Source organism: Nonomuraea sp. NPDC048892 (assembly GCF_040649735.1).
Classification (GTDB): domain Bacteria; phylum Actinomycetota; class Actinomycetes; order Streptosporangiales; family Streptosporangiaceae; genus Nonomuraea; species Nonomuraea maheshkhaliensis.
On the sequence record NZ_JBEZFZ010000025.1, the window covers coordinates 1 to 111,795 of the forward strand.

A 111,795-nucleotide genomic window follows, 5' to 3' on the forward strand; every position below is an offset into this window, starting at 1 on the left:
GCCCCCCGCCGGCGGGGCGGCGGCGGGCCCGTCGCGGGCCCACCCCCCCGCCGGCACCCGGGCGGGGGCGGGGCGGCCGGTGACGACGGCGTCACGGCCGCGGCGCCGCGAACAGACGGCGTCATGGCCGCGGCGCCGCGAACAGGGAGCCGGGCCCGCCCCCGGCTCGGCGTCTCGCAAGCTCAGGGTGAGGCATTGAGCTCGGAGCCGGCCGACCGCCAGTTGTGCGGGGCCTGTTTGAGCGTGTACGCCGCCTCCGGCAGATCGTCTCGGACACGGATCATCCACAGGGCCAGCTCGGTGGTGAGGGTGGCACGCGTGTCCGCGAGCGCGGGATCGTCGTACCGGTCGTCCAGCTCGGCGGGGTCGGCGTCCAGGTCGTAGAGCTCGCCGCCGCCGCGTTCGTTCAGCAGCAGCTTCCACCGCCCCCGCCGGAGCATCACCGTCGTCCCCGACTGGGTGACGGTGTTGAGCTCGTCGAAGGTGCGGCCCTCGTACGGGAAGTGCAGCGGCGGTCGCTCGCCGGGGTGGTAGGACAGCCCGCCGAAGCCGAGCTCGGCGTACGCACTGGCGAACTCGCCGGCCGGATACGGTTTCCCGGTGAGCAACGGCCACAGGCTGCGCCCCTGGACGCCGGCCGGGATGCCGGCGCCGAGGGCATCGCAGATCGTCGGAAGCAGGTCGGCGAGCGAGACGAAGGCCTCCGCGTCGACCGCCGCCCGCACGCCCGGCCCGGTGGCCGCGAACGGGATGCGCGTCAGGCACTCGGCCATGCCCGCGCCCTTGCGCTGGAGCCCGTAGTCGCCGGTGTAGTCGCCGTGGTCGGCGACGAAGAACACCAGCGTGTCCGCGTCCCGCCCGGTGGCACGCAGGTGCGCGAAGAACCGGCGGAGCTGGTCGTCGATGAGTCTGAGCATGCCGCAGTAGTTGGCGCGGTAGCGCCGCCACTCGGCGTCGTAGCCGGGCCGCTTCTCCTCCGTCAGCTCGCGCAGCCAGGTGTACATGCCGCCTTTGCGTGCGGCGCCTTCGGGTCCTGCCAGCCGCTCGGGCATCTCCTCCGGGTCGAACATGCTGAAGTACGGCTCCGGCACCTGGTACGGATTGTGCGGCTCAGGAAAGGACAGCCAGGTGAAGAACGGCCGGTCGGCGGGCGTGCGGTCGATGGCGCCGATCGCTCCGTCGACGATCCGGTACGGAAACTGGCACTCCACCGGGAACGGCGTCGGCTCGTGCGCGACCGAGTGGTCGAGCTTCGTGAGCCACCGCTCGAAGCGTTCCTGATCGCGTGTGGCCGCGCCGTCCGGGCCGCGGTCGTGCCAGTACGGGGCGGCGAACGTGTCGAAGTCGGCGGCCTCGCGGTGGAAGTGCGTCTTGCCCGCCAGATGCAGCGCGTACCCGGCGTCGCGAAGCACGTCCACCAGGTCGGGCCCGCGCAGCACGTGCCGGGCGGCGCTGTTCTGCCGGACCCGGTGCGCGGACGGGTAACGTCCGGTGAGCAGGCTGATCCGGGCGGGCACGCACAGCGGAGACGTGGTGTAGGCCCGCCGGAATCGCACGCCGGTCTCCATCAGCCCGTCGAGGAAGGGCATGGTGTCCAGCGGGAAGCCGCTCGCGGCCGTCCAGTCGGCACGCTGCTGGTCGGTCATGATGAGCACGATGTTCGGTCGGTTCACGGGTCGGGGCCTCCGCTAGCGTTCCGCGTACATCGGTTCGGTGTAGTCCGAGCGCGGCTTCCAGTTGGGGAAGGCGAAGTCGTCCAGGCTGACCTGCGCGCCCTTGGCCTTGGCCGCGGCGATCGCCGTGTCCCGCTGCGCCGCGCTGTCGCTGGACAGCTTGGTCAGCGCCGCGCGGACGTCCGTGACGTCGCCGGTGAGCGCGCCCTGGACGATGTCTCCGAGGCTGGGGGTGACCGGCTTCGAAGCGATCTGCACCTGCTGGATGTCCGGGTTGCCGGCGATCGGCTCAGGGGCGAGGAAGACGCTCTCCTTGAACCAGGCGATCAGCTTCTTGTACGCGGGGTGCGCCTCTGACCGGTCGACGACGGAGATGTCTCGCGGCGGTTGTGACATGGTCCCGGCGACCCGGAGGGAGTATTCCTCGGTGGTGAAGTGGTCGCTCAGCAGCTTGCTCGCCACAGCGGCGTTCTTGCTGGTCGCCGACAACCAGTAGTCTCCCGCCTGCGGTGCGTGGTAGGTGGCCACGCCGCCGCCCGGCTCGGGGGTCAGGATGGGCCCCACGCCGAGCTTCTCGGCGAAGTCGGGCGCCGCCTTCAGCGCCACGCCGGGGCACCACGGGCCGTCGAAGTAGTAGGCGGCGATCCCGGCGGTCCACCGGGCCCGCGCCACGTCGTCCAGCCAGGAGTTCGCGCCCGGCACGAGCACCTTGTCCTGGCGCAGCGAGACCAGGAACTCGATCACGTTGACGTACTCGTCGGCATGGAAGGCGTACTCGCCGTCGCCGTACCTGACCCCGCCGGCGCCGGCGAATCCGGCCGCCTGCGCCAGGTCGTTGACCTGCTCGCCCAGCCGGTTCGGCATGCCGATGTTCCACACCCAGCCGTACGATCGGCCGCCGCCCGCGCTCTGCGCCTTTCTGGCCGCGGCTCGGAAGGCGTCGTACGTCCGCGGCGGCGCCTCCGGGTCCAGCCCGGCCCGTGTGACCAGCTCCTTGTTGAACCACGTCACCGCGGAGTAGGTCTGGTGGCTGAAGATGGGGAAGGCGTAGATCTTGCCGTCGAACGTGTGCAGGCCTTCGATGAGCGAGTCTTTGACCCTGGCCTCGGCCTCCGCGGTGAGCTCCAGCGGCCGCGACCACCCGGCGGCGACGAGCGCCGCGGCGGGCAGGGTGAGGCCGGCGTTGGTGCGCAGGTCCGGAAGCTGACCGCTCTGCTTGGCCAGTTGCAGCGCCTGGCCCATCTTCGCGGGGTTGTAGTACGTGTACTGCACGGGAACGCCGCCGGAGCCCTTGGCGAACTCGGCGAAGATCTCCTTCTTCGCCGTCTGGAGCTGGTTCTGGTGATCCCACCAGGTCAGCCCCTTGCCGGCGGCGCCACTGCCGCCGCCACCGCCGCATGCGCTGGTCGCGGCCGCGGCCGTCAAAGCACCCGCCGCGGCGAGGAACCCTCGCCGAGTCATCGCGGTCATCGGTCCTGCCTTCCACCACACGGCCCGCAGAAGGGTGTTGTGAAGAATGTTGCCGCGTGGCAAATTCATTCTTGCCACGCGGCATGCCACGCGGCAAGACTGTTCTTCAACAGAAATGTGTGCCGGGAGGGCGAGCGAGTGTGGTGACCCAACGAGACGTGGCACGGCTGGCGGGAGTGTCCGTACGCACCGTGTCCAACGTCGTCAACAATTTCGCGTACGTGTCCGAGGAGACCCGCGCCCAGGTGCAGCGGGCCCTGGACGAGCTGGACTACCGGCCCAACGTCGCGGCGCGCAGCCTCAACCGCGGGCGGTCCAGCCTGCTGGCCCTCGTGCTGCCGCTGGACGTGCCGTACTTCACCGAACTGGCCGCCCACGTGGTGGACCGGGCGGAGGAACGCGGATACACGGTGCTGATCGACCGCACGGAGGGGGTGGCGGAACGCGAGCGGCAGATCGTCATGCGACGCGACCGCTCGGCCCTCTTCGACGGGTTCATCTTCAGCCCGCTCGGCCTGAGCGCGGACGAGCTGCGCGACTGGGCGGGCGAATGCCCCGCGGTGACGCTGGGCGAGGTTCGGGTGGACGGCGTGGACCACGTCGCGATCGACGACACCGACGCCGCCAGGAGCGCGACCGCGCACCTGGCCGCGCTGGGCCGGACCAGGATCGCCGCCATCGGGCTGGTGGACCGGCCGACGGGCAACACCGCGGCGCACCGGTCGGCCGGCTACCGCCAGGCGCTGGAGGAGGCGGGGCTGCCGGTGCTGCCCGAGCTCACCGTGCCGGTGCTGCGCTACCAGCGCCAGGACGGCCGGCAGGCCATGGAGCGGCTGCTCGACCTGGCGCAACCGCCGGACGCGGTGTTCTGCTACAACGACCTGCTCGCGCTCGGCGCGATGCGGGCGGTGCTGGCCAGGGGGCTGCGCGTCCCGGAGGACGTGGCCGTCGTCGGGTTCGACGGCATCGAGGAGGGCCGGTTCGCCACCCCGCCGCTGACCACCATCGTGCCCGACAAGGAGAAGATCGCCGAGCTGGCCGTGAGCCGTCTGCTGGAGCGCGTCGAAGGCGACCAGAGCCCGCCCGTCCAGCTGGAGGCGCCCTGGCGGCTGATGGTGGACGAGAGCACTGCAGGCATGAACGGATGACGGCCGCGATCCCCGCCGCGGCCCGTCCCCGCCGCGACCGCACCACCCTGTACATCTGGGTCTTCCTGACCCCGACCGTGCTGCTGTACGGCGCGTTCACGATCTACCCGATCGTGGGCAGCTACGTCTACTCGCTCACCGACTGGAACGGGTTCGACGCCAGCGCGTCGTTCATCGGCCTGGCCAACTACCGCGAAGTCCTGGCCGACCCGATGTTCTGGAGCTCGTTCCGGCTGACGCTGGCGTTCATGCTGTTCGCGGTGCCGGTCCAGGTGCTGGCCACCCTGCTGATCGCGATCGTGCTCAACTCACCGCACATGCCGCTGCGCAAGCTGTTCAGGACCGCCCTGTTCCTGCCGGTGGTCACCACGACGGCGATCGTCGGCGTGGTCATGCAGTTCGTGTTCGACCCGGCCAGCGGCCCGGTGAACCTCGCGCTGCGCGGGGCCGGCCTGGCGCCGGACGGGATCGACTTCCTCGGGCAGTCCACGACGGCCCTGGGCACGACGATCGGCGTGTACGTCTGGAAGTGGTTCGGCATCACGCTGGTCTACTGGCTGGCCGCGCTGCAGACCGTTCCCGGCGAGGTGTACGAGGCGGCCCGCCTCGACGGCGCCGGCCCGCTGGGCACGCTCAGGTACATCACGATGCCCCTGCTCAAGCCCTTCCTGGTCATCATCACCCTGCTCTCGATCGAGGCGTCGCTGCAGGTCTTCGACCTCGTCCTGACCATGACCAACGGCGGCCCGTTCTACTCGACCGAGGTGATCGAGGTGTACATCTACCGGTGGGCCTTCGCCGCGACGGTCCCCCGGCTCGGCTACGCGTCCGCGGCGGCCGTGCTGTTCGGCCTGTTCGTCTGCCTCGTCGGGATGCTGCAGCTGCTCGCGATGCGCGCCACCCGCCGGACCAGGGGGATGGCGTGAGCCGCCGGCGCCGGGCGCTGCGCCGGCTGCCCTGGTGGATCGCCGCCGCCGTGCTCGCCATCGGCTGCCTGATCTGGATCTACCCCTTCCTGTGGATGGTCTCCGCGTCGCTGAAGACGTCGGCCGAGGTGTTCACGAAGGGGCTCGATCTGCTGCCCGGTGACCCCGCGTGGAGCAACTACGAGCGCGCCTGGGTCGAGGCGGAGTTCGGGAAGTACCTGCTCAACACCGTGATCGTCACGGTGTGCACGGTCGTCGTCGTGGTGGTGCGGTGTGCCATGACCGGCTATGTCCTGGCCCGCCACGACTTCCGCGGGCGCCGGATCATCATGGGCGTCCTGGTGGCCACGCTGTTCGTCCCCGCCGGTTACACCATCATCCCGCTGGTCGACCTGTCCCAGAAGCTCGGCCTGCTCAACTCGCTGACCGGCATGATCGTGGCGATGTCGGGCGCGGCGAACGTGGCGGCGATCCTGCTCTACTTCGGCTACTTCCGCGGCATCCCCAAGGAGCTGACCGAGGCGGCGCTCATCGACGGCGCCGGGTTCGCCACCGTCTTCTTCCGCGTCATGCTGCCCCTGGCCAAGCCGGTGACGGCGACGGTCACCGTGCTGACCTTCCTGTCCACCTGGAACGCGTTCTTCCTGCCGCTGGTCTTCACGTTCTCGCGGCCCGACCTGCGCACCGTCAGCGTCGGCATGCTCGCGTTCATCGGCGAGAACGCCACCGACTGGTCGGGCATGGCCGCGGCGGCGACGATCTCGCTGCTGCCCGTCGTCGCCTTGTTCATCGTGCTGCAGCGGTACTTCATCGAAGGCATCGCCGGCGCCGTCAAGTCCTGATCCGCCCCGTCTCCATCCCCGTCTCCATCCAGAAAGTGAGCACCATGTCCGCACGCCCCGCCGTCCCCCGCCCCGAGTACCCGCGCCCCCAGTTCGTCCGCGCCGAATGGCAGTGCCTCAACGGGACCTGGCAGTTCGAGCGGGACCCCGGTGACTCAGGGCTCGAACGCGGGCTGATCGACCGGGACCTGACCGGCGAGATCGTCGTGCCGTTCTGCCCCGAGTCCGAGCTGTCCGGTGTCGGCGACCCGGACTTCCACGCCGCCGTGTGGTACCGCCGCACCGTCCGGGTGCCTGAGGGCTGGGCGGGGCAGCGGGTGCTGCTGCACTTCCAGGCGGTGGACCACGACGCCACCGTGTGGGTGGACGGCGTCGAGGCCGGCCGGCACCGGGGCGGGTTCACCCCGTTCTCGTGCGATCTGGCCGCGGCGGCCGACCCGGCGCACACGTACACCGTGGTCGTACGCGCCCGCGACCCCCGCGGCGGCCCCCAGGCGCGAGGCAAGCAGGCCACCAGCTACGAGGGCCGCGGCGCCCACTACGGCCGCACCACCGGCATCTGGCAGACCGTGTGGTGCGAGCCGGTGCCCGCCGTGCGCCTCGGCCGGCCGCGGATCACGCCCAGCGTCGCGGCGTCCGCGTTCCGGATCACCGTGCCGGTGACGGCCGGCGCCGCTGCCGGCCGGGTCGGCTACCAGGTGCGGGTGACGGTGTCGGACGAGAACGGCGAGGTCGCTCAGGCGGGGGCGCGCGCCGACGTCGACCTCGCCCCCGAGCTGTGGCTGCCGCTGCCGGCCGGCCGGGTCCGCCTGTGGTCCCCCGAGGACCCGCACCTGTACGACCTGCGCGTCGACCTGCTCGACGGCGACGGCGCCGTGGCCGACACCGCAGAAAGCTACGCGGGCCTCCGCTCGGTCAGCATCGACGGGCAGGCGGTCCTGCTCAACGGCGAGGCCCGCTTCCAGCGGCTCGTGCTCGACCAGGGCTTCTACCCCGACGGCCTGATGACCGCGCCCACGGACGAGGCCCTGCGCCACGACATCGACCTCGCCGTGGCCGCCGGGTTCAACGGCGCCAGGCTGCACCAGAAGGTGTTCGAGGAGCGGTACCTGTACCACGCCGACCGGGCGGGCTTCCTGGTCTGGGGCGAGTTCGGGGACTGGGGCGCCAACATGGAGGGGCCCGCCGGCGACAACCAGCAGCCGACCGCGTCGTTCGTCACCCAGTGGGTGGAGGCGGTCGAGCGCGACTACTCCCACCCGTCCATCGTCGGCTGGTGCCCGCTCAACGAGACCTGGCAGCGGCTGCACGACCGGATCACCGTGCTCGACGACGTCACCTGGGGCATGTACCTGGCCACGAAGGCGGCCGACCAGACCCGGCCCGTGGTCGACGCCTCCGGCTACGCGCACCGGGTGCCCGGCGCCGACGTCTACGACTCCCACTGCTACGAGCAGGATCCCGAGCTGTTCGGCAAGCTGATGAACGGCCTGGCGGACGGGACCCCGTACGTCAACGCCGACCCCGACGGGACCGCCTGGTCGGTGCCGTACGCGGGGCAGCCGTACTTCTGCAGCGAGTTCGGCGGCATCTGGTGGAACCCGGACGTGCGCTCCGACGAGAGCTCCTGGGGGTACGGCGAACGCCCCACGAGCGAGGAGGAGCTCCAGGAGCGCTTCGCCGGGCTGGTCGCCGTCTTGCTCGACGATCCGAGGATGTTCGGCTACTGCTACACGCAGCTGACCGACGTCTTCCAGGAGCAGAACGGCATCTACCGCTTCGACCGCACGAGCAAGCTGGACGTCTCCCGCATCCGCGCGGCCCAGCTGCGCCCGGCCGCGATCGAGCAGGACGAGCGGTGATCGGTGCGCCCTTACGGCGGCGCCTGGCGCTCGCCGTCGCGTTGATCGGTGCCGGGGCGCTGCTGGCGGCGACCGCGCCCGCCGTCGCCGCCGCTCCGCGATCGGCGAGTGCCGTCTCAGCACCGGCGAACGCCGCTCCGCGATGGGCGACCGCCGTCTCAGAACCGGCGAACGCCGCTCCCCAGGCGGCGACCGCCGTCCAGGAGGCGACGACCGAGATCAGCGGCCGGGTGGTGGACGCCCGCAGTGGCGCGCCGGTCGAAGGGGCGAGCGTGCACGCCTCGCGGACCACCGGCTTCGCCACGACCGGCCGGGACGGTGCCTTCGTCCTGACCGGTGTGCCCGAGAGCGCCGCCCTGGTGATCGCCGCCAAGGAGGGATACGCTTTCGCGTCCGCTCCCGTCGGCCGTACGGTCACACTCGAGCTGGCCCGTGACACCGATCCGGCTCGCTCGGAGTACCCGCGCCCCGACGCCGACCGGCGGCCGTTCACCGGCGGCGACTGGCTGTCGCTGAACGGCACCTGGTCGTTCGACTTCGATCCCGGCGACGTGGGGGAGCGGGAGCGGTGGTTCGACCCCAGCCACGCGTTCGGGAAGGCCGTCCGGGTGCCGTTCGGCTACCAGTCGCTCGCCGCGTGGGGCGAGGAGGAGCTGGCGACCAAGGAGATTTTCCGCAGCGCCTTCTCCCGCTATCGCGGCACGGTCTGGTACCGGCGCTCCTTCACCGTCCCGAAGAATTTCTCCGGCTCGGAGGTGCGGCTGCGCATCGGTGCGGCGGACTGGGGTGCGGCGGTCTGGCTGGACGGCGAGCCCGTGCTGCCGTACTCCGGCGACGGCTACACCGAGATCAGCGCCGGGCTGGGCTCTCTCGCGCCGGGCTCGCCGCATACGGTGACGATCCGGGTGGTGGCGCCGCTGACGACGGCGGACTCCCCGTACCCGATGGGCAAGCAGACGGGTGAGCCCAACGGGGCGGACACCGGCTGGTTCAGCGACGTCGGCGGCATCTGGCAGTCGGTGTGGATCGAGCCCTACGCCGGCGCGCGGCTCACGCGGACACGGGTGACACCCGAGCTGACGTTCGAAGGGGACGCGCGCACCCCGTCCACGGCGAGCGCGAGGATCGACGTCGCCGGCGTCGGGGCGGGCACCGCCGGCGTCACGGTGAAGGACCCGCGAGGCAAGGTCGTCGGCACCGCCGAGGTGTCGCTCAGCGACGGCGAGGGCAGCGACGGCGAGGGCACGGCCACGATCCCGATCGAGCGCCCGCGACTGTGGGAGCCGGACGATCCGGCCCTCTACACCGCCGACATCCGGCTGGGCGACGGTGACGGTGTCCGCACCACGTTCGGGCTGCGCGAGATCGAACGCGCGTGGGCGCCCGGACACACCGGCGAATATCAGTACGTCCACCTCAACAACCGGCCGATCTACCTGCGAGGCGTCCTCGACCAGGGCTACAACCCCTGGGGCCTCTACACCTACACCGGAGTCACCGCCGGCCCCGACCTGCGTACCGGGACCGAGGCCGACCCGGGCCGCGGCTCCATCTTGCTCGACCTGAAGAACGCCAAGAGGCTCGGCTTCAACGTGATCAGGAACCACCTCAAGGTCAACGAGCCCGCCTACTACCACTGGGCGGACAGGCTCGGGCTGATGATCTGGTACGACCTGCCCAACGCGGGCTGGCACTCCCTGGGCCCGGAGGCGGAGCGGCTGTTCGAGGGGCTGCTGCGCAACACGTTCGCGCGTGACCACAACCACCCGTCGATCGTGATCTGGACGATGTTCAACGAGTCGTGGGGCATCAACGAGGAGCCGTGGCAGCAGCCGATCCCGCCGCGGGCGTTCCCGTACGTGCGCAGGATGGTCCAGCTCGCGCGCGACCTCGACCCGTCGCGGCTGATCGTCGACAACTCCGCCTGCTGCCAGAACGGCCACCTCGACACCGACCTGAACGACTTCCACTACTACCTGTCCACCTACGACGAGTGGAAGAAGCTGCTCGACGGGTTCGACGCCCAGGTCCGGCCCGGCTCCACCTGGAACTTCGACGACGGCGCTCAGAGCGGGCAGCCGTGGCTCAAGTCCGAGTTCGCCGTCAAGTCCGGTCAGTTCCCGCACACGGCGAGCCTCTTCCGCGCCTATCCGAAGCTCAACGGCTACGTCGGCGTCCAACTGGCCGAGACCGAGCAGGAAGTGCAGAGCCCGGTCACCTTCGACCGGCAACCGAACGAGCCGGAGTTCATGGACCATCGCGGCCGGCGCCGGGGCATCGAGATGTTCCAGGGCGACGACGCGATCTCCCTGATGGGCAGGTCGGCACGGACCGTCGACCGCGGCGGTGTGATCGAGGTCCCGGTCAAGATGAGCCACTTCAGCGACACCGACCTGTCCCGGGCCACGCTCCGGTGGAAGATCGGCGGATACGACGCTCAGGGCCGCTGGATCGCCGCCGCCGGCGGCGGTTCCCGGCCGGTCGCCCCCGCCCGCTACACCGTCACCGACGCCGGTACCGTGGCGGTCACCGTGCCCGGCGAACTGCTGACGGGGTACGTGTGGATCTGGCTCGACGCCGGTGGGCGAACGGTCGCCGAGAACACCCTCACCTTCGACACCCCGGCCCCCGGCGGCGGCTTCTCTCCCGGCGCCGTGAGCGCCCAGAAGTGGACCGGCGGGGCAGAGGCCCAGACCACCGGCGGCGCGGACCAGGTCACCGGCCACGGCCGCGGTTACTTCGAGTACGAGGTCGAGGTGCCCCAGGCCGCCGCCCGATCGGGGGCGACCCTGATCGCGGAGGTCGCCTCCGCCCAGTCCCGCGGCTGGTACGACCCCAACAACGTGACCACCGCCCGCCGCAACCCCACCCGCCTCACCGTGTCCGTCGACGGCAGCCCGCTGCCGGCGATCGAGCTGCCCGACGACCCCCACGGCCCGACGGCGCTGGCCGGTCGATCACGCGGTTCGCTCACGGGCGACTTCGGCAACCGCTACGGGTACCGCGTGGCCATCCCGATCCCGGCGCGGCGGCTCGGCGACGCCGGTACCGTCACCTTGCGTTTCACCTCCGACGGGGGCGGGCTGTCGATTTTCGGCGTCCGCTCGGGCCGGCACGGCACACCGCCCACGCTGGCCGGCGGGCGGATCACCGTGCCCGACGAGCGGCCACGGTTCCGCGCCGTCGACTCCCGGCTGTCGGTGTACCAGGCGCCGGCCGCGATCTCTCCTGATACCGGCACCGGCACGGTGATCGTCTCGGTCGTCAACGACACCGCCGGAACGGCGGGAAAGGTCAAGGTGGGACTGGCGGCGCCCGCGGGCTGGACCGCGACCGCTGCCGAGCCGGACGTGATCGGGTCGCTGAAGCCCGGACAGGCCCGGCACGTCGCGTTCGCCGTACGGGCCGGGTCGGGCGTGCGCACCGGCCAGAGCGCGGACTTCACCGCCACCGCGAGCTGGAGTGGCCACGCCATCCAGGCGATCAGCACGTCCACGGTGACCTTCGCCCCCGACGCCTACGCCGAGGCCGGTGTGGACGACACCTTCGACACCGACTCCAGCGCCGCTTACCAGGTGTTCCAGCCGTCGGCGGCCGAGGCACTGCCTCGTCTCACCTTCGGCGGCGGGAGCCTGCGGGCGGAGGGGGCGGGCGCCTACTACGGCATCGTCGCCCATGAGTCCGGGCCGTCGAGCCCCCGCGCGGCGGTGATCGTCGATCACGGCCAGTGGGCCGGCACGGGGAAGGGGCAGGACGCCCTGTTCAACGGGCTGATCAAGGATGAGCGCAACTACGTCCTGGCCTGGACCGGGATCAAGGGCCAGCACGGCATCGACATCAGGATCGACGGCAGGCTCACCAACGCCTGCTGCTCCTCCGCGCCACTCGAACCCGGTGATCGGTGGGCTTTCGTCCTGGACGGCAACGCGATCGGCATCTGGGTCGATCGCGGACTGGGCTGGGCCCGGATCATGTCGAGCACGACCCAGAGCCGGATCGACTTCACCGAGCCGGGCGCGCTGGACGGCTGGCACTACGCCGTCGGTCTGCGCGGCAACGCCGGAACCCAGGCGATCACCCGATTGGAGGGCCGCCACGACCCCGGCTGATAATGGCGGGTGCCCTTCACCTTGAGCCATGTCGTCGCGATCCTGCCGGTACGGCGCTGGTTACCGCCGTCGGCGCTGGCCGTCGGGGCCATGGTGCCCGACGCGCCGTACTACCTGCCGCTGCCGTTCTCCTCGGCGAGCACGCACGCCTGGTGGGGAGCGCTGCTGCTGGGCCTGCCCGCGGGCGTGCTGCTGCTGGTGCTGTTCCACCAGGTGCTGCGGGCCCCGCTGGCCGAGCTGGCTCCGGCCGGGCTGCGGGCCCGCCTGCCGGACGTCGCCCGCCCGGCGCCCGTGGCGGTGGTGGCCGGACTGGTCGCGGGGATGGCCACGCACCTGCTCTGGGACGCCTTCACCCAGGTCGGCGGCCCGGCGGTGATGCACTGGGAGCTGCTGCGGCAGCCGGTGGTCGGCGCGCACCGGGTGTTCAACGTGCTGATGTACGTCAGCTCCGCGGGCGGCCTGCTGATCCTGGCCGGCTGGCTCGCGCACTGGTACCGGCAGACGCCGGTCCGCCCAGCAGCGCCGCCGCGCGTGGCGACGCGGGTGCGTGGTGTGGTGCTGGCGGCGGCAGGCCTGGCCACGGCCGCCGGTGCCGTCATGGGGCTGACCTCCGACCGGGCAGCGGTGAGCGACTACGATCTCGTCCGCAGCACGATCCTGGGCGGCGCCGACGGCGCTGCGGTGGCCCTGGGCGTCTACGTGCTCGCCTGGCACGCCTGGACGGTGTTCAACCACCGGCGCTCGCCGCGGTGGCGCGGCGAGCCGGCAGGACGTCGGCGAACGGGCTGAGCCGCCCCCATCCGGCCAGCTCCCTGACCAGCCACGGCGGCGCGACCACCGTCATGCCCCCGGCCCGCTGCGCCGCCGCCAGGCTGACGGTCCCCGAGTACCAGCGCACCAGCCAGCCGGTGTCCACGGTGACGATGCCGTCGTCGTCGAACCCGGGAGGCTGGGCGCACACCTCGTTCCCGCTCCTGGCCAGCAGCAGCCAGTAACGATCGGGCCGGGACCCGTCGGTGAGGTCGAACCTGACCACGATCCGCCGCCGCGGCAGCGTCGCCGGATCGATCAGCCGCGACAACATCCACAAGGCGAGGTACGGGTCGAGATACTCCGGCGGAACCTCCCGCCACCGGGCGCCCCACACCCCGAGCGCCATGCAGACCTCGATCAGCTCCATCCCGCAGTCGGTCAGGTGATACTCCACCGCCCGGCCCCGCCGCTCGCGCTCGACCACGCCGTCGCGCTCCAGCCGCCGCAGCCGCTGCACCAGCACGCTGCGCGACAGCCCCGGCGCCCCTTCCAGGATCTCGCCGAACCGGTGACATCCGACGAACACGTTCCGCAAGATGATCGGCGTCCACCGCTCGGCGAACACCTCGGCGCCCAGCGCGATGGGGCAGTACTGGCCGTATCCCCGCATGCGGCCACCATGGCCGCGCCGGGCCGCGAGGGGAAGTGCGAATTCCGTACCTGCCAGAGGTTCGGATTCCGGTCGTCGCGGGTCCTGACCTCGGCCTGTCCGCCCACCCGGCCCCGTACCAGGCTGAACGGCGACCACGGAAGAAGGGGATAAATCATGAAATCCGTTCTCGCGCCGGCCCGGTCCGCCTGGCTGGTCGTGCTGCTCACGCTGGCTGCGGCGATGCTCCTGCCCGCGTCCCCGGCCTCAGCCGCGATCCCGGGACTGCAGCGCCTCGTTACCACCAGTCCGTCCAACTCCACCGGCAATCCGAAGGCCGCGTCCGCCACCTGCCCGGCCGGCAAGAACGTGATCGGCCTGGGCGGGTACGTCACCGGCGGCAACGGCCAGGTCGTGCTCACCGAACTCCTCCCCGACGCGATGTCGGCCAAGGTCAGGGCCGTCGCCTACGAGGACGCCTCGGGCTACGACGGCGACTGGTCCGTCACGGCCGTCGCGGTGTGCGCGGACCCGCCGCCCGGCCTGCAGCGGGTCTCGACACAGAGCCCCGGGGACTCGGACGCCAAGGAATGGACCGTGACCTGCCCGAATGGTAAGAAGATCCTCGGCCTCGGCGGCCGGCTCAACGGCTTCGAAGGCCGGATCCTCCTGGACGCGCTGCAGCCGTTCGGCGGCGTCAGCGGCCAGCTGCACGCGTCCGAGGACGCGGCCGGCCTGGGCGGGAACTGGTCCGTCACGGCCGTCGCGATGTGCGCCGACCCCCTTCCCGGCCTCGTCACGCCCGCGAACTGGAGTGCCGGCGATTCGTCCGCGCCCAAGTCCGTGGACGCCGTCTGCCCCACCGGCGCGGTGGCGATCAGCGCGGGCGGGCTGATCGCCTCCGGCGTCGGCGAGTACGGCCGGAACAAGGTCATGATCGACCGCCTCGACGTGCCCGCCGCCCTCGACCGCGGCACGGCCGGCGCGACGGAGGCCGAGGCCGGCGCGCCGTTCTCCTGGCACGTGGTAGCGGTCCCGCAATGCGCGAAATCCTGAGCCGGGTACTGGAGATAGCTTCATCAAGAGCTCCATACGCTGGATGAACATCCATAGTCAGGCGAGGACGGGGATGGTTCTCTGGGGTCATGAGATCCATGACCACCGAAGGACGCACGGTCGTACCCGCCTGTGAAGGCCGCGCCGTGCGGGTCGCGGCCGGGCAGCGCGTCAGCGTCGTCGATCTGGAGGGCGGCCAGGTCGGCGACGTCTTCGCCTTCGTCCCCGCACCAGAGGGGGCCGGAGCAGCGCCCGAGCACCTGAGCGCCGCGCACACCCGCGGCGCCACGAACCGGCTCTTTCCCGAGGTGGGGCAGCAGTTCGTCACCGACCGCCGCCGCCCCGTCCTCACCCTGGTCGCCGACACGTCTCCCGGCTGGCACGACATGCTGATCCCGGCCTGCGACCCGGCCCGCTACGCCGCTCTGGGAGCGGGCGCGCACGCCTCGTGCGCGGACAACCTGAAGCGGGCCCTGGCCGAAACGGGGCTGTCCGTTCCGTTCACGCCGCAGCCCGTGAACGTGTTCATGCGCATCCCCGTGCAGGACGACGGGCGGTTGCGCTGGCTGCCGTCGGCCAGCCGCCCGGGAGACGCGATCACCTTCCAGGCGGTCACGGACTGCGTGGTCGTGGTGTCCGCCTGCCCGCAGGACCTCGTGGAGATCAACGGCGGCGCGCCGACGTCGCTGGCCATCGACCTGCGGTCCTGACGCCCAGCATCTCTGAGAGGAAGCGAACTTTCATGAACGACATCGTCACCGGCCATCCGGCCCTGCGCCCCGAGCGGATCGGCGGGCTCACGCTGGCCAACCGCCTCGCCGTCTCGCCCATGACCAGGGTCTCGGCGGCGCCCGACGGCACGCCGACGCCCGAGATGGCCGACTACTACGCCGCGTACGCCGAGGGCGGTTTCGGCCTGCTGATCAGCGAGGGCACCTACACCGACACCGTCCACAGCCAGGGCTACCTCAACCAGCCCGGCATCGTCTCCGGCGAGCACGCCGAAGCCTGGCGCGAGATCACCGAGCGGGTGCACGCCGCCGGGTCGCGGTTCGTCATGCAGCTCATGCACGCCGGCGCCCTGTCCCAGGGCAACCGCTACCGCGACGACACGGCGGGCCCGTCGGCCGTGCTCCCGCGCGGCGAGAAGATGCCCGAGTACGGTGGCAGCGGAAAGTGGCCGGCGCCCAAGGCGATGACCCCGGCCGACATCGAGACGGCGGTGGACGGCTTCGTGCGGTCGGCGGTGCGCGCCCGGCAGGCGGGGTTCGACGGTGTCGAGGTGCACGGCGCCAACGGCTACCTGGTGGACCAGTTCCTCACCGACTACACCAACCTGCGCGACGACTCCTACGGCGGCCCGGTGTCCGGCCGGGTCCGTCTCGCCGCCGAAGTGGTGGCCGCGATCCGGGCCGAGGTGGGTGCGGATTTCTGCGTCGGCATCCGGCTCTCGCAGACCAAGGTGAACGACTTCACGTACCGCTGGCCGGGCGGCAGCCACGACGCGAAGGTCATCTTCGCGGCGCTGGCCGAGGCGGGCGCGAGTTACCTGCACGTCGCCAGCGAGGGACGCGACTGGATCGAGACCGCCCGCCTGGACGGCGGCGCCACCATCACCGGCCTGGCCCGCCAGGTGACCGGCCTGCCCGTCATCGCGAACGGCGGCATGCACGACCTCGCCAGGGCGGCCCAGGTGCTCTCCGACGGCCACGCCGACCTGCTGTCCGTGGGACGGGGCGCGCTGGCCAACCCCGACCTGCCGCGCCGCCTGCACCAGGGACGGCCACTGGCGGAGTTCGACCATATGATGCTGCAGCCCATGGCCACCCTGGGCAACGCCGCCCTGTGGCGGCAGGCGGCCAGGATCTGAGCGGCCAGGATCTGAGTGGAAAGGCAGGCGGTCGGTGTGACCACCAACTGGCATCGGGACGCCGCGGCGGTCGCGACGCTCACGTTCGACGTGGACGCCGAGACGCCGGTCCTGGCCCAGGGGCGCCACTACGCCGGGCACGCGAGCACGATGTCGCACCAGGCGTACGGACCCGACGTGGGCCTGCCCCGCATCCTGGGCATCCTGGACGATCTAGGCGTCCCCGCCACGTTCTTCGTGCCCGGCTGGGTGGCAGAGCACCGGCCGGGACTGGCCGCGTCCATCGCCGAACGCGGGCACGAGGTGGCGCACCACTCCTACAGCCACCGGCCGGCCACCTCGATGACCCCGGCCGAGGAACGCGCCGACTTCGAGCGCGGGCTGGCGGTCTTCGTCGCCCAGGGCATCGAGATCGCCGGGCACCGGGCGGCCGGGTGGGAGGCGTCGTGGCAGACCGCGGACCTCGTCGCCGAGCACGGCCTGCGCTACGACTCCTCGCTGATGGGCGACGACCGTCCCTACCGGATCGCGGCGGGTCCCGGTGACATCGTCGAGTTGCCCGTGCACTGGTCGCTCGACGACTGGGAGCAGTACGCCTTCCTGCCGGCGCCGCACGTCGGCTCGGTCATCGAGTCGCCGGCGAAGGTGCTGGAGCTGTGGCGGGCCGAGCTGGACGGGATGCGGCGCTACCGGTGCCTGTTCAACCTGTGCGTGCACCCCTTCCTGTCGGGGCGGCCCGGCCGGGCCGAGGCGCTGCGCCGGTTCATCGAGTACGCGCTCGAATGCGGGGACGTGCGCTTCGCCCGCTGCCGGGAGGTGGCCGAGGCGGCGGCGGTGGACCCGGAGCTGCCCACCCGCCGGCCCCGCCCGCCGCAGGCCGACCCGGACGTCTACCCCGCCTGACCGCCGCCTGAGCGGTTCCCGGCCGGCGGCCGGATGGCCCGGCGGCCGCCGCTTGTGAGGTCTCGTGGCCGGCCGCCGCTCACGCCATGGCGTCGATGGCGAGCGCCAGGAACAGGTCCACCCGATCCTCGGTGCGGTTGACATCCCTGCCGGTCAGCTCGGCCGCCTTGGCCAGCCGGTTGCGCAGTGTGTTGACGTGGATGTGCAGGGCGGCCGCGGTCGTCGCCCACTGCCCGTCGTGGTCGAGGAAGGCGCGTACCGTCCGTTCGAGCTCGCTGCCGCGCCGCGCGTCGTGCCTGCGCAGGGACGCCAGCAGGTCGTGGGAGAACGCCCGTAGCGTGTCCTGGTCGACCAGCCCGAGCAGCAGCCGGTGCGTGCCGAGCTCGGCGAACCCGCGCACGGCCGGCCCGCCGGGGCTGCGCCGCAGCACCCGGCACGCCTCCCTCGACCGCATCAGAGGCCGGCGCAGCTCGGCCGAGTGCGGCGCCAGGCCGCCCAGCCCGGCGACCGCCCGCCGTCCGGGAAACCGCTTGTCCACGGCCTTGACCAGCCGCCCGGCCAGCAGCGACAGCTCGGGCTCCGGCCGGTTCCAGGCCAGCACCGTGACGACGTCCTGAGTGCCGCCCGCCACGACCGCCGGCACCCCCTCGGAGGCGAGGAAGTCGCCGATGACCTGCGCGAGCCCGTGCGGCGTGCTCGTCTCGTCCCCGGCGAGTGCGACGGCGCAGACCGTCAGCGGCCCCGCCGGGTTCACCCCGAACGCCCGCAGCCGCTCGGCCACCTCCGTCGCGCGCCCGCCGGACAGCACCATCTCCAGCAGCTCGCCGGCGAAGCGCATCTCGATGGCCTGGACCGCCTGCTGCTTGGCCACCTCCAGGCTGAGGAACCTGGCGGCCTGCTCCAGCGCCTCGTGCTCGGCGGGGGCCAGGCCGAACAGCGGGCGCAGGCAGACGAGCGCCGCGTCGATGTCGCCCACCGCGCCCACGGGATACAGGGCCGCCAGGCCCGTGCCCAGATCGAGCTCCAGCGCCGGGGGGCGCCGCGACAGCCCCGCGGCCACGGTGCGCAACTGCTCCTCGTCGAGCTGCGCGCCGGTCGTCGCGAGCAGCCGGCCCATCCGGTCGACCACCGCCAAGGGCAGGTCGTGGTCCTTCGTCAGCACGCGCAGCACGCCGGACGCGCCCGCTCCGCGCGAGATCGCCGTGGCCAGCGCGTCGCCGCGGCGCACCATGCCGATGAGGCCGCGCTGGCGCTGGTCGGTGTAGATCGCGGAGGCCGCGTGCGAGATCGCGGTGAACGGCACTGCCGGGGAGATCTCCAGCAGCGGCAGCCCCGCCTCCGCGCACGCAGCGACGAGCTCCTGCGGGGTGCGCGGCATCTCGGCCCGCAGGCCGAACACGATCCCGGCCGCCCTGGCGCGCCGCACGTTCGCCACGAACTCGGCCGCCGTCACCTGACCGAGCCACAGCCCGTTGGTCAGCACGAGCTCGTTCTCCTGGACGTACGCCGAGGGGTCGGGCAGCTCGGTGTTGTGCACCCAGGCCACCGGCGCCTCCAGCGCGCCCGCCGGTCCCGGAACGAGCACGGTGAGGTCGAGCGCCGCGTCGCTCACCAGTGCGTTGAGCGTGAACATGCTGTGAATCTAGACACCTTCTGGCCCGATCGCTAGAGGTTTCTCCACTCTCTACCCCGGCCAGGCGAATGTTTACGTGGTGCCTATCACACGACGAGGAGGCACCCATGTCATCCAGCCCCACCCCTGTCACCGCGGGCCCAGGCGGCATAGAGCCGGAGCCGGAGGCCGTGCCGTTCGACGACCACGGCATCGAGCCGATCCCGGCGGCGGCCCGCGACTCCACCCCCTGGCAGCAGTTCTGGATCTGGACGGGCGCCAACATCGCGCCGATCAACTGGGTGCTCGGCGCACTCGGCATCACCCTGGGCCTCAGCCTGGTGGAGACCATCGTCGTGGTGGCCGCCGGCAACCTCGTCGGGTGCGCGGTGTTCGGCCTGTTCAACCTGATGGGGCACCGTACCGGCGTCAATCAGATGGTGCTCGGGCGCGGCGCCTTCGGCCGCAGGGGCGCGATCGTCCCGGGCGTCGTGCAGGGGCTGCTGACGATGGGCTGGGTCGGGGTCAACACCTGGGTCGTGCTGGACCTGGTGCTCGCGATCCTCGCGCAGCTGGGCGTGCACGGCGGCCTCGGGCTGAAGTATCTGGTGGCCGGGGTCATCATGGCCGTGCAGCTGTTCCTGGCGCTCTACGGCTTCTACGCCATCCGTACGTTCGAAAAGTACACCGTGCCGGCGACCGTGGTACTCATGGCGGTCATGACCGTGCTCGCGGTGGCGCAGACCGACCCCGACTGGACGGCCGCCACCGCGGTGACCTCCGCCGACAAGGTCACCGCCGTCACCCAGCTGCTCACCGCGATCGGCATCGGCTGGGGGATCAGCTGGCTGCCGTACTCCGCCGACTACAGCCGCTTCGTCCGCCCCGGCACGCCCGGCAGGCGGGTGTTCTGGGCCACCGCGCTCGGCATGTACGTGCCCACCGTGTGGCTGGCCGCGCTCGGCGCCTACCTCGCCGGCGGAGGCGGCACCGCCGATCCGTCGAGCCTGGTGACCGGCCTGTTCGGTGTCATGGCGGTGCCCGTCCTGCTGCTGATCATGCACGGGCCGGTCGCCACGAACATCCTCAACCTCTACTCCTGCTCGCTGGCCGCCCTGTCCGTCGGCATCAAGGTCGCCCGGTGGAAGCTCACTCTGGGCGCCGGGCTGGTGGCCTCGGGGGTGCTGGCGGTGTTCCTGCGGGCCGACGACTTCGCCCAGGCGTTCGACCACTGGATGGTGTCCATCCTCGTGTGGATCGCCCCGTGGGCGAGCATCGTCCTGGTCGACTTCTTCGTGCTCCGCAAGGGCCGGATCGACCTGCCGTCCCTGTACCGTGACGACGCCTCGCCGTACGGGCCGGTGAACCGCAGCGCGATGATCAGCCTCGGCGTCGGTCTGGTGGCGGCGTGGAGCTGGCAGTTCGGCATGGTGCCCGCGACGCGCGGGCCCATCGCGCGGCTGCTGAACGACACCGACTTCTCCTGGCTCTCGGGCGGCCTGGTGGCCGGCGGGCTCTACTACCTGCTCGTCCGGCGCGCGGCCCGCCGCCTCGCGGCCCGCGCTCCCGAGGAGGCGCCGGCCATATGAGCACGTCACGACCCCGCACCAAGGCGGGCGGCCCGCGCGTGCGCGTCATCACCACCGGCGGCACCATCGCCTCCCGGCCCGACCCGCACGGAACGGTCAGCGTCGCCGTCCCCGGCAGCACTCTCGTTGACCCGACAAATCCGGATATGACGGTCGAGGTGGAGGAGGCGATGCTGGTCCACAGCTTCAACCTCACCCTCGGCCAGATGGTACGCATCGCCGCCCGCGTCCGCGCCGCGGCCCGCGACCCCGAGGTGGACGGGATCGTCGTCACCCACGGCACCGACACCATGGAGGAGACCGCGTACCTGACGGACCTGGTGCTGGGGGCCGGCCCGACGGTGGTGTTCACCGGAGCGCAGCGGCACGCCGGCGAACCCGACGGCGACGGCCCCAGGAACCTCGCCGACGCCCTGGGCGTGGCCGCCTGCGCCGGTCCGGGTCTCGGAGCCGTCGTCGTCATGGCCGGGCAGGTGCACGCGGCCCGGCACGCCACCAAGGTCCACACCCGGTCGCCGGAGGCGTTCGGCAGCCCAGGTCACGGCCCGATCGGCCACGTGCACGGCTCGCACGTGCACGTGGCCGCCCGGCCCGTCCGCCCCGCCGGGTTCGACCTGGACGAACTCGGCACCCTCGACGCCCGGGTGGACATCGTGCCCGCGTACGCCGGAGCGGACGGCGTGCACGTCGCCGCGTCGCGCGCGGCCGGCGCCCGCGGCCTGGTGCTGGAGGCCCTGGGCGCGGGCAACCCGACGCCCGGGCTGCTGCGCGAGCTGCGCGTCTGTCTCGCGGCGGGCGTTCCCGTCCTCGTCACCTCGCGCTGCCGCCAGGGACCGGCCGTGCCCGTCTACGGCTCCGGCGGGGGAGCGACCCTCGCCGAGGCGGGCGCCGTGTTCGCCGGCTCGCTCACCGCACCCAAGGCCCGCCTCCTGCTCGCCGCCGCCCTCACCGCCTGCCCCGATCCGGCCGAGGCCCTGAACCGCATCCGCCCGCACCTCACCTGGTGAACCCGTTTCAACCGGCCTCGACCTCGATGTGATAGCGGCCCTCGCCGTCGCGGTGCGCGCCGTGAATGTCGGTGGCGAGGTCGGGGAAGCAGCGGTCGAACTCCTCCAACGCCCGCAGGTACGTGATCAGCGGCCCGTCGGCGGGCCCGGCCGCCTCGCCGGGCATCAGCATGGGGATGCCCGGCGGTGTGACGACGACGATGGCGGCGCACACGCTGCCGGCCAGGCGGTCGAGCGGCACGCGCTCCGTACGCGAGCGGATCAGCGCCTGATAGCTCTCGGCCGGGGTGCGCACCGGCTCCGGCAGGTCGGTGAAGATCGCGTTGACCAGCTCGCCGAGCCCGAGCGCGCGCAGCCGCTCGTGCACGTCGGTGCAGAAGCGGCGCAGCGTGGTCGCCGGCGGGCCGAAGCCCGGCAGCACCTCGGCCAGCGGCAGGTCGTCGTCGTAGGCGCGCTTGAAGTCGGTGAGCGCATCGATCAGCGTGCCCCACTTGCCCTTCGTGATGCCCATGGAGAAGAGCACCAGCAGCGTGTGGTCGCCGGTCTTCTCCACCACGATGCCGCGCCGCCGCAGGTAGGCGGCGACGATCCGGGCGGGGATGCCCCAGCCGAGCGTGCCCGCCACCGCGTCGGCCCCCGGGCAGACGATGGTCACCTTCACGGGGTCGAGCAGGCAGTAGCCGTCGCTCAGCCCTTCGAAGCCGTGCCAGGCGGCGCCGGGCTCCAGCACCCAGCAGGCCGGATCCGTGGCCAGCCGGACCGGGTCGGCCTCGGCGAACGGCACCGCCCGGCCGGTGACGGGGTCGGTGACGTGCGAGGGCTGCCAGACGCCGAAGTACCAGTCGGGCCGCCGCCCGTCCTCCCTGATGCGCCCGGCCAGCCGCACCATGGCCTGGCGGAAGCGCACCGCCTCCGTGACGGCCTCGCCCACCAGGTACGGCCCCGACGGCCCGTCCATCATGCCCGCCGCCACGTCCAGGGAGGCGATCATCGGGTAGAGCGGCGAGGTGGAGCAGTGCATCAGGTACGTAGCGTTGAGCCGCTCGTAGTCCACCGGTGCCCGCTCGGCCGGCCTGACGTGCAGCATCGCCGACTGCGACAGCGCCGCCAGCAGCTTGTGCGTGGACTGGGTGGCGAACACCGTGGGACGGCCCGGCCCCGGCAGCGTCTCCTCGTCCACGGCCATGCCGTAGCGGCGGGCGTACAGCGGGTGGAACCGGGCGTAGGCGAACCACGCCTCGTCGAAGTGCACCCGGGGAACGCTCTCGCCGAGCAGCTCCGCGACCCGTACGGCGTCGTAGCAGAGCCCGTCGTAGGTGGAGTTGGTGATCACGGCGTAGACCGGGTCGGTCCCGGAGAGGGGATGGCGGGCCAGCCGGGCACGCAGCGTGGCCGGATCGAGCGCCGCAGGTTGGATGGGACCGGCCAGGCCCAGGCCGTTGCGCTCGGGCACCAGGTAGAGCGGGCGGGCGCCGCTGATCGTCATCGCGTGCTGGAGCGACTTGTGGCAGTTGCGGTCGACCAGGGCGGTCTCGTCGCGGGCGACCGCGTGATGGCCGACGACGCGGTTGGCGGTGGCGTTGCCGTTCATCACGAAGAAGGTGCGGTCGGCGCCGAACACGCGGGCGGCGTTGCGTTCGGCCTCCCCGACCGGGCCGGTGTGCTCCAGCGGCGAGCCGAGCTCGGGGACGGAGATGGACAGATCGGTACGTAGCAGGCGCTCGCCGTAGAAGTCGAAGAACGCCCGCCCGACGGGGGACTTCAGGAACGCGACCCCGCCCGCGTGCGCAGGGGTGTGCCAGGAGTACTGGTGGTGGTCCTGGAGGTCGCGCAGCGCGCGGAAGAACGGCGGCAGGATGCGGTCGGCGTACTCCTCGGTGGCGTGCACGATGCGCCCGGCGATGAAGTCGGGCGTGTCCTCCAGCGGGAAGACGAAGCCCTGGATGACCTCGTACACCCACAGGGGGAGCTCCTGCTCGGCGGTCATGAGGAAGACCGGCAGGCCGCGGAAGCGCCGCAGGACCGCCTCCAGGCTCCGCTCGGCGCCCGGCGCGTCCCAGTCGGCCAGCATCCCGGCGAGCGAGGCGTCCGAGCCGATCACCGCCAGCGCGTCCTGGACCCGGTAGGTCCAGCGCAGCTGCACGCCGAGCCGGCCCATCGCCGCGCCGACGCGGCGGACCTGCTCGGCGAGCGCCGTGTCGGCGTCGGGACGCTCCGCGATCGCGGCGAGAACCGTTCGTTCCATGCGAGCTCCATGGCCGGGGGGACGATGAGATTTGAGGCGGGGGACCGCGACGGTTTCAGGACGGAGGGCCCGCGCCTCGGTCGGCGACCCGGCCTTGCGCAGGATCGGTGGTCCGGGCGGCCAGGCGGCCGGTCAGGCGGTCGGCGCGGGGCCAGCGCACGTCGTGGGCCCAGCCCGCCCGCTCGAACCAGCGGATCAGCCGCGCGCTCGGGTCGAGCTGGCCCTTGAGCACGCCGTGGCGGGCGCACGCGGGCTCCACGTGGTGCCAGTTGTGCCAGCCCTCGCCGAGCGTCAGCATCGCCACCCACCGCACGTTGGACGAGCGGTCCCTGGTACGGAACGGGCGCTCGCCGAAGGTGTGGGCGATCGAGTTCACCGACCAGGTGACGTGGTGCACCACGGCGTACCGCACCAGACCGCCCCACACGAACGCTCTCCACGCGCCCGCCCACGACATCGACCACAGCCCGCCCGCGGCGGCGGGCAGCGCGAACGACAGCAGCACGACCAGCGGATAGGCGGCGTCGAAGCGCCGCACGTCGGGGTCGGCCAGCAGGTCGGGCACCCAGTGCGCGCGGCTGGAGCGGCGGCGGGCCGTGTAGAACCAGCCGATGTGCGCGTGCAGCATGCCGCGCAGCAGCGCCAGGCCGCTGTCGCCGTAACGCCACGGCGAGTGCGGGTCGCCCTCGCGGTCGGCGTACTTGTGGTGGCGGCGGTGCTCGGCGGCCCACAGCGTCACCGAGCCCTCCACGGCCATCCCGCCGGCCAGCATGAGCGCCAGCCGCAGCGGCCGGTTCGCCTTGAACGCGCGGTGGGTGAACAGCCGGTGGTAGCCGATGGCGATCCCGAAGATGCTCACCAGGTACATCACGACCGCGATGACCAGGTCACGCGGGCCCACGCCCCAGCCCCAGGCGGCCGGGATCGCGAGCACCGGCAGCAGCACGGGCAGCACGATCAGGACGACCAGGTAGGCCGCGCGGCGGCCGGTGGTGACCGGCACCGTCTCCGCCCCGCCCGCCTCCGCCCGGCCCGGCATGGGTGACGTCACGTTCCCCCCACGGGTGCGACAAGAGATGAGGCCCCTATTGAAGGGGCAGCCCCCCGGAGCACGGCAATGTCCCGGCAGTGACGGATCGGTTACTCTCGGGAGGCAAAAGAATGCGCGCCGTAGCCATGAAGGAAAGCCGGGCGCCCTCCTTAGATTGTGAATGCACAGTGTGATCATGTCTGTTCGTTCCGGTATCGGTGGAGGTCTGCGCAATGGGTGCTGTCGAACAGACGACCACGGGCGGCTACCTGGAGGCGTACGAGCAGGCTCTGGCCCATGACCCGATGGCGGCGTTCGGGCTGGTCAGGGAGTGGATGCGGACCGACTGGCGCAACCTGTTCGCCGAGCTGCGCGAAAGGCGGCCCGTCTTCGTCACCCCCGCCTTCACGGTCGTGACCCGCTTCGCCGACGTCACCGAGGTGCTCGGCCACGAGGAGGTCTTCTCGGTGCGCGCGTTCGGCCCACGCCTCGACGCCGCCCTCGGCGCGCCGTTCATGCTGGGCCGGGACGCCACGCCGATGAACTGGCGGGAGAAGGGCCTGATGCAGGCCATCCTCGACCCGGGCGACGCGGCCCGCGTACGCGAGCTGACCGGCCACCTCGCCGACGACCTCCTCGACGCGGCCCTCTCAGGCGGGGATCCGGATGGGGGCGTGGAGGCGGTCGGCGCGTTGTTCCGTCCCGTCGCCCTCGGCGTGTGCGCACGCTACTTCGGCGTCCCCGGCCCGGACACGGCCACCCTGTCACGATGGACGCGCGCCATCGTCGCCGACGGCTTCGCCAACTTCCTCGGCGACCCGGCGATGCGGGCCGCGTCCGAGCAGGCGGGCGCCGAACTGATCGCCTACCTGCGCGACCGCCTCGCCCGGCACCGGGCCGACCTGGAGGCCGGACGCGACCTGGCCGACGACGTCTTCACCCGCCTGGTCCGCTCGTCCCTGCCCGCCGGCGCCGGCCTGACCGACGAACGCGTCGTGACCAACATGGCGGGCATGCCGCTGGGCTTCGTGGAGAGCGCGCCGGGGGCCATGGTGGAAGCGGTCGAACAGCTCCTGCTGCGCCCCGACGTGCTCGCGCGGGCCGTGGCCGCCGCCCCCGACCCCGAACGGTTCGACCCGTACGTGTGGGAGGCGCTGCGGTTCAGCCCGTTCTTCAAGCTGATTCCCCGGATCTGCGAGCGCGATCACGTCCTGGCCGCCGGCACCCCGCGCAGCACGATGATCCCCGCGGGCACGTTCGTGCTCGCGGCGCCGGCCTCGGCGATGTTCGACGCGGACGTGGTGCCGCGGCCCGAGGAGTTCCGCCTCGGCCGTCCCCGCCACCACCGGCTGTTCTTCGGCTCGGGCCACCACGCGTGCCTCGGCGTGCACGTGGCCGGCCCCGTGATCGCCGAGACCGTACGCCGCCTGCTGCTGCGCCCCGGCGTACGCCTGCTGCCGCCACCGCGAGGCCGGGTCGAGCGTTCCCTGGGCATCTTCCCCGACTCGTTCGTCCTCGGAACCGGCGTCGAAACGGGGGAGGACCGATGACGCTGGAAGATCCGGCAAGCGCGCGCGGCATCTCCACGGACGGCCTGGCGAACCGGCTCAGATTCCTCGCCCTGACCAACGGCCGGCCGTTCTGGGACCTGGTGCAGAAGTGCCCGCCGGTACGCCGCCGGCTCAACGCCACGCTGATCGACCACGCGGTCCGCGAGATGCCGCCGCGACCGGAGCCGCTGAGCACGATGGCCGACTACACCTCATGGGCCTCGCTCACCGACCGCACCTACAGCGGCAGACACCTGCCGCCGGTAAACGCCGACGAGGATCGCCTGCCCGCCCCCGAGGTCGCGGCCGGCCTGTTCGCCCGCGGCGAGTCCATGATCCCGTGCCGGCGCTCCACGGTGCTGTTCGCGTACTTCGCCCAATGGTTCACCGACGGGTTCCTGCGCAGCGACGCCAACGTGCCGCGCGACCCGCGCAAGAACAGCTCCAACCACCACATCGACCTGAACCAGGTGTACGGACTCAACGCGGCGGCCACCACCGCGCTGCGCACGCTGGAAGGCGGGCTGCTCAAGAGCCAGCTCATCGACGGCGGCGAGTTCCCGCCCTACCTGTGCGAACACGGCAAGATCAAACCGGAGTTCGCCCCGCTGAGCGTCATCCAGTTCGACGAACTCACCGACGCCCAACGCGACACCCTGTTCGCCACCGGCAGCGACCGGGGCAACATCCAGATCGGCTTCACCATGCTCACGGTGCTGTTCCTGCGCGAGCACAACCGGGTCGCCCGGCTGCTGGCCCGGCGCCATCCGCGCTGGGACGACGAACGGCTTTTCCAGACGGCCCGCAACGTCCTCATCGTGCTGCTGATCAAACTGGTCGTCGAGGAGTACATCAACCACATCACCCCCTACCACTTCCGCTTCACCCTGGACCCCCGGCTGTCGGCGGCGCTGGCCCGCGCGCCGTGGCACCGCGAGAACTGGGCGTCGGTGGAGTTCAACCTCGTCTACCGCTGGCACAGCCTGATCCCGTCGCGGCTGTCGGTGGGCGGGCGCGAGCTGCCGATGGCCGAGACCCTGCTGGCCGGGCCGCTGATCCCGCCGGCCGGCCTGGCCCGCCTCTTCGAGGACGCCTCCGCCCAGCGGGCCGGCCGCATCGGCCTGTTCAACACCGACCCCGTCCTGCACCCGATCGAGACGGCCAGCATCGCCGAGTCCAGGGCGCTCGGGCTGGCCCCGTACAACAGCTACCGCCGGCACTGCCGCTTCCCGGCGGTGCGCCGCTTCGAGCACATCACCGGTGATCGGCGGGTCAGTGGTGCGTTGCGGGAGCTTTATCGCGACGTGGACGACATCGACCTGTACGTCGGCCTCTTCGCCGAGGAACCCGGGTCACCCGACGCCATCCTGCCCCCGCTCCTCACCAAGATCATTGCCATCGACGCCTTCTCCCAGGCCCTCACCAACCCGCTCCTGGCCCCGCGCGTCTTCAACGCCGCCACCTTCTCCCCGTACGGCATCCGCGTCATCGCCGCCACCCGCAGCCTCGCCGACGTGGTCCGCCGCAACACCCCGGAGGACCCGGCCCCACGCTTCGTCAGCATGTCCCAGCAGCCACGCCCATGAACAGCGGCGACGAAGCACCGTGTTCCGCCACGAATGACGGCGGTGACCCGGCGGGGTCGTTGCGCGCCGCCTCGCGCGAGCTCGTGGACATCGGGATCGCCATCCAGGACGCGGCGGCGCACACCACCGCCGCCCTCACCGACGTCGCGCTGATCCGCGCCCTGCCGCACGTCCCCACTGCGGGCCGCTCCGCCTACCGGGCGCTGCTGCGGGCTGCCACGCACAGGCAGGGCCTCGGATACGCCCTCACCGGCACCCGCACCACCACGCCGCCTACCGGAGCCGCGCCGGTCACCGCCCCGACCGGCGGCACCATGCTCATCACTTTGGTCGCCAAGGTCGGGGGGATGTTAGGGGCCGAGAGCCTGGCCGTTCGGGTGCTGGCCACCTCGCTGCGGCTGCGGGTGGCCGCCGTGGCCGTCGATCACCCAGAACTGGCCGAGGACCCCTTGGCGGCCCGGCTCATCGAGGCCGCCGCATCGGATCGGGACCTGGAGGCCGTACGTGCGCTGCGTGCCCTGCTCAAAGACCGCGGTGCGGTGCGGGCGCTCAGCCTCCTGGCCCCCGTCTTCGGCGAGGTGCTCGCGCTGCGGGCGTTGCTGGACGAGAACCCGCTCAACGACGCCACCGCCTGGCTGATCGCCACCGGGAGAGGCTTCGCCACCGCCGACCCCGTCATGGGCCTGAGCAACAGGGCCGTCGCCCTCCTCGACCTCGGCGAAGGAGCCGCCCGCCGGACCGAGCTGACCCCGGACGAGTCGGCCCGGCTGAGCACGCGGGGGTCGCTGCTGGGCGTTCTGGGCAACATCGCCACGATCGGCACCACCGGGCGGGCCCTCATCCAGAGCGTCGAAGGCCCTGACGGAGTGATCCGCCACCTCCTCCAGGCGCCCGGCATGCGGGTGGGACGCCCCGACGGGCGTTCGCCCCAGGACCTGCTCGGCGCGTTCAGCAGCGCCGTCCTGGACAGCAGCCCCTACAGCCGCGCCCTGGCCGAAGCGGTCGCCGACTACGGGCTGCCCCCGGACGCCGAGCTCGCGCTCGTCGGGCACAGCGCGGGCGGGGCGGCGATCATGAACCTTGCACAGGACCCCGGCTTCTGCGCCCGCCACCGCGTCACCCACGCCATCGCCGTCGGCTCGCCGGTCGACTTCAAACGGCCCGCAGACCCGGGGACCTGGGTGGCCAGCGTCACCAACCAGCACGACCTCATCCCCACCCTCGACGGCCAGGGCGCCGGCACCTGCTTCGACCTGCACCCCGGCTGGTACGTCGTCGACTACACCGACTCCACCCACCTGTTCCCGCTCTGCCACGGCATCGAGCACTACCTGGCCAACCTCGCCGACGACCTGCCCGAGGAACGCGAGCACATCGACGAACGGCTGAAGCCCTTCCACGGGCCGGTCGTGCGCTCCCAGGCGTACCTGCTGTTCGACCGGCCACCGGACCCAGGGGAGTTCCCCTTCCTGACCGTGCCCACGCACCCGGTCGAGATCTCGGGCACCCCCGCTGACCTGCCGATCCGGTGCCGGGACGGCTCCGCCCTCACCGCGTACTTCGCCGCCCGCCCGGCGGTGGCGGTGCGGCTGCTGGAGGGCACCGGTCTCGTTCCCGTGCTGGTGGCGGGACGGGCTCTGGCCGGCGTGCACGCCGCCTGGAACCGGCACAGCAGCGTGGGCGGCCACCGCGAGGTGCAGATCGGCATCGCGGTCCACGGCCCAGGCCACCGCCACCCCCTGCGCCGGCCCGTCTGGCCGGGCTGGGGAGGCTTGCTCCGTAGGGCGGAGCTGCGCCGGTCCGGCGATTTCCTGCTCGGCACGGCGGTCGACACTCCGATGGTGCGTGAGCTCGGTCCCCGGCTGTGGGGCGGTGAGACGTACCTGACGACCCTGGACGTGCGGCGCGGTGGCGGGCCAAGTGTTCGGTCGGTGCTGGTCGTCGCCGACGGGATCCTCACGCTGGAGGGGAGGCTGGGCGCCGGACTGCCCTTGTCCGATCCCGGCCTGGTGGGTTACGCGGGAGAAGCCGGTGCTCTGCTGCGTTCGTCCGTACGGGCGTGGGGGCTCGCCCGGCTGCACCCCGCGCCATCGTTGCGGCTGACCGTCGAACCCTGCTCTGCCCATCCGCTGGCCCGGCGGCTGCGCGAGCTGGGGGTCGACGGCGCCCGCCCGCTGCTGTGCCTGTCGGCCGCCACTCGCCAGACGATCCGGGATGCCGCTGTTCCCGTGCCGACCGCCTGAGAGGACGCCATGACCGCCGGACAGAGTGCGATCGCCGCCCACGCCGAGGTTCTGCGCGCGGACGCGCAGATCCTCACCGCCTGCGCCGAGCGTCTGCGCGCGATCGAGGCGGCCTTGGAGGCGGCCGGCGCGGCGCCGCCTTGGCTGCGCGCGGCGGTGCGCACTCACCACGCCGCTTGCGTGACCGCCGCCGCCGACCTGCGTACGGCCGTCCGCCACCTGAGCGCCTACGCCGAGCGAACGAACCTCTGAGCCGAGCAGGCGAGCCACCATAGACGCGCCGTGGGGCCACCGGAGAACCGTTGAAGACCAGGGCGGCGATATCCGATTGCTTGGCCGGTGCCCGATGTGTCAGCGTCGCTGGACATGATGTCAGGGCAGGTGATGGGGGTGCGGTACGCCGGGCTGGCGCTCGCGCTCGGGTCCTCATGGTGCTTCGCTTTCTCCGGGCCGATGGCCAAATACCTCGACGCCGCCGGACTGGCGCCGATGGAGGCGGTGTGGGCGCGGATGGCGGGCGCGGGGCTGCTGCTCGTGGCGGTGCTGGCCGTGGTCAGGCCGCGGGCGCTGCGGATCCCGCGCTCCAGGGTGGCGTTCGTCGGTCTGTACGCGGTCATGGCGGTGGCCGGCGTGCAGTCCCTGTACTTCGCCGCGATCACGCGCCTGCCGGTGGGGATCGCGCTGCTCCTGGTCTACCTGGCGCCGGTGATGGTGGTGGCCTGGGTGCGGCTGGTACGCAGGGCCCGGCCGGCGCCCGCCGCGTACGCCGGGGCGGTCGTCGCGATCGTGGGCCTCGGGATCGTCGCCGAGGTGTGGCAGGAGGTGCGGCTCGACGCGCTCGGTCTGGTGCTGGGGCTGCTGGCGGCGGCGTGCTCCGCCGGATATTTCCTGATGAACGATGGCTTCGGGGCGGAGATGGATCCGCTCGGCCTCGTCGCCTGGGGGATGACGGGGGCGGCCGTGGTGCTGATCCCGTTCGCGCGGCCCTGGGCGATGCCGTGGGAGGCGTTCACGGTGTCCGTCACGCCCGCCGCCGGGGGCCAGCGGCTGCCCGTGCTGCTGGCGTACCTGTGGATGGTGCTGGTCGCGACCGTGATCGCGTACATCATGGGCGTCAACGCCGTGCGGCGGCTGTCGGCCGCCGTGGCCGTCACCGTGGCATCGCTGGAGGTCGTCGGCGGGGCGGTGGTGGCCTGGGCGCTGGTGGGGGAGAGGCTGGGCGGGTTCCAGATCGTGGGCGGGCTGATCCTGCTGTCGGGCGCGTTGCTGGCCCAGACCGCCACCGGCCTGGGCGCCCCCCGGCGGCCGGCCGCGGCTCGCCGCTAGCCCCGGCCCTCTTCAAGAACGGAGCCCGCCCCCAGCCCTTCTCCAGTCCTTCTCCAGGTCGAAGGTCAGTCCTTGTCCTCCGGGACGGGCGCCTGTCCCGAGCTCTCCTTCTCCATGACGGTCAGGTCGCGTTCGGCGTAGAGCCGGTGCTCCCACTCCTCGTTGAGGATGATGCGCAGGCAGTTCTTGAACGGGAAGCTCTCGGCCTGCGGTCAGCCCGGCTCGGTGCGCGAGACCTCGGAGGCGAGCTGCTCGTCGGTGAGTGACTCCATGACGCCCCGGACCATGGCCTGGCGTTCGCCGCGGATCGCGAGCACCTCGTCGAGCGAGGGCCGGGCCGCGCGGTCCCACGGAAAGCCGCCCCACTGCGGCGCCTCGTCCCACGGCAGGTCCAGTGGGTGCCACGGCGAGAGGTCGCCGAGGATCATCCGTCCCGCCCAGGCGCCGGTGGCGAAGTTGAGGTGGCGCAGGGTCTGGATGAAGGACCACTCGTCGTCGACCTCGCGGTGCAGCGAATCCTCCGGGAACGTCCTGGCCCGGGCCACGGTCTCCGACCACAGCCGTTCCAGGATCGCCCAGGCCTCGCGGAAGCCGTCGGCGTCGGCGGGCCGCATCTTCGCCCGGTCCGGCATGCGGCGGTTCAGCTCGGCGTCGACCAGCGGCGCGATGTCCACGCCGTTCACGACGACGCGGCCCAGCTCGCCGCTGATCTCGACGTCGACCAACTCGACGCCGCGCAGCCGGGTGTCCTTGAACAGGGCGCCGCGGATCCGCGCGCCGGAGAAGTCGACCGACCGCATGCTCGCGCCGTCCAGCGACACCTTGCGGAAGGTGGCGCCTGACAGGGTCACGCCCTCGAAGCATGCCCCTGCCAGGTCCTGCTCGTGGAAATCGGAGGTCATGGCCGTCACGTTAGGACAGGTTCAGGACGATCCGCTTCCGGATCCGCCAGCGTTCAGGTAGGGCGCGTTGAGGTAGGGCGCGTTCAGGCCAGGCGGGCCACCCCTTCCAGGAGCCGGTCGACGTCGGAGCGGGCGTTGTAGTGGGCCAGGCCCGCGCGCACCGCCCCGCCCGTGTCGCGGATGCCCAGCACGCCGGTCAGCTCCCAGGCGTAGTTGTGCCCGTTCCACACGTTGACGCCCCGCTTGGCCAGGTGCTCGGCCACCTGGCGCGGGGTGTGCCCGGCCACGTTGAAGTACACGGTGGCGGTGCGCCTGGCCGGTTTGCCGTACAAGGTGACGTGCGACATCGTCTCCAGCTCCCCGAGGAGCACGGAGAACAGCGCAGTCTCGTACTCCTCGGCGGCGCTCATCGAGGCCAGCAGGCGTTCGCGGCGGCTGCCCGTGCCCGGCACCATCGCGGCCAGGTGGTCCACGGCGGCGGTCACCCCGTCGAGGTCGGCGAAGGCCGCAGTCCCCGTCTCGAACCGCTCCGGCACCGTGTCGGGCGAGGAGGCCAGCTTGTCCGGCCTGATCGTCTCCAGCAGCGCCGGGTCGGCGATCACCGCGCCGATGTGCGGTCCCGACCACTTGTACGCGCTCGTGGCGTAGAAGTCCGCGCCCAGCGCCCGCATGTCCACCGGGCCGTGCGGAGTGGCGTGCACGCCGTCCACGTACATCAGCGCGCCGGCCCGGTGCGCCAGCTCGGCGATGGCGGGCACGTCGGGGCGGGTGCCGAGGATGTTGCTGGCCGCGGTGACCGCGACCACCCGGGTGCGCTCGTTGATCAGATCGGCGTACTGCTCGACCGGCAGCTCGCCGGTGACCGGGTCCACCTCGGCCCAGCGTACGGTGGCGCCGATCTGCGTCCATGGCCGCACGTTGGCGTCGTGGTCGAGCCGGGAGAGCACCACCTCGTCCCCGGGACCGGCGATGGCCCCGGCCAGGCGGTAGGTGAGCGTGGTCATGTTGGGGCCGAGGATGACGCCGCCGGGATCGCCGCCGACCAGGTCGGCCACGGCGGCGCGGCAGGCGGCCACGATGGCGTCGGAGCGGTGGCTGGCCGGGAAGGCGCCGCCCACGTTGCCGATCCCCGTCCGGTAGGCGGTGGCGATGGCGTCGATCACGGGCCGGGGGGTCTGCGTGCCGGCCGCGCCGTCGAGATAGGCGTAACCGTCGGACAGCGCGGGGTACGTGGCGCGTACCTCTTTAATGGGGAAGGGCATGATATGTAGATGCTCAGCCTCCGCGACCTCAACCGTGCCACGCTGGCCCGTCAGCATCTTCTCTCCCGTCACCAGGGGGACGCGACCGACGTCGTGCACCGGCTGGCCGGGCTGCAGGCCCAGGAGCCGCGCCCGCCCTACCTGGGGGTGTGGACCCGGCTGGAGGGGTTCGAGCGCGACCACCTCCACGCGGCGCTGCACGCGCGCACGCTGGTCCGGGCCACCCTGTGGCGGGCCACGCTGCACCTGGTGACGGCGGCGGACTTCGCCGCCTTCCGGCCGGAGGTGGCGCCCGTGCTGGCCGCCGCGGCCCGGCGCTTCGACGGGATCGACTTCGCGGCGGTGGTGGCCGCCGCGGACCGGCTGCTGGCGGCGGGGCCCATGACGTTCAACGATCTGCGGCCCCGGCTGCTGGAGGAGTTCCCCGGCACGTACGACCGCGCGCTCGGGTACGCCGTCCGCATGCTCACCCCGCTGATCATGGAGCCGACCGCGGACCGGTGGAGTTTCCCGCGCGAGGCGGCGTTCGGGCTGCCCGGCATCGAACCGGCGCCCGCGGGCAGGCCGGCCCTGATCGAGCGCTACCTGGCCGCCTTCGGCCCGGCCACCCCCGCCGACGTGCAGACCTGGTCGGGGCTGAGCGGACTGCGCCAGGTCATGGAGGGTATGGAGCTGGACAGGGTGACCGACTTCGCCGGAAGGGAGCTGTTCGACCTGCCGGGGGCGCCGCGGCCGGGCGGTGACGTGCCCGCGCCCGTACGCTTCCTGCCCGACTTCGACACGCTGATCCTCGGCCACGAGGACCGGACCCGGGTGCTGGCCGACGAGTACAAGAGCCTCGTCGTCACCAAGAACCTGCGGGTGCGGGCCGTCTACCTGGTCGACGGGTTCGCGGCCGGGACCTGGCAGATCAGACGGTCGGGCAAGAAGGCCAGGCTGCTCGTCAGCCCGTTCGGACCGGCCGGGCTGGAGCCGCTGGAGGAGGAGGGGCTGCGGCTGCTGGCCTTCGCCGAGCCCGACGCGGCGACGCGCTCGCTTGAACTGGCGGATCCGGTCTGATTGGTTCGGGGACGGAGGTGTGACGATGCCGCAGCTGACCGCCCTCGACGCGCAGTTCCTGCACTTCGAGACCGCCACGAACCCGGCCAACATCGCCGGCCTGGCGATCCTCGACCGGGACGTCAACCGCGCCGAGCTTCAGGCCCTGCTCCAGCAGCGGCTCCCGTACGTGCCCGCGATGCGGCGCAAGCTGGCGCCCGTGCCGCTGGGGCTCGACCACCCGTACTGGACCCAGGAGGACGACCTCGACCTCGACTACCACGTACGCGAGATCGGCCTGCCGCCGCCGGGCGACGAGCGGCAGCTGGCCGACCAGGTCTCCCGCCTGCACGCCCGCCGGCTCGACCGCGGCCGCCCGCTGTGGGAGATCTACCTGATCCACGGGCTGGCCGGCGGACGCATGGGCCTCTACACGAAGATCCACCACGCGGCCGTGGACGGGGTCGGCGGCGCCGACGTGCTGGCCGCGCTGCTCGACCTGACGCCCGAGCCCGCCCCGCCGCCCGAGGGCGAGCCCGAGCACGACCCGCCGCCGCCCGGGCCCGCCGGCATGCTGGTGCGCGGCCTGACCAGGCTGGCGGGCAACCCCGCCCACGCCGTGCGCTTCGCCGCCCAGGCCATCCCGCACCTGGACGAGATCCCCGTCATCTCCTGGCTTCCCGGCGCGGCGACCGTCTCCAGCCTGGCCCGCCGCCTGGCCGGCAGCGGCCGGGTGCCGGAGCTGCCGGTGCTGCCCGCGCCGCGGACCCCGTTCAGCGGGCCGCTGTCGGCGCACCGGCGCTTCGCGTTCGTCTCGCTGCCGCTGGAGGAGATCAAGCAGGTACGCAAGGCGTTCGGGGTGACCGTCAACGACGTGGTCATGGCCGTGTGCGCGGGCGGGCTGCGCCGGTGGCTGGCCGCGCACGGCGGCGTGCCGCACCAGCCGCTGGTGGCGGGCGTGCCGTTCTCGCTGCGGGCCGTCGGTGAGGAGGGGCCGGGCAACCAGGTGGCGATCATGACCGCGCCGCTGGCGGTGCACCTCGCCGACCCCGTCGAGCGGTTGTACCACGTACGGCACGCCATGCACCGGATCAAGGACCGCTTCTCACTGTCTCCCGCGCGCTGGCTGCGCGAGTTCAGCGAGTCGATGCCGGCCGCGCTCATGGGGCTGGCCTCGCGCTCGGCGTTCGACCTCGTGGGCCAGGCGGCGCCGCCGATCAACCTGATCGTCTCGAACGTGCCGGGGCCGCAGTTCCCCCTGTACGTGTGCGGAGCGCGGCTGCTCAGCCACTATCCCGTCTCGGTGATCACAGACGTGTCCGGCGGCGTGAACATCACGGCCTTCTCCTACGACGGCTCGCTCGACATCGGCGTCGTCACCGACAGGGAGATGGTGCCGGACGCCTGGGAGCTGGCCGGCGACCTGCGCGAGGCCCTGGACGAGCTGCGCGAGGCGGAGGCCGGCTCGCCGCGGTGACTCCCGCGCTCGGGCCTGAGCGCGAATGGTTGGCGCCCAGAGGCTTTCGGCCGCGCGAGCGGGGGAACCAAGGGAGGGGCACGATGCCGGGGTCCGGCGGAGAGGGGTACGGGGTGAGGTCGCGCGAAGGGCTGATGCGCTGACCGGGCCGGCGGTGTGCTCAGCGGACGGCGTACGCGCCGATCGCGGGCTCCAGCAGCCCGAACACCCGGCGCGCGGTGCCGTCCAGCGCCTTCGCGATCGCCTCGTCGTCGTCGCCCCGCTCTTGGTCCGTCTCTTGGCCGTCCTGGCGCGGGGTTGTCTGGTCGCCGGAGCTCGGCGGGAGGGCGGCCAGCATGCGTTCATGCAGGTCACGGAAGAGCAGACGGTCGGCCGCCGCGAGCTGGGCGGCCACGGCGCGGGCCACGACCGGGTCACCTCCGGCCGCCTCGGCTTCCGCTGTCAGCTGCGCGGCCAGCGCCAGCTCGCGCTGCTCGTGCAGGTCGCGCAGGCGCGCGACCAGGGTGGGGCTGTCGGCGATCATCCGGGCGAACGCGGGCCCGGTGAAGCCGATGACCGGGTCACGCCGCTCCAGCGCCGCCAGATACTCCCGGCGCACCGCCGCCAGCGCCGACTCGCCGGAAGACCGGCCCGCCACCACCCGCGCCAGGCCCGCCACGAACTCCTCATGGTGGTCGAGGGCCAGGTCCTCCTTGCGCGGGAAGTAGTTCGTCACGGTCATCTTGGCCACCCTCGCGGCGGCCGCGATGTCGGCGATGGTGGTCCGGTCGAAGCCGCGCACCAGGAACAGTTGGGTAGCGTGGTCAGAGATGGCCTGCCTGGTCTCTCGCTTCTTCTGTTCCCTCAAGCCCAAGGTGTCGATGCTCATAGCCGCAGTCTTCCACAAAATTTTAGGTTCGACCTTATTTTAGGTTGACTCTTCTTTGAAGGCAACCTAATGTTGGGTGCGACCTAAGTTTATGTCGCCGTCCACAGCCCCCAAAGCGAGCGAGGAGTGAGTTTTGTCCCAAGCAGCAGAGGTTCTAGAACTGGACGACAACGTTGCCGAGGGCGGTGCGGTCGTCGGCGCCGACTCGGTCAAGGTCTATCTCAAGGCGATCGGCCGGGTGCCGCTGCTCACCGCCGAGCAGGAGATCGAGCTGGCCAAGCGCATCGAGGCCGGCCTGTTCGCCAGGGAGCGGCTCGACACCGAGGCGGGCCTGTCCGACGAGATGCGCGCCGACCTGGAGTGGATCGCCGCCGACGGCTTGCAGGCCAAGCGCCGCATGCTGGAGGCCAACCTGCGGCTGGTGGTGTCCATCGCCAAGCGCTACACCGGGCGCGGCATGCTCTTCTTGGACCTGATCCAGGAGGGCAACCTCGGCCTGATCCGGACGATCGAGAAGTTCGACTACCGGCTCGGCTACAAGTTCTCCACCTACGCCACCTGGTGGATCAAGCAGGCCATCACCAGGGCCATGGCCGACCAGGCCAGGACGATCCGCATCCCCGTGCACATGGTGGAGCTGATCAACAAGGTCGCGCGCACCCAGCGCCGCCTGCAGAGCGAGCTCGGCCGCGAGCCCACCCCCGAGGAGATCGCCACGGAGTGCGAGCTCGAGGTCGACCGCGTCAGCGAGATCCAGGGCTACGGCCGCGAGCCGATCTCCCTGCACACGCCGCTGGGAGAGGAGGGCGACAGCGAGTTCGGCGACCTCATCGAGGACACCGAGGCCGTCTCCCCGGCCGACGCCGTCTCCTTCACCCTGCTCCAGCAGCAACTGCACTCGCTGCTCGACCAGCTCTCCGAGCGCGAGGCGGGGGTGATCAGCATGCGGTACGGCCTCAACGACGGCAAGCCGATGACCCTCGACGAGATCGGCCGCATCTACGGCGTCACCCGCGAGCGCATCCGCCAGATCGAGGCCAAGACCATGTCCAAACTGCGCCATCCGTCCCGGTCGCTGGCGCTGCGCGACTACCTGAGCTGACCCCGGCTCGCCGCTTGGTACGAGGTGCGGACTGAAAGGCTGCGCAAACGGGAACTCAAGAGTGTCGCCGTTGCCCTATGGACCCCCTCCACGGTGACCTACATTCCAAGGCGTGAAACGCTCCCGTTCGAGCCTCGTCCACCAGGTGACGTACGCGACCAAGAACCCCCATAAGATCATGCCCCATCTGCGGCGGCTGGCCCGCGACACGTGGTTCAGGCTGCGTACGCGCGACCACGTCGCCTACTACCGGGCGGTCATGAAGTCCGACACCGCCCGTGACCCCGAGGGCGCCGTCGGGTCCCACACCCACAAGCGGTGGCTGGCCCTGGGCCGGCTGCAGTTCGACTACCTGCTCGAACACGGGCTCAAGCCCGAATGCCGCATGCTGGAGATCGGCTGCGGCAACCTGCGGGCCGGACGGCTGTTCGTCGGCTACCTCTACACCGGCAACTACTACGGCATCGACATCTCGCCCGACATCCTCATGGCGGCCCAGGACACGATCGTCAAGCACGGGCTGGGCGACAAGCTGCCCTACCTGACCCCCGTACGCGACCTGCGCTTCGCCTTCCTGCCCGACGAGTACTTCGACGTCGTTCACGCGCACAGCGTCTTCTCCCACTCCCCGCCCGACGTGATCGAGGAGTGCTTCGCCCACGTGGGCCGGATCATGAAGCCGGACGGCTGGTTCGACTTCACCTTCGACCGGACCGAGGGCAAGGAGCACCAGGTACTGCGGGAGGACTTCTACTACCGCACCGAGACCCTCATCGCGCTGGCCGAGAAGCACGGGCTGCGGGCGGTCTTCATGGAGGACTGGGAGAACCGGCACAAGCAGTCGAAGATCCGCATCACCCGGCGCCGGGCCGGCTGATAACCAGGTGCGCGGCGTTTACGGCAGCACGTAGGGTCGTCGTACGTGAGAGATGTCCGTGCCCTGCCCAAGGCCCACCTGCACGTTCACCTGGAGAGCACCGTACGCCCGCGGACCGTGCGCGAGCTGGGCGGCCCGCCCGAGCACGGCGGGACGTTCGCGACCTTCAGGGAGTTCGCCGACCAGCGGGCCAAGGTGCGCGAGGTCCTGCGTACGGCCGAGCACTTCCGGCGGATCGCGGTCGAGTTCTGCGAAGACGAGGCCGCCCAGGGCACCCGCTACGCCGAGGTGACCTTCACCGCCGCCGCGCACGGGGAGCGTGTGGGGGATCCTGAGATGCCGCTGCGGGCGGTGCTCGACGGGCTCGCCGAGGGGCGGGAGCTTTATGGGATCGACTGCAGGGTGCTGCTCGACCACTCCCGGCGGCGGCCGGTGGAGCGGCTGTGGCAGACGTACCGGCTGGCCATCCGGCACGAGCAGGTGATCGGCATCGGGCTGGCGGGCGACGAGAGCTACCCGCTGGCCCCGTTCACCGACGTGTTCGCCGCCGCCTGGGACGCACGGCTCAACCTGGTGCACCACGCGGGCGAGTCGGCCGGGGCCGACAGCATCCGCGATGCGCTCGGCCCGGGCCGAGCCGAGCGGCTCGGGCACGGCATCCGGGTGCTCGACGACGACGAGCTCGTGGCGGAGCTGAGCGAGCGCGGCGTCCCCCTGGAGGTCTGCCCCACCTCCAACGTGCTGCTCGGGCTGGTGCCTTCGCTGGCCGAGCATCCGCTGCCGCGGATGCGGGAGGCGGGGCTGACGGTCACGATCAACACGGACGGGGAGACGGCGCTGGCCGACGAGTACGCCCGGCTGCGTGACGTCTTCGGCTATGGGGACGCGGACCTGGCCGATCTGGCCCATGCCTCCATCGACGCCTCGTTCGCCCCGTTCGACGTGAAGGCCGAGCTCAGGGCCGGGGTGAACGCCTGGCTGGCGGCCCCGGACGATGGGGGCGCCTCATGACCCCGGACGGCCTGCCCTCCTCCGCCGGACGGCCCACTGACGAACGGCCCGCGCCTGAGGGGATGGCCGCTCCGGAAGGGGAGGAGCCGCCGCCTCCGGACGTGCTCGCCGCCTTCGGGGCGGTGAGGGAGCCGGTGTGGATGGGCGGGGCGTGGCGGGCCGGCGATCTGGCGCTCAAGCAGGCCGGCTTCCTGCCCGAGACGCTCTGGCGGGCCGGCGTGCTCGCCGGATTGCCCGAATCGCCGCACTTCCGGGTGGCCCGTCCCGTCGAGGCGTCCGGTGGCGGCTGGGTGAGCCAGGGCTGGGAGGCGACCAGGATGGTGCCCGGCGTGCCCGACGTCCGGCGGCAGGACGACGTGCTGCGTACCGGCGCCGCCTTCCACGAGGCCATCGCGCACCTGCCCAGACCCGGCTTCCTCGACCGGCGCGAGGACCCCTGGACCGACGGCGACCGCGTGGCCTGGGAGGAGTTGCCCGTCCCCGGCGCGGCGGCGGGGCTGCTGGAGCCGCTCGTACGGGCCCGCCGCCCGGTCGACCTGCCCTGCCAGGCCGTCCACGGAGACCTGCCCGGCAACGTGTTGTTCGCCGACGGCCTGCCACCGGCGATCATCGACTGGCCCGTCTACTGGCGGCCACCCTCGTGGGCGGCGGCCGTCGCGGTCGCCGACGCCCTGTGCTGGTACGGCGCCACTCCCGCGCTGGCGGACCGCTGGGCTCACCTGCCCGAATGGGGGCAGATGCTGATACGTGCGCTCATCTACCGGATCGTCACCCTTGACCTGGTGCATGGGCCCGAGGGCTGGACCCGGGACGAGATCGCGGCCCACCACCCGGCGATCGAGGTCGCGCTCGCCCACGCCGGCTGAGCCCGTTCACGCCGGGGCTCCGGCTCGCCCCGGCTGGGCGCCGTACGGAGGAGAATGGGGCTTGATGGACGAGCTGATCACATTCATACGGGCCCGGCTCGACGAAGACGAGCGCGGGGCACGGGACGCGACGCCGGGCCCGTGGTCGTACGACCCGGGCAAGGAGTGGTACGACGGCGACGACTTCGTCACCATGACCAACGGGCAGGAGTTCGTCGGTTACGGGGGCATGTCGCTGTTCCGCGGCGCCGTCTGCATCACCGGCGACGCCGGGCACGCGCAGTCCGCCAAGGACGCCGAGTACATCGCCGGCCACGACCCGGCACGCACCCTGCGCGCAACGGAGGCCGGACGCCGCACCCTGGCCCGGCACACCCCGGCCCCGCCGGCAGAGGCCGGCCCGCCGCTGGACGCCGAGTCACCGTCCGGAGCGGGGTCGCCGTCCGAGGCCGGGCCGGACGGCGCGCCCCGCTGTCAGTACGACGGACAGCCATGGCCGTGCCCGGACCTGCGCGATCTCGCCGCCCCCTACGCCGACCACCCCGGCTACCGGGACGAATGGCGGCCGTGAAGGCGAGCGGTACGGCGGGGACCGGGTCCCCGCCTGCGCCGTCAGCCGCAGGCGATCCGGATCACCGACGCGCCCAGCGGGGCCAGTGACACCGTGCCGGACACCGGAGCCCCGGTGAGCAGGTCCGTCCCCTCCCCGCCGACGGGCACGGACACGCTGTCGGCCGCGCTGTGGTTGAGCAGGAACACGTACTCGTACGCGTCGTCCCCCCGCACCGTGCATTCGACGTGCGCCGGCACCCCCTCGAAGCGCGATCGTACCCCCGCCTCCGCCACCACCCGGGCCACGACGTCGTCGAACGCATCCTGCTCCAGCAGCGTCGCGAAGTAGACCACCCGCCCGGCCCCGTACCGGTTCTCGACCACGGCGGCCCGTCCCGCGAGCAGCCCGTCGGCGTACGTCGCCAGCGCCGTGCCGCCCTCCAGGTGCAGGTCATCACGCCACCAGGTAGCGGTCGCGGCGCCCCCGTCGGCGAAGGACACGGCGAACACCTCGTCCGGCCTGGCCGGCCAGTACTCGTCGATCTTGGCCCCGATGAGCTCGCGGAACGCTCCCGGATACCCGTCCGGCCGCACCCGGTTGTCGGCGTCCACGACGCCGGAGAAGAACGACATGATCACCGTTCCGCCGTTACGGGCGAACTCGTGGATCCTGGCCACCCCTTCGTCGTCGATCAGGTACGCGTTCGGCACCATCAGCACCTTGTACCCGCCGTACCCGTCGAGCGGGCCCCCGTGGGGAACGACGTCCACGGCGTGATGCCGCTCCCACAGCGGCGTGTAGTGCCGCATGACCGTGTCGGTGTAGCTGAAGTCGCTGCGCGGCAGGCCGAACACCTCCTCCAGCCCCCACCAGCCGTCCCAGTCGAACACGATCGCGATCTCCGCCTGCGAGCGCGTACCGGCCACGGGGGCCAGCAGCTTCATCTCCCGCCCGAGGTCGCTGATCTCGCGGAACGTACGCGAATCGGGCCCGGAGTGCGGCAGCATCGCCGAGTGGAAGCGCTCCTGCCCGCCCCGGCTGGCCCGCCACTGGAAGAACATCACCGAGTCGGCCGCCCGCGACACCGCCTGCAGCGACCCGAGCCGCATCCGTCCCGGCTCCTTGACCACGTTGAGCCGCCACTGGCTGACCGCGCTGCTGGACTGCTCCATCAGCATCCACGGCTGCCCGCCCTTGAGCGAGCGGAACAGGTCGTAGTTGAAGGCCGCCGACACGTGCGAGTCGGATTCGGCCGGGTTGGGGTAGATGTCGAGCGCGGCCGCGTCCTCCTCCGGCGCCCACTTCCAGTAGTCGGCGTGGCGGAAGAAGCGCATGAAGTTCGTCATGACGGGGACGTCGTCGCGGTAGGAGCGCACGATGTCCCGCTCGGCGAGGTAACACTCCAGCAGCGCGTCCGAGGTGAAGCGCTTGAAGTCGAGCCGGCGGGTGGGGTTCATCCACGTACGCGGGATGTGCGGCACGTCGATCTGCTCCCAGTCGGTGTAGACCTGGCCCCAGAACCGCGTGGTCCACGCCTCGTTCAGCCGGTCGAGGTCGCCGTACCTGCGCTGCAGCCAGCGCCGGAACGCGGCCCCGGCCGCCGGGCCGAACGACGTGGGCCCGTACTCGTTGCTGATGTGCCACATCGCCAGCGCCGGATGGAACGAGTAACGCTCGGCGAGCTTGGTGGTGATGCGGGCCGCGTACTCGCGGTAGATCGGCGACGAAGGGTCGTAGTGCAGGCGGTTGCCGAAGCCGAACGGCTGCCCGTCCTCCCTGATCGGGAAGACCTCGGGGTGCAGGTGTGTGAGCCAGACGGGCGGCGCCGCGGTGGGGGTGGCCAGGTTGACGCTGACGCCGTGGTCGTGGAGGAGGTCCATGACCTCGTCCAGCCAGCCGAACTCGTACGTACCCGGCTTCGGCTCCAGCGAGGCCCACGCGAAGACGCCCAGGCTGACGGCGTTGACCCCGGCCTCGCGCATGAGGCGGACGTCCTCGCGCCAGACCGAGCGGTCCCACTGCTCGGGGTTGTAGTCCCCGCCGAAGGCGAAACCGCCCACGCGCTGGCGAAAGGCTTCCATGCGTGACATCTCGGTGGCTCCCATGGTTCTTCGGTCCTCAAGTCGGACACGCCTCGCGCACGCGCCCCCGGCGTTGATAGCGCTAACAGAACTGCTCGGCCCCGCCCCTGTCATGCCCTTCTGCGGGATCAGAAAGTTTCAGAAAGTGTTTCCGAAAAATGACCGTGACATTGCCGGGTCATTACGCTAGGCTCCCGCTCGTAGCACTGTCAACAGTCCTCGACCTACGGCGACACCGCCAGGTCAGCACGTCGACCCAGGCCGATCTCGACCGCCGAAAGTTTTCTGCTCCTGTGCCGTCGAGACGCGGCACCACGGCACAACGGGAGGTCCGGTGCGCAGAGCCACGCTGGCCGACGTCGCGGCGGCCGCCGGAGTGTCGGTGCCCACGGTCTCCAAGGTCCTGAGCGGCAAGAAACACGTCTCCACCGCCACCAGGGACAAGGTGCTCGAAGCCGTCAGAACCTCCGGCTACGAGGCGCCGCGTCCGCCCAGCAGGCCCAGGGCCGGCGTCGTCGATCTGCTCATCGAAGGACTCGGCTCACCGTGGGCGCAGGTGCTCATCGGCGGGGCCGAGAAGGCGGCGGCGCGGTGGGGGTTCTCGCTGGCCGTGACCTCGTCCGCGCGCTCCGACTTCGACCTGCGGCGCTGGATCGGGATGGTGCGCAAGCGCAACACCGACGGCATCGTCCTCGTGCTCTCCCGCGCCGACCAGCGCGAGATCGCCGCCATCGAGGAGCTGCTGCACGTGCCCTTGGTGCTGGTCGACCCGGTCGGGCAGCGCGACCCGCGCCTGTCCTCGGTCGGCGCCACCAACTGGCTGGGCGGCGTCATGGCCACCACCCACCTGCTGGAACTGGGGCACACCCGGATCGGCTTCATCGGCGGGCCGCTCGACACCCAGTGCACGCTCGACCGGTACGAGGGCTACCTGGCCGCCCACCGTACGTTCGGCGTCGACTCCGACCCCGCGCTCGCCCGCTACGGCGACTTCCTCGTCACCGGTGGCAAGGAGATCGGCGGCGACCTGCTCGACCGCGACGACCCGCCCACCGCCGTCTTCGCCGGCAACGACCTCCAGGCCGCCGGCGTCTACCAGGCGGCCACCGAGCGCGGCGTCCGCGTGCCCGGCGAGCTGTCGGTGGTCGGGTTCGACGACTCGATGCTCTGCGACATGCTCTCGCCGCCGCTCACCACCGTCCGCCAGCCGCTCGATGACATGGCCAACGAAGCGGTACGGCTCGTCGCCGAGGAACTGACCCACCCGCGAGGGCCCGCCGGCACCCGCATCGAGCTCGCCACCACGCTCGTCGTCCGCGGCAGCACCGCCCGGCTCCACCCCGATCCGACCTGATCACCGGGGAGCCCGGCACGCCGGGGACGTCCTTAGCGCGTACGGACGAACGGCCCGCGCCGGTTTCCGGAACGCGAGCCTCCGGAAACCGGACCTCAGGACGCTGAGCCTGCGAAAGCCGGCCTCCCGGCAGGCGGGCCTCAGGAAAGGGCGGGCCTCAGGAAAGGGCGGGCCTCCGGAAAGGGCGGGCCTCCGGAAAGGGCGGGCCTCCGGGAGAGGTCAGAGCAGGCCGGCGTCGCGGACCTTGTTGGCCACGTGGACCCGGTTGTCGGTGCCCAGCTTGGCGAAGATGCGGGTGACGTTGGCTTTCACCGTGGCCACGCTCACCGACAGGTCCCGCGCGATCTCGGCGTTGGAGCTGCCCTTGGCCACCTTGATCGCGACCTCGCGCTCCCGTTCGGTGAGCGCGGCCAGCTCGCGGGCCGCCTCGGGACGATGCGGCTCATAACGGCCGGTGGCCGCCGCGATCACCTGCTGGGCGACGCTCGGCGACAGCACCGGCTCGCCCTTCGCCACCGCCCGCACGGCCTCGATCATCTTCGGCGGCGGCGTGTCCTTCAGCAGGAACCCGTGGGCGCCGATCCGCAGCGCCCGCATCACCATGTCGTCGGCGTCGAACGTGGTCAGCACCAGGATGCGGGGCGGGGACGGCCGGGAGAGCAGCAGCTCGGTGGTGGTCAGGCCGTCCTGCTCCGGCATGCGGATGTCCATCAGCACCACGTCGGGCCGCAGGTCGCGGATCACGGCCATGGCCCGCTTCCCGTCGGCCGCCTCGCCCACGAGGTCGAGGTCGGGCTCACCGCCGAGAATCAGGCGCAGCCCGGTGCGCACCATCGGGTCGTCGTCCACGATCACCACTCGGATCACGAGGTCAAGCCTCCCACGGCAGCAGGGCGTCCAGGACGAAGTGCCCATCCCGTACGCCATGGTCGAGCGTGCCGCCGGCCATCCGGGTGCGTTCGGCCAGCCCGACCAGCCCCAGCCGCCCGCCGGGCCCGGCCGCGACGCCGGCCGGCGCGGGGTTGCTCACCCGGATCCGCAGCCCCGCCCCCGGTCGCCCGCCGAGCTCGGCCCGCACGGGGCTGCCCGGCGCGTGCTTGCGGGCGTTGGTGAGCGCCTCCTGCACGATCCGGTACGCGTGCCGCCCCGTCTGCGCCGGCAAGTGCTCCCTGCCCGCCACGGTGTCGTCCACCTCGACCCGCTGCCCGGCCGCGCGCACCTCCTCGAACAGGGCGTCCAGGTGGGCCAGCGTCGGCTGCGGCGCCTCCAGGCCGCCGTCGCGGCGCAGCGTGCCGAGCACGGCGCGCAGCTCGTTGAGCGACTGGTGCGCGTTGTCCTGGATCGCCAGCGCCGTCTCACGCATCTCCTCGGGGCCGAGGTCCTTACGGTAGGCCAGGCCGCCCGCGAGCATCGTCAGCAGCGAGATCCGGTGCGCCAGGACGTCGTGCATCTCCTGGGCGATCTTCAGGCGTTCGGCGAGCTTGGCCTGTTCGACCCGGTGCTCCTGCGCCGCCACCACCGCGGCCCGCTGCGCCTCCGCCCACTCGCGGCGCCCGCGCAGGTAGAGGCCCACGACCGTGAGCACGCCGAGCACGGCGGCGCCGATCGCGCCGAAGACGAGGGTCAGCGCCCAGCCGTCCTGCCAGCGGGTGGAGGCGAGCGTACAGAGCCAGAAGACGACCGCCACCGGCACGACCTGCCGCCAGCGGCGGTGCGTGGCCAGGGAGGCGAAGGCGACGAGGGCGGGGCCCGTGACGGTGAAGAAGAAGGCGGTCGGCAGGATCAGCGCCAGCGTGACCGGAACCGGCCACCTGGCACGGAACCCCAGCACGATCAGACCGGCCACGCCGACGCCCATGTCCAGGAGCAGCCGCTGGTCGCCGGACTCGGGCCGCCCCGGCGCGAGCGTGGTCAGGATGACCAGGTAGAGGAGCAGGGGGAGCGAGGCGAACAGATAGAGCAGGACGGTGCCGAACCGATCGGCCACGGGCATCCGGCCGGCCCCTGCACGAAGGCCGCTTCCGGGCGCCGGCGGCGAGCTTTCGGGGGCTGGAGGCGGCCCTGCTCCTGGGGACGGTCGGCGCTCGTCGGGGTGGTCCTGCACGTCCCCCAGCCTAGAGACCTCCTGTCCAGGGCTTTAGCACCCCAGGTCCACCTCACTGCCGACCATGGTCCACATTCTCGCCCCCAACGCTGGACCCAGGACCGATGAGATCCGGCCGCCTTTTCGGTGAACTTGACCCGTGATTGAATTCCACCGCCTCAGCAAGGCGTACCACGAGGTGAAGGCACTGGACGAGGTCTCCTTCACCGTCCAGCCGGGCACGATCACCGGATTCCTGGGTCCCAACGGCGCGGGCAAGTCCACCGCCATGCGGATCCTGGCCGGCCTGTCCCGCCCCACCTCGGGCACGGCCACCGTGCTGGGGCGGCCGTACGCGGAGCTGGAGAGACCCGGCTACGACGTCGGCACCCTGCTCGACGCCGGCGCCCAGCATCCCGGCCGCTCCGGCCGCGAGGTGCTGACCCTGGGTGCGATGATGCTCGGCCTGCCCCGCTCGCGCGCCGACGAGGTGCTGCGGATGGTGGGCCTGAGCCCCAAGGAGGGCAGACGGCCCGTCGGCGGCTACTCGCTGGGCATGCGGCAACGGCTGGGCATCGGTCACGCGCTGCTTGGCCGGCCCAGGGCGCTCATCCTCGACGAGCCGGCCAACGGCCTCGACCCCCAGGGCATCCACTGGATGCGTGGGCTGCTGCGCGACCTGGCCGGCTCGGGGTGCGCGGTGCTGCTCAGCTCCCATCTGCTGCACGAGGTCGAGCAGGTGGCCGACCGCATCGTGATGATCGGCGCCGGCCGGGTGCTGGCCGAGGGCACGCTCGCCGAGCTCGGCCGGGGCCGCGACCTCGAACGGACCTTCCTCGAACTCACCACCCACGCAGACCGGAGCCTGGCATGACCACCGACACGCCGACCGCGTACCGCCTCCCCTTCGGCAGGCTGCTGCGGGTGGAGACCCGCAAGCTGCTCGACACGCGCACCAGCATGATCATGATGGGTGTCCTGGTCGGGGCCGCGGTGGTGCTCGTCGTCGGCCGGGCCCTGTACGGCGGGCCGGCCGACCTGTTCACCCTGGCCGGCACGGCCGGGATCGCCTCGGGGACGCTGCTTCCCGTGCTGGGCATCCTGTCGCTGACCGGCGAGTGGAGCCACCGCAGCGCGCTGACCACGTTCACACTGGAGCCGCGCAGGGGGCGGGTGCTGGTGGCCAAGTGCCTGCCCGTGCTGGTCGCGGCCGTGGCGGCGTGCCTGCTGGCGCTGCTGGTGGCCGTGCCGGCGACCGCCGTCGCCGCGGCCGCCCAGGGCGGGCAGGCCGCCTGGGAGCTCGACCCCGGCCAGGTGCTGGGCTGGATCGCGACGACGATCCTGTCCACCGCGCAGGGGCTCGCCCTGGGCCTGCTGCTGCTCAACGCACCCGCCGCGATCGTGATCTACCTGGTCAGTCCCATGCTGTGGAGCTTCATCGGCCAGCTCGGCCCGGTGGGGGAGACGGCGGGGGAGTGGCTCGACCCCAACAGGACCATCAGCGTGCTGATGAGCTCCGACCTGACCGGCGGCGACGCCGCGCGGCTTGCCGTGTCCGTGGTGCTCTGGATCGTCATCCCCGCGGGGGTGGGCGTTCTGCGGGTGCTGAGGAAGGACGTGCACTGACGTCCCTTTACCCGCAACGTAGATCTTTGCCGGTTTCATGGTGTTTTGTTTGCGTTTGTCCGGTTCGGTCCGTAACGTGGACCTCGTTCCCCGGTGAAGGATCCATCGCGTCACGTCTCGACGAGGTGGTCCCGCCGGACCTCCGGATCCCGACCTCCGTGGATCCAGCCGCGCTCCATGCAGCGTCCGTCACGGCGCGCTGCCCAGATTACGTTCGTCCGCGAGCGCAAGTTCCCGTCCCCTAACAAAGGACCTGAATTTCTTCATGTCTGCTCGCCTGCGTTCCATCGCTCTGCTCGCCGCCTCCACCGTCACCGCGGTGACCATCGGCTCGGCCGCCACCGCGCACGCCGAGACCGGCACCGAACAGCGAGGCGTTCTGCAAGGCTCGACCACCGCGTCCTACTTCTGGGACGACTCCTCCGGCCGCGCCGGAGACACCGGTCTGCCCGCCGCGGGCAAGCCCATGCAGAAGGGCCTGGTCGCCAGCCCGAGCTGGCCGCTCATGACCGAGGGCTACGTCGTCTACAAGGGCAAGAAGCTGCCCTTCTTCGTGGGCGACCGGGGCCCCGGCGACCCCTCCAACCGTGGTGTGATGCTGGACCTGGACGCCAAGACCTTCGCCGAGCTGACCGGCGGCCGCTTCAACCCGGAGACCCTGGGCGTGGACGGCATCGGCGGCGAGGGCCACATCAAGATCGACTACGTCGTCACGAAGTGGGGCGACGGGGTCGGCCGGAAAAACTACCCGGTCGCCTTCTCCACCGGCTCCTGGGCCGAGAAGGACACCCACCCCGTGACCCAGCCGGTCTCCGTCAAGAAGCCCACCGGCTGACCTCCCCCGCCGGCCGCAGTCCGGCCGCACGCTCGAAAGGGGCGCCCCTCCACCACGAGGGGCGCCCCTTTCACGTACGGCTGCCGACCAGCCGACGGGATGCTTGACGCGCACTCGGTGGATCGAGGGGCGACGGCCGGAGTCCGTACGAGCCGGCAGAGAGCGGGGATCAGGAGTAGGTGCCCCAGTAGTAGCCGTAGGGCGTCCACTTGCATTCTGCTTTGATGCCCTTGGTCCGCTTCACGGCGGCTTCCGAGACGCACACGCTCTTGCTCACGGGGCCGTGCCAATGCCATGACTTCGCTTGCGCCGGAGCGGCGTTGAGTGCCGCCACGAACGTCATCGAGACCATGGCCGTCCCGAGGAGGAGGGCGATTCTCTGCTTCACAGGCGAACCTCTCTTCAAGGAGCCCCGCTCTTCCACGTGCAGGGGCTCGGTGGTGGCCACAGCCAAGCAGGCGCCGGTATGCCGCTGGTATGGAGGCCTTCCTGCGATCTACGTTGTAAAGGCGTCCTTCCGAAGTGGATCCTTTCCGGCCGCCCGGTGATCCAAGTGGCGTCCGGGAGACGAATCAAGGTCACCTCTCCGAGAAGGGACTTCGATGGTCCAGCCTCACTGGTTACGCAAGACCCTCGCGGCCGGAGCGATCCTGGCCGCCGCCGCGGGCGTGCTGGCGCCCGCGACCTCCGCCTCGGCCGCGGCATCCGACGCCTCGGCCGCTGTTGTGCCGCCGCCGTACGCGGCTGACCTGCCCGATCTCAGCACCCCTGCCGTGGCCTACGATCGCGCCGCTCCGCCCGTCGCGACCGGTGTCGCCGTGCGCGGGGCCGATGGTGCGCTGCTCTACAGCGCCCGCTCGGGTACCACGTTCGGGCCGCTCCAGTCGCTCGGCGGGGTGATCGTCGGCGATCCGTCGGTGGTGGTGAACAGCGGTGGGATCCATTTCTTCGTCCGCGGCACCGATGACCAGGTCTACACCAACACGATCACCCCGTCCGGCGCCGTCACCGGTTACTCGACGGTGCCTGGCCTGACGGTCACCGGCGATGTCGAGGCGCTCGTGCCCAACCTCGCACCTGCGGGCAGCCTGCGGATCTTCGCGCGCGGGCCCGACGGAGCCGTGTGGACCAACAGCCTCAACGGCGGCGCGTGGGCCGGCTGGAGCAGCCTCGGCGGCTTCGCCACCAGCGACATCACCGCCGCCCGTACCTTCGCCGTCCCGAACGACACCGTCCGGGTGTTCGTCCGGGGCGCGGACCACCGCGTCTACGTGAGCAGGGTGAGCGCCAGTGGCGTGACCGCGTTCGAGCCGCTCGGAGACCTCCAGGTCACCAGCAACATCGCCGTCGCCGAGGATGCTCTCTTCGGCGGCGGCTTCATCGCCGCACGGGGCGCGGACGGCGGTCTCTGGACGCTCAACCTGTTCACGCTCCCGTACGCCTGGAAGCCGCTCGGCGGGACCGCCACCAGCGACCCCGCTTTCAGCTTCCAGGGCAACGTCACCTCTCTGTACGTCCGGGGCACCGACGACGCCCTGTACGTCAACAAGGCGGCCTCGCCCGATGCCGCCTAGCGCGGTTACGAGCGGATCGACGGTGCCGTCTCCGGTAACCCGGCGGCGTTCGGCCCCGGTGTCAGCACGCTGGGGCCCGGATTCCTGCTGGCCCGCCTCGCAAACGGATCCCTGGGCCTGAACGTGGACCCCTCTCCCACGCTCCAACCGCCGCACAAGTTCGGCGGGTTCACCCCGATTCCGGGCCCGGCCGTCGGCTGAGCCACGCCCGCCCGTGCACCGCGAATGACGCCGGCCCGCGTACTGCGAACCACGGTCGCCCGCGTCTGCTGTAACGGTCGCTCGCGTCTCCTTGAGGCGCGGGCGACCGCCCGCGGGTGCGGCGACAGCGGCGGTGATGCGGCCTGGCGGTCAGGACGTCTTCTGCCAGCGCGAGATGTGGCTGCGGCTGTCGCCGGTGAAGGGCGCGCGGTTCCAGCCGGCCCAGCGTTCGCGCAAGGTCATTCCGGCGATCCGCGCCATCAGATCGAGCTCGGACGGCCAGACATAGCGGTGCCGCGTCGAACGGGTCTCCAGCCGGCCGTCCACGACCCAGTAGTGATGGGAGACGGCGAGCTGTGACGCCACGTCGTACTCCTCGAACCCGAGATGCGCCGGCGTCACGGTGAACGGGTGCACGGTCTGGCCCGGTGGCAGGCGACGGAGCTCGGGGATGTAGACCTCGATGACGAACGAGCCGCCGGGTTCGAGCTGGTCGGCCACGGTACGGAAGCATTCGACTTGTTCGTCCTGGGTGGTCAGGTTCGTGATGGTGTTGCGCACCAGGTAGGCGAGGGTGAAGTCGTGCCCGGCCCTGGTGGTGGCGAAGTCGCCGATGGTCACGTCGATGTGCTGGGCGCCCGGTTTGCCGTTCAGCTGGGCCGCCATCGCCGGCGACAGTTCGATCCCGTGCACCCGGACGCCGCGCCGGCTGAGGGGCAGCGCGATGCGTCCGGTGCCGATGCCCAGTTCGAGGGCGCTGCCGCCCGGGCCGGCCAGGGCGGCGAGGAAGTCCACGGCGGGGTCGAGGACCGCGGGCTCGAACAGCTCCGGCCATTTGTCCTCGTACGTCCGCGCAATGTGTTCGTCGAAGTCGTTCTCCGGCACGGAGGTGGTTGTGCCCGGGAACGCACGGTGCGCATCATCTGATTCGGTGAGCCCATGGTGGCGGGTGTGGCCCGGCTGCTCGCCGCCCTCGACGCAGAACTCGTTGCCTTCGGGGTCGGCCATCACCACCCAACCGCCGGGGGTGAGGCTGCGGCGGTCGTCCACGATGCGCGCGCCCAGCGCTTCGAGCCGGGTGAGCTCCTGCTCCTGCGATCCGTCCTGGGGCAAGAGATCGAGGTGAACGCGATTCTTGCCGCGTTTCGGCTCCGGCACCTCGACGAAGACGAGGTGAGGGGAGCTGTCATGGTCGAGGCCCACCCACCAGAACGGGTTGCCCGGCATGTCCACCTTCGTGCGGGGCCAGCGGGTGACCTCGCTCCAGAAGCGTGACATGGAGCCGGCATCGGCGCAGTCGAACGTCACGTTCAGGATCGAGGATCTGCTCACGCCCGCCTCCTCCGCCGGTCTCGTCCCGGCGGAGCCTCGCACGGGTGGATGAGCGCGGCAAGTGGTTTTCCCAAGTGCGGGGCGGGCGGGCCATGGAGGCCCGCCCGCCGTCCGCCGGTCACCTGGTGGACGGGATGGGGACCTTCGACCAGTCGATGTCCGAGCCGAGGTAGAAGCTCGGGTAGGCGGGCTGGTTGTAGGCGGTCTGCTGCCTGGCCACCTCCACCCGGTACTGCGGGTCGTGCATCAGCGTGTACAGCTTCCTGTCGGTCAGCTCGGTGCTGACGTACATCCGCACGGCGCTGCTGTCGGCGGTGCGGACCAGCAGTTCCTCGCGCCAGTCGCCGAACACGTCCGCCACCAGGCCGGGGTTGCCCTTGGTCCAGTTGTTGGTCAGCGTGCCCTCGGCGGTCAGCAGCGTGCCGCGACGGCGGTCGTCGATCGTCGGTGTCTGCAGCTCGGTGGTGGCGGTGCCGTTGACGATCTGGGTGGTCATGTCGGCGGCCCAGCGGATGCTCATGTTCGTGCCGGGGGCGTCGCGGCCCAGGTACTCGCCGCGGGCCGACCACAGACCGGCCTGGATCGCCTGGTCGGGCGGCATCGACGACCAGGTCTCCAGGCCGCGGACGGCCGGGTCGATGTCGCCGGTCATGCCGCGGCCGGTGTCCACGCCGCTGTAGCCGCCGTGGATCACCTCGCCGGTGGCCGCCTCGCGCAGCGCCCAGCCGTACGGGGCCCAGGGGCCGCCCTCGTGCACGGTCCAGATCTCCAGGCCGGGCCGGTCGGGGTCGATGTCGCCGACGTGCATGGCGTCGCCGTGGCCGAGGCGGACGTTCTGGCCGGGCACGTTGCTCTGCGGCGGGGCCACGGCGAAGGAGGAGTAGAGCAGGTCGCCGTCGTCGTCGATGGTGGCGGAGCCGTAAACGACCTCCTGCCTGCCGTCGTCGTCCACGTCGGCCACGCTCATCGAGTGGAAGCCCTGCGTGGTGAGGGTGGCGTACTCGGGGTCGCTGCCGTCCACGCCGTGCGGGGCGGCGTTGAACGGGTTGGCCATCGGGACGTGGCCGCTGTCGACGTACCAGCGCTCCTTGAGCCGCCGGCCGTCCCAGTCGTAGGCGACCAGCGTGGTACGGGTGTAGTAGCCACGGGCGAAGATCGCCGACGGGCGCTTGCCGTCGAGGTAGGCGACCGAGGACAGGAAGCGGTCGACCCGGTTGCCCGGCTCGACCCTGGCCATCGCGTAGTCGCCCCACAGCAGGCCGTCGTCGCCGCGGCCGGGCTTGTAGGGGATCGTCTGCAGCTCGCGGCCGGTGGCGCCCTCGAAGACCGACAGATATTCGGGGCCGGTCAGGACGAACCCGGCGAACTCGCGCAGCCGGTTGTTGCCGCTGCGGGCCGGCGCGTGGACGTCCACGAAGTACGTGGCCAGCTCGACCGCGTCCGCGTGGGAGAGCGGGTAACGGTACTTGGGCGCGATCCCGAACGCCGCTTCGAGCGTGGCCGGCCAGCGTCCGGCGACGACCTCCGGGTGCTCATGCCATTTCTCGAACATGGCGGCAACATGGTCGAAATAGTCTGCCGCGCTTTTTCGATAGTCGTCGGTATTCGCGTATCCGGCTTTGACGTCCGCGCGCGGCATCGTGACATAACGCTCGGAGACGACCTGGCCTCTGCCGCCGTACCGGATGATCTTGGTGCCTGGGGCGGTTTTGAGCATCATCTCCGAACGGCCGTCGCCGTCGAAGTCGTAGACCAGGAACTGGGTGTAGTGGGCGCCGGAGCGGATGTTGACGCCCAGGTCGAGGCGCCAGCGCAGAGTGCCGTCCAGTTCGTACGTGTCCACGTAGGTGTTGCCGGTGTAGCCGCGCTGGGAGACGTCCTTGCTGTTGGACGGGTCCCACTTGACGACGTACTCGTACCGGCCGTCGCCGTCCACGTCGCCGACGCTTAGGTCGTTGGCCGCGTACGTGTACGCCTCGCCGGCCGGGGTCACGCCGTCGGCCGGCTTCTTCAGTGGAAGGTCGTAAAACGTTTTAAGCCAAGGCGCGGCCACGCCGCTCTTGCGGCCTTCGCGGCCCTTGACGATCGGCGCCACCCGGTACTCCGAACGGGCCGTGCCGCCGGTGTCCTTGTAGTTGGTGCTGTCGGTCACGGTGGCGATGGGGCGGCCGTCGCGGTAGACGCGGAAGGTGGCGCCCGTCATGCCGTTCTGGCCGTGGCCGGAGACCTCGTCACCGAGGAGGCGCCAGCTCAGGAAGACGCCTTCGCCGGTGGACGCGGCCACCAGGCCGCGATCGAGCTGCTCCAGGCGGGGGGTGGGGCGGTGGCGGCCCGAGGTGCGGGCGCTCTCCGAGCCCCTGTACGTGCCCGAGGCGTGCACGGCTCCGGCGCCCGTGCTGCCGGTCGTCGCGTCGGCGTCTGTGGCGTCCCTGGCGCCCGCGGTGTTCGCGGTGTTCGCGGCCGAGGGGAGCGCGGTGAGCGGCAGGCAGAGCAGGGCGGCCAGGCCGGTGGCGAGCGCTCGGCGGATGCTGCTGGGGGGTCTCATGGTCACGAGCTCCGCTGATTAAATCGATATAATTTTAGCTGGGAGAGTATTGGTGGATAGCGGCTCCTGTCAAGACTTTGTTACCGGTCGATTTCTGGCGCGGTGAATTGGGGCGTTCGCTGGCAAATGCGAAATAAAGGGAATAAGGCGATTCGCCGGGCGGGCGGTGAGCGGAAACGCCTATGGCGCGAGCTGCACTCCGACACCGGTGAAGCCGGCCGGGACGCCGTCCGTCACCAGCAGGTCGGCCGCGTCCCAGCCGCACACCCGGGTCGGGGCGTTCAAGGCGAACTTGCGCGCGTCGCCGACGACGATCGTCCTGCGGGCGACGGAGATGATCACTGGCAGGCGGCCGGCACGATAGCCGGGGCAGTGGCCGGGGCGGTGATCGCGATGCTGCACACGGTGCCCGCTCTCGCCGTGGGTGGCGTAGCGGGTCGGGGTCGGTGTCCGAGCTGGGGATGGCGCAGAAGGCCGGGGTCAGCGGCCGAGGCGGTGGGTGACGCGTACCCGCCACAAGTCAGGCCCGCAGGCCAGGTACGTGAAACCGTAGTCGTCGTGGCCGGCCGCCAGCGTGTCGCACAGGTCGCTCGGGTCGGTGCTTGAGCACAGGTCGAGCTGCTCGCCCCGCGACAGCCGCCGCAGCCGGTCGCCGATGGCCTCCGTCAGGCGGTCGGCGGGAAGGGCGTCCAGGTCGACGACAGGGCCCTCGGTCAGTGGGTACCAGTGGTGCGGGCAGGCGCCGAGGGCCGAGGTGGAGGTGGCCGGCCTGTCCTGCGCGGCCAGGATCGCCTGCTCGGTGGTGAGGTGGTTCCCGAGCTGGGTGAGCAGGTCGCGGACGGTGGTGGCGAGCTGGGCAGGGGAGCGGGCGCCACGTTCGCGGGCCGCGGCGGCGAGGGTGTCGACGCAGGCGCGCAGCCGGGCGTGGTCGCGGGCCAGCCGGGACAGCTCTGGGGTGGTCTCGTGGGCCGGGAAGAGCAGCCGTTCCTCGTCGGTGACCTGCCTGATGAGCTCGGCGCGCAGGTAGCCGGCCAGCGCGGTCAGTTCGCGGCTCGGCCAGCGGTCCTGCCCGGCCACCCGCAGGACGTCACGGGCCCGGTCGGTGACCTGGGTCAGGAGGTGGGCGTGTTCCATGGTCAGCGTCGTCCGAGTGTCCATGATCCCTTCCTTGAGGCGGGGCGGGCCGGTGCCGGGACTCAGTTTCCGTCGAACGGGGGTGAGGCGCTCTCCCACTCAGGGGGCAGGATCGCGGTGTCCATCCGCCGCAGCTCGTCGCGGTGCAGCGTGCCCAGGCGGGTCAGGACGCGTTCGCCCGCGGGAGCCAGCGTCACCCGTACCGCCCGGCCGTCGCTGGGGTGGGCGGTCCGGCGTACGAGACCCTGCTTCTGCGCCCGGCCTACCAGCTCGACCACGCTGTGGTGGCGCAGCAGCAGCCGGTCGGCGAGCTCCCGCACGCTCGCCCAGTCACGGCCGGGGAAGCCCTTGAGCGCCAGCAGCAGCTGATACTGCTGCGGAGTCAGGCCGGCGGCGCGCACCGCGTCCTCGCTGAAGCGCAGGTAGGCGCGGATCGCGAAACGGAACCTGGCCAGCGCCTCGAAGTCCTGCTTGGTCAGGGGCTCCGGTCGCGCCGCTCCGGTTTCGCCCGCAGGTGCGACGGCGGACTCGTCTGTGTTCGCGGGTACGACGGTGTATTCGGCCGTGTCCGCCGGTACAGCGGCGGATTCGGCCGTGTCCGCAGGTGCGACAACAGCTCCGTCCGTGTCCGCAGGTGCGATGATGGATTCGTCCTGCTCCGGCGCTTCGTCCAGAACGTCGCCCACGATCGCGTCGCCTCTCTCTCGCCTCTCCCAGGTCGCGCGCGCCCTCGGGCCGCACGTGACAGCGTCCATGGATTCCAGTTTATATCGTGCTACGATACAAAAATCCAAGTTAGCGGCATCGCCCTGGAGGTGTGTCGTGCTCGACGACGACGAACGTGCGGCCCTAAGGGACATTCAGCGCCGGTTGGCAGACGACGATCCGGACTTCGCCCGATCGTTCGCCGCCGGCGCGCGACGCCTGGCCCGAGCGGCGACGCCGCTCCTGCCCAAAGAGGCGTACACGATCATGATCGTCTTCAGCGCGTCGTTCGCGGTCATCTCCCTGCTCGCCGGATCGCCGTTCGTCGCGCTGCTGTTCGCCGGCCTGAGCGGCTGGATCTGGTACGCACGCTCGCGCCGGGCGGGGGAGCGGCCGTGACACCGGCGACGCCCAGGCGCCGGTAAAAGGCGCCCAGGCGTCGTCGTGAACGGCTCACCAGTCGTGGACGGTGCCGTCCTTGAGCCGGTTGAACGGCAGGTAGGCCGGCTGGTACGGGAACCGCGCCGCAGCCTGCTCGTCCAGCTCCACCCCGAGCCCAGGCTGCTCACCCGGATGCAGGTAGCCGTCGTCGAACGTGAACGACTGCCGGAACACCTCGTTGGTCGCCGCCCCGTGCTGCATGTACTCCTGGATGCCGAAGTTGTGGATCGCCAGGTCCAGGTGGAGCGCGGCGGCCATGCCGACCGGTGAGATGTCGGTCGGGCCGTGGATGCCGGACTTGATCTGGTACTGCGCGGCGAAGTCGAGCAGCTTCCGCATGGCCGTGATGCCGCCCGTGTGGGTGACGGCCGAGCGGACGTAGTCGATGAGCTGCTCGCGGATCAGAGTCTGGTAGTCCCACACGGTGTTGAACACCTCGCCGATCGCCAGCGGCGTGGTCGTGTGCTGCCGGACCAGGCGCAGCGCGTCCTGGTTCTCGGCCGGTGTGCAGTCCTCCAGCCAGAACAGGTCGTACGGCTCCAGCGCCTTGCCCAGCTTGGCCGCCTGGATCGGCGTCATCCGGTGGTGCCCGTCGTGCAGCAGCGGCAGTTCGGGGCCGAACTCGTTACGCACCGCCTCGAAGACGCCGGGCAGGTGACGCAGGTAGGCCCGGGTGTCCCAGTCCTCCTCGGCGGGCAGCGGGGTGCGCTGGGCCGGCTCGTAGTCGTAGCGCTTGCCGTCCACGCTGGGCTGGGCGGCGACACCGTACACGGCGTTGATGCCCGGCACGGAGGTCTGCACCCGGATCGAGCGGTAGCCCAGCTCCAGGTGCCGGCGGATCGAGTCGAACAGCTCCTGCTCGTCCCGGCCCGACGCGTGCCCGTACGCCATGATCCCGGTCCTGGAGGCGCCGCCGAGCAGCTGGTAGAGCGGCATCCCGGCGGCCTTGGCCTTGATGTCCCACAGCGCCACGTCCACGGCCGCGATGGCGGCCATGGTGACGGGCCCGCGCCGCCAGTACGCCGAGCGGTAGAGGAACTGCCACGTGTCCTCGATGCGGTGCGCGTCTCGCCCGATCAGCAGGGGGACGACGTGATCGGCCAGGTAGGAGGCGACCGACAGCTCGCGCCCGTTGAGGGTGCCGTCGCCCAGGCCGGTGATGCCGTCATCCGTGGTGATCTTCAGGGTGACGAAGTTCCGGTCCGGACTGGTGACGACGACGTCCGCGGCGATGATCTTCACAGAGGTGCCTTTCTCACAACAGGGATGGGGCTCACCATTCCGCGAACGAGCCGTCGCGGTGCCGCCAGATCGGACCGCGCCAGGCGTGCCCCCGCTTGTCGGCGGCGCGGACCGAAGCCTCGTCGATCTCGATGCCCAGGCCGGGCGCGGTGAGCCGCTCGATGTGGCCGTCCGCGAACGCCAGCGCGGCCCCGTCGACACAGTAGTCGAGCACGTCGGCGCCCCGGTTGTAGTGGATGCCGATGCTCTGCTCCTGGATCAGGTAGTTCGGCGTGGCGAAACCCACCTGAAGGCAGGCCGCCAGCGCGATCGGGCCGAGCGGGCAGTGCGGGGCGAGCTGCACGTCGTACACCTCGGCCAGCGCGGCGATCTTGCGTACCTCGGTGATGCCGCCGGCGTGCGAGAGGTCCGGCTGGGCGACCGCGATGCCGGCCTGGAGGACCGGCAGGAACTCCTGCCGGCTGTAGAGCCGCTCGCCGGTCGAGACCGGGACCGGCGTCGAACGGACGAACTCGCCGATCAGGTGCGAGTTCTCCGGGACGACCGGCTCCTCCAGGAACAGCGGCCGGTACGGCTCCAGCAGCGGCGCCAGCCGGCGGGCGTTGGCCAGGGTGAAACGCCCGTGCAGGTCCACGGCCACGTCGCGGGTGTCGCCGAGCACCTCGCGGGCGGCGGCCACCCGGGCGACCACGCCGTTCAGCTCGGCGACCGAGGCGAGCGGGCTCATCCGGCCGGAGGCGTTCATCTTCACCGCGGTGAGCCCGGCCTCGACCTGGGCGGCGATGTGGTCGCGCACCTCGCTGGGCTCGTCGCCGCCGACCCAGCCGTACACGCGGATCCGGTCGCGGACCGGGCCGCCGAGCAGCTGGTGCACCGGCGCGCCGAAGTGTTTGCCGGCGATGTCCCACAGCGCCTGGTCCAGGCCCGACACGGCGCTGGCCAGGATCGGCCCGCCCCGGTAGAACGAGCCCTTGGTCATCACCTGCCAGTGGTCCTCGATGCGCAATGCGTCCCGGCCGACGAGCAGCTCGGCGAGCTGGTGCACGGCGGTGCGCACGGTCTCCGAACGCCCCTCGCAGGTGGCCTCGCCCCAGCCGACGACGCCCGAGGCGGTCTCGACCCGGACGAAGAGCCAGCGAGGGGCGACCAGGAAGGTCTCGACACGCGTGATGGTCGTCATGCCCTCAGCCCTTGGTCGCGCCGGCGGTCAGGCCGGAGACGACGTACTTCTGCACGAACAGGGCGATCACCATGATCGGCAGTGTGACCACGGTGGTCGCGGCCATCAGGCCGCCCCAGTCGATGCTGGCGTACCCGACGAAGTCGAAGATCGCCACCGGCAGGGTCTTGGTGTCGGCGTCGGACAGCACCAGGGCGAACATGAAGTTGTTCCAGGAGAAGATGAACGACAGGATGCCCGCCGTGGCGATCCCCGGCACCGACAGCGGCAGCGTGATCCGCCGGAACGCGCCCACATGGGTCAGCCCGTCGACCAGCGCCGCCTCCTCCAGCTCCTCGGGCAGGCTGTCGAAGTAGCCCATCATGATGTAGACGACCAGCGGCAGCGACACGAACATGTGGCTGATGATCAGCACCCCGAAGCCGCCGACCAGCTTCAGGTTGGAGAAGACGTAGAACCAGGGGACCAGCAGCGACACGCCGGGGATGACCCGGGCCATCAGCACCACCAGCGCCGACTTGCGCATGTTGAACCGGCTCATCGAGTACGCCGCCGGCACGCCCAGGATCAGCGAGAGCACGGTCGCGGCGAAGGCCACCCAGAGGCTGTTGAGGATGAACTCGACGTAGTTCGCCTGCTGGAGCACGTTGGCGTAGTTGGCCAGGGTGGGGACGAAGGCCAGCGCCTTGCCGGGGTCGTAGATGTCGACGTTCGTCTTGAACGACGCGGCGACCATCCAGATCAGCGGCGCGATCAGCCCGAGCACCACGACCGTGAGCGCCACCCCCCGGAACACCTGGTAAGCGGTCCGGGGTCTCATCGCTGCGCCTCCTTGCGCCGGGTGGTCAGGGCCCACATCGCCCCGATGATGATGAGGAAGAAGAGGATGAGGACGGTGGAGGAGACGCCGTACTCGTTGTAGTCGAAGCTGAGGCCGTAGGCGTACACGTTGAGCGTCTCGACCTCGTGGAAGGAGCCGCCGCCGCGGCCCTTGGTGGCGTACAGGATGTCGAAGGTCTTCAGCGCGTCGATGCCGCGCAGCAGGATCGCCACCGTCAGCGTCGGCATCAGCAGCGGCAGGGTGACGTGACGGAAGCGCTGCCAGGTGCTGGCGCCGTCGATGCGCGCTGCCTCCTGCGGCTCCTCCGACAGCGAGGTGAGCCCGGCCAGCAGGATCAGCACCACCATCGGCGTCCACTGCCACACGTCGATGAAGATCGTCGTGGGCAGGGCCGTGTGCTGGCCGGCCAGCCACGGCTGCGGCCCGATGCCGACCCAGCCGAGGGCCTGGTTGGCCAGGCCGATGTTCGGGTCGAAGATGAGCCGCCACATCATGCCGACCGCGACCGGGGTGGCGACCAGCGGCAGCAGGATGGCGACCCGGACCCAGCGCTCGCCCTTGAACGGCCGCCACAGCAGCAGCGCGATCGCCATCCCCAGCACCACCTCGAACAGCAGCGCCACGACGGTGAACGTGGCGGTCCGCCCGACGGCCGGCCAGAACCGTTCGAAGTCGGTCAGGACGTCGAGATAGTTCCGCAGGCCGATGAACTCGCTCTCCGCGCGCACGGACCCCTCGGCGTCGGTCAGGCTGAGGTAGCCGGTCCAGGCCAGGGGAAAGACGAGCAGCGCGGCGACGAAGATCATCGCGGGCGCGGCGAACAGCCACTTGCGGTGGTGATCGACCCAGCGGGCCCAGCCGGGCGTGGCGGGGGCGGTGGCGGCGCCGGGCGGCGCCTTGGTGGTGGTCGTTGCCATGAGGTCTCCAGATGAGGCGGAACTGCGGAGGTGCGCGGGCGACGGTCCCGTCGCCCGCGTGCGCCGCTTACCGGGCCTCGTCGTCCAGGAACTTCTGGAACGCGGTGTTGGCGGTGTCGGCCGCCGCGGCGGCGTCCTTGCCGGTGATGGCGTCCACGATCGGCTGGCCGACGATCTCGCGCGACTCGGCGACCTTCACGACCAGGGGCCGGTCATGCCCCACGCCGGTCTTGGTGCTGGCCGCGATGGAGTCGGCGAGGTCCTTCGGGAACGTCGAGATGCCCTCGGGGTTGTCCCAGACGGAGGCGCGGGCGCCCGGCACGCCGGACTTCTGCTGCGCGAGCGTCTGGTCCTTGCCGGTGGCCCACTCGATGAACTTCCACGCGTTCGCGGTGTTCTCGGAGCTGGCGTTGACGCCCAGCGCCCACGACGGGATGTTGTACGGCTTCGAACCCGCCGGGCCGGCCGGGAACGGCGCGAAGCCGACCTGGTCCGACACCTTGGACTTGGCCGGGTCGGTGGCGTTCTTGTACAGGGAGTTCGCCTCGGTGTAGAAGGCGGCCTTGCCCTGGGTGAAGATGGCCATCGCCTCGGGCCAGCCCATGTCGGTGCTGACGTTCGCCGGCCCGGAGTCCTTGATCAGGCCGCCGTAGAAGGCGTACGCCTGCTTGGCCGCGTCGCTGGCCACCGCCGACTTGCCGCCGGCGTCGACGAAGTCGCCGCCGAAGCTGTAGAGGAAGCTCGAGAACTGGGTGACGGCCGCGGACTTGCCGGTACGGGCGACGAACCCGGCGACGCCGGGGTCGGACGCCTTGATCTTGGCGGCGGCGGCCTTCAGCTCGTCGAGGGTCTTCGGCGGGCCGTCGAGCCCGGCCTTCTCCAGCAGGTCCTTGCGGTAGTAGAGGACCTCCTGCTCGGTGATGATCGGCACGCCGACCGGCTTGCCCTCGTAGGTCGTGGCCTCCTTCGGGCCCGCCTGGAAGTCGGCGAAGTCCCAGTTCGCGTTCGCCTTCACCTGGTCCGACAGGTCGGCCAGGTACTTGTTCTTGGCGAAGAGCTTGCCCTCCTGCAGGGGCCGGTACATCATCACGTCGATGTCGGACGAGCCGGCGTTGAGCTTGACGTTGTACTGGTCGGACAGCTGGTCCTCACCGAGCTGGGTGACCTCGACCTTGAGCCCGGACTGCTTCTCGAACTCGGGCAGGGCCTTCTTGATGTTGTCGGTCCACACGTGGTTGGCCAGCGTGACCCGGACCGTGTTGGATCCGCCCTCGCCGCTGTCGCCACCGCCGCCGCAGGCGGACAGGCTCATGGCAACAACCACGGCCAGAGATGGGCCGATTATCGATCGATGTCGCACGTCATCTCGCCTTTCGTCATGGTCGCCGCCCCCCGGTAGAGCGCCACGCACTCGTAACATCCGTTTAATGTCGGGATGCTAGGCCAAAAAAGCTGACTTATTCAAGTATCGTCTTTCAATTGATATGCTTTGTCCGTGACCCAGTCCTCCCCCAGGGGCGCATCCAGCCCACAGGCCCCTGCCGAGGCTGGGCTCCATGCTCGTGTCCTCGACGAACTCGGCACCGTCATCTGCAACGGCGACCCGCCCGCGGGCTCCGTCCTCAGCATCGAAGACCTGGTCGACCGCTACCAGGTCTCCCGCTCGGTGATCCGCGAGGTGCTGCGGGTGCTCGCTTCCATGGGGCTCGTCGAGACCCGGCGCCGGGTCGGCATCATGATCCAGCCCGCCGAGGCGTGGAAGGTCTTCGATCCGCAGGTGATCCGGTGGCGGCTCGCCTCCGGCGAGCGGATGGCGCAGATGCGCTCGATCACCGAGCTCCGTACGGCCATCGAGCCGTACGCCGCCTGGCTGGCCGCCGAACGCGTCCACGACGACGAGGCGAGCGATTTAGTGGGACTCGCCGCCAAGATGTGGGCCGCGGGCAAGGCGGGCGACGAGGCCCGCTTCCTCGACCTGGACATCGACTTCCACCGGCGGGTGCTGGTCGCCTCGGGCAACGAGATGTTCTCCGAGCTCCAGCTGATCGTGGCCGAGGTGCTGGCCGGCCGGCACCACTACCACCTGATGCCGCACTACCCCGACGAGGAGGCGCTGCAGCTGCACACCGACGTGGCCCACGCCATCCAGCGGCGCGACGGCGAGCGGGCCAGGCGGGCCATGGTGCGGATCATGGAGCAGGGCTTCGCCGAGATGAAGTCGATGTGGGAGCAGACCGCCGAGCCCGGCGGGGAGTGACGCATCGCCCCGGCCGGGTGGCGTTCAGGATGTCGGTGAGAGCGGCCGGCCGGGCGCCAGCCGGGCCGGCGGCGGTAGCGGCTCGGCGCCGGGGGCGGCGCGCAGTGCCTGGACGGCCAGCGCGGCGAAGCGCCGGGAGGCCGCCACCCGGCCCGCCGGTGTGGCCGCCTGGAGGCCGTTGTTGGCCATGAGGACGAGAATGAGATCGTCCAGCACGAAGTCGGGGCGCAGCTTCCCGGTGGCCTTGGCCCGGCGGGCCAGCTCGGCGACCGCGTCGAGCGTGTGCCCCCGGCTCGTGGCGAAGTCGATCGCGCCAGGGAACGTGGCCATGAAGGCCGCGGTGAAGCCCCGGTCGCGGGCGTGCAGCTCACAGATCCGCTCGATCACCTGGCAGAAGCCACGCCACGGATCAGGGTCGTCGAGCCCGTCCGCGACGATGACCTCGCAGGCGCGCATCTGGTCCGCGAACGCCTCCGTGGCCAGCAGCTCCTTGGTCGGGAACCGCCGGTAGAGAGTGGCAGGGCCGACCCCGGCGCGGCGCGCGATCTCCCGCATCGGCACGTGCAGGCCCTCGGCGGCGAAGACCGTGCGGGCGGCTTCGAGGATGCGTTCGCGGTTGTCGAGGGCGTCGGAGCGCAGCTTGTGAGTCAAACGGTCGTCCACCGTTCTCACTTTAGCTAAACGGACGGGGGCGTCCACTAGTGTCCTCAGGGCTTCGACCTTGTAAGGAGACGACAGATGAAGGCAGTTGCCATCCAGAAGTTCGGCGGCCCGGAAGGACTCGCGGTCGTCGACGTGCCCGACCCGAGCCCCGCCGCGGGCCAGGTGGTGATCACCACCGAGGCGATCGGCGTCGGCGGTGTCGACGTCCTGATCCTCAGCGGTGCTCTGGCCGGGTACGGCTTCCAGGAAGGTCACATCCCGGGCGGCGAGATAGCGGGCACCGTGACCGCCGCGGGCGACGGTGTGGACCCGTCCTGGCTCGGCCGGCGCGTGTGGGCGTTCACCGGCGAGGGCGGCGGCTACGTGGAGCAGGCCGTCGCCCCGGCCTCGGCGCTCGTCCCGCTCCCCGCGGACATGTCCGCCGCCGACGCGGTGACACTCGGGAGCTCCGGCATGGTGGCTCAGTTCGCGCTCCGCCATGCCCGTTTCGTCCCCGGCGAGTCCGTGCTGGTGCGCGGCGCGGCCGGTGGCATCGGGGTCATGGCGGTCCAGCTCGCGGCCCGTGACGGCGCCGGCGCGGTGGCGGTCACGACGTCGTCGGCCGAGCGGGGCGAGCGGCTGCGCAAGCTCGGCGCGACCCACGTGCTGGACCGTTCCGGTGAGGGAGACGACAGCGCGCCCGCGGCGTACGACGTCATCATCGACATTGTCGCCGGCGCGGGCCTGCCGTCGCTTTTCGCCAAGCTCAACCCGAACGGCCGCCTGGTGGGCGTCGGCGCGGTCGCGGGCTTCCCGCCGGCGGACTTCGGCATGGAGCTGTTCGCGGCGTTCCGTAAGTCGCTGTCGTTCGCGGTCTTCAGCGCCGACTCCGTGCCGCACGACGACCGGCGCACCGCGACCGTCGGCCTGCTGGCCGCGGCGGGCCGGGGTGAGCTCGAGTCGGTGGTGCACGAGGTGCTGCCCCTGGAGCAGGCCGCGACGGCGCACCGCAAGATGGTCGCCGGCGAGGTGTTCGGCCGGCTCGTGCTCACGCCGTCAGGCAGCTGACGCCAGAGGGGGCGTCAGTCGAAGGCCAGGACGATGCGGCCGTCGGCGGCGCCGGACGACTGCTGCTCCCATGCCTGTGCGGCCCGTTCCAGGGGGACCACCTCGTGGGTCACGGCGAGCCGGCCCGCCGCCGACTGCTCGGCGACGTAAGTGACGGCCGCCGCCCGCTGCTCCCTGGACAGCTCGTTGTTGGTGTAGCCGAGGATGCGCAGTGACCGGCTGCGCAGGGTGGCGGAGTCGAGCGGGCACGTCTCCGCCGCCGCGCTCCCGAGGTTGACCAGCCGCCCGCCCTGGCCCAGTGTCCTGGCGCCCGCCGCGGCGGGGACGCCGTAGAGCGGGTCGAGGACCAGGTCCACCGGCCCGTCACAGGCGTCGGCGAACCGCCGCGCGAGCCCCGCCACGTCGTCCGAACCAGCCGGGGGGAGGGGGACGACGGCGTCGGCGCCTGCCTGGCGGGCTCGTTCGAGGCCGGCCGCCGAGCGGGCGGCGGCCACGACGCGGCGCGCGCCCGCCAGCCGGGCGAGCTGGATCGCCGCCTGCCCGACCGCGCCGCCCCCGCCGAGCACCAGCACCTGCTCGCCCGCGGCCAGCTCGCCCCGCCAGGTCAGCGCCAGATACGCGGCCACCGCCGACAGCCCGAGCGCCGCCACGGCGTACGGGTCGGCGCCTTCGGGCAGCTCGACCAGGTCCTCGGCCCGTGCCAGGGCCAGCTCCGCCATGCTGCCGTCCCCTGGAGCCATCCCGGCCGCGGTCGGGAACCACACGAGCCGCCCGCCGGCCGAGCCCACGCCCTGGACGCCGGGCACGTACGGCAGCGCGGGCGTCCCGAAGTAGGACGTTCCGGTCGCGCACAGCAGGTCCAGCGGGGTGATCGGCGCGGCGACGACCCGCACCGGTTCCAGCCCGGGACCCGGCACCGGTTCCGGGCGCGCGGCCACGGCCGGCGGCCGCCCGCACTCGTCGATCTGGAGGGCACGCATCATCGGGCTCCCGCGTCGTACGCCTACCGGCGGCCCCGGACCTCCGGGACCGCCGCTCTCGATAACAGGGTCAGGTGGCGATGTCCGGGTACGGCAGCGACATGTGCGACAGCCGCCGCGCGTACTCCGTCTGGAAGCCCAGCGGCGGATGATCGCGCTCGAACATCGCGATGAAGAGGGTGAGCGTCAGGAACGGATGCGCCCCCAGCTCGAACAGCCGCGGATAGTCGTGCGCCGCCAGCGCCTCCCGCTCGACGTCGTCGAAGCGCAGCCAGGTGGACGCCTCGCCGCTGTGACAGCCGAGGATGCGGTTGGCGTACTCGCCCTCCCACCACTCCACCGTGGCGCGCGGCTCCTCGCGGTAGCGCTCGACCAGCTCGGGATCGCGGTCCACGGTGAACAGGAACTTGTTCAGCAGGTACTTGCTCATGCGCCGGCGCCTCCGTCCGGGTACCAGGTGAAGTACGCCTCCATGGTGTGGAACAGGTCGTAGGTGTCCACGTAGTCCGCCTTGCGGCCTTCGCCGGCCACCCCCATCATCAGCATGAAGTCCATGAACCCGTGGGTGGCGTTGCCCGGCAGGTGCAGGCTGTCGAGGGTGACCTCGGCCAGACAGCCCTCGATGTCGCCCGAGGAGATCCACTCGACGGCCTTGCGGTCGAACTCGGGGTCGGGGCCGTGCGGCCCGAACTGGCGCGGCCCGCCGAGCTCCAGCGACAGGTGCCCGGTGCCGATGATCGCGACCCGCTGCTCGGCCGGCCACGACTCCACCAGCTGCCTGATCGTCTGCCCGAGCTGCACGAACCGCTTCGGCCGCGGCAGCGGAGGGGCGAAGATGTTGGTGTAGACGGGCACGATCGGCAGGTCGTTCTGCGGGCGCAGGGTGATGATCGGGCAGGTGATCGAGTGGTCGATCCGCAGCTCGTTGGAGAAGGCCAGGTCGAAGCCGGCGTCGATGCCCTCGCGCAGGATGTACCCCGACAGGTCCTCCTGCCCCTGGCACACCATGCGCGGCAGCCCGAACTCGCGCTCCTCGTTGTAGAAGTTGGCGTCGTAGAAGGGCGCCTTGCCGATCAGGAACTGCGGCATGTTGTCCAGCCACAGCTGGTGGAAGTGGTCGGAGCCGACCATGACCAGCACGTCGGGCCTGGCCCTGGTCAGCGTCTCCCTGAACGCCTCCACCTTGCGCACCCACTCGTCGGCGAACGGCGGGCGGTCCTCTCCGGTGGCGGTGCTGGCGCGATAGTAGAAGGGGTGGTGGGTGGACGCGATGACCGCGACGACCTCAGCCATGCGAACCTCCGATGACCTCAGTCATGCGAACCTCCGTCGGGGGATGGGAACGGCTCGGGCGGAATGGACCGGTTGTTCAGGTCCACGGACAGGAAGATCTCATTGGCCACCGGCCGGCGCAGCTCCTCGGCGAGCTGCCCGATGAGCCCGGCGGTCCTGGCCAGCAGCGCGAACCCGCGCAGCAGTTCCAGTGGCAGCCCCAGGTCGGCCAGCGCCGCGCCGCAGACGCCGGCGCCGTTGAGCGGCAGCGTGCGGCCGAGCACCTGCGGGTGCACGCGCCCGATGGCGGCGAACAGCGACAGGTGCGGCCCGGCCAGGCCCTCCTCGGCCGCGATCTCGAACAGCCTGGGCGTGCGTGGGTCGCCGTTCTTGTGCACGTGATGGCCGAGCCCGGGGATGAGGCGCCCGGACTCGCGGCGGGCCCGTACGGTGTCCAGGGCGAGCGCGTCCCAGTCGGACTCCTCGGCCGGCAGCGGGTCGTGCGCGGCGATCACCTCGTGCAGGAAGCGGCCGCAGTCCTCGGTGACGCCGAGGAAGCGGGAGCCGCCGCCGAGCAGGCCCGCGGCCAGGGCCCCCTGGACGGAATCCGGGGCCGACAGGTACGTCAGCCGCGTCACGATCGCGGTCGGCGTGAACCCGTGGTCGGCCAGCGCGGCCAGCACGGCCTCGAACACGCGGACCTCGCCCGGGGATGGGCGGCGCTGCGTGGCCAGCCAGAAGGCCAGCTCACCGAAGCCCACCTCGCCCATCACGTCGGTGGCCAGGTCGCGGCCCAGCAGGGTGATCGTGTCGGGCGTCGACGCTCCTAGCGCGGTCGGGTACTCAGTCACGTTCACTCCCAGGGCCCCGGAAGTCGCGCGAGTGCTCAGTCACGTCCGTCCTCCAGCCACTTGCGCAGCTCGGCGCCGTGCTCGTCCAGTTCGGGCGGCGGCAGGGCGTACCCGGCGGGCGTCTGGGAGAAGCGGATCGGGTGCCGCGTCGTCGGCACCGCCCGATCGCCCTCGCCGACCACCACGACGGGCTCCAGCCCGAACCGCTCCGCCGCCGCGAACCCGCCGTCGATGGTGTTGATCGGCCCGCTCGGCACGCCGGCCTCGACCAGCAGCTGGAACCACTCGTCGGCCGGCCGCTTCACCAGTTGCTCGACGAGCAGGGGCCGCAGCTCCTCCCGCCGCTCGGTGCGGTCGGCGTTGCGGGCGAAGCGCGGGTCGTCGGCCACCTCGGGGATGCCGAGCACCTCGCACAGCTTGCGGAACTGCCCGTCGTTCGCGGCCGCCACGATGAGGTCGTTGTCGGCGGTCGGCAGCGGCTCGTACGGGAACACGCTCGGATGCGCGTTGCCCATCCGGAACGGCACCACGTCGCCCGCCACGTACGCCGAGCTCTGGTTGACCAGCCCGGTCAGCGCCGACGACATCAGGTTGACCTCGACGTGCTGCCCCTGCCCGGTGGCCTCGCGATGGCGCAGCGCGGCCAGCACGCCGATCACCGCGTGGTTGCCCGCCATCACGTCGAACACGGAGATCCCGGCCCGGTAGGGCGGCCCGTCCGGCTCGCCGGTCAGGCTCATCAGCCCCGACATGGCCTGCACCATCAGATCGTAGCCCGGCACCCGCGCGCCGGCCCCCGACCCGAACCCGCTGATCGAGGCGTAGACGACGCCGGGGTTGGCCGCGCTGACGGTGTCGTAGTCGAGCCCGTACTTGGTCAGCCCGCCGGGGCGGAAGTTCTCCACCAGCACGTCGGCCCGCCGGGCCAGCTCCCTGGCGAGCCCGGCGTCGCCCTCCTGCCGCAGGTCGAGCGCGATCGACCGCTTGCCCCGGTTGACGCCCAGGTAATAGGTGGACGCCGTGCCGCGCGCGGGCGGCGTCCATGAGCGGGTGTCGTCCCCGCCGGGGCCCTCGACCTTGACGACGTCGGCGCCCAGATCCGCCAGCAGCATCGTGGCGTACGGGCCGGCCAGCACCCGGGAGAAGTCGGCCACCAGCACACCGGACAGTGGCCCCTCGGGCACGTGGTCAGTCATCCGGATCCATTCTTCCGTTCGCTCAGCTCTTCCGTCCGCTCAACGGACGTATGTCCGCTAGAGCGATCCCAGCACTGAAAAGCCGATGCGTCAACCATCTTGACAGGTGGGCGGCATCTCATCACAGTGGCGTTGACCGTACAGCGGACGACTGTTCGCAAGCGAGGAGCGTGCCATGAACGAGTTCGAGGCCGGACGCCCCGTGGTGCTGCGCGGCGGCACCGTGCTGCCCATGGACGGAAGGCGGGTGCTCACCCGTACCGACGTCCTCGTCACCGGGGACAGGATCGCCGCCGTCGGCCCCGAACTGGAGGTGCCCGAGGGCGCCGCCGAGATCGACGCCTCCGGCGGCATCGTCATGCCGGGCATGATCGACACCCACCGGCACATGTGGCAGACCGTGATGCGCGGCTACGGCGCCGACTGGACGCTCACCCAGTACTTCGTCTGGTACTACCTGGAGCACGGCAAGCTGTTCCGGCCCGAGGACGTGCACGCGGGCAACACCCTGGCCGCCATCGAGGCCCTCGACGCCGGCGTCACCACCGTCGTCGACTGGTCGCACGGCCTGCGCACCCCCGACCACGCCGACGCCGCCGCCGACGCGCTGCAGGCCGTGCCTGGACGGTACGTGCTCGCCTACGGCAACATCCAGCAGCCGCCCGCCGAGTGGACGGCCGCGCCGGAGTTCCGCGACTTCGTCCGCCGCCGGGTCACCGGCGACGACCTGCTCGGCTTCCAGATCGCCTTCGACGTGACGGGCGACCCGTCCTTCCCCGAGCGCCCCGCCTTCGAGGTGGCCCGCGAGCTCGGCGCGACGGTCACCACCCACGCCGGCGTGTGGGGCGCCACCAGCGACGACGGCATCCGCCTCATGTACGACCACGGCTTCATGACCCCCGGCACCATCTACGTGCACGCCGCCTCGCTGTCGGCCGACTCCTACCACCGCATCGCCGCCACCGGCGGCTCGATCTCCGTCTCCACCGAGAGCGAGCAGAGCGCCGGTCAGGGCTACCCGCCCACGTGGGCCATCCGCGCCCACGGCATCCCGGTCTCGCTGTCCATGGACACCAGCGTATGGTGGAGCGGCGATCTGTTCTCGGCGATGCGCACCACGCTCGGCGCCGACCGCTCGCGTGAGCACCTGGAGGCGCACGCCAAGGGCGAGACCGTCACCCACTGCGCCCTGCGCGCCGACCAGGTCGTCGACTGGGCCACCCGGGGCGGCGCCCGCGCCATCGGCCGCGACGACCTCGGCACGATCGAGCCCGGCAAGAAGGCCGACCTCGTGCTGATCAAGAACGACGCATCGCCCGTGTCGTTCCCGCTGCTCAACCCGTTCGGGCACGTGGCGTTCCAGGCGCAGCGCGGCGACGTGCACACCGTGCTGGTCAACGGGCGCGTAGTCAAGCACGAGCACCGCCTGCTCGGCGTCGACCTGGCCGCCGTCCGCGCCCAGGCCGACAGCACGATCGAATACCTCAAGGGCGCGATGGGGGAGGAGGCGTGGGAGAAGGGCATGAACCCCGACATCCCCTCGGCGAAGGTGCTGGACAACCCGTACACGTATACGGACTATCGCAGCGACGCCACGCACCGCCTCTGACCCGCCGCTGTGCGGACGGGCGACCGTCTAGAGTCGGATCCGACAGATCCGAGCGAGTGAGGGCGTACATGGCACGTGGTGAGACCGGACCTGACTTCATCGAGGCGCTGGCCCGCGGCCTCGACGTCATCAGGGCCTTCCGGCCGGGACACCCGGTCATGTCGCTGACCGAGGTGGCGGCCGCCACCGGGCTGGCCCGGCCGACGGCCCGCCGCATCCTGCTCACGCTGCAGGAACTGGGCTACGCCAGGGCCGAGCGGGGCGGCTTCGCCCTCACGCCGCGGGTGCTGGAGCTGGGCGTGTCCTACGTGCGCTCGATGGGGCTGTGGGAGGTGGCCAGGCCGCACCTGGAGACGCTGGTCACGCAGACCCGCGAGTCGTCCTCGATCGCCCAGCTCGACGGCTCCGACATCGTCTATGTGGCCAGGGTCGCCGTGCCGAAGATCGTGGCGCTGTCGGTGCAGATCGGCACCCGCTTCCCCGCGCTGCAGACCTCGCTGGGCAAGGTGCTGCTGGCCGCGCTGTCCCCGGCCGAGGTGGAGCGAGTGCTGGCCGAGCCGAGCCGCTCCGGCATCGAGCCGCGCTGGCGGCCCGACCCGAGCGAGCGCGAGGCGGCCCTGCGCGCCGTGCGGGCCAAGGGCTGGGCGATGACCGACGAACAGCTCGCCCTGGGCATAAGGTCGGTGGCGGCGCCGCTGCGCGACGGGCTCGGCAACGTGATCGCGGCGGTCAACGTCAACGCCCACGCCGCCGAGACCTCGATCGAGAAGCTGACCGAGGAGCACCTCCCGCTGCTGCTCAAGACGGCGAGCGCGATCAGCGCCGACTGGGCCGCCTACGACGCGGTGCCGCACGTCACGGCCTCGTGAGCGGCGGCGCGGTGCCGCACGTCACGGCCTCGTGACCGGCCGTTCGGTGTCGCCCGTCACGGCCTCGTGACGGGCCGCCCGCCCGGCGGGCGATGACGTCACGGGTCTTGCCGGTTGGCCCGTTGTCGGCTTTGAATGATCCCCATACAGGTGATCCCTGGAAGGGGCTACATGCACGGCTTACGGGTGTCCGCCGTCCTCACACTGATCGTCGGCGCCGCGTGTCTCGGCGCACAGCCGTCCGCCCCGGCCGTCGCCGGGCCGGCCGATCCCGAGCCCGTCTCACTGGTCACCATCTCCGTGCCCGACAGGGCCGCGATGGAACGGCTGGTGGAGTCCGGCGCCGACCTCACCGAACGCGTACGCCCGCAGCCTGACGGCAGCGTCCAGGTCGACGCGGTGCTCACTCCCACCCAGCTCGCCGCCCTGCCCCAGCTCGGCGCGAGCCTGGCCCCCGACGCCACGCCACGGGCGAGCGCGACGGCCGGCGCCGAGAAGGACCGGATCGTCATCGAACGGGCGGTCTGGTACAAGTCGCGCGACGGGTACTTCCTGTCCGTCGAGGCCTCCAGCAGCGCCGCCCAGGCCGCCACACTCACCGTCGCCTGGAAGGGCCGGCGCGGCACGAGCGGGCAGGCCGAGATGGTCGCGTACGTGGACGCCGGCGCCTACCTGGGCCACCAGCTCAGCGCCCCCGTCCCCGCCGACGCCCAGCCGACCCGGATCACCGTCACCTCGGCGGGCGGCGGCAAGGCCGAGGCGCGGGTGGCCGAATGGCCCGGCGGCGACCGGCCGGACAAGACCGGCCCCGGCTACCAGAAGGACTTCGTCACCCAGTACATGACGCCCGCGCAGCTCAACGAGCGGATCACGGCGCTGAACCGGCGTTACCCCAAGCTCACCGAGCTGATCGCGCTGCCGTACCGGACCAACGGCTACCGGCGCCACGCGCAGGCGCTGATCGGCACCGCGCCCGCCGCCGCCGTCGTGATCACCTCCACCGCCTACGGCTCCGAGGGCGGCAACGACCTGTCCGTCGAGCTCGTCGGGCCCGGCACGCCCGGCAGCCCGCTCCGGGTCGGCATCGACGGCAAGCTCGTCGCCGTCAGCCTGGCCACCGACGACTCCGGCGCGCCGGTCAGCACCGCCGCCCAGGTCGCCGCCGCGATCAACGCCACGCCCGGCCTGCCCGTCAGGGCCTCCGTCTACCGCACCGACCCCGGCGCCGGCGTCATGGCGCCCGCGCCGCCCGTCCAGCTCGACGACTTCCTCAGCGCCCCCGCCGACGTCTCCCGCGCGCCCGCGCAGGTGCTGGCCCTGCGCATCGGCACCCGCCGCGACGGCTCGCGCACCGGCGTGCTGGCCTACGCCCAGGAGCACGCCAGGGAATGGGTGACGCCGCTGGTCACCATCGAGGCGGCCGAACGGCTGCTGCGCAACCACGACCGCGACAAGGCCACCCGGCGGCTGCTCGACCGTACCGACATCTTCATCGTGCCGACCGTCAACCCCGACGGGGCGAACTACAGCTTCTACGACTTCAACTCCCAGCGGAAGAACATGACCAACCACTGCCCGGCGCAGCAGGCCGACCCGGCGGCGCGCAACACCTGGGGCGTGGACGTCAACCGCAACTACGCCGTCGGCTCCCTGCCCGACGGCTACTTCGGCGCGTCGGCGAACTGCCAGTCCGGCACGTACGCCGGGCCGGCGGAGCACTCCGAGCCCGAGAGCCGCAACGTCGTCTGGCTGGCGCAGCGCTACCGCAACATCAGGTTCGCCATGAACGTGCACAGCTACGGCGGCTACTTCATGTGGCCGCCCGGCGCCTACAAGCTCGACGGCCGGGTCGCCCTGCCCAGGCCGACACGCCAGGAGGAGGCGTACTTCCTGCGCTCGGCCCGCACGATCGAGCAGGCCATCGTCGCCGAGCGCGGCACCGTCATCTGGCCGCAGCAGACCGGCCCCGTCACGGATGTGCTGTACTCGGCGGCCGGGAACTCGGCCGACGAGCTGTGGTACGACTACGGCGTGTACGGGTGGGACTTCGAGGTCGGCGCCGACCTGTGGAACCCCTCGACGCGCCGATGGGAGGGCGTGGGCTTCCAGCCGCCGTTCAGTGAGGGACACGCCGAGGCGATGGAGTTCGCCTCGGGCCTGATCTCCCTGATCGGCATCGCCGCCGACTACCGGGAGCCGTGATGGATCCGCGCCTCAGACCACCTGCCGGCCTGCCCGCCAGACCGTCCGCCAGACCGTCCGCCAGACCGTCCGCCGGATCGTCGGCCCGGCTGCCCGTCCGCCTGCTCGGCGTCGCCGTCGCGGTCGCGCTGATCGTCGTGCCGCAGGCCGGCGGCCTGCCCGCGCTGGCCGATCCGGCCGAGCCGGCGCCCCCGGCGGTGCGCGACTTCGGCAACGGCCCCGAGCGGAACGAGGTCGCCGCCGGCACGACCGGCGAGGCGTCCGCCCTGCGCGGCGCCCCGGCCGAGGAGCGCCCGTACGGGTGGTCGCACGACCGCGGCTACCCCAGGCGCACCCGGCTTCCGCTGCCGGCGGAGAACCCGGCCGACGCCTCGATCAAGCTGGGCCTGGTGCCGTACCACGGCATCGCGCCCAAACTGAACGAGCTGCAGTGGCGCGGCGACCGGGTCAGCGCGGAGATCATCGGCAGCTCCGCCCAGGGCCGCGACCTCTACCTTGTCACCGTCACCGCGCCCGAGAGCGCCGGCCAGGCGCGCGAGCAGGCCCGCATCCGCGAGCGCATCGAGAACGACCCGGCCGCCGCCGCCCGGGACCGCAAGCTGGCCAGGACCTACAAGGCTCCGATCTTCATCAACGGCAACATCCACGGCAACGAGTGGGAGGGCGCCGACGCCGCCCTGCGCACCATCGAGCAGCTCGCCACCAGCACCGACCCGGCCGTCACCGACCTGCTCAAACGCACCCGCCTGTACTTCAACGTCACCGCCAACCCCGACGGCCGGGTGAACAACGCCCGCCAGAACGGCGCCGGTTTCGACCTCAACCGCGACTTCGTCACCGCCTCGCAGCCCGAGGTCAGGGCGATGCGCCAGATCATGATCGACACCCAGCCGGTGGCCATGCTCGACCTGCACGGGTACGTCAACGGCACGCTCATCGAGCCCACCACGCCGCCGCACGGCGCCAACTACGAGTACGACCTGTTCATCACCAACACCTACGCCAACGGCCTGGGCATGGAGGCCGCGGTCAACGGGCTCGGCTACACCCCGGCGAAGGACGGCGTGGAGCCGGCGCAGATCCCGTTCCGCGACTCCGCCGAGGGCTGGGACGACTGGCCGCCGATCTTCACCCCGCAGTACGCCCCCTTCCACGGCGCGGTCGCCGCGCACACCGTGGAGATCCCACTGCGGGTCAACGGCTCCGTCTATGACCAGACCCCGGCCGAGGAGCTGCGCCGTCGCTCGGCGATCAACACCGACGTGGCCGCCGCCGCGATCCGCGCGACCTACGGCTTCGTCCGGTCCCGCCACGACCGGCTGATCGCCGACCAGATCGAGGTCTTCAGGCGCGGCGCGGCCGGCGAAGCCGCCAAGCCCGTCCCGCTCGGCATCGTGCCAGGCTTCGGGCCCGAGGACGTCTACACCACCACCTTCCCCCGCGCGTACGTCATCCCCGCCGGCTCCGGGCAGCGCTCGGCCACGGCCGCGGCCCGCCTGGTGGACCACCTGATCGCGAACGACGTGCGGGTCGAGCGGGCGAAGAGCTCCTTCCGCTCGGGCGGCCGGACGTATCCGGCCGGGTCGTACGTGGTGGACATGCGCCAGCCCAAGCGCGGCCTGGCCAACGTCATGCTGGAGCCCGGCGCGGACATCTCCCCTCGGGTGGATGCCATGTATGACATCTCGGGCTGGAGTCATGCCCTGCTCTGGGGCGCCACCGTGGAGCCGGTCTCGTCGCTGCGCGCTAGCACCGTGCCCGTCAAGGCGGCCGCGCCGACCGGCTCGGTCCCGCGCACGCCGGGGCCGCTGGCGCTCAGGGTCAGGGACGCCAAGGAGGTCAGGGCGCTCAACGACCTGCTGGCCCAGGGGGTCGCGGTGACCTGGAACGGCGGCACGGCGATCGTCCCGGCCTCGGCCAGACAGGCCGCCAGGACCGTCGCAGAGCGCTACGGTGTCGCGTTCACCCCGGCGAGCGGCCACCTGGGCACGTCGTCGGGCGCCTCAGCAGGCGTTCAGGCGGGCACGTCATCGGGCACCTCGGCAGGCGCTCAGGCGGGCACCCCCGCGGATCCTGCCGCCGGGACCCCGCTCGGGCAGGTGCGCATCGCCGCCGCGGCCTCGGCCGACGAGCTGTTCACGCTGCGCGAGCTGGGTTTCCCCGTCACGCCCGTCTCCACCGCCGTGCTCAACGCGGGCTTCGACTGGAGCGGCACCGACGTCCTGTACGTCTCCAGCGGCCTCAGCCACGCTGGGCTCAACCCGGCGGCCAGGACGGCGCTGGAGGCGTTCCTGGCCGGCGGCGGCGTGATCACCCGCGGCCAGACGGGCGCCCGCTTCAACGCCGACGCGGGCCTGCTCACCGCCACCACGGTGCCCGGCCGCGGCGACGCCAACGGCGTGGTCCGCACGGTCTCCTCCGGCGGTCTCGTGGGCGGCGGATCGCCGGCGCACTCGTTCGTCTACTCGCCGCTCTGGTTCACCGGTCTCGGGCCCGAGGTCACGGTCGAGCAGTCGTACGCGGCCGACGGCCCCCTCGTGTCCGGCCACTGGCGGCCCGACGGGCAGGGGGCGGGCGGCCCGGACGCGGCCAGGGGCCAGGCGGCCGTGGTCAGCGGACGGGACGAGCGGGGCGCGGCCGTGGTGCTCTTCGGCACCGAGCCGATGTTCCGCAACCACCCCAAGGGCCTGTTCGCGCAGGTGGCCAGGGCGCTGTACTGGTCGAGCTCGGTCACGGGCGCCACGGTCACCACCCCGTGATCAGGCCCGTGATCAGACCCGTGATCAGGCCCGTGATCAGGCCCGTGATCAGACCCGTGATCAGACCCGTGATCAGGCCCGTGATCAGGCCCGTGATCAGAGTCTGCTAGATTCACACCTTCCGGCCGGATTTGATCCCGGCCGGAAGGTGTTTCCATGACCATTTTTCCAGCATCGGTGCGGCCCATGAGTGCCGCCGACCGTCCCGTGGCCGAACGACTGTGGCTCATGTTCCGCCACGACATGGCCGACTACCAGGGCGGCCTGCCCAGCCGCGACGCCACGTACCACAGCGACCGGCTGCAGGCGGCGCTCGCGAACGACGACTGGGCCGCCTACCTGTTCACCAGCGACGACCATCCCGTGGGCTTCGCGTTCGTCCGCGCGCTGTCCGGCCCGGCGCGCGTGCTGAACAGCTTCTTCGTGGTCCGCGGCGCCCGCCGGTCCGGGATCGGCATGACGGCCGTACGGGACGTCCTCTCCCGCCACCCAGGACCCTGGGAGATCGCGTTCCAGGACGCCAACACGACGGCCGTCTCGTTCTGGCGCCGCGTGGCCACCGAGCTCGCCGGCCAGGCGTGGACCGAGGAACGCCGGCCGGTACCGCACCGGCCCGGCGTCCCCCCGGACGTCTGGATCTCCTTCACCGTCTGACAGCCCGCCCGGCCGGTCAGGCCGGGGCGTAGCCGGCCGGGCGGGTGGTGAAGGTGCCGCGGCCCTGGGTACGGCCGCGCAGCCGTGTGGCGTACCCGAACATCTCGGCCAGCGGCACCACCGCGGTGATGACCACCGTGCCGCCCCTGGCCGTGGAGCCCGAGATGCGGCCGCGCCGGGCCGGCAGGTCGCCCAGCACGCCGCCCGCCATGTCGTCGGGAACGGTCACCGTCACCTCCACCACCGGCTCCAGCAGCACCATCGCGCACGAGCGCAGCGCCTCGCGCAGCGCGAGCCGCCCGGCCGTGCGGAACGCCATCTCCGAGGAGTCCTTCACGTGCGTGGCCCCGTCGGTCAGCGTGACCCGCAGGCCGGTCACCGGATGACCGCCCAGCGGGCCGTCCGCCAGCGCGTCCCGGCAGCCGGCCTCGACCGCGCGCACGTACTCGCGCGGCACCCGCCCGCCGGTCACCGCCGAGGCGAACGCGAAGCCCTCCGCCAGCGGCTCGACGTCGATCACCACGTGCGCGAACTGGCCGGCGCCGCCGTCCTGCTTGACGTGCCGGTACAGCAGCCCGGACACGCCGCGCCCGACCGTCTCCCGGTACGACACCTGCGGCCGGCCGACGCCGACCTCCAGCCGGTGGTCACGGCGCAGCTTCTCCGCCGCCACCTCCAGGTGCAGCTCGCCCATCCCGGACAGCACGGTCTGCCCGGTCTCGGCGTCGGTCCGCACGGCCAGCGACGGATCCTCCTCCGCCAGCCGCGCCAGGGCCGCCGCGAGCCGGTCGGCGTCGGTGCTCCTGCGCGCCTCGATCGCCACGGACACCACCGGCTCGGTCGCGGCCGGCGGCTCCAGCAGCAGCGGCGAACCCGGCGCGCACAGGGTCGTCCCGGTGCGGGCCGCCTTCGGCCCGACCAGCGCGACGATGTCGCCGGCCGCCGCCAGCTCCGTCTCGGCGTGCCGGTCGGCCTGCACGCGCAGGATCCGGCTGATCCGCTCCGTCCGGCCCGTGCCGGCGTCCAGCACCGTGTCCCCCTTCCGTAGGGTGCCCGAGTACAGGCGCACGTAGGTGAGCCGCCCGGTCGCGGTCGAGCTCACCTTGAACGCCAGCGCGGCCAGCGGCGCGTCCGGGTCGGCGGCCCGCTTCGCACCGTCCTGCCCGCGTACGGCGGGCACGTCGAGCGGCGAGGGCAGATACCGGACGACCGCGTCCAGCAACGGCTCGATCCCCCGGTCGCGGTACGCCGCACCGCACAGCACGACCAGCCCCGCGCCACTGCCGGTCAGGTCGCGCAACGCGGCACGCAGCGTCGCCTCGGAAACCGCCGTCCCCGCATCCAGGGACCCCGCATCCGTGAGCCCGGAACCCGTGAGCCCGGGATCCGGTGTCCCCGCATCCGCCGCCGGTGCCGCGCAGAATTCCTCCAGCGCGGCCGGATGCAGCTCGGCGACCGCCTCCTCCAGCACCCGGCGCCGCCGCAGCGCCTCCTGGCGCAGGTCGTCGGGCACGGGGCCGGCCTGGCAGACGCCGTCGTGCCACACCAGGGCCCGCATGGCGAGCAGGTCCACGACGCCGATGAAGCCGTCCTCGCGCCCGATCGGCAACTGCACCACCAGCGGCGCGGGATGCAGCCGCCGCCGGATCGTCTCGACGGCCGCGTCGAGGTCGGCTCCGGCCCGGTCCAGTTTGTTGACGAACGCGACGCGCGGCACGCCGTGCCGATCGGCCCGCCGCCAGACGGACTCGCTCTGCGGCTCGACCCCGGCGACGCCGTCGAACACCGCGATGGCGCCGTCGAGCACCCGCAGCGAACGCTCCACCTCGTCGGAGAAGTCGACGTGGCCGGGGGTGTCGATCAGGTTGATCCGGTGCCCGTCCCAGTCGCAGCTCACCGCGGCGGCGAAGATGGTGATGCCGCGGTCGCGTTCCTGGGAGTCGAAGTCGGTGACGGTCGTGCCGTCGTGGACCTCGCCGCGCTTGTAGGTGGCGCCGGTGAGGTAGAGCATCCGTTCGGTGACGGTGGTCTTGCCGGCGTCCACGTGGGCGAGGATGCCGAGATTACGGACGGTGGTCAGAGAGTTGAGCAGGTGAGCACGCACGGCCCTTGCCCCTTCCGGGACGTTGTCGTTCGAGGACGGCGCGATTACCCCGGCGAAAGGAAAGTCGTCAGGGCAGCAGCCGGCGGCGGCCGCGCAGCCGGCGCCGGGACCGCGAAGACACCAGGATCACCTCGAAACGCGACGGGGGGACGACGGCGGCGGTGTGGGCACGCATGGCCGGCTCCCTTCCTCGTCCCGTAATGGCGTCGATCAAGGAGTGTAGCGACGGCGTACGACGGAGGGAATCGAATTTATCCCCCGATATGCGACGCTCTGCCACCGTCCGACCTCGAACTGTCGTCAAAGGTTCGCGCGGCGATCGTGGGGTGATTTGTCGGGAAATGTCGGAGATCCGTGTACGCGCGGGCATCCGGGCCGCCACCGCTCCGGGGCGGGTCGAGAAGGTGTTTGATGCCGTCAGCAGAATGGTAGAGGCGTATTTAGCAGGGGATATGGAGATCGCCCCGCTATCGGGAGCCTTCAGAGAAGGCGTGATAGGCGGTCTCCGCGGTTGCTGAGACCGCCGGATCGGGGGAACCCAATGCGCAAGACCCTCACCGGGCTGGGCCTGGCGTTCTTCTTGACGCTAGCTCCGGCTGCTGTGGCGACGGCCGACTCGCCGGTCGCGCCCGTCGCGCAGAGCCAGGTGACACCCGCACCGCAGGACGACAGACGAGACGAAGGCGGCGGCAACGCCGGCCTGTGGGGCCTGCTGGGCCTGCTGGGTCTGCTCGGCTTCGCCGGTATGCGCAAGCAGCGCAACCACGTAGGCACCTCGGAGCACATGGGGCACCGCACCCAGCGCCCGTGACATGCCCAGACCTCGGCCCCCGGCCGGGGTGACCTCCGATGTGGCACGGCCGGCGCCGCCCGGTCGTGCCGCTCGGTGGACGATCGCCCGCCGCCGCCGTCCGTGGCCGGGGCGCTCGGCCCGGTGGCGTTCACCGGGAGACGACGTGGCCGACGCGGAAGAAGCCGTCCGGGTCGTAGGCCCGCTTGACCTCGCGCAGCCCCGCGTAGTCCGTCGCGGTGAAGGCGTGCGCCGTCCGCTCGGGGTCGGCCAGGAAGTTCAGGAACGTCCCGCCGTTCGCGTACGGCCGCAACTCCCCGGCCAGCCCCGGCACGACCGTGTCCACGATCGCCGACAGCCGGGTGGAACGGTGACTGACCGGCCCGGCGTCCGGCCCGGGACGGCCCAGGGCGCCGCCCCAGTGGCGGATCTCCACCGTCTGGGCCCGCCCGGCGGCCCGTACCAGGACGTCGATCAGCGCGTCGGGGACGGTGTCGAACATGTCCATGTGCCGGTTCGGGGTCCCGCCCATGGCCGTGGCCGCGTACGTGGTGGTCCGCGTCTCGTCCAGCAGCGCCGGACCGGCCGCCCGCCACAGCGGTGCGAGCAGTTCGCGGGCCTCGCGCGCCGGTCCGGCGTGCACGACCTTGAGCATCGCCACGTGCCTGCCGCGCACCGCCGCCGGCGTCCGCTCGTCGCCGGGCATGCGCTTGAGCACGACTGCGGTGCTGAGCTCGTCGGGGGCGTCGTCGATCCAGTCCCGGTACGCCGTCAGGAGTTCCGCCGCCGCCTCCACCGGGAAGTACGCGAACCCGGAGAACACCTCGGACACCGGGTACAGCCGGAACTCCAGCGCCGTCACGACGCCGAACCCGCCCCCGCCGCCGCGCAGCGCCCAGAACAGCTCCGGATGGCTGTCCGCGCTCGCCGTGACGTGCCGGCCGTCGGCGAGCAGCACCTCGGCCCGCACCACGCTGTCGGCGGCGAAGCCGTGCCTGCGCCCGAGCCAGCCCAGCCCGCCGCCGAGCGTGTAGCCGGTGACGCCCACGGACGGCGACGAACCGGACAGCGGCGCCAGCCCGAACGGCGCGGCGGCGGCGATCACCTCGCCCCAGCGCGCGCCCGGCCCCACGCGGGCGATCCGGCGCGCGGGGTCGACCAGGACCGAAGCCATCGGGGCGGTCTTGACCAGGATTCCGCCGTCGCAGGCGGTGTGCGTGCCGTGCCCGGTGGCCTGGACCGCGAACGGCACCCCGTGGGCCCGCGCGGTCAGCAGTGCCGCGCGCACGTCCGCGGCCCCGTACGCCTCCGCGACCAGCGCCGGGTGGGAGTCCACGGCCGGGTTGAGCGAGCGGCGCGCCTCGTCGTAGCCGGCCTCGCCGGGCAGGTGCACGGGGCCGGTGAAACCGGGCAGGCGGATCTCGTCCTGGATGGTGTACGGCTGGCTCATGTCTGCGGCCCTTCTCGTCCTCGGTGATCTGGGATCACTGTGCTGGAGGGCGCTTACGGCCACGTTCTGGTCCTCTTACCACGGGCCTTAAGCGCCTGAAGGGCTCCAGGATCATCCGGCAGGGGCCGCCGCCGAATCCGCCGGTCGTCGCCGCGGGGGATACGTCGCGGGGCGTAGGCGGGGAGGTCCGCGTACACCTTAATGGAAGGTATAACTTAGGTAAGGCTAAGCTAATTTGCTGACCATCAAGCTCGGGTGATCGAGGAGTTTCCATTGGCCAGCGTTCCGCGACGTGCCTTCGTCGCTCTCGGCGTCGCCGCCCTACTCGGCGTCGGCGCGTGCGGCGGGACGTCCTCGCCGCCCTCCGCCCCCACCATCTCGGGGCAGGGCTCCTGGGCCTGGACCGACGACCGCGGCAAGACCATCTCCCTCCCGCAGCGGCCGCAGCGCGTCGTCGCCCAGTCGGGCGCCGCCGCCGCGCTCTGGGACTTCGGCGTACGCCCCGTCGGCGTGTTCGGCCCGCACCGGCTCAAGGGCGGCGGGCGCGACCCCGAGGTCGGCGAGGTCGACATCACCAAGGTCGAGTCGATCGGCAACGTGTGGGGGGAGTTCAACCTTGAGAAGTACGCCGCCCTCCAGCCCGACCTGCTGGTGGCCGGCATGTACCAGAAGAACAGCCTCTGGTACGTGCCCGAGCAGTCGGTCGAGGCGGCCGACCAGATCGCGCCGTCGGTCGGCATACAGCTCAGCGGCAAGCCCCTGGTGCGGATCATCGAGAAGTACGGGCAGCTCGCCGCCGCCCTCGGCGCGGACCCGGGGGCGGCGCCCGTGGTCGAGGCCAGGCGGCGCTTCGAGGCCGCCGGCGCCGCGCTCAAGGCCCTCGCCGCCGAACGGCCCGGACTCAAGGTCATGATCGTCACCGGCACGCCCGAGTCCCTGTACGTCGCCTACCTGCCGGACCACCCCGACATCACGTACTGGGGCGAGCTCGGCCTGAACGTCGTCTCCCCTGAGAAGCCCACCGAGAGTGAGGGCGGCTTCTGGGAGGTGCTCAGCTGGGAGAACGCCGACAAGTACGAGGCCGACGTGATCCTCGTGGACGCGCGCGCCCAGTCGATGAAGATCGAGGAGATGGCCGCGAAGCCGACCTGGGCCAAGCTGCCCGCCGTCAAGGCCGGCCAGCTCTACCCGTGGCACGCGGCCGAGCGCTACAGCTACCTCGGGTACGCCAAGGTGATGGAGGAGCTGAAGACGAACCTCGAGAAGTCGCGGGACGACGTGGTGAAGTAGCCGGACCGGGTGGCGGGGACGGCGTGGTGGCGTAGCGGGTTCAGGCGACGGGACGGCGTGGTGGCGTAGCGGGATCAGGTGACGGGACCGCGTGGTGAAGCGGCGGCGGGATCAGGTGACGGGGACGATCTCCGCCGCCGTCAGGACGCCGCGTTCGACGGTGAGCAGGCCGATGGTGCCGTGCGGCTGGCGGCGGCGGTCGGTGGGGGAGCCCGGGTTGAAGATCCGCAGGCCCTCGCCGGACTCGTCGAGCGGGATGTGCGAGTGCCCGAAGACCACCAGGTCCGCCTCCGGGAAGCGGCGCCGCATCCGGGCCAGCCGGCCCTGGGCCGGGCCGCTGTCGTGGATCATCCCGATCCGCAGCCCGTCCAGCGTCAGCTCCAGCGTCTCCGGCGCCACCACGTCGGGGCCGTCGTTGTTGCCCTTGACGACGTGAACGGGAGCGTACGCGGCCAGCTCCTCCAGGACCGAGGGGACGCAGACGTCGCCCGCGTGCAGGATGACGTCGGCGCCCCGCAGATGCCCGGCGACCCGGGGCGGGCACTCGCGCCAGCGCCTGGGCGCGTGCGTGTCGGACAGAGCGACCACCTTCACCCGCTCAGTCCTCCCCACTCACCAGCGACTCACCCTTGCGAGCCGGCGACCCACCCCGCGAGCCGGCCGCACGAATCGGCCGCACGAACCGGTCGTGCTCGGTTACCGGCTCGCCTGGGTCGATCACGCCGGGTCGTACAGCTCCCGCAGCCACTCCCGCCACCGCGCGCCCCGATCTTCCTCCTCCAGACCGCCGAACAGCAGGTGGGAGGCGATCATGGAGCCGCCGAACCCCTGGAGGAAGCGGTAGATCGCGTCGCCGGCCCGCACCCCGACCGTCTGCGAGTTGCGGGAGAAGACGACCCCCTCGACCCCGTCGCCGGGCCCGAAGCGGATCCGGTCGCCGGGCGACGGCGGGCCGCCCAGGGCCGCGTTCAGCCGTTCCCACGCGTGCGGCCAGTCCGTGACGGGCGGGCTGAACTCGGTGATCGGGGCCGCCACCCGCCCCGCGAAGTGGTTCAGGTATTCGACCAGCGTCGCGAAGTACATCTCCAGGCCCCTGGACATGGCCTCGAACTCGTCCTGCCAGTCGTCGCCCGGCAGGAACCCGCTGGTCACCATGCGGACGACCGTGCTGCCGTGCTCCCGGCCCTCGATCATGAACTCGTACGCGACGAAACGGCCGTCCTCGCCCTTGTCGCTGCCGTGCGCCAGGCGGCTCGACGGCTCGGCGTCGGTCACCGTGGACGGAGGCAGCTCGAACGGCCCGAACGCCGTGCGCACGACGCCATCCGCCACCTCGGTGCGCCCCATGAACCAGGAGTCGATGCCGGGGCCGGTCGAGATGGCCTCCCAGACCTCCTCCGGGCTCGCGCCGACCTGCGCCTCCTGGGGGAGTTCGAACCCGTGCCCCACGTCAGTGCTCCTTCACCGAGGGGTGGACGGCCACGATCAGGCGGTGATCACGCCCGCCCTCGGCGCTCTCGTCGTGATATTTGCTGACAAGGGAAGTGACGCACTGCGCCAGCTCCTCCGCGAACGCCGCCCGGTCGGCCGCCGACGCGAAGCGCACCTCACCGTCGATCGCGAACGTGGCCACCCGCTTGCGCGTCTTGGCGGCCCCCGTGATCAGCGTGCCGACATCCCGTACGAGCTGCGCGGCCAGCGCCAGCAGCCACCGCGCCGACAGCCGGTCGGAGAACCTGGCCGGATCGGGCTGCACGGAGGCCAGCGCGACGGGCGAGATCACGAAGGACGCGGCCGTCGCCTGCATCACCCGTTCGGTGACATTGCCCTTCTTGCGCTCCTCGACCAGTTCCACCAGCCCGTGCCGCTCCAGCGTGCGCAGGTGGTAGTTGACCTTCTGCCTGGCCAGGCCCACCTTGGCGGCGAGCGAGGTCGCCGAACCCGGCTCGACCAGCTCGGACAGGAGCTTCGAGCGCATGGGGTCGAGCGACGCCTCGGCCGCCGCGGGGTCCTCGATCACCGCCACTTCATGCATGGATGAACGATGCCACCGAAAAAAATCATTGTCAAGAAGTCGGGTGGGCGGCCGGCCGCCACGGGGCCGGCCTGCGGTGTGGGCCGTGCGCCGTGGGGGGCCACGGGCGAGTGTGAACGTCTACCCTCGACACCGTGCGTACGCCCAATCCAGCCCCCGACCTCGCCGGCATCGCCGATCGCCTGGCCGCCGTCCCCGGAGTGGTGGCCGTCGTCCTGGGCGGCAGCCGGGCCCGCGGCACCCACCGGCCCGACTCCGACATCGACCTCGGCCTCTACTACCGCGGCGACCTCGACGTCGGCGAGCTGCGCGCGCTCGCCGCGAAGCTGACCGGCCAGGACACCGAGGTCACCGAGCCCGGCGGCTGGGGCCCCTGGGTGGACGGGGGCGGCTGGCTCACCGTGGACGGATGGCGGGTGGACTGGATCTACCGCGACCTCGACCGCGTACGACGCGTCTGGGCCGACTGCCAGGCCGGCCGCTACGAGATCGGCTTCCAGGTCGGGCACCCGCTCGGCTTCTACTCCCACGCCTACGCCGGCGAGGTGGCCCTGTGCCAGGTGCTCGCCGACCCCGGACGCGAGCTCGCCGCGTTGCGCGCGGAGACCGCGCACTACCCTCCCGCGTTGCGGGAGGCCCTGATCAGAGGGCTGTGGGAGTGTGACTTCGCCCTGATGACCGCCCGGTACGGCGCCGCCGGCCACGACCCGGCGTACGCGGCGGCGGCCCTGTTCCGGGCGATCGGCGTGGCCTGCCACGCACTGCACGCGGCCGACGAGACCTGGCTGATCAACGAGAAGGGCATGATCGCCTCAGCCGACCGGCTCCCGTCGGCCCCCGAGGGCTTCGGCGAGCGGGCCCGCGCACTCCTGGCGACGGTGGGGGAGACCCCGGACCAGATCGGCCGCACCATAGACAAGGCCACCCACCTCATCGCCGACGTCCGCACAGCCTGCGGCACCTGACATCCCTGCCGCCAGCGGCGTCTGACGTCGGCTTCGGTCATGGACCACAGCAGGCCATCGCGCCGAAGCCGCCGGACCATACGTGCACAGCGCCCGCCGCCCAGCCCGGCCCAGTGCCGATCACTGGGCCGATCACTGGGCCGATCACTGGGCCGATCACTGGGCCGATCACTGGGCCGATCAACGGGCCGATCACTGGGCCGATCACCGGGCCGGGCAGGGTGCCGGTCATGACCGGAGGCGGGCCGACGGAGGAGACGGAACCTTCGGGCGGCCGACGCGGGCTATGTGTAGGAGCGTCCGCGGATCGGACACCCCCAGCCGTCCCGCCAGCACCCGCCGAGTCGGCTCACAGTCGATGACCTGGCTGAGCGGATGCGTCGTGTACCCGAGCCCCGACAACGTCAGCCAGTTCCGCATCAACGCCCGCCCCAGCCCGACCTCCTCCGTGACGTCGCCCACCAGCACCAGCACATCCCCGTCGTAGTCGAGCAGCCCCCGCGACGCCCCCGCCAGCACCCTGGGCAGGCCCAGCCGCCGCAAAGCCGGGTACAGGGCGAGCGAGGCGCGCAGCCCGAGCGCCTCCGCCCTGGTGAGCGCGAGGGCGCGGTCGCTGAGGCCGTCGAGGAAGTAGCGCCGGTGCCGCCGGGTCAGCCGCAGCCAGGCCCGCAGCTCCCGCGTCACCCTCCGGTCGCCGAACTGGTGCAGGTCCGCCGCGTGCAGCAGGTCCGCCAGGTCACGGCAGGGGAGCCGGCGCATGCCCTCCATGGCGCCGGCCACCTCCTCAGGCAGCCTCCCGCCGTGGTACTCGCCCCGGTTCGCCCCGCGAGCCCGTACGTCGGCCGTGGTGAACGGCGTCTCGTACCGCCGCGCGGCCCCGTGCAAGAAGCCCACCCGCAGCGGCCCCGGGTCGGGGCGGAAGTCGACGTCGAGGCCGGCGTCCGCGCACACGATCAGGCAGCACTCGACGAACGCCCCCAGGCTGAGCCGCAGGTCACGCCCCGTCGGGTCGCTGACGGGCAGGGCGCGGGCGGGGTCCCAGCCGACGGCCACCTCGTCGCCCTCGTACGTGAGCGTCCACGGCTGGGTGTTGTGCGCGCTGGGCGCGCGCCAGAAGTCGGGCTCCAGTGCCCGCAGCTCTCTCACGCGAGGTCCTTGGCGTAGAAGGTGTAGCCGTGCAGCGGCCGGCCGCCCATCGCGGTGTACTGGGCGGCCGAGCCCGGGTTGGTCCGCTCCACGTACGTGCTGCGCAGCGTGTGGTAGCCGCCCCGCCGCAGCCCGTCGTGCAGCTCGCGCGAGAGCAGCCGCATGTAGCCGCGCCCCTGCTCGTCCGGGACCGTGCCCTTGACGATCAGCACGGCCTCTCGGCGGTGGTGCGAGCGGGTGGCGAGCAGGCGGAGCTGGTTGAGTGGGTGCAGGTCGCCGCGGATCCGGGCGACAAAAGTTGATATGTCGGGCAGGCACAGCACGAACGCGATCGGCCGGCCCGCCTTCGTGAGGTAGAGCAGCAGGGCCTCGTCGAGCAGGTACGCCAGCCCGTCCGTCTGCTCGGCCAGCTGCCGCTCCGAGATCGGCGTGTAGTAGCCGAGCGAGGCGAAGCTGGCGTTCAGCATCTCGCGCAGGATCGGCAGCTGCTCCTTCACTCGCCGCCGATCGCCCCGGTGCACCCGCAGCTCCTCGGCCTCCATGCGCGTGTCGTCGAAGGCGAAGACCGGCTTGTCGGGCACGGGGCAGATCCAGGTGTCGGACTCGAAGCAGCGGGTGAAGCCGTACGCCTCGTAGGCGGCCGGATAGTACGGAGGGTTCCAGGCGCTGTCGATGAAGCCGCGCTCGGCGAAGCCGGAGGTGATCACGCCGCCCGCCTGGTTGGGCAGCAGCGAGACCGGCCCGAACAGCGGCCGCCCGCCCCCCGCCGCCGCGATCCCGTCGAACAGCTCCTCCGCCGCCTCCTCGGCGAACTCCGTCAGCCCGAACAACTGCGTGGCCCGCCCCAGCCTGGCGTCGAGGGCGGCGTCGGTGTGCAGCGTGGTCCTGGCGACGACCCGGCCGCCGTGCCGCAGCACGTACAGGGGCACGCCGCGGCGCCACCACGCGCGGACGGTCGCGTGCAGCGGCGGCACGAAACGTTCGTCGCCCGCGTACAGACGGTCGGTCAGCGCGAGGAAGTCGCGCAGGTCGCGCCGCGACTCCGCCCGGCTCAGCGATCCAGATCCAGGGCTCACGGGCGGACCACCGGCGGGCCCGCTTCGTCCTCGGTGGACAGCGGCGTGAACGTCTCGATGTGCGCCATCGGGCCGCCCTCGGCCCGCCACGCGCCGTTGCTGTAGCCCTCGGGCTCGGCGTTGTAGAGCCGGATGTAGCCGGCGGTGGCGTTCTTGGTGCCGTCGGTCACCCACCGCATGAGCTCGCGATGGTGCCGGCTGCGGGCGAAGCGCAGCAGCGCGTCGCGGTCCTCGAAGAACGCGATCGTGCCCAGCGTGTACGGAAACTCCCAGTAGATCGTGTGCCACCGGTAGCCGCGCATGCGTTTCATGTCACGGACCATCCGGAACCAGGTCAGCGTGAGCTTGATGATCGACAGCGGCCCCCGGTAGCGGGTCGCCCCGACGAACATCGCCGTCGCCTGCCCCTGCGGCGGCGCCTGGCTGAAGTCTGTGGTCCTCATGCGTCCTTCACCAGGTAGACGTTCTTCATTTTTGTCAGCCCCGCGAACGGCCCCTCGCCCAGCCCGAACACCCTGATCCGCAGGTCGGCGGCCGACGGGTCCTCCTTGAGCGACTCGGCGAAGTCGCGCGAGACGGCGCTCAGGTGGGCCACGACGCCCTTGCGGCAGATCGCCACGAGGTCGTCCCGGTCCACCTCGCCGCGTACCTCCAGGTTGATCACCGGGCGGTACTCCAGGCCGGGCAGCTCCTCCAGCGACAGGCAGAACCGGTTGATCGCGGCGGCGTGGGGATTGCCCTGGTAGAGGCCGTACTCGACGTCCTGCGGGTAGAGGTTGGCGCCCATGTAGGAGATCGTCGAGTCCTTGCGCCCGAACAGGAACAGCAGCGGCAGGCTCATCCGCTCGTCGGTCCACATGCGCTCGTACTCGTCGTCGCCGAGCGCCCGCCTGACCTCGGCCAGCGTGTGCAGCCGGGCCTCGTCGCCGACGTTGTAGCGCAGCTTGGGCTGCAGGCAGCTCTTGGTGTTGATGGTGCACAGCAGCTCGCCGCCGGCGTTCACCTCGAGGAACGTCTCCAGCGGGTTGTAGTGGAAGATCATCGGCAGCCGCTGCTCGCCCGGCCCGAGCAGCCGGTCGCGCAGGTCCTGGTCGGTGGCCAGGCGCTTGCGCAGCCGCACGCTGAACCCGCTCTCCGCGCCCATCCCGATCGTCAGGTCGCTGGCGCCGTAGCCGGAGCGGACCTCCTCGAAGCGCTCCTCCAGGTAGTCGCGCAGCGCCTCCGTCATGCCCTCGCCGCCGACCATGCCGCGCACGCGGTACTCGGCCCAGGGGAAGCCCGCCTCGTCGAGGCGGTCGCGCAGATGCTTGAGGAACGGCGGGTACGCCGCCACCACGTAGTCGTAGCCCGGCCCGAAGTGCTCCAGCGTGTCGGCGATCTTCTCCAGGTCGGGGCCGGTGTTCTTGACCATGGCGATGCGGGCCATGGCGGCGCCCGTGGTGGTGCCGGTGGCCCACGCGCCCATCGAGTACGCGTTGATCACGAACAGCCGCTCGCCCGGGAAGACCAGCTCGATGTAGCCGGCGGCGTTGCGGTAGATGCCCTTGAGCTCGCGCGGCCCCCGTACCCAGTTGTACGGTTTGCCGCTCGACCCCGACGACTCGTCCACGATCACGCCCGGACGGTGCAGCCTGCCCTCCTGGCAGCGGCTCGCCTCGTCGTAGGCCCCCGCGTAGTTCTGCTTGGTGGTCTCGGGGAAGTCGGCCAGCCTCCGGGCGTGCTCGGCGCCGTTCGCGCGCAGGAAGTGGCGGTACGCGGGCACGTCCACGGCCGCGAACTGGCAGGCCACCCGCGCGTGCCCGGCGGCGACCCGGTCGAGCGCGGGATGGTAGCCGCGGGCGACGAGCCGCCAGACGGCTGGGTGCAGGGCGCCCAGCCGGTACGCGCCGGTCAGGGCCCAGGAGTAGGCCTGGAGCCGGGCTCTGCGCCAGCGCTGGCGAGCGGTGAGCGGCCCGAGGACGGGGCTGAAGCGGATCATGACGGGTGACATTAGTGCGATCAGATGAAAGATCGCTTTAAGTCCACTTTCATCGGTATAACGGCGTATATGCGGAACGAAGCTTTCCGCGTTCTCTTCTAGCGTGGGTTCATCGGACGAGGAGGACGTGGTGATCGAACTGTCGTGGCCGCAGGTCAGCGCGAGGCGCCTGGAGCGAGCCGGACTGAACGGCCGCCCACCGGGCCCGGCGAGGCCTCTGGTGAGGCCGGATGCGGCGGGATCTGGTGCGGCGAAGGCGGATGCGGCGGGTACGGTCGCGGTGGTGGCGGCGATGTGCGGGGCGCACGCGCAGGTGATGTCGGCCGCCGAGGCGTCCGTCGGGATGCGGTTGCCCGGTGTCACCCGGGCCGCCGTCCGCGAGGCGCTATGGAGTGAGCGCACCCTGGTCAAGACGTACGGGCCGCGCGGCACCGTACACCTGCTTCCCGCCCGCGACCTGCCGATGTGGGTCGATGCCCTGTCGTCCGCCCCGGCCGCGACGCCCGTCGCCACAGGAGACGTCAGGATGACCGGCGAGCAGACCGAGCAGGTGGTGGCGGCCATCGGGAAGGCCGTCACCGGGGCCGCGCTGACGATCGACGAGCTGAGCGAGGCGGTCGTCGCCGCCACCGGGCCGTGGGCGGGAGACCTGGTCATGCCCGCGTTCCAGGGCTACTGGCCGCGCTGGCGGCAGGCGATGGCGCTGGCGGCGCACCGGGGCGCGTTCGTGTTCGGGCCGGTACGGGGCCGCAAGGTCACCTACACCGCCCCGCCGGACGCGCCACCCGTGACGGATGGGCTCGCCCGGTTGGTCACGAGCTACCTGACGGCGTACGGGCCGGCCACACCCGAGGACTTCGCCCGGTGGGCCGGCGGGCCGGTGCGGTGGGCGGCCAAGGGGTTCGGTGCGGTGGAGCTGGAGGAGGTGCTGTTCGAGGGGCGGCGGGCCTGGGTCCTCGCGGGCGACACCGGGGCGCCGGATGAGTCGCCGCGCGGGGTGCGGCTGCTGCCGTACTTCGACGCGTACGTGGTGGCGGGCCGGCCTCGCGAGCTCCTGTACGCCGGCGACGCGGCCGCCCGGGCGCTGGCCGGCGGCCAGGCGGGCAACTTCCCCGTGCTGCTGGTGGACGGGAACGTGGCCGGTGTCTGGCATCAGCGGCGCTCGGGGAACCGGATCGACGTCACGGTCGAGCCGCTGCGCGACCTCACCGCCGGGCAGGCGCGCGAGCTGGAGGAGCAGGTGGAGCGGCTGGGCGAGGTGCTGGAGGCCCGGCCACGCCTGACCGTCGGCCCGGTCACCGTGGGTGCGCACGCCTGACTCCGTATCACTCCCTTTCGTACGGCATAATAGGGAGTGAAATGGAGCGATACACCGTTGAACAGGTAGCCGATCTGCTCGGGCTGCACGTCAAGACCGTCCGCAACTACGTACGGGAGGGGCGGCTGCCCGCCGTCAGAATCGGCAAGCGATACCGGATCGCCAAGGAGGACCTCGAGGCGTTCACCGGCGTCCCCGTGACGCCGCCTGCTGGTCCGGCCGCGTCCCGCCGCGCGGAGGTTTCCAGCATCGTGCAGGTCGACGGCCTGCCCAGGGCCGCCATGGACCGGCTCAGCACGGCGGTCCTGGGCGCGCTGGGCGGGGGGCCGAGCGGGGTGCGGGTGCAGTTCGTCTACGACGAGGAACGCGAGCACCTCAAGGTCGTCGTGCTGGGCGCCCTGGAGGAGAGCGCCCAGGTCCTCCGCCTCATCGACGTCCTGGTACGCCCCTGACCCCGCCATGCCGGTACGCCCCGACCCCGGACAAACCGGCACGCTGGAACCCTCTCATGCGGACCCGCCGGCACGGTCCCGACGCCGGCGCGGATCGCCCGCCCACCCCCTCGCCACATGCTTCATGGAGATTTCCGAAATGACCGACATTCTGCGCTACGACCCCGACGCCCAGCCTCTGAGCGAGGTCCGCGACGTGCTCGACCTCATCGGCGAGGCCTGGTCCACCCGGGCCACCTGGGTCTCCGTGCCCGCCGACCGGCTGCCCGGCGGCTTCTTCACGCTGAGCAACGGCGTGGCGGGCGAGATCACGCAGAAGTTCGCCCAGTACGGCATCGGCCTGGCCATCGTGGGCGACGTCTCCGGGCACGCCACGACCAGTTCGTCCGTGCGCGACTGGATCTACGAGTGCAACCGCGGCCGCCAGCTCTGGTTCGTCCGCGACGACGAGGAACTGACCACCCGGCACGCGGCCCTCGGCTGACTCGACGCCGTCCGGCCTGTTCTTCGGCCCTCAGCCCGTCTTGACGGCCGCCTCCACACCGTCGAGCAGCACGCCCAGCCCCACCGCGAACGTCTCGCTGACCCGATGCTCCATGTACGGCTCGTCGTCGCCGGGCCCGTCGTCCTCCGACTCGATCCACGCCACCATCGGGAACCGGGTGGCGAACCCCGGCGCGACCTCCTCCAGCAGGGACGAGCGCGCCAGCCACCACTCCTCGTCGGAGACCCCGGTCTCCGACGGCGCCTGCCGCGACTCGCTGATCGACTTGGCCGCCCCCCGCACGAAGTCGAACAGCAGCGCCACCACCCCACGCAGCCGGCGCGGGCGCAGCCCGGTGGCGCGCAGCACCGCCACCACGCTCTCCAGCATGGCGAACTCGTTGGGCCCCAGCACCGGCCGCGCCTGCGACACCTGCAGCACCCAGGGGTGACGCAGGTAGAAGGCCAGCGTGTCCTCGGCCCACGAGGCGACCGCCGCCCGCCAGCCCCGGCTCAGGTCGTAGGAGGAGGGCAACTCGGCCAGGGCGCGGTCGTACATGAGGTCGACCAGCTCGCCCTTGCTCGGCACGTACGTGTAGAGCGCCATCCCCGTGCGGCCCAGCCGCAGGCCCACCTTCCGCATGGACAGCGCCGCCATGCCCTCGGCGTCGGCGACCTCGATCGCGGCCACCACGATCGCGTCGACGCTCAGCCCCGGCTTGGGACCGGGCCGCACCTCGCCCGGCTCGCCGCTGCGCCACAGGAGTGCCATGGACCGTCGCGCGTCACCCTGACCTGCGTAGACGACCAAGCGGAACTCCCCGTCCTGGACAATTCTTTACGGCATAAGGATATCAGGGGCGCTCTTTCGCTGATCTCCGCGCGATCACCGCGGCGAGCATCTCCCACGACGTCTCCGGGTGCAGGGTCTGCTCGGGGTCGCCGTGGAACGGGTCGAGCACCACGGTCTCCGCGCCGAGGACGCGCAGCTCCTCGAGGTCGTCCATGATCTGCTCGATCGTGCCCACGCCGGCCAGCCGGTCGGTGCCCGTCACGGGCTCCGGCGTCACCCGCAGCTGGATCCGGGGGGCCAGCGCGGGGGCGGCCACGCCCTCCTCGGCGGCCAGGGCCACCACGCGCGGATAGGTCTCGCGCAGATAGGGGAGGGTGTTCCAGAGCGGGTGCCAGGCCTGGCCGAAGCGCACCGTGCGGAGCAGCGCCGCCCGGCTCTCGCCGCCGACCCAGATCGGCACGCGGCCGCGGTAGTCGCGTTCGTCGGCCCAGGCGGCCGTGATGGCCGCCAGATGTTCGTCGGTGATCCGGCCGCGCTGGTCGTGGGCCACTCCCAGGGCCTCGAACTCCTGCCGCGCCCACCCGATCCCGACGCCCAGCACCAGCCGGCCGCCGCTGAGGTCGTTGAGGTTGGCCGCCATGCGGGCCACCAGCAGCGGATGGCGATAGGGGACGATCAGCACCGTGGTGCCGAGCGCGACGCGCGTGGTGACGCCGGCCAGCCAGGAGAGCGTGGTGAACGGCTCGTAGAAGGGGGCGGGATACTTCGCGGCGACGTCGGGGGTGATCGCCACATGGTCGGAGACCATGAGCAGATCGAACCCGAGCCCTTCCACCGTCTGCGCCCAGTGGCGGATCATGCCGGGGTCGGTGCCCGGGCCGAAATTGGGGACGTTCACACCTAGTCGCACCCGGTCAGGCTATCGAGTGATCACCCACCGCGGAAATCCGCTCGGCGCAGAACGGGTGGCGGAGCAGTTCGGGGGCTGACGTCCAGGACGGTCAAGGCCAGGACGGGTGACGTCCGGGACGGTCGGGCCGGGACGGGACGCCTGACGTCCGGGACGGCCGGGGCCGGGACGCGCAACGTCCGGGGCGGTCGTCCCGGCACCCGTACCGCGGGCGCCGGGACGGTCACGTGACGGGAGGTCAGCCGCCGACGCCCGCGCCCGCGCCGCGGCCGAGCCCGTGGCCGACCCAGTTGCCGTTGCCGCTGGTGGGCCAGTTGCGGTGCAACCACCTGCGGACCTCGTCGTGGTCACCGTACTGGCCGTACCAGTGGTCGCCGTGGTGGCCGTGGTGACCGTCGTGCGCGCCGCCCTTGCAGCCGTCGGCGTCGCGGGTGCCGGCGAAGACGCCGTGGCGGGTGACGTGGTGGTAGGTGGTGTCCTCGTTCAGGCCGACACCGCAGTCCTTCGGGTAGCTGTGGTTCCAGTCGGTCCAGATGTCGGCGGCCGCGGTGCCGGTGGTCCCGAACAGCGCGGCAGCGGTGAGCAGCGCACTCCCGGCGGCGATGAGGCTCTTTCTCATGATCTCCCCCTGTAATCACGAAGTGACATCGGCCATCACTCTACGGAGCGATCTTGGGCGATGAAGGATGCGCCACACCCCGTTTCACCCAACAGGCGGCCCTCTACCAGCAAACTCACCCCCGGCCTCCGGGCGCGCGGTGTACGGGCCGGCCGCCGCGCACGGTCGAACGCGCCCGGATCAGGCGCCCACGGTCAGGCGCTCACATCAGGGCACCCGCGTTCAGGCGAGCAGCACTTCGGCGCCCACCGGCACGTACCCCGCCGCGAGCAACGCCCGCACGCTCGCCGCGTTCCCCGGCGCGACCTGCACCCACACCGGCTCGGGCACGACATGCCTGGCCGCCAGGGCCAGCCGCCGGCCCAGGCCCCGGCCGCGGCACTCCGGCTCGACCTCGACCGCCGCCTCCCAGCGGCCCGCCACTCCGCGCCCCACCGTGAGCAGGCCGCCTTCCGGTGCCGTCCACACGCGTACGGAGTCGCGGTGGCGCCGGGCCCGCGTCACCCGCGGATGGTCGCTGTCCGTCAGCTCGTCCAGCACGACCGGTGGCGGGCCCGGCAGGGGCTCGGCCAGGCCGAGCAGGTCCACGTTGCCGATCCCGCGCCCTGTCAGACCCGCCAGCGCCTGGAGGAACGCCGGTCCGAGGGGCGCCGACAGGTCGCCGGGCGGCAGCAGGCCGCGGATCCAGGCGGGGTCGGCGTCGGCGAAGACCACCGCGTGCGCCGTGAGGGACAGCACGCCCAGGTCGCGGGGCGAGGGCTGCGGCACGATCGTCAGCCCACCGTCGGCCGGCGGGAAACAGCCGCGCCGCACGTTCAGGAGGATCTCGTCAAGGGTGGTCATGCCGGCCCAGTCTGCAGGGTCTCGTCGGAGGAGGTCGGGCCGGCTCGGTCCGCAGGGGTCGTCCAGGCTCGTCATGTCGTTTCGGTCCGCAGGGCGCGTACGGCGGCGAGGTAGGCGTGGATGGCGTCGCGGTTGCGGGACAGGCAGTCGATGCGTTCCTGGAGGCGGTTCGCCTCCGCCTCCAGGAGGGCGGCCAGCTCGGGGGTGAGGCACTGCGGATGCAGGTGGATCTGGCTGGGATCGTCCAGGAACGGCAGGATGCGGCGGATGATCTCCGTGGTGAGGCCGGAGTCGAGCAGGCCGCGGATCTGCTGGACGAGCCGGACCGCCGACTCCGGGTAGTCGCGGTAGCCGTTGTCGGCGCGCTCGGGATGCAGGAGGTCCTGCTCCTCATAGTAACGCAGCATGCGCGGCGGAACGCCCGTGCGCTGCGACAACACCCCGATCCTCATTACGTGCTTCCTCCGTATTTGCCTTCACATTGATGTGAAGGTTTCAGCATGGTCGCATGTCTGACGAGATCGCTGCCAGTTCGCGGAGACTTCCCTGGCCGGCGCTGCTGGCGTTGTTCGCGGCGGCGTTCACGGCCGTGATGACCGAGTTGCTGCCCGCCGGGCTGCTGCCGGGGATCGCGGGCGCGCTCGGGGTGACGGAGGGGCGCGCCGGGTTCCTGGTGACGGCGTACGCGGTGGCGTCGTTCGTGTCGGCCGTCCCCGTGACGGCGCTCCTGCGCGGATACAACCGGCGGCCCGTGCTGGTGGGGACGCTCGCCGGGTTCGCCCTGCTGAACGGGGTGACCGCGCTCTCCTCCTCCTACCCGCTCACCTTCGCGGCCCGGATCCTGGCCGGGGTCATGGGCGGTGTCCTGTGGGCCATGCTGGTCGGCTACGCGGCCCGGATGGTCCCCGAGGAGCGGCGGGGGCGGGCGATCGCGATCGTCTCGGCGGGCATCACGGTCGCGCTGTGCGCCGGGATCCCGGCCGGTGCGGCGCTGGCGGCGGTGGCCGGCTGGCGTGCGGCCTTCGGCTGCCTGGCCGTGGCGGCGCTCGTACTGATCGCGTGGGTGCTGTGGCGGGTGCCGGACTTCCCCGGCGAATCCGCCGCCGAGCGGGTGCCGCTGCGGCGGGTGGTCGTCATGCCCGGCGTGCGTACGGTGCTCGGCGTGACGTTGTTGACGTTGCTCGGCCACCAGGCGGTCTACACCTACCTGGCGCCGCTGGCACAGGCGTCGGGAGGCGGGCCCGCCGGCGTGGTGCTGCTGGTGTTCGGGGCCGGGACGGTGGCCGGGATCTGGCTGGTCGGCGCCGTCATCGACCGGTACGCGCGCCTCACCCTCATCACGGCACTGGCCGCCGTGGCGACGGCGATGACCCTGCTCGGGACGGCCGCCGGAGCGTCTGCCGGTTCGTCCGGCTGGGTGTCCGGCTGGGTGTCCGGCTGGGCTTCCGGCTTGGTGACGGGCTGGGTGCCAGGCGGGGCCGGTGGCGTGGTCCTGGCCGCCGCCGGGCTGTGGGGGGCGGCGTTCGGGGGCGTGCCGACGTTGCTGCAGACGGCGCTGGTGAACGCGGCCGGCACCGCCAACGCCGACGTGGCCACCTCGCTGCAGACGACTGTCTACAACGCCGGCATCGCCGCTGGCTCGCTGGCCGGCGGGATGGTGCTGGAGGGCGCCGGGGCCGGGGCGCTGCCGTGGACGGCGTTCCCGGTGGTGGCGGCGGCCCTGGCGATCGTGGTGGCGGCGCACCGGCGCGCCTTCCCAGGACGGCCGGCGAGTGTCAGAGGCCGTGTCTGGCCAGCGGCTCGACCAGTTCGTGCTCCTCGTACGACAAATGCGACAGAAGGGTGTCGGTGAGCAGGTCCACCGCGGCGCGCAGTTCGTCCAGGCCCGACGGGTCGGTGACGAAGGCGACCAGGGCGCGGTCGACGCGTTCGAGGACCTTGTGGATGGCCTGGTGCTCCTCCCGGAGCCGGTCGAGCACCGGGGCGAGGCCGGGCTCCACGCGGCGCAGGTGCGGGAAGACCATGGCGTCCTCGGCCGAGTGGTGCATCGTGACCAGGCGGCAGTAGGACTCGCAGTAGGCGCCGAGCGTCCAGTTGTTCTGGCGCATGGTCATGGTGCTGATGTGGTCGCGGGCGGCGCCGGCGTCCAGCGTTCCCGCGGCGACCTGGCCGGCCAGGTCGCGCAGCCGGGCGAGTTCGGCGCGCAGGTGGTCGTGCACGTCGATCAGGTGCCGTCCGGCGGCCTGCTCCCTGGGGGTGTAGCGGCGATTCGGGTCGGGGGACGGCCCGGCGGGGCGGGTGGATTCGTCCCAGATCCGGACGGAGCTGAGCCGCACCCCGTCGTCCGGCGTCGGCACGGCGGCCAGCGGCGCCCCTCCCGCCCTCGCGGACGTCGGCGTCTTTCCCGGTTCTGCGGGCATCTGTGACCTTCCGGCTGAGGCGGGAGCGCGTTCGGAGGCGGCCTGAGCTTCGAACGCGGGGTCGCGCTCGGATGATGCGGGGCCGCGTTCCATCGATGCGGGGTCGCGTTCGAGTGATGCGGAGTCGCGTTCAAGTGTGGCAGGAGATCCGGCGGCGGCGGGGAGCGTCCGGCGGCGACCAGTTCGCGGACGGCGGGAGCCGTCTCGGCGGCGAAGCGCTCGATGGCGCGCACGTCGCGGGCCATGAGGATGAAGCCGCTGACGCCGTGCTCCAGGGCGAGCTCGGCGAGCTGCCAGGGCTCCCGCTCGCGGTCCAGGTTGAGCAGGCGGCGGATGCCGGCGGGCGAGCGGCCCGCCTCGGCGGCAGCCTCGTCGATGACCGCGTTGCCCGCCCCGAGCTCGGCGAACGACCGGTAGCGCGACAGCGACGGCAGCCAGCCGTCGGCGAGCCGGCCGGTCATGCGGAGCATGCGCGGCTGGTACGCCCCGAGCCAGATGCCCATGTCGTGCGCCGGGCGCGGTCCCCGCGGCGCGCCCTCCACCCGGTAGCGCTCACCGAGGTGCCGGATGCCGCCGGGCGCGTCGGTGTCCCAGGCGGCGCGGATGATCGCGATGCCCTCCTCCAGCGCGTCCACGGCCTGGCCGGGCGTCAGGCGCGGCGCGCCCATGGAGGCGATGGCGTCCCGGTAGCCGCCGGTGCCGAGGGCGAGCTCGAAGCGGCCGTGGCTGAGAATGTCCAGGCTGGCGGCGGCCTGGGCGAGCATGGCGGGCGGCCGGAGCGGCAGCGGGTGCACGCTCCTGTGGCCATAGTTGGTATCACGAACAATTGGGGATGCGAAGGAAAGTAGTTCGTTTCGCGAACTTTTGTCAACTAGACTCGGCTCGTGGTCACGACGAAAGAGCCGACGCTGTCCTTCACCTCCGCGCTCGTCCGGCTCGCGCACCTGGTGCAGCAGGTGTTCGGCGAGGTCAGCCGCGAACACGACCTGACCCCGCAGCAGACCCAGCTGCTCTGCCTCCTCGTGGGCGGGCCGGTGGGCATGGGCGAGCTGAGCCGTGCCCTGCACCTGGAGAAGTCGAGCCTGACCGGCCTCGTGGACCGGGCCGAGAAACGCGGGCTCGTCATGCGTACACGCTCCTCCCGCGACCGCCGCGCCTGTCTCATCGAGCTGACCGGCGAGGGGCGGCGGATGGGCGAGCTGGCGCACGAAGGGGTGGCGGCGCGGCTGGAGGCGCTGGCGGGCGACCTCCCGGCCGGCCACCGCGACCTGCTGGCCTCCGCCGTCGAAGCCCTCCTGGCCGAACACGCGGCTTCGGCACCCCGTTCCGGCCCGCGTTCCGGCCCGGAACGGGCGTGAAATCGTTTGCCTGCCGTCTGCCACGAACCCGGCCCGATCCGCGATCTCCGTGGATAGGGTGGGGTCCCATCCCCGCGAAGGACGGCGCCATGGCGGAAACGATCGAGGTACACACGAATGTCGAGGGTGAGGACCGGGCCGTCGACCTGGCGCACCACCTCCTCCGCACCGGGCTCGCCGTCTCGATCGACCTCGCGCCCGTCTCCGGCTCGGGGAGCGACGGCGGCGTTATGTGGAAGATCTCCGTCCTGACCACCGGTGACCGGCTGGCCGCCGTGGAGGAGGAGTTCGGCCGGGCGCACGGCGGCGCCGTACCGTCGGTTCTCACGTTCCCGGGCGCCGGCGGTGGCGAGAGGCCCCTCGAACACCGCTGACGACGGAACCGGGCGCAAAGCCCGCTGCACGGGACGGGACGCGGAGCCCGCCGCACGGGACGGGACTCGAAGCGGAGGCGCTCGGCCGGGCGTCAGCGCGGCGTGTAGACGGTCAGGCGGAGACCGGGGTCCTCGTTGGCCTGGAAGGTCGCGTAGTCGTACGCGCGCCCGCCCAGCACCTTGCCGCCCGCCCCGCCCCGCGCGACGTCGTGGCGTTCCCACCAGCGGCCGAACTCGGGCGAGCCGCGCCGCAGCCGGGCGGCCAGGCCGGTGAAGGCCGCGTCGGGCGCCCACAGATCGAAGGCGGCGCGGAACTGGGCGGTGGCGTGCCGCGCCTGCCCGGCCCAGCCGTCGCCCAACAGGTCGCGGGCCATCGGCGTGAGCAGCAGGTAGACCAGCACGTTCCGGTCGCCGGGCGGCAGCCGGTCGATTCCGGTGAACAGCTCGGCCGCGGCGGCGTTGACGGCCAGGACGTCCCAGCGGCGGCCGGTCAGGTAGGCGGGCCGGTCGAGGCTGTGCACCAGGCGGGCCGAGCCCTCCGGAGCCCGTTCCCTGGTGAACGCCGGCCGGGCCGTCTGGCGGGCCAGCGTGCGCAGATGGGCGTGCTCGGTCTCGTCGAGGCACAGCGCGCCGGCCAGCGCGTCGATCGTGGCGGGGGAGGGGGTCACGGCACGGCCCTGTTCGAGGCGTACGTACCAGTCGATGCCGATGTCCGCCAGCTCGGCCACCTCCTCCCTGCGCAGCCCCGCCGTACGGCGGCGCGGGCGCGGCGGCAGCCCCACCAGCTCGGGCGTCAGCCGTTCGCGCCTGGAGCGCAGGAACTCACCGAGCGCACGGCCGGCCGGTTCCGTCATGATCGCCGCCTTCCCGCAAGGTGGTATCGGCCCATCCCAGGACGATACCGGCCCTGGTTACGACGCCGGCCGACGGCCACGATGAAGCCCGCCGAGAGAGAGGGGCGCCACGATGATGAAGGCGGCTGTGCTGACGGAGTTCGGGTCACCGTTGTCGGTGGAGCGGGTGCCTGAGCCCGTGCTGGGCTCGGGCGAGGTGGTGGTGGACGTCGTGGCGGCGCCGGTGCTGCCGTACGCGGCCGAGGTGTTCACCGGAGCGCGGCGCTACCTGCTGACCCTGCCGGTGATACCCGGCGCAGGGGCGGTCGGCCGGGTCCGCGCGTGCGGGCCCGACGCCACGAAGCTCGCCCCGGGCGACTGGGTGCTGTGCGATCCGACCGTACGCGCCAGGGACGACGCGCTGACCCCGGACATCACCTTGCAGGGCCTGAGCGCGCGCGGCGAGGGCGGGCTGCTCCTGCAGCGGCACTTCGGCCAGGGCTCCTTCGCCGAGCGCGTGCTCATCCCCACGGAGAACGCCGTGCCGCTCGGCCCTGTCGACCCCGCCGAGGCGGGCCGCTGGAGCGCGTTGTGCCTGTGTCTCGTCCCGTACGGCGGGCTGCTCGCGGGCGAGCTCCAGCCGGGGGAGACGGTGCTGGTCAGCGGGGCGACGGGCAACTTCGGCGGCGCGGCGGTCGCGGTGGCGCTGGCCATGGGAGCCGCCCGCGTCATCGCTCCGGGCCGGAACGAGCGCGCGCTGGCCGCGCTGGAACGCCGGTTCGGCGAGCGGGTCGCCACCGTACGGCTCACCGGAGAGGCCGGCCAGGACAGCGAGCGCATGGCCGCGGCGGCGGGCGGCGCCCCCGTGGACCTCGTGCTCGACCTGCTCCCGCCCCAGGCGGGGACGGCTCCCGTCCGGGCCGCCGCCATGACCGTGCGCGAGCGCGGCCGGGTCGTGCTCATGGGCGGCGTGGGCATGCTGGGCGGAGACGACCTGGCGCTGCCGTACCCGTGGCTCATGCGCAACAGTGTCACGGTGCGCGGGCAGTGGATGTACCCGCGCGACGCCTCCGTACGGCTGGCCGCCCTGGCCCGGAGCGGGCTGCTCGACCTCGGCCGGTTCGACGTCACCGACTTCGCACTCGACGACGCACCCGCGGCCGTGGTCCACGCCGCCGAGCACGCCGAGCCCTTCCACCTGACCGTGATCCGGCCCTGACCGTCATCCTCCCGATGACCGCGTCCCGGGGAGCCCGCGCGACCGGTTGAGCCGGAAATCGGGAAAGATCGGATTCCGGTCCGCCGGTGGGTCCATCCTTGAGGGATGCGGATGACCGACCTCCTTCACCCCCTCTACGCCCGGCGCCTGCGGCGGCAGGTCATGACCGGCCCCCTGCCCCGCCACGTCGGCCTCATCATCGACGGCAACCGGCGCTGGGCCAAGCGGATGGGCATGGCCAACCCCAGCATCGGCCACAAATACGGCGCCGAGCACATCACGCACGTCCTGTCGTGGTGCGAGGGCCTGGGCATCGACCACGTGACCGTGTTCCTCTGCTCGACGGAGAACCTGCAGCGCCGCGGCGACGAGGAGGTGGCCACGCTGCTGCGCGTCATCGAGCAGCTGGTGGCCGAGCACTTCGACCGTCCCGACGCCCGCTGGCAGGTTCACGTGGCGGGCATGCTCGACATGCTCCCCGACAGCACGGCCCGCGCGCTGAAGAGCGCCGTCGAGGCGACCCGCGACTGCGCCACCGGCTTCCATCTCACCCTGGCCATCGGGTACGGCGGCCGTCAGGAGGTCGTCGAGGCGCTGCGCGAGCTGCTGTACGAGCGGGCCGAGCAGGGCCAGTCGATGGTGGAGCTGGCCGCGGCGCTGACCGTGGACGACATCGCCCCCCACCTCTACACGGCCGGGCAGCCGGACCCCGATCTGGTCATCAGGACCAGCGGGGAGCAGCGCATGTCGAACTTCCTGCTCTGGCAGTCGGCCTACTCCGAGCTCTACTTCTGCGAGGCGTACTGGCCGGCGTTCCGCGAGATCGACTTCCTGCGCGCCCTGCGCAGCTTCTCCGCCCGGCAGCGGCGTTACGGCGGCTGACGCGCGGGCGGAGGCGGGCCTGAGCGGCGTAAACCGGTTGCCCGGTGGCAGGGGCGGCTGGTGAGGTGTGCGGATGAATCGTGACGAAGTACTGGCTGTGTTCGACAGGGAGCTGCGGCGCGAGGCCGCGCCCGAGGGCTCGGGCAGCGTGGTCGAGCGGGCCGGCGGCGTCGTGCGCATGGTCGGGCCTGAGCACGGTTGGAACGGCGTCCTGTGGTCCGGCCTCGGCGACGGCGACGCCGACGCGGCCATCGCCGAGCAGGTGCGCCACTTCGGGGCGCTGGGGCGGCCGTTCGAGTGGAAGCTGTACGCCCACGACCGGCCCGCCGACCTCGACCGCCGCCTCCTGGCCGCCGGCTTCGTCCCGGAACCGGCCGAGACGCTCATGGTGGCCGAGGCCGCCGGCATCGCCGGAGGTCCTGAGGCGGTGCCGGAGGGCGTGCGGCTGGTCCCCGTCACCGGTCAGGACGGCGTCGATCTGCTGGCCGACGTGCACGACCTCGCCTTCGGCGCCGTCCACGAGCACCTCAGGAAGGCTCTGCCGGCCCAGCTCGCCGCCGGGACCGTCATCGCCGTCGTCGCCATGGCCGGCGACACGCCCATCAGCGCGGCGCGCATGGACCTGCACCCGGGCACCGCGTTCGCGAGCCTGTGGGGCGGGGGCACCGTGCCCGGCTGGCGGGGGAAGGGCGTCTACCGGGCGCTCGTGGCCTATCGGGCCCGGGAGGCGGTCGCGCGCGGGTACCGCTACCTCCAGGTGGACGCCTCCGACCAGAGCCGGCCGATCCTGGAGCGGCTGGGGTTCGCGCCGCTGACCACGACGACGCCGTACGTCCATCCGTGAGGCCGTACGTCCATCCGTGAGTACGCTGATGTCCGTGAGTACGCTGATGAACGCGCCCGCCCAGCACTCGTGAGTACGCTGGTGGACCGCCTTAGCTCAGCACCCGTGAGGAGACCAGCGCGTTGCCCGCAACCCATCCGCGTGAGCTCGGCCTGACCGCCGACTGCGAGAACTGCTTCGGGCTGTGCTGCGTCGCGCTGCCGTTCTCGGCCTCGGCCGACTTCGCCGTGGACAAGGAGGCCGGGCAGCCCTGCCACAACCTGCGCGGCGACTTCCGCTGCTCCATCCACGACCGGCTCAGGGACCGCGGGTTCCCCGGCTGCACCGTGTTCGACTGCTTCGGCGCCGGCCAGAAGGTCTCGCAGGTCACGTTCGAGGGACGGAGCTGGCGCGAGGCGCCGGAGACGGCCGCGCGGATGTACGCGGTGTTCCCGGTCATGCGGCAGTTGCACGAGCTGCTGTGGTACCTGGCGGAGGCGCTGACCCTGGAGGCGGCCGAGCCGATCCACGTCGCGTTGCGCCAGGCATTCGACGAGACCGAGCGGCTCACCAGGGAGCCGGCCGGCGCCCTGGAACGGCTCGACGTGGCCGCCCACCGGGCCGGGGTCAACGAGCTGCTGCTGCGTACGAGTGAGCTGGCGCGCGCCGGGCTCAAGGGCGTGGAACGGCGCGGGGCCGACCTCATCGGCGCCCGCCTGCGGGGAGCCCGGCTGAGGGGCGCCAACCTGCGCGGGGCGTACCTGATCGGGGCCGATCTGCGGGGCGCCGACCTGCGGCGGGCCGACCTGATCGGCGCGGATCTGCGCGGTGCCGACCTGTCGGGCGCCGACCTCACCGGCGCCGTCTTCCTCACCCAGGCCCAGCTCAACGCGGCCAGGGGCGACGCCGCCACCCGCCTGCCCGCCACGCTCACCCGCCCCGGGCACTGGGCGGAGGAAACGAGCGACCCGGCCTCGTCCCACCGCCCCCGTCCGGCCCGGCGCTCATCACGAGGCCGCCGCCGCTGACCGGCCCCGCACCGGCCGTCTAACCGGCGCCTGCACCCCACCCTGCACCGGCCCGCCCGCCGGTACTCGCACCGCCCTCGCGTCCGGTCGCGGCTACAACTCGCCGGATGGTTCGGTCAGCCGGGCCGCGCGGTGCGGAAGTGGCGGCTGCGCATAAGGTCATGATCTGTACCTATGCCATCGCCAAGGAGGGCGGCATGACCATCACCGCGCACCCCGTCACCGACCCCGTCGCCGAGCACGGTGAAGGACCCGTGTGGTCCGGCCGCTGGGGCCTGCGGTGGGTGGACATGATGGCCGGCGACGTGCTGCAGCTCGGCGACGACGGGAACGTACGCCGCCGCCACGTCGGCACCGTGGCCGCCGTCGTACGCCCGCGCGTGAACGCCGGTTACGTCGTCGCCGCCGAGCGCGAGCTGCTGCTGGCCGACTCCGACGACCTGGACGCCCCGCTGCGCTCCCTCGGCGAGGCCTTCAGCGACCCGTCGATCCGGATGAACGAAGGCGGCTGCGACCCCGACGGCCGCTTCTACATCGGCACCATGGCCTACGACGCGGGCCCTGGCCGCGGCTCGCTCTACGTGGCGGGCCCCGGCGGCGAGCTGAGCGTGGTGCTGGCCGGGACGACGATCTCCAACGGGTTCGGCTTCAGCCCGGACGGGCGGCGGGCCTACTACGCCGACACCGGGGTCGGGCGCGTGGACGTGCTCGACTACGACCCCGAGACCGGATTGAGCGGGCGGCGGCCGTTCGCCGTCGTGGACCCAGCCCAGGGCGGCCCCGACGGCCTGACGGTGGACGCCGAGGGCGGCGTGTGGGTGGCGTTGTGGCAGGGCGGGGCGGTGCACAGGTACGACGCGGACGGGCGGCTCGACGCAGTCATCAGCCTGCCGGTACGCAAGGTCACGGCGGTCGCGTTCGGCGGCGAGAACCTCGACCGGTTGTTCATCACCACCTCGGCCCTCGACGTGGACCGCGCGGAGCAACCGCTGGCCGGCAGCCTGTTCACGGCCGAGCCCGGCGTACGCGGCCTGCCGGTGCTGCCCGCCGCCCTCTGATCCCGCGTAAAAGATTTGCACCTCCATACCTAGGGTCTCTAGGTTGAAACTAGAGACCCTAGGCTACTGGAGGCGTTCCGTCATGACCCCCATCACCGAAGCCGGCATCCGTGCCGCCTTCGTCAACTGCTCCAAAGGTGAGGCCCGCCGCCTTGGCGTCCCCCGCGACCTGCTCCGCGCCCCCTGGCCCGATCTCGACTTCCTGGGCTGGCGGGATCCGGGGGCGCCCGAGCGCGCCTACCTGGTTGCCGAACGCGACGGCGGCACCGTGGGCGTGGCGCTGCGCCTGGCCCAGGGCGTGCGCAGGAGCGTCACCAAGACCACGCTCTGCTCGGTCTGCGTGACACCGCACACCGGCCCGGGCGTCGCCCTGTTCACCGCGCCCCGCGTCGGCCCGGCCGGCCGCCAGGGCAACACGGTCGGCCTCTACATGTGCGCCGACCTGGACTGCTCGCTCTACATCCGGGACAAGAAGCAGACGGAACTGGGGGAGCGGTTCGAGTCGCTCACCGTCGGGGAGCGCGTCGCCAGGGCCGCCGCGAACCTGGACGCCTTCCTCGACCGCGTCCTCGACGGCACCCTCGCCGACACGCGCGGATAGGACGCCGGCAGGGGTGGCACCGGGCATCGGGGATGTGTTTGGCGGGGGGCGACGCTCAGCGCGCGCCCGCGGACGGGAAGGGCCGTCGCGGCGTCAGCCGGCTCCGCTCCACCCGCGGCCGCTCACAGACGGACGGCGGGCGGCGGGGCACCGGCGTGAACGTCGCCCATGACTTGGACCGTCCGTCCACCCCTGCCGGTTCCATCGAGAGCCGAAACCATGACAGGCGGCCGGCCCTCGCCATCGAGCCCCGCCCAGAAAAGGCGCACCAGGGGGAAGGCCCTGCCAAGGGAAAAGTACGCTCCCGGAGGCGGTATTTGTCCTTCGACCCGCCGGTCCGGCCCTTCCTACTCTGATGTCAGGCCGACGGTGGGGGGAGGGTGTCATGCGAGCTCGTACGTGGACCGCCGTGGCGGTGCTGCCACTGGCGCTTACGGCCTGCTCCGCAGCCGGGATCGATCGTGCCACCCCGTCCGCGATCGACCCCGCCCCCACCTCGGCCCCTGCACCGGGCCGTGAGCCCGCCGACCGGCCACCGACGGCCGGCCCCTCGGCCGGCAGTCCAGCGGCGGACTCCTCGGACGGGAGGCCGGGGGATGGCGCCGAGCCGGTGGCCAGGGCCACGTTCAAGGCCGGGACGGCGGGCAGCGCGGAGATCGCGGTGATCGCGCTACGACGCCGCGGCAGACTACTCGACCTGGTGCTGTCGATCACCGCGCGTTCGCAGGGGGCGGGTTACGTCTCGGCCCAGGAGTTCACCGGCGCCGGCCCTTCGGCGATCACTCTGGTGGACAACGTCCGGCTCAAGCGGTACCTGATCGTGCGGGACTCGGACAACCGGCCGCTGCAGCCGCCGAACTGGATCGTCAAGACAGGCGAGCCCAGCGTGCGGACCTACACCTTCCCGGCCCCGGGACCCGAGGTGACCGCGCTCGACGTGAGCATCGGGAGCGAACCGCCCTTCCGCGACGTGCCGGTGACACCATGAATCCTCTCGCCCTGGCCCTGGCGACCGCACTCCTGAGCCCGCCGGCCGAGGTGCCTGAGGAGAATCTGCGGGCCGCGGTGCTCGACCTGGCACTCACCGTTCAGCCGCTGCGGACCGAGACCGCCGAGGGGAGCGGGCGCAGGATCACGATCTCGTCGGACGTGCTGTTCGGCTTCGACCAGGCCACGCTGACGCCGCTCGCCGTCCGCCACCTGGCCGCCGTCGCCGCCCGCCTGCGTACGGCCACCGGCACCGTACGCGTGGACGGCCACACCGACGCGCTCGGCACGACCGCGTACAACCTGGGCCTGTCCAGGCGCCGCGCCCTGAGCGTCAAGCGGGAGCTGGATCGCGTCCTCGCCGGCCGGCCGCGCGTCGTCGCGGCGGGCCACGGCGAGTCCGACCCGGTCGCCCCCAACACGGAAGGAGGCGCGGACAACCCGTCCGGCCGGGCCGAGAACCGCCGCGTGGTGATCCACTTCACCGGCTGAACCCCTGTGAACCGGGTAGATCCCCGTGAACCGGCTGGATCCCCGTGAACCGGCGTTACCGCCGATTGGCGGCTTGCAGGGCGAGAAGCCGGTCGACCAGTGCCCTGGCGTGGTCGTGGCCGATGGGGCGGTTGAAGAAGAACGCGTGGTAGTACAGCGGCGCGATCACCACCTCCATCAGTTCCAGGAGGGTGGGTGGCCGCTCGCCGCGGGCGGCCGCGCGTTCGAGCATGGCTTGCAGGTCGGCCGCGCGTTCGATCATGTAAGTGTCGCCGTCGGGGCCTCGCGAGCCGACCATGGCGGCGCGCAGGAAGAGGGTGCCCAGCGGGCCGGCCACGCCGTCGGCGAGGTTGACGGCATAGGCCTCCAGGTCGCCACGGAGAGTCCCGGTGTCGGGCACCGGCGACCCTTGTGCCAGTTGCTCGGTGACGACGTCGTTGATCAGGTCGTTGACCGTGCCCCAGCGCCGGTAGAGCGTCGCCTGGTGCACCCCGGACAGCTCAGCGACCCGGGGCAGGCTCAGCTCGTCCCAGTCCTCCTCGCGCAGGAGGTCGACGACTGCCTGGTGAACAGCGGCCCGAACCCTGGCGCTGCGGCCCCCCGGCCTGCGTGCTCGCTCCATGCCGGCCAACCTAACGCGAAGTGGAGTGCATTAGGCTCGCGAGCATGTTGAGCAGGACGATTCCGTCAGTCCCGCACCACGGTGTCCAGGAACAGCTTGCGGTAGCGGGCACCGTCCACGCCCAGCGCCACAGCATCTTCAGCGCGTATCCGGCCGGGGTGGAGCCGGTCACCCAGGTGCCGTGGCCGAAGGCCCAGCGCGCGACCGGGTTGTGCGCCATCATGGCGCCGATGACCGTGTCGGCCTCGGGATGGCGCAGGGCCGTACGGGCGGCTACATGGTCGCCGCCCAGGTACGCGGCGATCGCCGCGCCCATGTCGTAGACGCCGTCGAAGGCGATCAGTGCCTTGATGCGGGGCTCGAACGCCGCCGCGCGCGCGGGGCGAGCAGTCCGCCCATGCTCACGCCGAGCAGCGCCACCCGATCGGGGTCGATGTCGTACGGGGAGGCGTGGAGCCAGTCCAGAACCGGGGTGACGACGGGCTCCCAGCCGGGCCGCAGGTGCATCCCGGCGCGCATCGCCGCCGGCTGGCCGGGGCCGTCGAAGACCAGGACGTTGAAGCCCCGCTCATGCAGCGCGGCGGCGGCGAAGAAGTGCATCTCCTCGGCGCTGCCGTCGAAGCCGTTGTGCATGATCACCGTCGCGCCCCGGGTGCCGCGGTAGAAGTAGCCCTTGAGGGCGGCCGGTTCGTAGGGGATCTGGATCGGCTCGATGTGCTCCACGAGCTTGGCGTACGCGCGGAAGCAGGTGGCCTGGCGGGTGTAGGCGGCGTCGATGCGCGGGTCGCCGGGATCGCCGTGCAGGAAGAACCCGGCGGAGCGGTAGTAGTTCGAGGCGCGCAGGAAGCCGTCCCTGGCGCTGACCGGGTGGCCGCTGACCAATGCGGTGCGTGCCTCGGTCTCGACCCGATCGGCGGTGGCCGGTCATTGGTCGTGCCAGCTGTCGTAGTCGCCCTCGGTGATGCGCTGTGCGGTGGTGACCACCTCACCGAAGTCGGCGCCGCCGTAGGCGATGTGACCGAAGGAGCGCAGCGTCTCGTACCAGAAGGTGATGTCCTTTTCGAAGATTAAGGGGTGCGAGCGAAACTCCTTAACGCGAATCCGTTCGCCCAATATGGGACCGGCTTCGCTCTTAAAGCAAGTCGGTTCGCGTTAACGTCGCTGCAGGCAACCCGCACGGCGCCCAGGGGTACGCCGGGCCGGCGCCGCGACGAAGTCGTCAGTAGCCGAGCTCGTCGCGGACGTCGCTGAGCCGGTCGAGGACGCGGCGCCGGTCGTCGGCGGACAGCTGGTCGTCGCGATGGCGGACCGGACCGGTGTCGAAGCCCAGCATGGCCGGGTCGTCCGGCAGCCCCAGGTGATCGAGCAGGCGGAGCCGTTCGGCCGGCCAGTCCGCCGCGGCGTCCTCCAGCCGCAGCTCGATGTAGCGCGGATCGGCCGCCAGTGCCGGCCGCTGATCCAGTAGCCGCCGGTACACGGGTTCCACCCAGCTGACGACGTCGTCGAGCGTGCGCGGCGCCCACGGCTGGTGCAGGTGCGAGGCGACGACCGACAGCGGATCCCTGATCATGTGTACGAACCGGGCCCCTGGATACAGCTCCCACAGGAACGGCACCGACAGCACGTTGAACGGTGTCTTCTCCACCCACGTCGTCTTGCCGGCGGCCACCGTCACCGGCTCGAACAGCGCGGACACGAAACGCCGCAGGATGGCCAGCAGCTCGCCCCGGTCAGCGAAGTAGCGACCGACGACACGCCGGTTCACCTTCGCCTCGCCCGGCAGGTGCCGCTCCTGATGCGGGCCCTGCGGCACCCGTTCGTGGAACTCGTACCAGGTGAGTGCGGCGAACAGCTCGTCCACGGCCGCCCAGTACCGGTCCGGCCCGAGCTCATCGACCAACCCCCACCCCCGGAACGCCTCCATCGACCGGCCTGAGACCCGCCGGCCGAGGAGGAAAGCGAGCCGCCGCAGCGCGTCGTCGGCCGCGTACGGTTCGTAGCCGATGGTCAGCACCCGCGCGGCATCCTCCAGCCCGCCGGGATCGACGATGAACCGGCTCTCCCAATGAATCGCGTGCACGTCACGGTGACTGCCGAGCACCTTGTTCATCCGGCTGGTGCCCGACCGCCCAGTGCCACCCACGAACACCGGCTCTCGCATACCCACGCCCCCACCCCCTTCGCAAAAAGGGACACTAGCCTCCGTCTTCGGCCGGCCGTCAATCGTTTTTTGTCCGGGGGTAGCGCTCATACGGCAACAACTCGGCGCTGGTCAACGACGTCGCAGCGGCCATCAGGTCGGTCTACGGCTGGTCGGCCGTAAGCGTGGAGACCAACAGCTCACCATCACCGGCACCGTCAAGGCCGGTCGCGCTGGGAGGCCGCCGCGTGGCAGGCGCCGAAGCCTTCGGCGCGCAGGACGATTCGCCCTGAACGGACCCGGATCGCGACCTCCGTCATGTCCCCCGGCTCGGCAACCCCGGCCGCCGCCGCCAGCGCGCCCGACTCGTCGTACACGATCCGCAGCCGAGGCCAGGCCGGTTTCGGGAACGCCTGCCGCAAGCACGTGCCGACCTCCGCGACCACCAGCCGGGCCAGCGGCAGCACCTCAGCAGGTGTACGGGTCACGACCACGGCGGTGACCTCGGCCCCGGGCGGCGCGGCGCGTACCGCCTCTTCGGCCGCCGAGAGCCGGTGCACCCCGAGCACCGCCACCACCCCGTCACGCCCGAGCCGCGCCGCACCGCCGTCCGCGCGGCCGTCCGCGCGGCCGTCCGCGTCGCCATCCACCCCGCCGTCCGCCGTCCCGTCCGAGGCTCCGCCCGAGACCCCGCCCGCAGCCCCATCCATTGGGTCCCGGATGATCGGCGGCGACCAGGGCTCGTCGGTCTCCCGCACGTCCGGGATCACGGGCGCGACCGTCCAGCGGTCGTCCAGGTCGAGATCGGCCAGTCGCTCGCACACCCGGATCACGTCGAACGAGTCGACGAA

General features: G+C 71.9%; 106 protein-coding genes (1 of these 106 only partly in view). 54 read left to right on the plus strand and 52 right to left on the minus strand.

The window, feature by feature from the left end; translation table 11 throughout:
* Positions 1–182 precede the first annotated feature (182 nt).
* A complete protein-coding gene (locus AB0C28_RS44845; RefSeq protein ID WP_358081973.1) occupies positions 183–1,673 on the minus strand; it encodes a sulfatase-like hydrolase/transferase in 1,491 nt (496 codons plus the stop codon).
* Between the two features lie 15 nt (positions 1,674–1,688).
* The gene (locus AB0C28_RS44850; RefSeq protein WP_358081976.1) at positions 1,689–3,143 is read right to left on the minus strand and encodes an extracellular solute-binding protein; all 1,455 of its coding nucleotides are present in this window, start codon (positions 3,141–3,143) and stop codon (positions 1,689–1,691) included.
* Between the two features lie 140 nt (positions 3,144–3,283).
* On the opposite strand from AB0C28_RS44850, the gene AB0C28_RS44855 reads away from it, so the two are divergent.
* The 6 genes from AB0C28_RS44855 to AB0C28_RS44880 are packed head-to-tail and all read left to right on the plus strand — an operon-like array spanning position 3,284 to position 12,819.
* On the plus strand, positions 3,284–4,291 hold the full coding sequence (locus tag AB0C28_RS44855; protein ID WP_358081979.1) for a LacI family DNA-binding transcriptional regulator: 1,008 nt from the start codon (positions 3,284–3,286) through the stop codon (positions 4,289–4,291).
* Entirely contained in the window at positions 4,288–5,217 is a 930-nt protein-coding gene (locus tag AB0C28_RS44860; protein ID WP_357857344.1) for a sugar ABC transporter permease, read from the plus strand. Before AB0C28_RS44855 ends, AB0C28_RS44860 begins: the two co-directional genes overlap by 4 nt.
* The gene (locus AB0C28_RS44865) at positions 5,214–6,059 is read left to right on the plus strand and encodes a carbohydrate ABC transporter permease (RefSeq protein ID WP_219912129.1); all 846 of its coding nucleotides are present in this window, start codon (positions 5,214–5,216) and stop codon (positions 6,057–6,059) included. Before AB0C28_RS44860 ends, AB0C28_RS44865 begins: the two co-directional genes overlap by 4 nt.
* Before the next feature lie 44 nt (positions 6,060–6,103).
* Positions 6,104–7,921: a sugar-binding domain-containing protein gene (locus tag AB0C28_RS44870; protein WP_358081982.1), complete on the plus strand. Its 1,818-nt coding sequence runs from the start codon at positions 6,104–6,106 to the stop codon at positions 7,919–7,921.
* On the plus strand, positions 7,918–12,030 hold the full coding sequence (locus AB0C28_RS44875; protein WP_358081984.1) for a glycoside hydrolase family 2 TIM barrel-domain containing protein: 4,113 nt from the start codon (positions 7,918–7,920) through the stop codon (positions 12,028–12,030). Before AB0C28_RS44870 ends, AB0C28_RS44875 begins: the two co-directional genes overlap by 4 nt.
* Positions 12,031–12,051: 21 nt before the next feature.
* Positions 12,052–12,819, plus strand: a complete 768-nt coding sequence (locus tag AB0C28_RS44880) for a DUF4184 family protein (RefSeq protein WP_358081986.1) — start codon at positions 12,052–12,054, stop codon at positions 12,817–12,819.
* On the opposite strand, the gene AB0C28_RS44885 is transcribed toward AB0C28_RS44880, so the two are convergent.
* Positions 12,758–13,453: a helix-turn-helix domain-containing protein gene (locus tag AB0C28_RS44885; RefSeq protein WP_357857356.1), complete on the minus strand. Its 696-nt coding sequence runs from the start codon at positions 13,451–13,453 to the stop codon at positions 12,758–12,760. The genes AB0C28_RS44880 and AB0C28_RS44885 overlap by 62 nt on opposite strands.
* 156 nt (positions 13,454–13,609) lie before the next feature.
* Here AB0C28_RS44885 and AB0C28_RS44890 point away from each other — a divergent pair, with 156 nt between their 5' ends.
* The 4 genes from AB0C28_RS44890 (at position 13,610) to AB0C28_RS44905 (ending at position 17,261) form a co-directional block, all read left to right on the plus strand.
* Positions 13,610–14,488, plus strand: coding sequence for a hypothetical protein (locus tag AB0C28_RS44890; RefSeq protein ID WP_358081989.1), 879 nt, complete (start codon positions 13,610–13,612; stop codon positions 14,486–14,488).
* A gap of 98 nt (positions 14,489–14,586) precedes the next feature.
* Positions 14,587–15,198 (plus strand): urea carboxylase-associated family protein, encoded by a 612-nt coding sequence (locus tag AB0C28_RS44895; protein WP_358081992.1) that lies wholly within the window; start codon positions 14,587–14,589, stop codon positions 15,196–15,198.
* A gap of 32 nt (positions 15,199–15,230) precedes the next feature.
* The gene (locus AB0C28_RS44900) at positions 15,231–16,358 is read left to right on the plus strand and encodes an NADH:flavin oxidoreductase (RefSeq protein ID WP_358081995.1); all 1,128 of its coding nucleotides are present in this window, start codon (positions 15,231–15,233) and stop codon (positions 16,356–16,358) included.
* Between the two features lie 36 nt (positions 16,359–16,394).
* Positions 16,395–17,261, plus strand: a complete 867-nt coding sequence (locus tag AB0C28_RS44905; protein WP_357857368.1) for a polysaccharide deacetylase — start codon at positions 16,395–16,397, stop codon at positions 17,259–17,261.
* A 79-nt stretch (positions 17,262–17,340) separates the two neighbouring features.
* Here AB0C28_RS44905 and AB0C28_RS44910 read toward each other — a convergent pair whose 3' ends face one another.
* Positions 17,341–18,894, minus strand: coding sequence for a PucR family transcriptional regulator ligand-binding domain-containing protein (locus AB0C28_RS44910; protein WP_358081997.1), 1,554 nt, complete (start codon positions 18,892–18,894; stop codon positions 17,341–17,343).
* A 107-nt stretch (positions 18,895–19,001) separates the two neighbouring features.
* Here AB0C28_RS44910 and AB0C28_RS44915 point away from each other — a divergent pair, with 107 nt between their 5' ends.
* Both AB0C28_RS44915 and AB0C28_RS44920 read left to right on the plus strand, forming a co-directional pair.
* A complete protein-coding gene (locus AB0C28_RS44915; RefSeq protein ID WP_358082000.1) occupies positions 19,002–20,462 on the plus strand; it encodes a cytosine permease in 1,461 nt (486 codons plus the stop codon).
* Entirely contained in the window at positions 20,459–21,469 is a 1,011-nt protein-coding gene (locus AB0C28_RS44920; protein WP_358082003.1) for an asparaginase, read from the plus strand. The genes AB0C28_RS44915 and AB0C28_RS44920 overlap by 4 nt, the downstream gene beginning before the upstream one ends.
* Before the next feature lie 7 nt (positions 21,470–21,476).
* Here AB0C28_RS44920 and AB0C28_RS44925 read toward each other — a convergent pair whose 3' ends face one another.
* Together AB0C28_RS44925 and AB0C28_RS44930 are read right to left on the minus strand one after the other, a co-directional pair.
* Entirely contained in the window at positions 21,477–23,714 is a 2,238-nt protein-coding gene (locus tag AB0C28_RS44925; protein WP_358082006.1) for an Orn/Lys/Arg decarboxylase N-terminal domain-containing protein, read from the minus strand.
* Between the two features lie 55 nt (positions 23,715–23,769).
* Entirely contained in the window at positions 23,770–24,765 is a 996-nt protein-coding gene (locus tag AB0C28_RS44930; RefSeq protein WP_358082008.1) for an acyl-CoA desaturase, read from the minus strand.
* A gap of 212 nt (positions 24,766–24,977) precedes the next feature.
* On the opposite strand from AB0C28_RS44930, the gene AB0C28_RS44935 reads away from it, so the two are divergent.
* The 5 genes from AB0C28_RS44935 (at position 24,978) to AB0C28_RS44955 (ending at position 31,449) form a co-directional block, all read left to right on the plus strand.
* Complete coding sequence (locus tag AB0C28_RS44935; protein WP_358082011.1) at positions 24,978–26,294, plus strand: cytochrome P450; 1,317 nt, start codon at positions 24,978–24,980, stop codon at positions 26,292–26,294.
* On the plus strand, positions 26,291–27,880 hold the full coding sequence (locus AB0C28_RS44940; protein WP_357857388.1) for a peroxidase family protein: 1,590 nt from the start codon (positions 26,291–26,293) through the stop codon (positions 27,878–27,880). The genes AB0C28_RS44935 and AB0C28_RS44940 overlap by 4 nt, the downstream gene beginning before the upstream one ends.
* Positions 27,877–30,123: a hypothetical protein gene (locus tag AB0C28_RS44945; RefSeq protein ID WP_358082013.1), complete on the plus strand. Its 2,247-nt coding sequence runs from the start codon at positions 27,877–27,879 to the stop codon at positions 30,121–30,123. Before AB0C28_RS44940 ends, AB0C28_RS44945 begins: the two co-directional genes overlap by 4 nt.
* A 9-nt stretch (positions 30,124–30,132) precedes the next feature.
* Complete coding sequence (locus tag AB0C28_RS44950; RefSeq protein WP_357857394.1) at positions 30,133–30,375, plus strand: hypothetical protein; 243 nt, start codon at positions 30,133–30,135, stop codon at positions 30,373–30,375.
* Between the two features lie 114 nt (positions 30,376–30,489).
* Positions 30,490–31,449, plus strand: coding sequence for an EamA family transporter (locus tag AB0C28_RS44955; RefSeq protein ID WP_357857397.1), 960 nt, complete (start codon positions 30,490–30,492; stop codon positions 31,447–31,449).
* A gap of 212 nt (positions 31,450–31,661) precedes the next feature.
* Here the strand turns inward: AB0C28_RS44955 and AB0C28_RS44960 are convergent, their stop codons facing one another.
* Positions 31,662–32,351, minus strand: coding sequence for a DinB family protein (locus AB0C28_RS44960; RefSeq protein WP_358082016.1), 690 nt, complete (start codon positions 32,349–32,351; stop codon positions 31,662–31,664).
* Positions 32,352–32,434: 83 nt separating this feature from the next.
* Complete coding sequence (locus AB0C28_RS44965; protein ID WP_357857402.1) at positions 32,435–33,613, minus strand: cysteine desulfurase-like protein; 1,179 nt, start codon at positions 33,611–33,613, stop codon at positions 32,435–32,437.
* Between the two features lie 9 nt (positions 33,614–33,622).
* On the opposite strand from AB0C28_RS44965, the gene AB0C28_RS44970 reads away from it, so the two are divergent.
* Positions 33,623–34,672, plus strand: coding sequence for a winged helix DNA-binding domain-containing protein (locus AB0C28_RS44970; protein ID WP_358082018.1), 1,050 nt, complete (start codon positions 33,623–33,625; stop codon positions 34,670–34,672).
* Between the two features lie 25 nt (positions 34,673–34,697).
* On the plus strand, positions 34,698–36,128 hold the full coding sequence (locus tag AB0C28_RS44975) for a wax ester/triacylglycerol synthase family O-acyltransferase (RefSeq protein WP_357857408.1): 1,431 nt from the start codon (positions 34,698–34,700) through the stop codon (positions 36,126–36,128).
* A 160-nt stretch (positions 36,129–36,288) separates the two neighbouring features.
* On the opposite strand, the gene AB0C28_RS44980 is transcribed toward AB0C28_RS44975, so the two are convergent.
* Positions 36,289–36,996: a TetR family transcriptional regulator gene (locus tag AB0C28_RS44980; RefSeq protein WP_357857411.1), complete on the minus strand. Its 708-nt coding sequence runs from the start codon at positions 36,994–36,996 to the stop codon at positions 36,289–36,291.
* A gap of 133 nt (positions 36,997–37,129) precedes the next feature.
* On the opposite strand from AB0C28_RS44980, the gene AB0C28_RS44985 reads away from it, so the two are divergent.
* The 5 genes from AB0C28_RS44985 (at position 37,130) to AB0C28_RS45005 (ending at position 41,423) form a co-directional block, all read left to right on the plus strand.
* A complete protein-coding gene (locus AB0C28_RS44985; protein WP_357857413.1) occupies positions 37,130–38,098 on the plus strand; it encodes an RNA polymerase sigma factor in 969 nt (322 codons plus the stop codon).
* Between the two features lie 178 nt (positions 38,099–38,276).
* Positions 38,277–38,975 carry a class I SAM-dependent methyltransferase gene (locus tag AB0C28_RS44990; protein ID WP_358082157.1) on the plus strand — a complete coding sequence of 233 codons (699 nt, stop codon included), beginning with the start codon at positions 38,277–38,279 and terminating at the stop codon, positions 38,973–38,975.
* Positions 38,976–39,020: 45 nt separating this feature from the next.
* Positions 39,021–39,986: an adenosine deaminase gene (gene add / locus AB0C28_RS44995; RefSeq protein WP_358082020.1), complete on the plus strand. Its 966-nt coding sequence runs from the start codon at positions 39,021–39,023 to the stop codon at positions 39,984–39,986.
* A complete protein-coding gene (locus tag AB0C28_RS45000; protein ID WP_358082023.1) occupies positions 39,983–40,852 on the plus strand; it encodes a TIGR02569 family protein in 870 nt (289 codons plus the stop codon). The genes add and AB0C28_RS45000 overlap by 4 nt, the downstream gene beginning before the upstream one ends.
* 64 nt (positions 40,853–40,916) lie before the next feature.
* Positions 40,917–41,423 (plus strand): DUF6221 family protein, encoded by a 507-nt coding sequence (locus AB0C28_RS45005; protein WP_358082026.1) that lies wholly within the window; start codon positions 40,917–40,919, stop codon positions 41,421–41,423.
* Between the two features lie 41 nt (positions 41,424–41,464).
* Here the strand turns inward: AB0C28_RS45005 and AB0C28_RS45010 are convergent, their stop codons facing one another.
* Positions 41,465–43,486, minus strand: a complete 2,022-nt coding sequence (locus AB0C28_RS45010; protein ID WP_358082029.1) for a beta-galactosidase — start codon at positions 43,484–43,486, stop codon at positions 41,465–41,467.
* 334 nt (positions 43,487–43,820) lie between these two features.
* On the opposite strand from AB0C28_RS45010, the gene AB0C28_RS45015 reads away from it, so the two are divergent.
* Positions 43,821–44,840 carry a substrate-binding domain-containing protein gene (locus AB0C28_RS45015; RefSeq protein ID WP_357857429.1) on the plus strand — a complete coding sequence of 340 codons (1,020 nt, stop codon included), beginning with the start codon at positions 43,821–43,823 and terminating at the stop codon, positions 44,838–44,840.
* A 219-nt stretch (positions 44,841–45,059) separates the two neighbouring features.
* Here AB0C28_RS45015 and AB0C28_RS45020 read toward each other — a convergent pair whose 3' ends face one another.
* Both AB0C28_RS45020 and AB0C28_RS45025 read right to left on the minus strand, forming a co-directional pair.
* On the minus strand, positions 45,060–45,707 hold the full coding sequence (locus AB0C28_RS45020) for a response regulator transcription factor (RefSeq protein WP_358082032.1): 648 nt from the start codon (positions 45,705–45,707) through the stop codon (positions 45,060–45,062).
* 4 nt (positions 45,708–45,711) lie between these two features.
* Positions 45,712–46,833, minus strand: a complete 1,122-nt coding sequence (locus tag AB0C28_RS45025) for a histidine kinase (protein WP_358082035.1) — start codon at positions 46,831–46,833, stop codon at positions 45,712–45,714.
* A gap of 250 nt (positions 46,834–47,083) precedes the next feature.
* Between AB0C28_RS45025 and AB0C28_RS45030 the strand changes: the two genes are divergently transcribed.
* From AB0C28_RS45030 to AB0C28_RS45040, 3 genes are all read left to right on the plus strand, one after another.
* A complete protein-coding gene (locus tag AB0C28_RS45030) occupies positions 47,084–47,797 on the plus strand; it encodes an ATP-binding cassette domain-containing protein (protein ID WP_357857438.1) in 714 nt (237 codons plus the stop codon).
* Positions 47,794–48,549, plus strand: a complete 756-nt coding sequence (locus tag AB0C28_RS45035) for an ABC transporter permease (protein ID WP_358082038.1) — start codon at positions 47,794–47,796, stop codon at positions 48,547–48,549. Before AB0C28_RS45030 ends, AB0C28_RS45035 begins: the two co-directional genes overlap by 4 nt.
* 265 nt (positions 48,550–48,814) lie before the next feature.
* The gene (locus AB0C28_RS45040; RefSeq protein WP_357857444.1) at positions 48,815–49,384 is read left to right on the plus strand and encodes a hypothetical protein; all 570 of its coding nucleotides are present in this window, start codon (positions 48,815–48,817) and stop codon (positions 49,382–49,384) included.
* A 169-nt stretch (positions 49,385–49,553) separates the two neighbouring features.
* Here AB0C28_RS45040 and AB0C28_RS45045 read toward each other — a convergent pair whose 3' ends face one another.
* Positions 49,554–49,772 carry a hypothetical protein gene (locus AB0C28_RS45045; protein WP_357857447.1) on the minus strand — a complete coding sequence of 73 codons (219 nt, stop codon included), beginning with the start codon at positions 49,770–49,772 and terminating at the stop codon, positions 49,554–49,556.
* Between the two features lie 214 nt (positions 49,773–49,986).
* Between AB0C28_RS45045 and AB0C28_RS45050 the strand changes: the two genes are divergently transcribed.
* On the plus strand, positions 49,987–50,958 hold the full coding sequence (locus AB0C28_RS45050) for a hypothetical protein (RefSeq protein ID WP_358082041.1): 972 nt from the start codon (positions 49,987–49,989) through the stop codon (positions 50,956–50,958).
* Positions 50,959–51,309: 351 nt separating this feature from the next.
* Here AB0C28_RS45050 and AB0C28_RS45055 read toward each other — a convergent pair whose 3' ends face one another.
* The 5 genes from AB0C28_RS45055 to AB0C28_RS45075 form a co-directional block, all read right to left on the minus strand.
* On the minus strand, positions 51,310–52,491 hold the full coding sequence (locus tag AB0C28_RS45055; RefSeq protein WP_358082044.1) for a VOC family protein: 1,182 nt from the start codon (positions 52,489–52,491) through the stop codon (positions 51,310–51,312).
* A 118-nt stretch (positions 52,492–52,609) separates the two neighbouring features.
* Positions 52,610–55,036 (minus strand): rhamnogalacturonan lyase, encoded by a 2,427-nt coding sequence (locus AB0C28_RS45060; protein WP_358082047.1) that lies wholly within the window; start codon positions 55,034–55,036, stop codon positions 52,610–52,612.
* A 180-nt stretch (positions 55,037–55,216) separates the two neighbouring features.
* Positions 55,217–55,438, minus strand: coding sequence for a hypothetical protein (locus AB0C28_RS45065; protein WP_358082050.1), 222 nt, complete (start codon positions 55,436–55,438; stop codon positions 55,217–55,219).
* A 78-nt stretch (positions 55,439–55,516) separates the two neighbouring features.
* Entirely contained in the window at positions 55,517–56,194 is a 678-nt protein-coding gene (locus AB0C28_RS45070) for a hemerythrin domain-containing protein (RefSeq protein ID WP_357857461.1), read from the minus strand.
* 38 nt (positions 56,195–56,232) lie between these two features.
* A complete protein-coding gene (locus AB0C28_RS45075; protein WP_357857464.1) occupies positions 56,233–56,925 on the minus strand; it encodes a MarR family winged helix-turn-helix transcriptional regulator in 693 nt (230 codons plus the stop codon).
* Between the two features lie 67 nt (positions 56,926–56,992).
* On the opposite strand from AB0C28_RS45075, the gene AB0C28_RS45080 reads away from it, so the two are divergent.
* The gene (locus AB0C28_RS45080) at positions 56,993–57,274 is read left to right on the plus strand and encodes a DUF3040 domain-containing protein (protein WP_357857467.1); all 282 of its coding nucleotides are present in this window, start codon (positions 56,993–56,995) and stop codon (positions 57,272–57,274) included.
* Between the two features lie 54 nt (positions 57,275–57,328).
* On the opposite strand, the gene manD is transcribed toward AB0C28_RS45080, so the two are convergent.
* The 5 genes from manD to AB0C28_RS45105 all read right to left on the minus strand — a co-directional run bounded on the left by manD (position 57,329) and on the right by AB0C28_RS45105 (position 62,808).
* Positions 57,329–58,558 carry a D-mannonate dehydratase ManD gene (manD, locus tag AB0C28_RS45085; RefSeq protein ID WP_357857470.1) on the minus strand — a complete coding sequence of 410 codons (1,230 nt, stop codon included), beginning with the start codon at positions 58,556–58,558 and terminating at the stop codon, positions 57,329–57,331.
* Between the two features lie 31 nt (positions 58,559–58,589).
* The gene (dgoD, locus tag AB0C28_RS45090; protein WP_357857473.1) at positions 58,590–59,738 is read right to left on the minus strand and encodes a galactonate dehydratase; all 1,149 of its coding nucleotides are present in this window, start codon (positions 59,736–59,738) and stop codon (positions 58,590–58,592) included.
* Between the two features lie 4 nt (positions 59,739–59,742).
* On the minus strand, positions 59,743–60,558 hold the full coding sequence (locus tag AB0C28_RS45095) for a carbohydrate ABC transporter permease (protein WP_357857475.1): 816 nt from the start codon (positions 60,556–60,558) through the stop codon (positions 59,743–59,745).
* Complete coding sequence (locus tag AB0C28_RS45100; protein ID WP_358082053.1) at positions 60,555–61,496, minus strand: sugar ABC transporter permease; 942 nt, start codon at positions 61,494–61,496, stop codon at positions 60,555–60,557. The genes AB0C28_RS45095 and AB0C28_RS45100 overlap by 4 nt, the downstream gene beginning before the upstream one ends.
* A gap of 67 nt (positions 61,497–61,563) precedes the next feature.
* The gene (locus AB0C28_RS45105) at positions 61,564–62,808 is read right to left on the minus strand and encodes a sugar ABC transporter substrate-binding protein (protein WP_357857480.1); all 1,245 of its coding nucleotides are present in this window, start codon (positions 62,806–62,808) and stop codon (positions 61,564–61,566) included.
* 183 nt (positions 62,809–62,991) lie between these two features.
* Here AB0C28_RS45105 and AB0C28_RS45110 point away from each other — a divergent pair, with 183 nt between their 5' ends.
* The gene (locus tag AB0C28_RS45110) at positions 62,992–63,753 is read left to right on the plus strand and encodes an FCD domain-containing protein (protein WP_357857482.1); all 762 of its coding nucleotides are present in this window, start codon (positions 62,992–62,994) and stop codon (positions 63,751–63,753) included.
* 24 nt (positions 63,754–63,777) lie between these two features.
* Here the strand turns inward: AB0C28_RS45110 and AB0C28_RS45115 are convergent, their stop codons facing one another.
* A complete protein-coding gene (locus AB0C28_RS45115; RefSeq protein WP_358082056.1) occupies positions 63,778–64,416 on the minus strand; it encodes a helix-turn-helix domain-containing protein in 639 nt (212 codons plus the stop codon).
* Between the two features lie 75 nt (positions 64,417–64,491).
* Here AB0C28_RS45115 and AB0C28_RS45120 point away from each other — a divergent pair, with 75 nt between their 5' ends.
* Positions 64,492–65,463 (plus strand): zinc-binding dehydrogenase, encoded by a 972-nt coding sequence (locus AB0C28_RS45120; RefSeq protein ID WP_358082058.1) that lies wholly within the window; start codon positions 64,492–64,494, stop codon positions 65,461–65,463.
* Between the two features lie 14 nt (positions 65,464–65,477).
* Here the strand turns inward: AB0C28_RS45120 and AB0C28_RS45125 are convergent, their stop codons facing one another.
* From AB0C28_RS45125 to AB0C28_RS45145, 5 genes are all read right to left on the minus strand, one after another.
* Entirely contained in the window at positions 65,478–66,446 is a 969-nt protein-coding gene (locus tag AB0C28_RS45125) for a zinc-binding dehydrogenase (protein ID WP_358082060.1), read from the minus strand.
* 67 nt (positions 66,447–66,513) lie between these two features.
* Positions 66,514–66,873 (minus strand): hypothetical protein, encoded by a 360-nt coding sequence (locus AB0C28_RS45130; RefSeq protein ID WP_346115288.1) that lies wholly within the window; start codon positions 66,871–66,873, stop codon positions 66,514–66,516.
* A complete protein-coding gene (locus tag AB0C28_RS45135) occupies positions 66,870–67,736 on the minus strand; it encodes an extradiol ring-cleavage dioxygenase (RefSeq protein ID WP_358082063.1) in 867 nt (288 codons plus the stop codon). The genes AB0C28_RS45130 and AB0C28_RS45135 overlap by 4 nt, the downstream gene beginning before the upstream one ends.
* Before the next feature lie 17 nt (positions 67,737–67,753).
* Positions 67,754–68,566 (minus strand): citryl-CoA lyase, encoded by an 813-nt coding sequence (locus tag AB0C28_RS45140; RefSeq protein WP_357857498.1) that lies wholly within the window; start codon positions 68,564–68,566, stop codon positions 67,754–67,756.
* A gap of 35 nt (positions 68,567–68,601) precedes the next feature.
* Positions 68,602–69,762, minus strand: a complete 1,161-nt coding sequence (locus AB0C28_RS45145) for a CoA transferase (RefSeq protein ID WP_358082066.1) — start codon at positions 69,760–69,762, stop codon at positions 68,602–68,604.
* A gap of 175 nt (positions 69,763–69,937) precedes the next feature.
* On the opposite strand from AB0C28_RS45145, the gene AB0C28_RS45150 reads away from it, so the two are divergent.
* The 5 genes from AB0C28_RS45150 to AB0C28_RS45170 all read left to right on the plus strand — a co-directional run bounded on the left by AB0C28_RS45150 (position 69,938) and on the right by AB0C28_RS45170 (position 77,855).
* A complete protein-coding gene (locus AB0C28_RS45150) occupies positions 69,938–71,371 on the plus strand; it encodes an amidohydrolase family protein (RefSeq protein ID WP_358082068.1) in 1,434 nt (477 codons plus the stop codon).
* A 68-nt stretch (positions 71,372–71,439) separates the two neighbouring features.
* Positions 71,440–72,240: an IclR family transcriptional regulator C-terminal domain-containing protein gene (locus AB0C28_RS45155; RefSeq protein WP_357857508.1), complete on the plus strand. Its 801-nt coding sequence runs from the start codon at positions 71,440–71,442 to the stop codon at positions 72,238–72,240.
* A gap of 171 nt (positions 72,241–72,411) precedes the next feature.
* Positions 72,412–74,442 (plus strand): M14 family metallopeptidase, encoded by a 2,031-nt coding sequence (locus AB0C28_RS45160; RefSeq protein WP_358082071.1) that lies wholly within the window; start codon positions 72,412–72,414, stop codon positions 74,440–74,442.
* Positions 74,442–77,201 (plus strand): M14 family zinc carboxypeptidase, encoded by a 2,760-nt coding sequence (locus tag AB0C28_RS45165; protein WP_358082073.1) that lies wholly within the window; start codon positions 74,442–74,444, stop codon positions 77,199–77,201. The genes AB0C28_RS45160 and AB0C28_RS45165 overlap by 1 nt, the downstream gene beginning before the upstream one ends.
* A gap of 156 nt (positions 77,202–77,357) precedes the next feature.
* Entirely contained in the window at positions 77,358–77,855 is a 498-nt protein-coding gene (locus AB0C28_RS45170; RefSeq protein ID WP_357857517.1) for a GNAT family N-acetyltransferase, read from the plus strand.
* A gap of 16 nt (positions 77,856–77,871) precedes the next feature.
* Here the strand turns inward: AB0C28_RS45170 and AB0C28_RS45175 are convergent, their stop codons facing one another.
* Positions 77,872–79,959, minus strand: a complete 2,088-nt coding sequence (locus AB0C28_RS45175; protein WP_358082076.1) for an elongation factor G — start codon at positions 79,957–79,959, stop codon at positions 77,872–77,874.
* A gap of 541 nt (positions 79,960–80,500) precedes the next feature.
* Between AB0C28_RS45175 and AB0C28_RS45180 the strand changes: the two genes are divergently transcribed.
* Entirely contained in the window at positions 80,501–80,770 is a 270-nt protein-coding gene (locus tag AB0C28_RS45180) for a WGxxGxxG family protein (protein WP_357857523.1), read from the plus strand.
* Between the two features lie 130 nt (positions 80,771–80,900).
* On the opposite strand, the gene AB0C28_RS45185 is transcribed toward AB0C28_RS45180, so the two are convergent.
* Positions 80,901–82,199 (minus strand): FAD-binding oxidoreductase, encoded by a 1,299-nt coding sequence (locus AB0C28_RS45185; protein WP_358082079.1) that lies wholly within the window; start codon positions 82,197–82,199, stop codon positions 80,901–80,903.
* Positions 82,200–82,472: 273 nt separating this feature from the next.
* Between AB0C28_RS45185 and AB0C28_RS45190 the strand changes: the two genes are divergently transcribed.
* On the plus strand, positions 82,473–83,489 hold the full coding sequence (locus AB0C28_RS45190) for an ABC transporter substrate-binding protein (RefSeq protein ID WP_358082082.1): 1,017 nt from the start codon (positions 82,473–82,475) through the stop codon (positions 83,487–83,489).
* Positions 83,490–83,600: 111 nt separating this feature from the next.
* Here the strand turns inward: AB0C28_RS45190 and AB0C28_RS45195 are convergent, their stop codons facing one another.
* The 3 genes from AB0C28_RS45195 to AB0C28_RS45205 all read right to left on the minus strand — a co-directional run bounded on the left by AB0C28_RS45195 (position 83,601) and on the right by AB0C28_RS45205 (position 85,524).
* Positions 83,601–84,083: a metallophosphoesterase family protein gene (locus AB0C28_RS45195; RefSeq protein WP_357857532.1), complete on the minus strand. Its 483-nt coding sequence runs from the start codon at positions 84,081–84,083 to the stop codon at positions 83,601–83,603.
* Positions 84,084–84,206: 123 nt separating this feature from the next.
* A complete protein-coding gene (locus AB0C28_RS45200) occupies positions 84,207–84,938 on the minus strand; it encodes an SRPBCC domain-containing protein (RefSeq protein ID WP_358082085.1) in 732 nt (243 codons plus the stop codon).
* A 1-nt stretch (position 84,939) separates the two neighbouring features.
* The gene (locus AB0C28_RS45205) at positions 84,940–85,524 is read right to left on the minus strand and encodes a helix-turn-helix domain-containing protein (protein ID WP_346113228.1); all 585 of its coding nucleotides are present in this window, start codon (positions 85,522–85,524) and stop codon (positions 84,940–84,942) included.
* Positions 85,525–85,658: 134 nt separating this feature from the next.
* Between AB0C28_RS45205 and AB0C28_RS45210 the strand changes: the two genes are divergently transcribed.
* Positions 85,659–86,489, plus strand: coding sequence for a nucleotidyltransferase domain-containing protein (locus AB0C28_RS45210; RefSeq protein ID WP_358082087.1), 831 nt, complete (start codon positions 85,659–85,661; stop codon positions 86,487–86,489).
* A 228-nt stretch (positions 86,490–86,717) separates the two neighbouring features.
* On the opposite strand, the gene AB0C28_RS45215 is transcribed toward AB0C28_RS45210, so the two are convergent.
* Genes AB0C28_RS45215 through AB0C28_RS45230 form a run of 4 tightly spaced genes read right to left on the minus strand, consistent with a single transcriptional unit; the run spans position 86,718 to position 90,689 of the window.
* The gene (locus tag AB0C28_RS45215; RefSeq protein WP_357857542.1) at positions 86,718–87,635 is read right to left on the minus strand and encodes a hypothetical protein; all 918 of its coding nucleotides are present in this window, start codon (positions 87,633–87,635) and stop codon (positions 86,718–86,720) included.
* Positions 87,632–88,711 (minus strand): hypothetical protein, encoded by a 1,080-nt coding sequence (locus AB0C28_RS45220; RefSeq protein ID WP_357857545.1) that lies wholly within the window; start codon positions 88,709–88,711, stop codon positions 87,632–87,634. The genes AB0C28_RS45215 and AB0C28_RS45220 overlap by 4 nt, the downstream gene beginning before the upstream one ends.
* The gene (locus AB0C28_RS45225; protein WP_357857548.1) at positions 88,708–89,154 is read right to left on the minus strand and encodes a DUF4188 domain-containing protein; all 447 of its coding nucleotides are present in this window, start codon (positions 89,152–89,154) and stop codon (positions 88,708–88,710) included. The genes AB0C28_RS45220 and AB0C28_RS45225 overlap by 4 nt, the downstream gene beginning before the upstream one ends.
* Positions 89,151–90,689 carry a phenylacetate--CoA ligase family protein gene (locus AB0C28_RS45230; RefSeq protein WP_357857551.1) on the minus strand — a complete coding sequence of 513 codons (1,539 nt, stop codon included), beginning with the start codon at positions 90,687–90,689 and terminating at the stop codon, positions 89,151–89,153. The genes AB0C28_RS45225 and AB0C28_RS45230 overlap by 4 nt, the downstream gene beginning before the upstream one ends.
* Positions 90,690–90,981: 292 nt before the next feature.
* Between AB0C28_RS45230 and AB0C28_RS45235 the strand changes: the two genes are divergently transcribed.
* The 3 genes from AB0C28_RS45235 (at position 90,982) to AB0C28_RS45245 (ending at position 92,943) form a co-directional block, all read left to right on the plus strand.
* Positions 90,982–92,007, plus strand: a complete 1,026-nt coding sequence (locus tag AB0C28_RS45235) for a winged helix DNA-binding domain-containing protein (protein ID WP_358082160.1) — start codon at positions 90,982–90,984, stop codon at positions 92,005–92,007.
* Between the two features lie 41 nt (positions 92,008–92,048).
* Complete coding sequence (locus AB0C28_RS45240; RefSeq protein WP_357857554.1) at positions 92,049–92,459, plus strand: helix-turn-helix domain-containing protein; 411 nt, start codon at positions 92,049–92,051, stop codon at positions 92,457–92,459.
* Between the two features lie 139 nt (positions 92,460–92,598).
* The gene (locus AB0C28_RS45245) at positions 92,599–92,943 is read left to right on the plus strand and encodes a DUF4180 domain-containing protein (protein ID WP_357857557.1); all 345 of its coding nucleotides are present in this window, start codon (positions 92,599–92,601) and stop codon (positions 92,941–92,943) included.
* A gap of 30 nt (positions 92,944–92,973) precedes the next feature.
* Here the strand turns inward: AB0C28_RS45245 and AB0C28_RS45250 are convergent, their stop codons facing one another.
* The 5 genes from AB0C28_RS45250 to AB0C28_RS45270 all read right to left on the minus strand — a co-directional run bounded on the left by AB0C28_RS45250 (position 92,974) and on the right by AB0C28_RS45270 (position 96,559).
* On the minus strand, positions 92,974–93,753 hold the full coding sequence (locus AB0C28_RS45250; protein ID WP_357857560.1) for a TetR/AcrR family transcriptional regulator: 780 nt from the start codon (positions 93,751–93,753) through the stop codon (positions 92,974–92,976).
* A gap of 43 nt (positions 93,754–93,796) precedes the next feature.
* Complete coding sequence (locus tag AB0C28_RS45255; protein WP_357857563.1) at positions 93,797–94,645, minus strand: LLM class flavin-dependent oxidoreductase; 849 nt, start codon at positions 94,643–94,645, stop codon at positions 93,797–93,799.
* 238 nt (positions 94,646–94,883) lie between these two features.
* Positions 94,884–95,264 carry a hypothetical protein gene (locus tag AB0C28_RS45260; RefSeq protein ID WP_357857566.1) on the minus strand — a complete coding sequence of 127 codons (381 nt, stop codon included), beginning with the start codon at positions 95,262–95,264 and terminating at the stop codon, positions 94,884–94,886.
* Between the two features lie 222 nt (positions 95,265–95,486).
* Complete coding sequence (locus AB0C28_RS45265; protein ID WP_358082090.1) at positions 95,487–96,107, minus strand: GNAT family N-acetyltransferase; 621 nt, start codon at positions 96,105–96,107, stop codon at positions 95,487–95,489.
* Between the two features lie 71 nt (positions 96,108–96,178).
* Positions 96,179–96,559 (minus strand): MerR family transcriptional regulator, encoded by a 381-nt coding sequence (locus AB0C28_RS45270; RefSeq protein WP_357857572.1) that lies wholly within the window; start codon positions 96,557–96,559, stop codon positions 96,179–96,181.
* A gap of 56 nt (positions 96,560–96,615) precedes the next feature.
* On the opposite strand from AB0C28_RS45270, the gene AB0C28_RS45275 reads away from it, so the two are divergent.
* Positions 96,616–97,959: an MFS transporter gene (locus AB0C28_RS45275; RefSeq protein ID WP_358082093.1), complete on the plus strand. Its 1,344-nt coding sequence runs from the start codon at positions 96,616–96,618 to the stop codon at positions 97,957–97,959.
* Here AB0C28_RS45275 and AB0C28_RS45280 read toward each other — a convergent pair.
* Together AB0C28_RS45280 and AB0C28_RS45285 are read right to left on the minus strand one after the other, a co-directional pair.
* Positions 97,883–98,326 (minus strand): hemerythrin domain-containing protein, encoded by a 444-nt coding sequence (locus AB0C28_RS45280; RefSeq protein ID WP_358082096.1) that lies wholly within the window; start codon positions 98,324–98,326, stop codon positions 97,883–97,885. The genes AB0C28_RS45275 and AB0C28_RS45280 overlap by 77 nt on opposite strands.
* Before the next feature lie 5 nt (positions 98,327–98,331).
* A complete protein-coding gene (locus tag AB0C28_RS45285) occupies positions 98,332–99,321 on the minus strand; it encodes an LLM class flavin-dependent oxidoreductase (RefSeq protein WP_358082099.1) in 990 nt (329 codons plus the stop codon).
* 90 nt (positions 99,322–99,411) lie between these two features.
* Between AB0C28_RS45285 and AB0C28_RS45290 the strand changes: the two genes are divergently transcribed.
* Complete coding sequence (locus AB0C28_RS45290) at positions 99,412–99,885, plus strand: MarR family transcriptional regulator (protein WP_357857582.1); 474 nt, start codon at positions 99,412–99,414, stop codon at positions 99,883–99,885.
* 89 nt (positions 99,886–99,974) lie between these two features.
* The gene (locus AB0C28_RS45295; RefSeq protein WP_357857585.1) at positions 99,975–100,259 is read left to right on the plus strand and encodes a hypothetical protein; all 285 of its coding nucleotides are present in this window, start codon (positions 99,975–99,977) and stop codon (positions 100,257–100,259) included.
* Between the two features lie 92 nt (positions 100,260–100,351).
* Here AB0C28_RS45295 and AB0C28_RS45300 read toward each other — a convergent pair whose 3' ends face one another.
* Positions 100,352–101,113 carry a helix-turn-helix transcriptional regulator gene (locus AB0C28_RS45300; protein ID WP_357857588.1) on the minus strand — a complete coding sequence of 254 codons (762 nt, stop codon included), beginning with the start codon at positions 101,111–101,113 and terminating at the stop codon, positions 100,352–100,354.
* A 112-nt stretch (positions 101,114–101,225) separates the two neighbouring features.
* Here AB0C28_RS45300 and AB0C28_RS45305 point away from each other — a divergent pair, with 112 nt between their 5' ends.
* The 8 genes from AB0C28_RS45305 (at position 101,226) to AB0C28_RS45340 (ending at position 108,182) form a co-directional block, all read left to right on the plus strand.
* Positions 101,226–102,311 carry a zinc-binding alcohol dehydrogenase family protein gene (locus AB0C28_RS45305; protein ID WP_358082101.1) on the plus strand — a complete coding sequence of 362 codons (1,086 nt, stop codon included), beginning with the start codon at positions 101,226–101,228 and terminating at the stop codon, positions 102,309–102,311.
* Positions 102,312–102,416: 105 nt separating this feature from the next.
* A complete protein-coding gene (uppS, locus tag AB0C28_RS45310) occupies positions 102,417–103,193 on the plus strand; it encodes a polyprenyl diphosphate synthase (RefSeq protein ID WP_346113250.1) in 777 nt (258 codons plus the stop codon).
* Positions 103,194–103,266: 73 nt separating this feature from the next.
* Positions 103,267–104,037, plus strand: a complete 771-nt coding sequence (locus AB0C28_RS45315) for a GNAT family N-acetyltransferase (protein ID WP_357857594.1) — start codon at positions 103,267–103,269, stop codon at positions 104,035–104,037.
* 122 nt (positions 104,038–104,159) lie between these two features.
* Positions 104,160–105,044 (plus strand): pentapeptide repeat-containing protein, encoded by an 885-nt coding sequence (locus AB0C28_RS45320; RefSeq protein WP_358082104.1) that lies wholly within the window; start codon positions 104,160–104,162, stop codon positions 105,042–105,044.
* Positions 105,045–105,205: 161 nt separating this feature from the next.
* The gene (locus tag AB0C28_RS45325; RefSeq protein WP_357857600.1) at positions 105,206–106,102 is read left to right on the plus strand and encodes an SMP-30/gluconolactonase/LRE family protein; all 897 of its coding nucleotides are present in this window, start codon (positions 105,206–105,208) and stop codon (positions 106,100–106,102) included.
* 82 nt (positions 106,103–106,184) lie between these two features.
* The gene (locus tag AB0C28_RS45330) at positions 106,185–106,703 is read left to right on the plus strand and encodes an FBP domain-containing protein (protein ID WP_358082107.1); all 519 of its coding nucleotides are present in this window, start codon (positions 106,185–106,187) and stop codon (positions 106,701–106,703) included.
* 385 nt (positions 106,704–107,088) lie between these two features.
* Entirely contained in the window at positions 107,089–107,691 is a 603-nt protein-coding gene (locus tag AB0C28_RS45335) for a hypothetical protein (RefSeq protein ID WP_358082110.1), read from the plus strand.
* Entirely contained in the window at positions 107,688–108,182 is a 495-nt protein-coding gene (locus AB0C28_RS45340; RefSeq protein WP_357857609.1) for an OmpA family protein, read from the plus strand. Before AB0C28_RS45335 ends, AB0C28_RS45340 begins: the two co-directional genes overlap by 4 nt.
* 55 nt (positions 108,183–108,237) lie before the next feature.
* Here the strand turns inward: AB0C28_RS45340 and AB0C28_RS45345 are convergent, their stop codons facing one another.
* The 6 genes from AB0C28_RS45345 to AB0C28_RS45370 all read right to left on the minus strand — a co-directional run.
* Positions 108,238–108,804: a TetR-like C-terminal domain-containing protein gene (locus AB0C28_RS45345; RefSeq protein ID WP_358082112.1), complete on the minus strand. Its 567-nt coding sequence runs from the start codon at positions 108,802–108,804 to the stop codon at positions 108,238–108,240.
* 10 nt (positions 108,805–108,814) lie between these two features.
* Positions 108,815–109,120: a hypothetical protein gene (locus AB0C28_RS45350; RefSeq protein WP_358082115.1), complete on the minus strand. Its 306-nt coding sequence runs from the start codon at positions 109,118–109,120 to the stop codon at positions 108,815–108,817.
* 23 nt (positions 109,121–109,143) lie between these two features.
* Positions 109,144–109,686 carry a hypothetical protein gene (locus tag AB0C28_RS45355; protein WP_358082118.1) on the minus strand — a complete coding sequence of 181 codons (543 nt, stop codon included), beginning with the start codon at positions 109,684–109,686 and terminating at the stop codon, positions 109,144–109,146.
* A 42-nt stretch (positions 109,687–109,728) separates the two neighbouring features.
* The gene (locus AB0C28_RS45360; protein ID WP_357857618.1) at positions 109,729–109,917 is read right to left on the minus strand and encodes a hypothetical protein; all 189 of its coding nucleotides are present in this window, start codon (positions 109,915–109,917) and stop codon (positions 109,729–109,731) included.
* A 106-nt stretch (positions 109,918–110,023) separates the two neighbouring features.
* Positions 110,024–110,965 (minus strand): sulfotransferase, encoded by a 942-nt coding sequence (locus AB0C28_RS45365; RefSeq protein WP_358082163.1) that lies wholly within the window; start codon positions 110,963–110,965, stop codon positions 110,024–110,026.
* 197 nt (positions 110,966–111,162) lie between these two features.
* A protein-coding gene (locus tag AB0C28_RS45370) for a TetR family transcriptional regulator (protein ID WP_358082121.1) crosses the window boundary here: on the minus strand, positions 111,163–111,795 show its 3' portion. It continues 540 nt past the right edge of the window; only the last 633 of its 1,173 coding nucleotides appear in the window; its start codon lies off the right edge, out of view — the gene reads right to left on this strand; the stop codon is at positions 111,163–111,165.

What these genes read in the sequence shown, in the direction of transcription:
- AB0C28_RS44850 (WP_358081976.1), bottom strand. Translation starts at nt 3,143, where the DNA reads ATGACCGCGATGACTCGGCGAGGGTTCCTCGCCGCGGCGGGTGCTTTG.
- AB0C28_RS44860 (WP_357857344.1), top strand. Translation starts at nt 4,288, where the DNA reads ATGACGGCCGCGATCCCCGCCGCGGCCCGTCCCCGCCGCGACCGCACC.
- AB0C28_RS44870 (WP_358081982.1), top strand. Translation starts at nt 6,104, where the DNA reads ATGTCCGCACGCCCCGCCGTCCCCCGCCCCGAGTACCCGCGCCCCCAG.
- AB0C28_RS44885 (WP_357857356.1), bottom strand. Translation starts at nt 13,453, where the DNA reads ATGCGGGGATACGGCCAGTACTGCCCCATCGCGCTGGGCGCCGAGGTG.
- AB0C28_RS44890 (WP_358081989.1), top strand. Translation starts at nt 13,610, where the DNA reads ATGAAATCCGTTCTCGCGCCGGCCCGGTCCGCCTGGCTGGTCGTGCTG.
- AB0C28_RS44895 (WP_358081992.1), top strand. Translation starts at nt 14,587, where the DNA reads ATGACCACCGAAGGACGCACGGTCGTACCCGCCTGTGAAGGCCGCGCC.
- AB0C28_RS44900 (WP_358081995.1), top strand. Translation starts at nt 15,231, where the DNA reads ATGAACGACATCGTCACCGGCCATCCGGCCCTGCGCCCCGAGCGGATC.
- AB0C28_RS44910 (WP_358081997.1), bottom strand. Translation starts at nt 18,894, where the DNA reads ATGTTCACGCTCAACGCACTGGTGAGCGACGCGGCGCTCGACCTCACC.
- AB0C28_RS44915 (WP_358082000.1), top strand. Translation starts at nt 19,002, where the DNA reads ATGTCATCCAGCCCCACCCCTGTCACCGCGGGCCCAGGCGGCATAGAG.
- AB0C28_RS44920 (WP_358082003.1), top strand. Translation starts at nt 20,459, where the DNA reads ATGAGCACGTCACGACCCCGCACCAAGGCGGGCGGCCCGCGCGTGCGC.
- AB0C28_RS44925 (WP_358082006.1), bottom strand. Translation starts at nt 23,714, where the DNA reads ATGGAACGAACGGTTCTCGCCGCGATCGCGGAGCGTCCCGACGCCGAC.
- AB0C28_RS44935 (WP_358082011.1), top strand. Translation starts at nt 24,978, where the DNA reads ATGGGTGCTGTCGAACAGACGACCACGGGCGGCTACCTGGAGGCGTAC.
- AB0C28_RS44940 (WP_357857388.1), top strand. Translation starts at nt 26,291, where the DNA reads ATGACGCTGGAAGATCCGGCAAGCGCGCGCGGCATCTCCACGGACGGC.
- AB0C28_RS44945 (WP_358082013.1), top strand. Translation starts at nt 27,877, where the DNA reads ATGAACAGCGGCGACGAAGCACCGTGTTCCGCCACGAATGACGGCGGT.
- AB0C28_RS44950 (WP_357857394.1), top strand. Translation starts at nt 30,133, where the DNA reads ATGACCGCCGGACAGAGTGCGATCGCCGCCCACGCCGAGGTTCTGCGC.
- AB0C28_RS44955 (WP_357857397.1), top strand. Translation starts at nt 30,490, where the DNA reads ATGATGTCAGGGCAGGTGATGGGGGTGCGGTACGCCGGGCTGGCGCTC.
- AB0C28_RS44960 (WP_358082016.1), bottom strand. Translation starts at nt 32,351, where the DNA reads ATGACCTCCGATTTCCACGAGCAGGACCTGGCAGGGGCATGCTTCGAG.
- AB0C28_RS44965 (WP_357857402.1), bottom strand. Translation starts at nt 33,613, where the DNA reads ATGCCCTTCCCCATTAAAGAGGTACGCGCCACGTACCCCGCGCTGTCC.
- AB0C28_RS44970 (WP_358082018.1), top strand. Translation starts at nt 33,623, where the DNA reads ATGCTCAGCCTCCGCGACCTCAACCGTGCCACGCTGGCCCGTCAGCAT.
- AB0C28_RS44975 (WP_357857408.1), top strand. Translation starts at nt 34,698, where the DNA reads ATGCCGCAGCTGACCGCCCTCGACGCGCAGTTCCTGCACTTCGAGACC.
- AB0C28_RS44980 (WP_357857411.1), bottom strand. Translation starts at nt 36,996, where the DNA reads ATGAGCATCGACACCTTGGGCTTGAGGGAACAGAAGAAGCGAGAGACC.
- AB0C28_RS44990 (WP_358082157.1), top strand. Translation starts at nt 38,277, where the DNA reads ATGCCCCATCTGCGGCGGCTGGCCCGCGACACGTGGTTCAGGCTGCGT.
- AB0C28_RS45000 (WP_358082023.1), top strand. Translation starts at nt 39,983, where the DNA reads ATGACCCCGGACGGCCTGCCCTCCTCCGCCGGACGGCCCACTGACGAA.
- AB0C28_RS45005 (WP_358082026.1), top strand. Translation starts at nt 40,917, where the DNA reads ATGGACGAGCTGATCACATTCATACGGGCCCGGCTCGACGAAGACGAG.
- AB0C28_RS45010 (WP_358082029.1), bottom strand. Translation starts at nt 43,486, where the DNA reads ATGGAAGCCTTTCGCCAGCGCGTGGGCGGTTTCGCCTTCGGCGGGGAC.
- AB0C28_RS45025 (WP_358082035.1), bottom strand. Translation starts at nt 46,833, where the DNA reads ATGCCCGTGGCCGATCGGTTCGGCACCGTCCTGCTCTATCTGTTCGCC.
- AB0C28_RS45035 (WP_358082038.1), top strand. Translation starts at nt 47,794, where the DNA reads ATGACCACCGACACGCCGACCGCGTACCGCCTCCCCTTCGGCAGGCTG.
- AB0C28_RS45040 (WP_357857444.1), top strand. Translation starts at nt 48,815, where the DNA reads ATGTCTGCTCGCCTGCGTTCCATCGCTCTGCTCGCCGCCTCCACCGTC.
- AB0C28_RS45050 (WP_358082041.1), top strand. Translation starts at nt 49,987, where the DNA reads ATGGTCCAGCCTCACTGGTTACGCAAGACCCTCGCGGCCGGAGCGATC.
- AB0C28_RS45060 (WP_358082047.1), bottom strand. Translation starts at nt 55,036, where the DNA reads ATGAGACCCCCCAGCAGCATCCGCCGAGCGCTCGCCACCGGCCTGGCC.
- AB0C28_RS45070 (WP_357857461.1), bottom strand. Translation starts at nt 56,194, where the DNA reads ATGGACACTCGGACGACGCTGACCATGGAACACGCCCACCTCCTGACC.
- AB0C28_RS45075 (WP_357857464.1), bottom strand. Translation starts at nt 56,925, where the DNA reads ATGGACGCTGTCACGTGCGGCCCGAGGGCGCGCGCGACCTGGGAGAGG.
- dgoD (WP_357857473.1), bottom strand. Translation starts at nt 59,738, where the DNA reads ATGACGACCATCACGCGTGTCGAGACCTTCCTGGTCGCCCCTCGCTGG.
- AB0C28_RS45095 (WP_357857475.1), bottom strand. Translation starts at nt 60,558, where the DNA reads ATGAGACCCCGGACCGCTTACCAGGTGTTCCGGGGGGTGGCGCTCACG.
- AB0C28_RS45100 (WP_358082053.1), bottom strand. Translation starts at nt 61,496, where the DNA reads ATGGCAACGACCACCACCAAGGCGCCGCCCGGCGCCGCCACCGCCCCC.
- AB0C28_RS45105 (WP_357857480.1), bottom strand. Translation starts at nt 62,808, where the DNA reads ATGAGCCTGTCCGCCTGCGGCGGCGGTGGCGACAGCGGCGAGGGCGGA.
- AB0C28_RS45120 (WP_358082058.1), top strand. Translation starts at nt 64,492, where the DNA reads ATGAAGGCAGTTGCCATCCAGAAGTTCGGCGGCCCGGAAGGACTCGCG.
- AB0C28_RS45125 (WP_358082060.1), bottom strand. Translation starts at nt 66,446, where the DNA reads ATGATGCGTGCCCTCCAGATCGACGAGTGCGGGCGGCCGCCGGCCGTG.
- AB0C28_RS45130 (WP_346115288.1), bottom strand. Translation starts at nt 66,873, where the DNA reads ATGAGCAAGTACCTGCTGAACAAGTTCCTGTTCACCGTGGACCGCGAT.
- AB0C28_RS45135 (WP_358082063.1), bottom strand. Translation starts at nt 67,736, where the DNA reads ATGGCTGAGGTCGTCGCGGTCATCGCGTCCACCCACCACCCCTTCTAC.
- AB0C28_RS45145 (WP_358082066.1), bottom strand. Translation starts at nt 69,762, where the DNA reads ATGACTGACCACGTGCCCGAGGGGCCACTGTCCGGTGTGCTGGTGGCC.
- AB0C28_RS45150 (WP_358082068.1), top strand. Translation starts at nt 69,938, where the DNA reads ATGAACGAGTTCGAGGCCGGACGCCCCGTGGTGCTGCGCGGCGGCACC.
- AB0C28_RS45155 (WP_357857508.1), top strand. Translation starts at nt 71,440, where the DNA reads ATGGCACGTGGTGAGACCGGACCTGACTTCATCGAGGCGCTGGCCCGC.
- AB0C28_RS45160 (WP_358082071.1), top strand. Translation starts at nt 72,412, where the DNA reads ATGCACGGCTTACGGGTGTCCGCCGTCCTCACACTGATCGTCGGCGCC.
- AB0C28_RS45165 (WP_358082073.1), top strand. Translation starts at nt 74,442, where the DNA reads ATGGATCCGCGCCTCAGACCACCTGCCGGCCTGCCCGCCAGACCGTCC.
- AB0C28_RS45170 (WP_357857517.1), top strand. Translation starts at nt 77,358, where the DNA reads ATGACCATTTTTCCAGCATCGGTGCGGCCCATGAGTGCCGCCGACCGT.
- AB0C28_RS45180 (WP_357857523.1), top strand. Translation starts at nt 80,501, where the DNA reads ATGCGCAAGACCCTCACCGGGCTGGGCCTGGCGTTCTTCTTGACGCTA.
- AB0C28_RS45185 (WP_358082079.1), bottom strand. Translation starts at nt 82,199, where the DNA reads ATGAGCCAGCCGTACACCATCCAGGACGAGATCCGCCTGCCCGGTTTC.
- AB0C28_RS45205 (WP_346113228.1), bottom strand. Translation starts at nt 85,524, where the DNA reads ATGCATGAAGTGGCGGTGATCGAGGACCCCGCGGCGGCCGAGGCGTCG.
- AB0C28_RS45225 (WP_357857548.1), bottom strand. Translation starts at nt 89,154, where the DNA reads ATGAGGACCACAGACTTCAGCCAGGCGCCGCCGCAGGGGCAGGCGACG.
- AB0C28_RS45230 (WP_357857551.1), bottom strand. Translation starts at nt 90,689, where the DNA reads ATGATCCGCTTCAGCCCCGTCCTCGGGCCGCTCACCGCTCGCCAGCGC.
- AB0C28_RS45235 (WP_358082160.1), top strand. Translation starts at nt 90,982, where the DNA reads ATGTGCGGGGCGCACGCGCAGGTGATGTCGGCCGCCGAGGCGTCCGTC.
- AB0C28_RS45240 (WP_357857554.1), top strand. Translation starts at nt 92,049, where the DNA reads ATGGAGCGATACACCGTTGAACAGGTAGCCGATCTGCTCGGGCTGCAC.
- AB0C28_RS45245 (WP_357857557.1), top strand. Translation starts at nt 92,599, where the DNA reads ATGACCGACATTCTGCGCTACGACCCCGACGCCCAGCCTCTGAGCGAG.
- AB0C28_RS45260 (WP_357857566.1), bottom strand. Translation starts at nt 95,264, where the DNA reads ATGAGAAAGAGCCTCATCGCCGCCGGGAGTGCGCTGCTCACCGCTGCC.
- AB0C28_RS45265 (WP_358082090.1), bottom strand. Translation starts at nt 96,107, where the DNA reads ATGACCACCCTTGACGAGATCCTCCTGAACGTGCGGCGCGGCTGTTTC.
- AB0C28_RS45270 (WP_357857572.1), bottom strand. Translation starts at nt 96,559, where the DNA reads ATGAGGATCGGGGTGTTGTCGCAGCGCACGGGCGTTCCGCCGCGCATG.
- AB0C28_RS45275 (WP_358082093.1), top strand. Translation starts at nt 96,616, where the DNA reads ATGTCTGACGAGATCGCTGCCAGTTCGCGGAGACTTCCCTGGCCGGCG.
- AB0C28_RS45295 (WP_357857585.1), top strand. Translation starts at nt 99,975, where the DNA reads ATGGCGGAAACGATCGAGGTACACACGAATGTCGAGGGTGAGGACCGG.
- AB0C28_RS45300 (WP_357857588.1), bottom strand. Translation starts at nt 101,113, where the DNA reads ATGACGGAACCGGCCGGCCGTGCGCTCGGTGAGTTCCTGCGCTCCAGG.
- AB0C28_RS45305 (WP_358082101.1), top strand. Translation starts at nt 101,226, where the DNA reads ATGATGAAGGCGGCTGTGCTGACGGAGTTCGGGTCACCGTTGTCGGTG.
- uppS (WP_346113250.1), top strand. Translation starts at nt 102,417, where the DNA reads ATGCGGATGACCGACCTCCTTCACCCCCTCTACGCCCGGCGCCTGCGG.
- AB0C28_RS45315 (WP_357857594.1), top strand. Translation starts at nt 103,267, where the DNA reads ATGAATCGTGACGAAGTACTGGCTGTGTTCGACAGGGAGCTGCGGCGC.
- AB0C28_RS45325 (WP_357857600.1), top strand. Translation starts at nt 105,206, where the DNA reads ATGATCTGTACCTATGCCATCGCCAAGGAGGGCGGCATGACCATCACC.
- AB0C28_RS45330 (WP_358082107.1), top strand. Translation starts at nt 106,185, where the DNA reads ATGACCCCCATCACCGAAGCCGGCATCCGTGCCGCCTTCGTCAACTGC.
- AB0C28_RS45335 (WP_358082110.1), top strand. Translation starts at nt 107,089, where the DNA reads ATGCGAGCTCGTACGTGGACCGCCGTGGCGGTGCTGCCACTGGCGCTT.
- AB0C28_RS45340 (WP_357857609.1), top strand. Translation starts at nt 107,688, where the DNA reads ATGAATCCTCTCGCCCTGGCCCTGGCGACCGCACTCCTGAGCCCGCCG.
- AB0C28_RS45345 (WP_358082112.1), bottom strand. Translation starts at nt 108,804, where the DNA reads ATGGAGCGAGCACGCAGGCCGGGGGGCCGCAGCGCCAGGGTTCGGGCC.
- AB0C28_RS45350 (WP_358082115.1), bottom strand. Translation starts at nt 109,120, where the DNA reads ATGGGCGCGGCGATCGCCGCGTACCTGGGCGGCGACCATGTAGCCGCC.
- AB0C28_RS45365 (WP_358082163.1), bottom strand. Translation starts at nt 110,965, where the DNA reads ATGCGAGAGCCGGTGTTCGTGGGTGGCACTGGGCGGTCGGGCACCAGC.